General features: G+C 60.0%; 124 protein-coding genes, 1 other RNA gene and 1 pseudogene (2 of these 126 cut by a window edge). 70 read left to right on the top strand and 56 right to left on the bottom strand.

Annotation, left to right across the window (positions count from 1 at the left end):
* On the bottom strand, positions 1–197 hold the 5' end (the start) of the coding sequence (locus J7399_RS16495; protein ID WP_209087651.1) for a LysR family transcriptional regulator. 712 nt of this gene lie to the left of the window's left edge; 197 of the gene's 909 nt are visible here — the first part of the coding sequence; its start codon is at positions 195–197; its stop codon lies off the left edge, out of view.
* Positions 198–331: 134 nt separating this feature from the next.
* Between J7399_RS16495 and J7399_RS16500 the strand changes: the two genes are divergently transcribed.
* The 6 genes from J7399_RS16500 to J7399_RS16525 all read left to right on the top strand — a co-directional run bounded on the left by J7399_RS16500 (position 332) and on the right by J7399_RS16525 (position 5,708).
* A complete protein-coding gene (locus J7399_RS16500; protein ID WP_209087653.1) occupies positions 332–1,516 on the top strand; it encodes a lipid-transfer protein in 1,185 nt (394 codons plus the stop codon).
* A gap of 10 nt (positions 1,517–1,526) precedes the next feature.
* Positions 1,527–1,994, top strand: coding sequence for a MaoC family dehydratase N-terminal domain-containing protein (locus J7399_RS16505; protein WP_209087655.1), 468 nt, complete (start codon positions 1,527–1,529; stop codon positions 1,992–1,994).
* Between the two features lie 11 nt (positions 1,995–2,005).
* Positions 2,006–2,443 carry a MaoC family dehydratase gene (locus J7399_RS16510; protein ID WP_209079543.1) on the top strand — a complete coding sequence of 146 codons (438 nt, stop codon included), beginning with the start codon at positions 2,006–2,008 and terminating at the stop codon, positions 2,441–2,443.
* Positions 2,444–2,505: 62 nt separating this feature from the next.
* Complete coding sequence (locus J7399_RS16515) at positions 2,506–3,654, top strand: acyl-CoA dehydrogenase family protein (RefSeq protein ID WP_209087657.1); 1,149 nt, start codon at positions 2,506–2,508, stop codon at positions 3,652–3,654.
* Positions 3,655–3,665: 11 nt separating this feature from the next.
* Positions 3,666–4,505 carry an SDR family oxidoreductase gene (locus tag J7399_RS16520; RefSeq protein WP_209087659.1) on the top strand — a complete coding sequence of 280 codons (840 nt, stop codon included), beginning with the start codon at positions 3,666–3,668 and terminating at the stop codon, positions 4,503–4,505.
* Between the two features lie 108 nt (positions 4,506–4,613).
* Positions 4,614–5,708: a CaiB/BaiF CoA-transferase family protein gene (locus J7399_RS16525; RefSeq protein ID WP_209087661.1), complete on the top strand. Its 1,095-nt coding sequence runs from the start codon at positions 4,614–4,616 to the stop codon at positions 5,706–5,708.
* A 117-nt stretch (positions 5,709–5,825) separates the two neighbouring features.
* On the opposite strand, the gene hemE is transcribed toward J7399_RS16525, so the two are convergent.
* A complete protein-coding gene (gene hemE / locus J7399_RS16530; RefSeq protein ID WP_209087663.1) occupies positions 5,826–6,857 on the bottom strand; it encodes a uroporphyrinogen decarboxylase in 1,032 nt (343 codons plus the stop codon).
* 103 nt (positions 6,858–6,960) lie between these two features.
* Here hemE and hemC point away from each other — a divergent pair, with 103 nt between their 5' ends.
* Entirely contained in the window at positions 6,961–7,917 is a 957-nt protein-coding gene (gene hemC, locus J7399_RS16535) for a hydroxymethylbilane synthase (protein ID WP_209087665.1), read from the top strand.
* A gap of 60 nt (positions 7,918–7,977) precedes the next feature.
* Here hemC and hemF read toward each other — a convergent pair whose 3' ends face one another.
* From hemF to clpS, 4 genes are all read right to left on the bottom strand, one after another.
* Positions 7,978–8,874, bottom strand: a complete 897-nt coding sequence (gene hemF, locus J7399_RS16540) for an oxygen-dependent coproporphyrinogen oxidase (RefSeq protein WP_209087667.1) — start codon at positions 8,872–8,874, stop codon at positions 7,978–7,980.
* A gap of 61 nt (positions 8,875–8,935) precedes the next feature.
* On the bottom strand, positions 8,936–9,736 hold the full coding sequence (locus J7399_RS16545) for an SDR family oxidoreductase (RefSeq protein WP_209064239.1): 801 nt from the start codon (positions 9,734–9,736) through the stop codon (positions 8,936–8,938).
* Positions 9,737–9,782: 46 nt separating this feature from the next.
* Positions 9,783–10,766 carry a class I SAM-dependent methyltransferase gene (locus J7399_RS16550; RefSeq protein ID WP_209087669.1) on the bottom strand — a complete coding sequence of 328 codons (984 nt, stop codon included), beginning with the start codon at positions 10,764–10,766 and terminating at the stop codon, positions 9,783–9,785.
* A 28-nt stretch (positions 10,767–10,794) separates the two neighbouring features.
* On the bottom strand, positions 10,795–11,112 hold the full coding sequence (gene clpS / locus J7399_RS16555) for an ATP-dependent Clp protease adapter ClpS (protein ID WP_247738814.1): 318 nt from the start codon (positions 11,110–11,112) through the stop codon (positions 10,795–10,797).
* Between the two features lie 108 nt (positions 11,113–11,220).
* On the opposite strand from clpS, the gene J7399_RS16560 reads away from it, so the two are divergent.
* Positions 11,221–11,922, top strand: a complete 702-nt coding sequence (locus J7399_RS16560) for an HAD family hydrolase (protein WP_209087671.1) — start codon at positions 11,221–11,223, stop codon at positions 11,920–11,922.
* A 243-nt stretch (positions 11,923–12,165) separates the two neighbouring features.
* Complete coding sequence (locus J7399_RS16565) at positions 12,166–13,500, top strand: D-alanyl-D-alanine carboxypeptidase family protein (RefSeq protein ID WP_209087673.1); 1,335 nt, start codon at positions 12,166–12,168, stop codon at positions 13,498–13,500.
* Between the two features lie 86 nt (positions 13,501–13,586).
* Here the strand turns inward: J7399_RS16565 and ccoS are convergent, their stop codons facing one another.
* From ccoS to ccoN, 9 genes are all read right to left on the bottom strand, one after another.
* Complete coding sequence (gene ccoS, locus J7399_RS16570; protein ID WP_209064227.1) at positions 13,587–13,745, bottom strand: cbb3-type cytochrome oxidase assembly protein CcoS; 159 nt, start codon at positions 13,743–13,745, stop codon at positions 13,587–13,589.
* Positions 13,746–13,749: 4 nt separating this feature from the next.
* Positions 13,750–15,939, bottom strand: coding sequence for a heavy metal translocating P-type ATPase (locus J7399_RS16575; protein WP_209087675.1), 2,190 nt, complete (start codon positions 15,937–15,939; stop codon positions 13,750–13,752).
* Positions 15,940–15,943: 4 nt separating this feature from the next.
* Entirely contained in the window at positions 15,944–16,405 is a 462-nt protein-coding gene (locus J7399_RS16580; RefSeq protein WP_209064221.1) for a FixH family protein, read from the bottom strand.
* Complete coding sequence (gene ccoG, locus J7399_RS16585; RefSeq protein WP_209064219.1) at positions 16,405–17,829, bottom strand: cytochrome c oxidase accessory protein CcoG; 1,425 nt, start codon at positions 17,827–17,829, stop codon at positions 16,405–16,407. The genes J7399_RS16580 and ccoG overlap by 1 nt, the downstream gene beginning before the upstream one ends.
* Before the next feature lie 109 nt (positions 17,830–17,938).
* On the bottom strand, positions 17,939–18,934 hold the full coding sequence (locus J7399_RS16590) for an AraC family transcriptional regulator (protein ID WP_209087677.1): 996 nt from the start codon (positions 18,932–18,934) through the stop codon (positions 17,939–17,941).
* A 333-nt stretch (positions 18,935–19,267) separates the two neighbouring features.
* Positions 19,268–20,137 carry a cytochrome-c oxidase, cbb3-type subunit III gene (ccoP, locus tag J7399_RS16595; protein ID WP_209079531.1) on the bottom strand — a complete coding sequence of 290 codons (870 nt, stop codon included), beginning with the start codon at positions 20,135–20,137 and terminating at the stop codon, positions 19,268–19,270.
* On the bottom strand, positions 20,134–20,319 hold the full coding sequence (locus tag J7399_RS16600; protein WP_209064212.1) for a cbb3-type cytochrome c oxidase subunit 3: 186 nt from the start codon (positions 20,317–20,319) through the stop codon (positions 20,134–20,136). The genes ccoP and J7399_RS16600 overlap by 4 nt, the downstream gene beginning before the upstream one ends.
* A 10-nt stretch (positions 20,320–20,329) precedes the next feature.
* Positions 20,330–21,061 (bottom strand): cytochrome-c oxidase, cbb3-type subunit II, encoded by a 732-nt coding sequence (ccoO, locus tag J7399_RS16605; RefSeq protein ID WP_209064210.1) that lies wholly within the window; start codon positions 21,059–21,061, stop codon positions 20,330–20,332.
* Positions 21,062–21,076: 15 nt separating this feature from the next.
* Positions 21,077–22,678, bottom strand: a complete 1,602-nt coding sequence (gene ccoN / locus J7399_RS16610; RefSeq protein WP_209064208.1) for a cytochrome-c oxidase, cbb3-type subunit I — start codon at positions 22,676–22,678, stop codon at positions 21,077–21,079.
* Positions 22,679–22,897: 219 nt separating this feature from the next.
* Between ccoN and J7399_RS16615 the strand changes: the two genes are divergently transcribed.
* Positions 22,898–23,737, top strand: coding sequence for a universal stress protein (locus J7399_RS16615; RefSeq protein ID WP_209087679.1), 840 nt, complete (start codon positions 22,898–22,900; stop codon positions 23,735–23,737).
* An 80-nt stretch (positions 23,738–23,817) separates the two neighbouring features.
* On the opposite strand, the gene J7399_RS16620 is transcribed toward J7399_RS16615, so the two are convergent.
* Complete coding sequence (locus J7399_RS16620; protein ID WP_209087681.1) at positions 23,818–24,558, bottom strand: transcriptional regulator FnrL; 741 nt, start codon at positions 24,556–24,558, stop codon at positions 23,818–23,820.
* Between the two features lie 71 nt (positions 24,559–24,629).
* Between J7399_RS16620 and hemN the strand changes: the two genes are divergently transcribed.
* Positions 24,630–25,985, top strand: a complete 1,356-nt coding sequence (gene hemN / locus J7399_RS16625; protein WP_209087683.1) for an oxygen-independent coproporphyrinogen III oxidase — start codon at positions 24,630–24,632, stop codon at positions 25,983–25,985.
* A gap of 22 nt (positions 25,986–26,007) precedes the next feature.
* Here the strand turns inward: hemN and J7399_RS16630 are convergent, their stop codons facing one another.
* The 5 genes from J7399_RS16630 to ffs form a co-directional block, all read right to left on the bottom strand.
* Positions 26,008–27,588 carry an ABC transporter ATP-binding protein gene (locus J7399_RS16630; protein ID WP_209087685.1) on the bottom strand — a complete coding sequence of 527 codons (1,581 nt, stop codon included), beginning with the start codon at positions 27,586–27,588 and terminating at the stop codon, positions 26,008–26,010.
* Positions 27,585–28,691, bottom strand: a complete 1,107-nt coding sequence (locus tag J7399_RS16635) for an ABC transporter permease (RefSeq protein WP_209064196.1) — start codon at positions 28,689–28,691, stop codon at positions 27,585–27,587. Before J7399_RS16635 ends, J7399_RS16630 begins: the two co-directional genes overlap by 4 nt.
* Positions 28,691–29,779 (bottom strand): microcin C ABC transporter permease YejB, encoded by a 1,089-nt coding sequence (locus J7399_RS16640; protein WP_209087687.1) that lies wholly within the window; start codon positions 29,777–29,779, stop codon positions 28,691–28,693. The genes J7399_RS16635 and J7399_RS16640 overlap by 1 nt, the downstream gene beginning before the upstream one ends.
* Positions 29,780–29,782: 3 nt before the next feature.
* A complete protein-coding gene (locus tag J7399_RS16645) occupies positions 29,783–31,723 on the bottom strand; it encodes an extracellular solute-binding protein (protein WP_209087689.1) in 1,941 nt (646 codons plus the stop codon).
* A 261-nt stretch (positions 31,724–31,984) separates the two neighbouring features.
* Positions 31,985–32,083, bottom strand: an RNA gene (ffs, locus tag J7399_RS16650) — signal recognition particle sRNA small type.
* Positions 32,084–32,264: 181 nt separating this feature from the next.
* On the opposite strand from ffs, the gene nudC reads away from it, so the two are divergent.
* Together nudC and J7399_RS16660 are read left to right on the top strand one after the other, a co-directional pair.
* Complete coding sequence (gene nudC / locus J7399_RS16655; RefSeq protein WP_209087691.1) at positions 32,265–33,239, top strand: NAD(+) diphosphatase; 975 nt, start codon at positions 32,265–32,267, stop codon at positions 33,237–33,239.
* Positions 33,240–33,294: 55 nt separating this feature from the next.
* On the top strand, positions 33,295–33,762 hold the full coding sequence (locus J7399_RS16660) for an SRPBCC family protein (protein ID WP_209064187.1): 468 nt from the start codon (positions 33,295–33,297) through the stop codon (positions 33,760–33,762).
* 100 nt (positions 33,763–33,862) lie between these two features.
* On the opposite strand, the gene J7399_RS16665 is transcribed toward J7399_RS16660, so the two are convergent.
* On the bottom strand, positions 33,863–34,699 hold the full coding sequence (locus J7399_RS16665) for a prephenate dehydratase (protein ID WP_209064513.1): 837 nt from the start codon (positions 34,697–34,699) through the stop codon (positions 33,863–33,865).
* Between the two features lie 144 nt (positions 34,700–34,843).
* On the opposite strand from J7399_RS16665, the gene J7399_RS16670 reads away from it, so the two are divergent.
* The gene (locus J7399_RS16670) at positions 34,844–35,371 is read left to right on the top strand and encodes a cytochrome c family protein (RefSeq protein WP_209064184.1); all 528 of its coding nucleotides are present in this window, start codon (positions 34,844–34,846) and stop codon (positions 35,369–35,371) included.
* Positions 35,372–35,438: 67 nt separating this feature from the next.
* Here J7399_RS16670 and J7399_RS16675 read toward each other — a convergent pair whose 3' ends face one another.
* Complete coding sequence (locus J7399_RS16675) at positions 35,439–35,936, bottom strand: protein-tyrosine phosphatase family protein (RefSeq protein WP_209087693.1); 498 nt, start codon at positions 35,934–35,936, stop codon at positions 35,439–35,441.
* 152 nt (positions 35,937–36,088) lie between these two features.
* Here J7399_RS16675 and J7399_RS16680 point away from each other — a divergent pair.
* The 3 genes and pseudogenes from J7399_RS16680 to recR all read left to right on the top strand — a co-directional run.
* Positions 36,089–37,864 (top strand): annotated as a pseudogene (locus tag J7399_RS16680) (DNA polymerase III subunit gamma/tau); the annotation flags it as partial.
* A gap of 268 nt (positions 37,865–38,132) precedes the next feature.
* The gene (locus J7399_RS16685; protein WP_209087697.1) at positions 38,133–38,477 is read left to right on the top strand and encodes a YbaB/EbfC family nucleoid-associated protein; all 345 of its coding nucleotides are present in this window, start codon (positions 38,133–38,135) and stop codon (positions 38,475–38,477) included.
* Between the two features lie 76 nt (positions 38,478–38,553).
* The gene (gene recR, locus J7399_RS16690) at positions 38,554–39,144 is read left to right on the top strand and encodes a recombination mediator RecR (protein ID WP_209064174.1); all 591 of its coding nucleotides are present in this window, start codon (positions 38,554–38,556) and stop codon (positions 39,142–39,144) included.
* Between the two features lie 99 nt (positions 39,145–39,243).
* Here recR and J7399_RS16695 read toward each other — a convergent pair whose 3' ends face one another.
* On the bottom strand, positions 39,244–39,999 hold the full coding sequence (locus J7399_RS16695; protein ID WP_209064172.1) for a DUF1013 domain-containing protein: 756 nt from the start codon (positions 39,997–39,999) through the stop codon (positions 39,244–39,246).
* Between the two features lie 152 nt (positions 40,000–40,151).
* On the opposite strand from J7399_RS16695, the gene J7399_RS16700 reads away from it, so the two are divergent.
* Positions 40,152–40,790, top strand: coding sequence for a ribonuclease T2 (locus J7399_RS16700; RefSeq protein ID WP_209087699.1), 639 nt, complete (start codon positions 40,152–40,154; stop codon positions 40,788–40,790).
* Here the strand turns inward: J7399_RS16700 and J7399_RS16705 are convergent.
* From J7399_RS16705 to J7399_RS16735, 7 genes are all read right to left on the bottom strand, one after another.
* On the bottom strand, positions 40,787–41,164 hold the full coding sequence (locus J7399_RS16705; RefSeq protein WP_209087701.1) for a hypothetical protein: 378 nt from the start codon (positions 41,162–41,164) through the stop codon (positions 40,787–40,789). The genes J7399_RS16700 and J7399_RS16705 overlap by 4 nt on opposite strands.
* A gap of 124 nt (positions 41,165–41,288) precedes the next feature.
* Positions 41,289–41,852: a F0F1 ATP synthase subunit B gene (locus tag J7399_RS16710; RefSeq protein WP_209064165.1), complete on the bottom strand. Its 564-nt coding sequence runs from the start codon at positions 41,850–41,852 to the stop codon at positions 41,289–41,291.
* A gap of 4 nt (positions 41,853–41,856) precedes the next feature.
* The gene (locus J7399_RS16715; RefSeq protein ID WP_209064162.1) at positions 41,857–42,399 is read right to left on the bottom strand and encodes a F0F1 ATP synthase subunit B'; all 543 of its coding nucleotides are present in this window, start codon (positions 42,397–42,399) and stop codon (positions 41,857–41,859) included.
* 86 nt (positions 42,400–42,485) lie between these two features.
* Entirely contained in the window at positions 42,486–42,710 is a 225-nt protein-coding gene (locus J7399_RS16720; RefSeq protein ID WP_090027589.1) for a F0F1 ATP synthase subunit C, read from the bottom strand.
* Between the two features lie 89 nt (positions 42,711–42,799).
* Positions 42,800–43,558 (bottom strand): F0F1 ATP synthase subunit A, encoded by a 759-nt coding sequence (locus tag J7399_RS16725; RefSeq protein WP_209064159.1) that lies wholly within the window; start codon positions 43,556–43,558, stop codon positions 42,800–42,802.
* Positions 43,559–43,560: 2 nt separating this feature from the next.
* Complete coding sequence (locus tag J7399_RS16730) at positions 43,561–43,917, bottom strand: AtpZ/AtpI family protein (protein ID WP_209064157.1); 357 nt, start codon at positions 43,915–43,917, stop codon at positions 43,561–43,563.
* 219 nt (positions 43,918–44,136) lie between these two features.
* Positions 44,137–45,024 carry a LysR family transcriptional regulator gene (locus J7399_RS16735; RefSeq protein ID WP_209087703.1) on the bottom strand — a complete coding sequence of 296 codons (888 nt, stop codon included), beginning with the start codon at positions 45,022–45,024 and terminating at the stop codon, positions 44,137–44,139.
* 106 nt (positions 45,025–45,130) lie between these two features.
* Between J7399_RS16735 and J7399_RS16740 the strand changes: the two genes are divergently transcribed.
* Positions 45,131–45,361 (top strand): hypothetical protein, encoded by a 231-nt coding sequence (locus tag J7399_RS16740; protein WP_209087705.1) that lies wholly within the window; start codon positions 45,131–45,133, stop codon positions 45,359–45,361.
* Between the two features lie 51 nt (positions 45,362–45,412).
* On the top strand, positions 45,413–45,760 hold the full coding sequence (locus tag J7399_RS16745) for a metalloregulator ArsR/SmtB family transcription factor (protein WP_209087707.1): 348 nt from the start codon (positions 45,413–45,415) through the stop codon (positions 45,758–45,760).
* On the opposite strand, the gene J7399_RS16750 is transcribed toward J7399_RS16745, so the two are convergent.
* Positions 45,757–46,674 (bottom strand): DMT family transporter, encoded by a 918-nt coding sequence (locus J7399_RS16750; protein ID WP_247742935.1) that lies wholly within the window; start codon positions 46,672–46,674, stop codon positions 45,757–45,759. The two genes, J7399_RS16745 and J7399_RS16750, sit on opposite strands and share 4 nt — an antisense overlap.
* The gene (locus J7399_RS16755) at positions 46,671–47,555 is read right to left on the bottom strand and encodes a LysR family transcriptional regulator (protein ID WP_209079514.1); all 885 of its coding nucleotides are present in this window, start codon (positions 47,553–47,555) and stop codon (positions 46,671–46,673) included. Before J7399_RS16755 ends, J7399_RS16750 begins: the two co-directional genes overlap by 4 nt.
* A gap of 128 nt (positions 47,556–47,683) precedes the next feature.
* Between J7399_RS16755 and J7399_RS16760 the strand changes: the two genes are divergently transcribed.
* Entirely contained in the window at positions 47,684–48,229 is a 546-nt protein-coding gene (locus J7399_RS16760) for an NAD(P)H-dependent oxidoreductase (RefSeq protein WP_209087709.1), read from the top strand.
* A 64-nt stretch (positions 48,230–48,293) separates the two neighbouring features.
* Here J7399_RS16760 and J7399_RS16765 read toward each other — a convergent pair whose 3' ends face one another.
* Positions 48,294–48,830 carry a prolyl-tRNA synthetase associated domain-containing protein gene (locus tag J7399_RS16765; RefSeq protein WP_209087711.1) on the bottom strand — a complete coding sequence of 179 codons (537 nt, stop codon included), beginning with the start codon at positions 48,828–48,830 and terminating at the stop codon, positions 48,294–48,296.
* 274 nt (positions 48,831–49,104) lie between these two features.
* Here J7399_RS16765 and ffh point away from each other — a divergent pair, with 274 nt between their 5' ends.
* From ffh to bluB, 8 genes are all read left to right on the top strand, one after another.
* The gene (ffh, locus tag J7399_RS16770) at positions 49,105–50,631 is read left to right on the top strand and encodes a signal recognition particle protein (RefSeq protein ID WP_209087713.1); all 1,527 of its coding nucleotides are present in this window, start codon (positions 49,105–49,107) and stop codon (positions 50,629–50,631) included.
* Between the two features lie 24 nt (positions 50,632–50,655).
* On the top strand, positions 50,656–51,003 hold the full coding sequence (locus J7399_RS16775) for a hypothetical protein (RefSeq protein ID WP_209064140.1): 348 nt from the start codon (positions 50,656–50,658) through the stop codon (positions 51,001–51,003).
* Positions 51,004–51,008: 5 nt separating this feature from the next.
* Positions 51,009–51,548 (top strand): GNAT family N-acetyltransferase, encoded by a 540-nt coding sequence (locus J7399_RS16780; RefSeq protein ID WP_209087715.1) that lies wholly within the window; start codon positions 51,009–51,011, stop codon positions 51,546–51,548.
* Entirely contained in the window at positions 51,545–52,066 is a 522-nt protein-coding gene (locus J7399_RS16785) for a GNAT family N-acetyltransferase (RefSeq protein ID WP_209064136.1), read from the top strand. Before J7399_RS16780 ends, J7399_RS16785 begins: the two co-directional genes overlap by 4 nt.
* A complete protein-coding gene (locus tag J7399_RS16790) occupies positions 52,066–52,671 on the top strand; it encodes a GNAT family N-acetyltransferase (RefSeq protein WP_209087717.1) in 606 nt (201 codons plus the stop codon). The genes J7399_RS16785 and J7399_RS16790 overlap by 1 nt, the downstream gene beginning before the upstream one ends.
* A complete protein-coding gene (locus J7399_RS16795; RefSeq protein WP_209087719.1) occupies positions 52,664–52,972 on the top strand; it encodes a chorismate mutase in 309 nt (102 codons plus the stop codon). Before J7399_RS16790 ends, J7399_RS16795 begins: the two co-directional genes overlap by 8 nt.
* A gap of 104 nt (positions 52,973–53,076) precedes the next feature.
* The gene (rpsP, locus tag J7399_RS16800) at positions 53,077–53,442 is read left to right on the top strand and encodes a 30S ribosomal protein S16 (protein ID WP_209079508.1); all 366 of its coding nucleotides are present in this window, start codon (positions 53,077–53,079) and stop codon (positions 53,440–53,442) included.
* 17 nt (positions 53,443–53,459) lie between these two features.
* The gene (bluB, locus tag J7399_RS16805; RefSeq protein WP_209087721.1) at positions 53,460–54,089 is read left to right on the top strand and encodes a 5,6-dimethylbenzimidazole synthase; all 630 of its coding nucleotides are present in this window, start codon (positions 53,460–53,462) and stop codon (positions 54,087–54,089) included.
* A 92-nt stretch (positions 54,090–54,181) separates the two neighbouring features.
* On the opposite strand, the gene J7399_RS16810 is transcribed toward bluB, so the two are convergent.
* Positions 54,182–54,787 (bottom strand): hypothetical protein, encoded by a 606-nt coding sequence (locus tag J7399_RS16810; protein WP_209087723.1) that lies wholly within the window; start codon positions 54,785–54,787, stop codon positions 54,182–54,184.
* 239 nt (positions 54,788–55,026) lie between these two features.
* Here J7399_RS16810 and rimM point away from each other — a divergent pair, with 239 nt between their 5' ends.
* From rimM to J7399_RS16825, 3 genes are all read left to right on the top strand, one after another.
* Positions 55,027–55,545, top strand: coding sequence for a ribosome maturation factor RimM (gene rimM, locus J7399_RS16815; protein ID WP_209087725.1), 519 nt, complete (start codon positions 55,027–55,029; stop codon positions 55,543–55,545).
* Positions 55,545–56,357 carry a tRNA (guanosine(37)-N1)-methyltransferase TrmD gene (gene trmD / locus J7399_RS16820; RefSeq protein ID WP_209087746.1) on the top strand — a complete coding sequence of 271 codons (813 nt, stop codon included), beginning with the start codon at positions 55,545–55,547 and terminating at the stop codon, positions 56,355–56,357. Before rimM ends, trmD begins: the two co-directional genes overlap by 1 nt.
* Before the next feature lie 97 nt (positions 56,358–56,454).
* Positions 56,455–56,787, top strand: a complete 333-nt coding sequence (locus J7399_RS16825) for a YegP family protein (RefSeq protein WP_209087749.1) — start codon at positions 56,455–56,457, stop codon at positions 56,785–56,787.
* 78 nt (positions 56,788–56,865) lie between these two features.
* Here the strand turns inward: J7399_RS16825 and J7399_RS16830 are convergent, their stop codons facing one another.
* Together J7399_RS16830 and J7399_RS16835 are read right to left on the bottom strand one after the other, a co-directional pair.
* Positions 56,866–57,960, bottom strand: a complete 1,095-nt coding sequence (locus J7399_RS16830) for a peptidoglycan-binding protein (RefSeq protein ID WP_209087753.1) — start codon at positions 57,958–57,960, stop codon at positions 56,866–56,868.
* Between the two features lie 115 nt (positions 57,961–58,075).
* The gene (locus J7399_RS16835; RefSeq protein ID WP_209087756.1) at positions 58,076–58,894 is read right to left on the bottom strand and encodes a GH25 family lysozyme; all 819 of its coding nucleotides are present in this window, start codon (positions 58,892–58,894) and stop codon (positions 58,076–58,078) included.
* Between the two features lie 413 nt (positions 58,895–59,307).
* Here J7399_RS16835 and rplS point away from each other — a divergent pair, with 413 nt between their 5' ends.
* The 6 genes from rplS to queF all read left to right on the top strand — a co-directional run bounded on the left by rplS (position 59,308) and on the right by queF (position 62,425).
* Positions 59,308–59,682, top strand: a complete 375-nt coding sequence (gene rplS / locus J7399_RS16840; protein WP_209064113.1) for a 50S ribosomal protein L19 — start codon at positions 59,308–59,310, stop codon at positions 59,680–59,682.
* 11 nt (positions 59,683–59,693) lie between these two features.
* Positions 59,694–59,915, top strand: a complete 222-nt coding sequence (gene rpmE, locus J7399_RS16845) for a 50S ribosomal protein L31 (protein WP_058239645.1) — start codon at positions 59,694–59,696, stop codon at positions 59,913–59,915.
* Positions 59,916–60,095: 180 nt separating this feature from the next.
* Positions 60,096–60,800, top strand: a complete 705-nt coding sequence (queC, locus tag J7399_RS16850) for a 7-cyano-7-deazaguanine synthase QueC (protein WP_209087759.1) — start codon at positions 60,096–60,098, stop codon at positions 60,798–60,800.
* Complete coding sequence (gene queD / locus J7399_RS16855; RefSeq protein WP_209087762.1) at positions 60,800–61,153, top strand: 6-carboxytetrahydropterin synthase QueD; 354 nt, start codon at positions 60,800–60,802, stop codon at positions 61,151–61,153. The genes queC and queD overlap by 1 nt, the downstream gene beginning before the upstream one ends.
* A complete protein-coding gene (queE, locus tag J7399_RS16860; protein WP_209087765.1) occupies positions 61,150–61,857 on the top strand; it encodes a 7-carboxy-7-deazaguanine synthase QueE in 708 nt (235 codons plus the stop codon). The genes queD and queE overlap by 4 nt, the downstream gene beginning before the upstream one ends.
* Positions 61,858–61,960: 103 nt before the next feature.
* Positions 61,961–62,425 (top strand): preQ(1) synthase, encoded by a 465-nt coding sequence (queF, locus tag J7399_RS16865; protein WP_209087767.1) that lies wholly within the window; start codon positions 61,961–61,963, stop codon positions 62,423–62,425.
* Between the two features lie 86 nt (positions 62,426–62,511).
* Here queF and yghX read toward each other — a convergent pair whose 3' ends face one another.
* The 3 genes from yghX to J7399_RS16880 all read right to left on the bottom strand — a co-directional run bounded on the left by yghX (position 62,512) and on the right by J7399_RS16880 (position 66,310).
* Complete coding sequence (gene yghX / locus J7399_RS16870; protein ID WP_209087770.1) at positions 62,512–63,399, bottom strand: YghX family hydrolase; 888 nt, start codon at positions 63,397–63,399, stop codon at positions 62,512–62,514.
* Between the two features lie 121 nt (positions 63,400–63,520).
* Positions 63,521–64,921 carry a DUF3179 domain-containing (seleno)protein gene (locus J7399_RS16875; protein ID WP_247742936.1) on the bottom strand — a complete coding sequence of 467 codons (1,401 nt, stop codon included), beginning with the start codon at positions 64,919–64,921 and terminating at the stop codon, positions 63,521–63,523.
* A 168-nt stretch (positions 64,922–65,089) separates the two neighbouring features.
* A complete protein-coding gene (locus J7399_RS16880) occupies positions 65,090–66,310 on the bottom strand; it encodes an MFS transporter (protein ID WP_209087773.1) in 1,221 nt (406 codons plus the stop codon).
* 133 nt (positions 66,311–66,443) lie between these two features.
* Between J7399_RS16880 and J7399_RS16885 the strand changes: the two genes are divergently transcribed.
* A complete protein-coding gene (locus tag J7399_RS16885) occupies positions 66,444–67,370 on the top strand; it encodes an alpha/beta fold hydrolase (RefSeq protein ID WP_209087776.1) in 927 nt (308 codons plus the stop codon).
* A gap of 20 nt (positions 67,371–67,390) precedes the next feature.
* On the opposite strand, the gene J7399_RS16890 is transcribed toward J7399_RS16885, so the two are convergent.
* The 3 genes from J7399_RS16890 to J7399_RS16900 form a co-directional block, all read right to left on the bottom strand.
* Complete coding sequence (locus J7399_RS16890; protein ID WP_209079493.1) at positions 67,391–67,807, bottom strand: VOC family protein; 417 nt, start codon at positions 67,805–67,807, stop codon at positions 67,391–67,393.
* Positions 67,808–67,907: 100 nt separating this feature from the next.
* Positions 67,908–68,402 carry a hypothetical protein gene (locus tag J7399_RS16895; protein ID WP_209064093.1) on the bottom strand — a complete coding sequence of 165 codons (495 nt, stop codon included), beginning with the start codon at positions 68,400–68,402 and terminating at the stop codon, positions 67,908–67,910.
* Between the two features lie 132 nt (positions 68,403–68,534).
* The gene (locus tag J7399_RS16900) at positions 68,535–69,677 is read right to left on the bottom strand and encodes an aminotransferase class I/II-fold pyridoxal phosphate-dependent enzyme (protein WP_209087779.1); all 1,143 of its coding nucleotides are present in this window, start codon (positions 69,675–69,677) and stop codon (positions 68,535–68,537) included.
* Positions 69,678–69,775: 98 nt separating this feature from the next.
* On the opposite strand from J7399_RS16900, the gene J7399_RS16905 reads away from it, so the two are divergent.
* The 3 genes from J7399_RS16905 (at position 69,776) to xrtE (ending at position 72,838) form a co-directional block, all read left to right on the top strand.
* Entirely contained in the window at positions 69,776–70,324 is a 549-nt protein-coding gene (locus tag J7399_RS16905; protein WP_209087782.1) for a pseudouridine synthase, read from the top strand.
* Positions 70,325–70,429: 105 nt separating this feature from the next.
* On the top strand, positions 70,430–71,239 hold the full coding sequence (locus tag J7399_RS16910; RefSeq protein WP_209064087.1) for a division plane positioning ATPase MipZ: 810 nt from the start codon (positions 70,430–70,432) through the stop codon (positions 71,237–71,239).
* Positions 71,240–71,245: 6 nt separating this feature from the next.
* Entirely contained in the window at positions 71,246–72,838 is a 1,593-nt protein-coding gene (gene xrtE, locus J7399_RS16915; RefSeq protein ID WP_209087785.1) for an exosortase E/protease, VPEID-CTERM system, read from the top strand.
* Positions 72,839–72,877: 39 nt separating this feature from the next.
* Here the strand turns inward: xrtE and J7399_RS16920 are convergent, their stop codons facing one another.
* Together J7399_RS16920 and J7399_RS16925 are read right to left on the bottom strand one after the other, a co-directional pair.
* Entirely contained in the window at positions 72,878–73,165 is a 288-nt protein-coding gene (locus J7399_RS16920; RefSeq protein WP_247742937.1) for a VPEID-CTERM sorting domain-containing protein, read from the bottom strand.
* A gap of 220 nt (positions 73,166–73,385) precedes the next feature.
* The gene (locus J7399_RS16925; RefSeq protein WP_209087788.1) at positions 73,386–73,817 is read right to left on the bottom strand and encodes a MarR family transcriptional regulator; all 432 of its coding nucleotides are present in this window, start codon (positions 73,815–73,817) and stop codon (positions 73,386–73,388) included.
* A gap of 77 nt (positions 73,818–73,894) precedes the next feature.
* On the opposite strand from J7399_RS16925, the gene hmgA reads away from it, so the two are divergent.
* The 8 genes from hmgA to maiA all read left to right on the top strand — a co-directional run bounded on the left by hmgA (position 73,895) and on the right by maiA (position 81,069).
* Entirely contained in the window at positions 73,895–75,250 is a 1,356-nt protein-coding gene (gene hmgA / locus J7399_RS16930) for a homogentisate 1,2-dioxygenase (protein WP_209087791.1), read from the top strand.
* Positions 75,251–75,371: 121 nt separating this feature from the next.
* Positions 75,372–76,646: a fumarylacetoacetase gene (fahA, locus tag J7399_RS16935; protein ID WP_209087794.1), complete on the top strand. Its 1,275-nt coding sequence runs from the start codon at positions 75,372–75,374 to the stop codon at positions 76,644–76,646.
* On the top strand, positions 76,643–77,185 hold the full coding sequence (locus tag J7399_RS16940) for a dihydrofolate reductase family protein (protein WP_209087798.1): 543 nt from the start codon (positions 76,643–76,645) through the stop codon (positions 77,183–77,185). The genes fahA and J7399_RS16940 overlap by 4 nt, the downstream gene beginning before the upstream one ends.
* Complete coding sequence (locus tag J7399_RS16945) at positions 77,182–78,132, top strand: MBL fold metallo-hydrolase (RefSeq protein WP_209087801.1); 951 nt, start codon at positions 77,182–77,184, stop codon at positions 78,130–78,132. The genes J7399_RS16940 and J7399_RS16945 overlap by 4 nt, the downstream gene beginning before the upstream one ends.
* The gene (locus J7399_RS16950) at positions 78,126–78,494 is read left to right on the top strand and encodes a hypothetical protein (RefSeq protein ID WP_209087804.1); all 369 of its coding nucleotides are present in this window, start codon (positions 78,126–78,128) and stop codon (positions 78,492–78,494) included. Before J7399_RS16945 ends, J7399_RS16950 begins: the two co-directional genes overlap by 7 nt.
* Positions 78,495–78,612: 118 nt before the next feature.
* The gene (locus J7399_RS16955) at positions 78,613–80,223 is read left to right on the top strand and encodes an FAD-dependent oxidoreductase (protein WP_209087807.1); all 1,611 of its coding nucleotides are present in this window, start codon (positions 78,613–78,615) and stop codon (positions 80,221–80,223) included.
* Between the two features lie 4 nt (positions 80,224–80,227).
* On the top strand, positions 80,228–80,434 hold the full coding sequence (locus tag J7399_RS16960) for a DUF2783 domain-containing protein (protein WP_209087810.1): 207 nt from the start codon (positions 80,228–80,230) through the stop codon (positions 80,432–80,434).
* Positions 80,431–81,069: a maleylacetoacetate isomerase gene (gene maiA, locus J7399_RS16965; RefSeq protein ID WP_209087814.1), complete on the top strand. Its 639-nt coding sequence runs from the start codon at positions 80,431–80,433 to the stop codon at positions 81,067–81,069. Before J7399_RS16960 ends, maiA begins: the two co-directional genes overlap by 4 nt.
* A gap of 4 nt (positions 81,070–81,073) precedes the next feature.
* Here the strand turns inward: maiA and hpaR are convergent, their stop codons facing one another.
* Positions 81,074–81,514, bottom strand: a complete 441-nt coding sequence (hpaR, locus tag J7399_RS16970; RefSeq protein ID WP_209064067.1) for a homoprotocatechuate degradation operon regulator HpaR — start codon at positions 81,512–81,514, stop codon at positions 81,074–81,076.
* A 137-nt stretch (positions 81,515–81,651) separates the two neighbouring features.
* Entirely contained in the window at positions 81,652–82,815 is a 1,164-nt protein-coding gene (locus J7399_RS16975) for a DUF3095 domain-containing protein (protein WP_209087817.1), read from the bottom strand.
* A 187-nt stretch (positions 82,816–83,002) separates the two neighbouring features.
* Here J7399_RS16975 and J7399_RS16980 point away from each other — a divergent pair, with 187 nt between their 5' ends.
* The 5 genes from J7399_RS16980 (at position 83,003) to J7399_RS16995 (ending at position 88,313) form a co-directional block, all read left to right on the top strand.
* A complete protein-coding gene (locus tag J7399_RS16980; RefSeq protein WP_209087820.1) occupies positions 83,003–84,175 on the top strand; it encodes an MFS transporter in 1,173 nt (390 codons plus the stop codon).
* A 145-nt stretch (positions 84,176–84,320) separates the two neighbouring features.
* Positions 84,321–85,343 carry an aspartate-semialdehyde dehydrogenase gene (locus tag J7399_RS16985; RefSeq protein WP_209079477.1) on the top strand — a complete coding sequence of 341 codons (1,023 nt, stop codon included), beginning with the start codon at positions 84,321–84,323 and terminating at the stop codon, positions 85,341–85,343.
* 222 nt (positions 85,344–85,565) lie between these two features.
* A complete protein-coding gene (locus J7399_RS16990) occupies positions 85,566–87,191 on the top strand; it encodes a DUF4139 domain-containing protein (RefSeq protein WP_209087823.1) in 1,626 nt (541 codons plus the stop codon).
* 118 nt (positions 87,192–87,309) lie between these two features.
* Positions 87,310–87,441: a hypothetical protein gene (locus J7399_RS21115; RefSeq protein ID WP_280637810.1), complete on the top strand. Its 132-nt coding sequence runs from the start codon at positions 87,310–87,312 to the stop codon at positions 87,439–87,441.
* Between the two features lie 242 nt (positions 87,442–87,683).
* Positions 87,684–88,313 carry a LysE family translocator gene (locus tag J7399_RS16995; RefSeq protein WP_209087826.1) on the top strand — a complete coding sequence of 210 codons (630 nt, stop codon included), beginning with the start codon at positions 87,684–87,686 and terminating at the stop codon, positions 88,311–88,313.
* 173 nt (positions 88,314–88,486) lie between these two features.
* Here the strand turns inward: J7399_RS16995 and J7399_RS17000 are convergent, their stop codons facing one another.
* The gene (locus J7399_RS17000; protein WP_209087830.1) at positions 88,487–89,137 is read right to left on the bottom strand and encodes a carbonic anhydrase; all 651 of its coding nucleotides are present in this window, start codon (positions 89,135–89,137) and stop codon (positions 88,487–88,489) included.
* A 144-nt stretch (positions 89,138–89,281) separates the two neighbouring features.
* Here J7399_RS17000 and J7399_RS17005 point away from each other — a divergent pair, with 144 nt between their 5' ends.
* From J7399_RS17005 to speB, 4 genes are all read left to right on the top strand, one after another.
* Entirely contained in the window at positions 89,282–89,662 is a 381-nt protein-coding gene (locus J7399_RS17005; protein WP_209064048.1) for a hypothetical protein, read from the top strand.
* Between the two features lie 73 nt (positions 89,663–89,735).
* The gene (locus tag J7399_RS17010; RefSeq protein ID WP_209087833.1) at positions 89,736–91,127 is read left to right on the top strand and encodes a leucyl aminopeptidase family protein; all 1,392 of its coding nucleotides are present in this window, start codon (positions 89,736–89,738) and stop codon (positions 91,125–91,127) included.
* Complete coding sequence (locus tag J7399_RS17015; protein WP_209087837.1) at positions 91,127–92,002, top strand: NlpC/P60 family protein; 876 nt, start codon at positions 91,127–91,129, stop codon at positions 92,000–92,002. Before J7399_RS17010 ends, J7399_RS17015 begins: the two co-directional genes overlap by 1 nt.
* Positions 91,999–92,976: an agmatinase gene (gene speB / locus J7399_RS17020; RefSeq protein WP_209087840.1), complete on the top strand. Its 978-nt coding sequence runs from the start codon at positions 91,999–92,001 to the stop codon at positions 92,974–92,976. Before J7399_RS17015 ends, speB begins: the two co-directional genes overlap by 4 nt.
* An 80-nt stretch (positions 92,977–93,056) precedes the next feature.
* On the opposite strand, the gene J7399_RS17025 is transcribed toward speB, so the two are convergent.
* Positions 93,057–93,404, bottom strand: coding sequence for a DUF2794 domain-containing protein (locus tag J7399_RS17025; protein ID WP_209064039.1), 348 nt, complete (start codon positions 93,402–93,404; stop codon positions 93,057–93,059).
* A 347-nt stretch (positions 93,405–93,751) separates the two neighbouring features.
* Between J7399_RS17025 and J7399_RS17030 the strand changes: the two genes are divergently transcribed.
* Positions 93,752–94,186 (top strand): cytochrome c, encoded by a 435-nt coding sequence (locus tag J7399_RS17030; RefSeq protein ID WP_209087844.1) that lies wholly within the window; start codon positions 93,752–93,754, stop codon positions 94,184–94,186.
* A 21-nt stretch (positions 94,187–94,207) separates the two neighbouring features.
* Here the strand turns inward: J7399_RS17030 and J7399_RS17035 are convergent, their stop codons facing one another.
* The gene (locus J7399_RS17035; RefSeq protein ID WP_209087847.1) at positions 94,208–94,477 is read right to left on the bottom strand and encodes an I78 family peptidase inhibitor; all 270 of its coding nucleotides are present in this window, start codon (positions 94,475–94,477) and stop codon (positions 94,208–94,210) included.
* Positions 94,478–94,674: 197 nt separating this feature from the next.
* Between J7399_RS17035 and J7399_RS17040 the strand changes: the two genes are divergently transcribed.
* Positions 94,675–95,811, top strand: coding sequence for an S-(hydroxymethyl)glutathione dehydrogenase/class III alcohol dehydrogenase (locus tag J7399_RS17040; RefSeq protein ID WP_209088012.1), 1,137 nt, complete (start codon positions 94,675–94,677; stop codon positions 95,809–95,811).
* 55 nt (positions 95,812–95,866) lie between these two features.
* On the opposite strand, the gene J7399_RS17045 is transcribed toward J7399_RS17040, so the two are convergent.
* Together J7399_RS17045 and J7399_RS17050 are read right to left on the bottom strand one after the other, a co-directional pair.
* On the bottom strand, positions 95,867–96,505 hold the full coding sequence (locus J7399_RS17045) for a TetR/AcrR family transcriptional regulator (protein ID WP_209087850.1): 639 nt from the start codon (positions 96,503–96,505) through the stop codon (positions 95,867–95,869).
* Positions 96,506–96,627: 122 nt separating this feature from the next.
* Positions 96,628–96,978, bottom strand: a complete 351-nt coding sequence (locus tag J7399_RS17050; protein ID WP_209087854.1) for a helix-turn-helix domain-containing protein — start codon at positions 96,976–96,978, stop codon at positions 96,628–96,630.
* Positions 96,979–97,050: 72 nt separating this feature from the next.
* Here J7399_RS17050 and J7399_RS17055 point away from each other — a divergent pair, with 72 nt between their 5' ends.
* The 4 genes from J7399_RS17055 to J7399_RS17070 all read left to right on the top strand — a co-directional run bounded on the left by J7399_RS17055 (position 97,051) and on the right by J7399_RS17070 (position 100,546).
* Positions 97,051–97,941 carry a DMT family transporter gene (locus tag J7399_RS17055; protein WP_209087857.1) on the top strand — a complete coding sequence of 297 codons (891 nt, stop codon included), beginning with the start codon at positions 97,051–97,053 and terminating at the stop codon, positions 97,939–97,941.
* Between the two features lie 337 nt (positions 97,942–98,278).
* The gene (locus J7399_RS17060; protein WP_209087860.1) at positions 98,279–99,208 is read left to right on the top strand and encodes an AEC family transporter; all 930 of its coding nucleotides are present in this window, start codon (positions 98,279–98,281) and stop codon (positions 99,206–99,208) included.
* A gap of 36 nt (positions 99,209–99,244) precedes the next feature.
* Complete coding sequence (gene fghA / locus J7399_RS17065) at positions 99,245–100,078, top strand: S-formylglutathione hydrolase (protein WP_209087863.1); 834 nt, start codon at positions 99,245–99,247, stop codon at positions 100,076–100,078.
* A gap of 18 nt (positions 100,079–100,096) precedes the next feature.
* Positions 100,097–100,546, top strand: coding sequence for a YaiI/YqxD family protein (locus J7399_RS17070; protein WP_209087866.1), 450 nt, complete (start codon positions 100,097–100,099; stop codon positions 100,544–100,546).
* Between the two features lie 15 nt (positions 100,547–100,561).
* Here J7399_RS17070 and J7399_RS17075 read toward each other — a convergent pair whose 3' ends face one another.
* The gene (locus tag J7399_RS17075) at positions 100,562–101,056 is read right to left on the bottom strand and encodes an SRPBCC domain-containing protein (RefSeq protein WP_209087869.1); all 495 of its coding nucleotides are present in this window, start codon (positions 101,054–101,056) and stop codon (positions 100,562–100,564) included.
* Positions 101,057–101,299: 243 nt separating this feature from the next.
* On the opposite strand from J7399_RS17075, the gene J7399_RS17080 reads away from it, so the two are divergent.
* The 3 genes from J7399_RS17080 (at position 101,300) to J7399_RS17090 (ending at position 103,884) form a co-directional block, all read left to right on the top strand.
* A complete protein-coding gene (locus J7399_RS17080) occupies positions 101,300–102,265 on the top strand; it encodes a DMT family transporter (protein WP_209087872.1) in 966 nt (321 codons plus the stop codon).
* Positions 102,266–102,349: 84 nt separating this feature from the next.
* Entirely contained in the window at positions 102,350–102,973 is a 624-nt protein-coding gene (locus J7399_RS17085) for an HAD family phosphatase (protein WP_209087875.1), read from the top strand.
* Positions 102,970–103,884, top strand: a complete 915-nt coding sequence (locus tag J7399_RS17090; RefSeq protein ID WP_209087878.1) for an ornithine cyclodeaminase — start codon at positions 102,970–102,972, stop codon at positions 103,882–103,884. The genes J7399_RS17085 and J7399_RS17090 overlap by 4 nt, the downstream gene beginning before the upstream one ends.
* A gap of 188 nt (positions 103,885–104,072) precedes the next feature.
* On the opposite strand, the gene J7399_RS17095 is transcribed toward J7399_RS17090, so the two are convergent.
* Positions 104,073–105,311 carry an MFS transporter gene (locus J7399_RS17095; RefSeq protein ID WP_209087881.1) on the bottom strand — a complete coding sequence of 413 codons (1,239 nt, stop codon included), beginning with the start codon at positions 105,309–105,311 and terminating at the stop codon, positions 104,073–104,075.
* Between the two features lie 138 nt (positions 105,312–105,449).
* On the opposite strand from J7399_RS17095, the gene zapE reads away from it, so the two are divergent.
* Positions 105,450–106,520 carry a cell division protein ZapE gene (zapE, locus tag J7399_RS17100; RefSeq protein ID WP_209087884.1) on the top strand — a complete coding sequence of 357 codons (1,071 nt, stop codon included), beginning with the start codon at positions 105,450–105,452 and terminating at the stop codon, positions 106,518–106,520.
* Positions 106,521–106,654: 134 nt separating this feature from the next.
* Positions 106,655–107,566: a LysR family transcriptional regulator gene (locus tag J7399_RS17105; RefSeq protein ID WP_209087888.1), complete on the top strand. Its 912-nt coding sequence runs from the start codon at positions 106,655–106,657 to the stop codon at positions 107,564–107,566.
* Positions 107,567–107,618: 52 nt separating this feature from the next.
* On the opposite strand, the gene J7399_RS17110 is transcribed toward J7399_RS17105, so the two are convergent.
* Positions 107,619–108,323 carry an NAD(P)H-dependent oxidoreductase gene (locus tag J7399_RS17110; protein ID WP_209087891.1) on the bottom strand — a complete coding sequence of 235 codons (705 nt, stop codon included), beginning with the start codon at positions 108,321–108,323 and terminating at the stop codon, positions 107,619–107,621.
* A 316-nt stretch (positions 108,324–108,639) separates the two neighbouring features.
* Positions 108,640–110,252: the 3' portion of a bifunctional aconitate hydratase 2/2-methylisocitrate dehydratase gene (locus tag J7399_RS17115; RefSeq protein WP_209087894.1), read on the bottom strand. It continues 1,177 nt past the right edge of the window; the window shows 1,613 of its 2,790 coding nt (coding positions 1,178–2,790); its start codon lies beyond the right edge, outside the window; the stop codon is at positions 108,640–108,642.

Here is a 110,252-nt window from a genome sequence, read left to right on the forward strand (position 1 = left end):
TCCACAAACTGTCGGCCCTGCGCGGTGGCAGCCACCCCGCGCGCATGGCGGTAAAACAGAGCGGCTCCAACCTCTTGCTCGACATCGGCCACCGCCTTTGTCACCGCCGACTGGGTCACATTCAGCGCCCGCGCCGCAGCCGAGATTGCCCCCTGCCGATCCACCGCCACCACATAGCGCAATTTGGTCAGATTCATGGCCTCTCCCTGCCATTCCAAAAATGAATAGCTTGCGACAACATTGAATTTGCCAGATATCTACGTCAACCCGATACTGGCGCAGGATCCGGGGCCGCAGAGGCTGGCCAGAGACCGGATTGGAGGAGACTACCATGAGCGCAGCCGCCATCGTGGCGGGTGTTGGCATGATCAAATTTGCCAAACCCGGTGCATCTGAAAGCTATGACCAAATGGGTGCCGCCGCCGTGCGGGCCGCTCTGAAAGATGCAGGCCTCAGCTACACGGATATTCAGCAGGCCTTTGCGGGCTACGTATACGGCGACAGCACTTGCGGGCAGAAGGCGCTTTATCAGGTTGGCATGTCCGGCATCCCGATCATCAACGTCAACAACAACTGCTCCACAGGCTCGACCGCGCTCTATATGGCGCGGCAGGCCGTGGAAAGCGGCATGGCAGACTGCGTGCTGGCTGTGGGCTTTGAGCAGATGCGTCGCGGTGCTCTGGGCAGCCATTGGAGCGACAGGCCCACGCCTTTTGATGACTTTGACGCGGCCTGTGACACGCTGGTCGGCCACGCCGAGGTGCCGCTGGCACTGCGCTATTTTGGCGGTGCGGGGCAATCGCATATGCAGAAATACGGCACCGAGCTGGCTGACTTTGCCAAGATCCGCGCCAAGGCCTCCCGCCACGCGGCGCGCAATCCGCTGGCCCTGTTCTCACAGGAGCTTTCTGAGGAAGAAGTGCTCGCCGCCCCCGTGATGTGGGATGGCGTCATGACCCGTCTTATGGCCTGCCCGCCAACCTGCGGCGGGGCTGCTGCCATTCTCTGTTCGGAGCGTTTTGCCGCCAAACACGGTCTGGACACCACCGTCCGGATCAAGGCGCAGGCCATGACCACCGATTATGCCTCGACCTTTGAGGCACAGGACATGATGCAGGTGGTGGGCTATGACATGACCGCAGCAGCAGCGCTGCAGGTGCAGGAAGCCTCCGGCATCGCGATTGAGGATGTGGATGTGGTCGAGCTGCATGACTGCTTCGCCCACAACGAACTCATCACCTACGAGGGGCTTGGCCTCACGCCGGAAGGCACCGCGCAGAAATTCATCGCAGATGGCGACAACACCTATGGCGGTAAATATGTCACCAACCCCTCCGGCGGCCTGCTGTCCAAGGGCCACCCGCTGGGGGCCACCGGTCTGGCGCAATGTTATGAGCTGACCCACCAGCTGCGCGGCACCGCAGAGGCGCGGCAGGTCGAAGGTGCCCGCATCGCGCTTCAGCACAACCTTGGCCTTGGCGGCGCCTGCGTGGTCACGCTTTATCAGGCGGCGTGAGGCAGGGCGGATGGGCATCTTTGATCGCAGCGCCAAGGGTCACATTACCCCCGTCATCGAGATCACCATCGAACGCGGGGCGCTGATCTTCTTTGCCGAAACCATCGGCGAGACCAACCCGGTCCACCTCGACACCCGCGCCGCCCGCGCCGCTGACCATCCCGACATTCTCGCCCCTGCCACCTACGCCGTGGTGGTGGGCACATTGGCCGGACAAAAGGCCAAACGCCGCGGGCAGCCCGACATTCTGGAGTTGATCAACGGCGATCTGCGCGTGCTCCTGCATGGCGCGGAAGACTACACCTACCACGGGCCGCTCTACGCCGGAGACACGGTAGAGGTCGAAAACGAGATCACCGACTTCAGCGACCCCAAAGGCGGCAAACTTGAGATAGCCCATATCACCACCCGCATCAGCCACCCCGAACGTGGCCTGCTGGTTGAGGCCAATCGCGCTCTGATCCACCGCCTGAGCTAGGGAGAGACATCATGACCACGACGATCACAATCGCCCGCACCCCCGCTACCGCTCAGGTCGGCGACCACCTGCCCCCACTCACATTCGGCCCGATCAGCCGCAAAACCCTCGCGCTCTATGCCGGAGCATCCGCGGATCACAACCCGATCCACATCGATCTGGATTTTGCCCGCGAGGCCGGCATGGACGATGTCTTTGCCCACGGCATGCTCTCCATGGCCCAACTTGGCCGCCTCGTGACCGGCTGGGCCGGGCAAAGCCGCCTGCGCGGTCTCTCCAGCCGTTTCACCGCGATCACCCCGGTGGGCGCAACCGTCACCTGCACAGGCACCGTCAGCGACCGGCTGGAGCAACATGGCCGCGTGCTGCTGACCCTCGCGCTAGCCGCGCATATTGATGACGGCACCAGAACCCTGCGCGGCGAAGCCAAGGTCTGCGGCACCCCCTGATCCCGCGCGTACAGCATATCAAGCGAAGCGCCCCCCTTCCAGGCAGACAACAAGGACCTCAAATGCCCAACCACATGTGGATGACGGCGGATCACACCGCCTTTGCAAACAGCGTCAGCCGTTTCATGGCCGAAGAGGTCATCCCCAACAACGCCGCATGGTCCGAGGCCGGTGTGGTGCCCAAAGACCTCTGGCGCAAAGCCGGCGACCTTGGCATCCTTGGCGCGACCTTCCCCGAAGCCCACGGCGGCCTTGGCCTGTCACGCCACTTTGACGCCATCACCTTTCTGGAACAGACCAAAGCCGGAGACAGCGGCTGGGGTGTCTCGGTCCACAACATCGCCGCGCATTACATCACTGCCTTTGGCTCTGAGGAGCAGCAGGCCCGCTGGCTGCCCGATCTTGCCGCAGGGCGCAAAGTCGCCGCCATCGCCATGACTGAGCCGGGCACCGGCTCCGACCTGCAGGCGGTCAAAACCACCGCCATCCGTGACGGCAATGAATACCTCATCAACGGCTCCAAAACCTTCATCACCAATGGCGCCACCGCCGATCTGATCGTGCTGGTCGCCAAGACCGACCCATCCGCCAAAGGCCGGGGCGTCTCGCTGATCATTGTCGAAACCGAAGGGCTGGAGGGCTTCACCATCGGCCGCCGCCTCAAGAAGATGGGTATGAAGCGCAACGACACCGCCGAGCTTTCCTTTCAGGATGTGCGCGTCCCGCTGACCAACCTTCTGGGCTCCGAGGAAGGTCAGGGTTTCATCCAGCTTATGAAACAGCTCCCGTGGGAGCGCCTGATCCTTGGCTATATGGCGCTTGGGGCCTCCCAATGCGCGCTCGACCACACGCTGGCTTACGTGAAAGAGCGCAAAGCCTTTGGCCAGCGCGTCATGGATTTCCAGAACACCCGCTTCAAACTCGCCGAATGCGCCACCAAGATCGAACTGCTCGCCGCCTTCTGCGACCAATGCCTAACCGAGCTCGACGCAGGCCAGCTCACTGCCGAGAAGGCCGCCATGGCCAAATGGTGGGGCACACAGACCCAATGTGAAATCGTCGATGAATGCCTGCAGCTGCACGGCGGCTACGGCTATATGTCGGAGTATCCGATCAGCGAACTCTACACCGATGCACGCGTGCAAAAGATCTATGGTGGCACCAATGAAATCATGAAAGAGGTGATCGCCCGATCTCTGGATCTCGACTAAGGACCACCCAAATGAGCAAACTCCCCGGAAAGCTGACAGGCAAAACCGCCTATATCACTGGCGCAGGCAATGGCATCGGCCGCGCCGTCGCCCTGAAACTCGCCCGCGAAGGCGCCAATATCGTGGTCAATGATCTCGAAGAGGCCCCCGCCCAAGCCGTGGTCGATGAAATCACCGCAGCCGGTGGCAAGGCCATTTCCGTGCCCGGCTCCGTCACTGAGGACGGCTTTGCAGAACGCTTCATCGGCGCAGGTGTCTCTGAGTGGAACGCAATCGACATCATCGTCAACAACGCGGGCTACACATGGGACAGCCTCATTGGCCATATGACCGACGATCAGTTTGACGCCATGATGGATGTGCACGTAAAAGCGCCCTTCCGCATCCTGCGCGCCGCTTCCGGCTTCATCAAAGGCGCGGCCACCCAAGAGGCTGAGGCCGGACAGGAAGTGTTCCGCAAGGTGGTGAACATCTCCTCCATCGCGGGCACCGGCGGCAATGTCGGTCAGGCCAACTATTCTTCAGCCAAATCCGCCGTGCTGGGCCTCACCAAAACTCTGGCCAAAGAATGGGGCCGCTTTAAGGTGAATGTGAACTGCGTCGCCTTTGGCTACATCGAAACCCGCCTCACCGAGGCCACCAACGAGAAGAAATCCATCACCGTGGATGGCAACACTGTCGGCATCGGCATCCCCGAGAAAGTCGCCACAGGTTTTGCCGCCATGGTGCCGCTGGGCCGTCCCGGCACACCTGAAGAAGCCGCCGATGGCGTCTATCTCTTCTGCTGCCCGGAAAGCAACTACGTCAGCGGCCAGACCCTGACGGTTGGTGGCGGTCTGAACGGCACCTAAAAAAGGCCCGACTGCAAGTCGGGCTGCGCCGTCCCGCCCCCATGGGGCGGCGCATTCGCACCACCCCGCGGGACTATGCAGCCCTCGGCTCTCATGATTGGATCACACATGCTCCAAGGCACCCGCATCATCGAAATCGAAGGCCTCGGCCCCGGCCCCTTCGCCGCCATGCTGCTCGCGGACCTTGGAGCAGATGTCATCACCATCCATCGCAAAACCGCCGCTACAATCACCACAGACCAATCCGTGCTCGACCGGGGTAAGCGCTCCATCGCGCTTGACCTCAAAGACCAGCAGGATCTCGCCACCGCCAAGCGCCTCATCGCCTCAGCGGACGCCCTCATCGAAGGCTTTCGCCCCGGCGTGATGGAGCGCTTGGGCCTCGGCCCCTCCGAATGCCACACCGACAACCCCGCGCTGGTCTATGGCCGGATGACCGGCTGGGGCCAGACCGGCCCGCGCGCCCAGAGTGCCGGACACGATCTCAACTACATCGCCCAATCCGGCGCGCTCTGGTACGCCTCAGAGCCCGGCACCCCGCCCATCACCCCCGCCACGCTGGTGGGGGATATTGGCGGCGGCGCGCTTTATCTGGTTATCGGCATCCTCTCAGGCATTCTCAACGCACGCACCACCGGACAGGGCACCGTGGTGGACGCCGCCATTGTGGATGGCTCTGCCCACATGATGTCCCTGCTCATGGCGCTGCGTCAGGGTGGCGGTCTGTCAATGGAACGTGGCCACAGCCTGCTGGACGGTCCGCATTGGTCGCGCAGCTACGTCTGCGCCGACGGCGGTCATGTCTCCGTGCAATGTCTGGAGCCGCAGTTCTACGCCGAATTTCTGGGTAAGCTCGGCCTCAGCGACGATCCGGAATTTGCCCGCCAGCACGATGCCACCCTCTGGCCCAAGCTCACCGCGCACCTCTCAGACCTCTTCTTGTCAGAGCCGCGCCTCTATTGGGACAGCCTGTTCTCCGGCTCCGACGCCTGCGTCGCCGTGGTGCTTTCGCCAGAGGAAAGCGCGCAGTCTCCGCATATGTCCGCGCGTCAGGTCTGGCATCATCCGGACGGCAATCTGCAAGCCGCCCCTGCCCCGCGTTTTGACGAGAAGGTGGCGCAGATCAACCCCGCCCCCAAACGTGGCGAACACACGGGGGAGATTCTCGCGGAATTGGCACAATCCCCGCGTCAAGAGCGCTGATCGGCACGCCGCAACGCGCGGTCGGTCAATAAAAAAGAGGCGCGCAAAAACGCACCTCCGCAATACAGTCGCGATACAGACGCAATACCGACGTTAAAAAACGTGGTTAACGCGGGCTCAGCGCCCACGCAACGTGTCGATCATCAGCTGTACATTTTCTGGGTCTGCATCCGGTGTGATGCCGTGGCCCAGATTGAAGATATGCGGCCCTTTGCTGAAGGCATCGACAATCTTGCGGGTCTCGTCCACCAGCGCCTGACCACCTGTAACCATATGGGAAGACTTGAGATTCCCCTGCACACAGCCATCAACCTGCACATGCTCTGCAGCCCACTCCGGCGTCACACCATCATCCAGCGCCACACAATCCGCGCCCGTCGCCTTGGCAAAGCCCACATAGCGCTCACCCGCGCCACGCGGGAAGGCAATGATCGGCACATCCGGATGTTTCGCCTTCAGCTCAGCAATGATTTTCTTAGCCGGTTCAAGGGCATAGCGATCAAAATCCGCCCCCTTTAGAGAGCCCGCCCAGCTGTCAAACAGCTTCACAACCTCAGCCCCAGCCTCGATCTGCTTGGACAGATAGTCGATGGTCCCTTCGGTCAAACGATCGATAATCGCCTGAAACAACTCAGGATTTTCGTCCTTCAGCTGATGCGCGGGCCCCTGATCCGGCGTCCCCCGCCCCGCAACCATATAAGTCGCCACCGTCCAAGGCGCCCCGGCAAAGCCAATCAGCGTGGTTTCCTTGGGCAGTTCCTGACGCAGGATTCGAACAGTTTCATAAACAGGATCAAGGGTTTGGTGGATTTCACTGGCCGGTTTCAGCTTGTCAAAATCCGCCTGATTTTCGATGGTCGACAGCCGTGGACCTTCCCCCGTGACAAACCACAAATCCGCCCCCAACGCCTGCGGCAGAAGCAGGATATCCGCAAACAGGATAGAGGCATCAAAGCCATAACGCCGGATCGGCTGTAGCGTCACTTCAGCTGCCAATTTGCTGTTATAACAAAGAGATAGGAAATCACCCGCCTGCGCCCGCGTGGCGCGATACTCCGGCAGATAGCGCCCCGCCTGCCGCATCATCCAGATCGGCGGCGTCTCAAGCGTCTCACCCGCCAATGCGCGCAGGATCGTCTTCTCGGCCATGGTTTCCCCTTTCCAATGTGTCGCCTTCGTCGTCTGGCACCAGCGTCAAGATGTCAAGGCCAGAGCGCTTGTCAGGACACCCTGTCGCGGCTATCCCTGCGCCATGACCGTGACATTGCCCTCCCCCGACTCGACGCTGAAAATCGGCACCCGTGGCTCTCCTCTCGCCTTGGCGCAAGCCTATGAAACTAGGCGCAGATTGATGGCTGCCTTTGATCTGCCAGAGGCCGCGTTTGAGATTGTGGTGATCACCACATCCGGTGACAACGCGCAGCTGATTGCCAAAGACAAACCGCTCAAAGAGCTGGGTGGCAAAGGGCTTTTCACCAAGGAAATCGAAGAGGCCATGCTTGCGGGCAGCATCGACATCGCGGTCCATTCGATGAAAGACATGCCTGTCCTGCAGCCAGACGGCCTGCTGCTTGACACCTACCTGCCCCGCGAAGACACCCGCGACGCGTTTGTGTCGCCCAATCACGCCTCTCTGGCGGATCTGCCAGAAGGCGCAACGGTCGGCACATCCAGCCTGCGCCGCCGCGCACAGCTCTTGAATTACCGCAATGATCTCAATGTGGTAGAGTTCCGCGGCAACGTGCAAACACGCCTAAAAAAGCTTTCCGACAACGTCGCAGATTGCACCTTCCTCGCCATGGCAGGTCTCAACCGTTTGGAGATGTCCCACGTGGCCACTAGCGCCATTGAGCCCGAAGACATGCTGCCCGCCGTCGCCCAGGGCGCCATCGGCATCGAGCGCCGCGCCCAAGATATAAACACCGCCGCAATGCTGGAAGCGATCCACGACACGCCCACCGGCCAACGTCTCGCCGCAGAGCGCTCTTTCCTTGCCGCGCTGGATGGCTCTTGTGAAACCCCGCTTGCGGCGCTTGCTGAGCTTGATGGCAACACGCTCCGCCTGCGCGGTGAAGTTCTGCGCCCTGATGGCTCTGAAAGCCTCAGCGACGACCAGACGGCCCCGATCGAAGATGGTGCAGAGCTCGGAAAAACCATGGCCGCTCAATTGCTTGAGCGCGGCGGCCCCGGTTTCTTCGACTGGCGCTGATATTCGATCTCAGCCTGAGCAAACAAAAAAGCGCCGGTTCTCACCGGCGCTTTTCTTATGTCAGACCCACTTTGCCAGCGGTGGCAGGCTCATCAAAACCGCGTTGGCATCATGGCCGGTCTCAAGCCCAAACTTGGTGCCGCGATCATAGACAAGGTTGTATTCAGCATAGAGCCCCCGGTGCACCAGCTGCGCATATTTCTCCGCATCGCCAAATGCCTGCACGCGGCGTTTTTCGATCAGCGGCAGGAAGGCTGGAAGAAACGCGCGACCGATGTCCTGGATAAACGCAAAATCCGCTTCCCAATCACCAGTGTTGTGATCATCCAGAAAAATACCGCCTACACCACGTGCTCGATTGCGGTGCGGAATGTAAAAATACTCGTCTGCCCAAGCCTTTAGCCGTGGATACTGCGCCTCACCGTGCTTGTCACAATGCGCCTTCTGAACAGCGTGGAAATGCGCCGTGTCTTCATCATATTCAAGACAGGGATTAAGGTCAGATCCCCCACCAAACCACCAGCCGTGCGGGGTCCAGAACATCCGCGTGTTCATGTGGACGGCCGGGCAATGCGGGTTCTGCATATGCGCCACAAGGCTGATGCCCGAGGCCCAAAAACGCGGATCTGTCTTCATCTCGGGAAAGCCTTTGCGCGCCGCCATCGCCGCCTGCGCGCGCTCTCCCAGCTCCCCATAAACGGTAGAGACATTGACGCCGACTTTCTCAAACACGCGCCCGCCGCGCATCACCGACATCAGGCCGCCACCCGCGTCAGAGCCATCCGCACTTGCGCGCTTCGTCTCGGTCACCTCAAAGCGCCCCGCCTTTTGATCGTCGGCAAAGGGACCTTCGGCATGAGTATCCTCAAGCCCCTCAAAGGCCGCGACAATTTCATCGCGCAACAAGCGGAACCAAGCGCTCGCGGTTTGCTTTTCAGTCTCCATCGATGCGCTCATGCTCGCCTCTTTGTCTGTTCAGATGCCGCCACGGTCCAATGCCGACAGGCGTCTATTTTGTTTAATGTGCAGGTGTGCTGACCGTATCCAGAAGCGAGCGACCACCATCAACTGTCACGATTTGGCCGGTCATGAAGCCCGATGCCTCTGAGGACAGGAACTGCACCGCATCCGCCAGCTCTCCCGGTGCCGCGATCCGGCCAAGGGGGGTGTGCTGTTCAATCTCATTGCGACAATCGCGATTGTCCTTCAGCGCGGTCTGCAGGCTTGCCGACATCACCGAGCCAATCGCAACCGCATTCACGCGAATCCGTTCCGGCGCCAGCGCCACTGCCATCGCCCGCGTCATCTGATCCAGCGCCGCTGTGGCAATGGAATAACCAAGCAGATCAGGCTGCGACCGTTGCGCCGCAATCGAGGAGAGGTTCACAATCGCCCCGGCAGAGCCTTCTTCCTTGCCTTCTGCCTGTTTGATCATGCGCTTGGCTACGATCTGGCTGAGCTTCAGCGAGGTCATCAGGTTTTGCTGAAGCATCAACTCAACAGAGGCATCATCCGGATTGAGCGGGTCACTGGTCGTCACCTGCCGGCAGCCATTGATCAAAATGTCAATCTGATCAAAGGCATCAATGGTGGCTGAGATCAGATTGTTGATTGTCAGTTTCTCGCGCAGATCGCCTGCGAAGGTGCGCACGTTGCCCTCTTCGGGGCGCGTGCCAAACTCCGTGCAGAGCCGCTCTTCGTCCATGTCGGCAAACATGACATTGGCCCCGTGCTCCACAAAATGCCGCCCTACCGCCAGCCCGATCCCGTTGGCCGAGCCGGTGATAATCGCGGTCTTACCTGCTATTGAAAATGACATCTACGATCCCCATCACGCTGCCATGTTGTCGGCTCAAAAGCCTGCCTCAGCCGCGTGTGCGGCTGGGACGCTGCGCCTTTAGTACCTTGAAACGCGTATCTCCGGCAACGTCTTCGACCTCTTTGAAGGCCTCTCGCAGCGTTGCTTCATACGGCAGATGCCGATTTGCCACCATCCAAAGCTGACCGGACGGCGCAAGCATCTTGGCAGCCGCATGTATGAAAGACTTGCCCAGATCCGGCTCCGCTTTCCGCCCGGTATGAAACGGCGGGTTCATCACCACCGTATCCACGCGATGTCCGGGTTTGAAGTTTGTGGCATCGGCCCAATGAAACTGCGCCCGCGCGTCGGCCACATTGGCTTTTGCACAGTCCAACGCCGTGTGATCCGCTTCAACAAGATGCAAGACCTCAACACCGTCACGGCGCACGATATGTGACGACAGGAAGCCCCAGCCCGCCCCAAGATCGGCGACAACACGGCCAAGTTTGGCTGGCAGCGCCTCAACCAGCATGGCCGAGGCCGGATCCACGGCATCTGCGCTGAAAACGCCCGGACGTGTGGTGAACCCACCTGCGATTTCCGTGGCCTCACCGGCCTTCCAATCCGCGAAATCTCCGCCTTCAAACCAGAACAGCCGACCATGGGCTTTGGTGAAGGCTCCCTGCACATCCGCCCGCTTGCGGCACTCTCTATATAGGCTGTCGACACCATCGGTTTTCTGCCCGTCCACAATGACAAGCGGCGCAACCGCACAGGCGCGGGCAATCAGATCGCGGGCCAGCGCTTTGGCGCGCGGCAGCACAACCAGAGCCGCGGCAAAGGAACCCTGCTCCACCACTTCGGCGCTATAGCCGACCTGTGCAAAGGCATCATGATCGGGCTTCAGCGGCTGAATGATGGTGCCGCGACCACGCGGCAACGCGCTGAGGTCGTAGCCCACGCGCGGTGCAAAAACGGCAATATGCCCTTCCGACGGAAGGGCGAGGCCGTGCTCATCAACGGCCAGGGACAATCTGCTGTGAGACATTGCTCTTTGGTGACACGGCGCGGGCCGGTCACTCCTTCTCCATGGTGCATTGCAACGGATGCTGGTGACGTTGCGCCAGATCCATCACTTGGGTGACTTTGGTCTCGGCAATTTCGTGGCTGAACACGCCAACCACCGCCACCCCCTTCTTATGCACGGTCAACATGATTTCAAACGCCTGCGCGTGGGTCATCGCAAAAAAGCGCTCCAGCACATGCACCACAAATTCCATCGGCGTATAGTCGTCATTCAGCAGCAACACTTTGTAAAGCGGCGGCTTTTTAGTGCGCACGCGCGTGTCCAGCGCAACCCCGAGGTCACCGCCGTCATCGTCGCCCATGCTCATGAGTACGTTCGGAAAGGTCATTTTCACAAGAATCCGGTCTGTGGTTAGCTGTTTATATAGCCTGTCGATGGTGTAAGAAAAGAGGTCTCACTCAATCGGACTGAATTCATGCCTCAGACGCTCACCACCATCGGCTTTGACGCTGACGACACCCTTTGGCACACAGAGCGGCTCTTTCGTTTGACACAGGAGCGGTTTGCCGAATTGCTGGCTGATTTCACCGAGCCTGCGCACCTGCATGAGCGCTTGCTTGAGGCCGAGCGGCGCAATGTGGGTCACTATGGGTTTGGGGTGAAAGGTTTTGTACTGTCGATGATAGAGACAGCCATCGAAGTCACCGATGAAAAAGTGCCCGCCTCCGTAATCGCAGAGCTGATGGCTTGCGGGCGCGACATGCTGGCCCATCCAATTGACCTTCTGCCCGATGTGGCAGACGTGGTCGGCGGCCTGTCAGACACGCATCGGCTGATCTTGATCACAAAAGGCGATCTGCTCGATCAGGAACGCAAACTGGCGCAATCCGGTCTGGGCGAGCTGTTCTCCTGGGTCGAGATCGTCAGCCACAAAACCGAGCAGGTCTATGCAGAGACTTTTGCGCGCCATGCGGACGGCCCTGCACAGGCGATGATGGTGGGCGACTCGATGAAATCCGACATCCTGCCCGCACTTGCCGCCGGAAGCTGGGCTGTGCACGTGCCAAACGGCCCCGCCTGGGCGCTGGAGCAGGCTGAAATGCCCAAAAACAACGCACGCTTTGTGGCGCTTTCACAACTCTCCGACCTTCCGGAAGTTATAAATAACATCAAATGATACCGAATCTGTGCAGGTGTTGGGGTGGATGCTGATGCGGCCACAACATCTTCGAGAGGTCATCTCTATAGCTGAAAACCTCAATAAACATTCACTTTCCTCAATCCGATGCCTGTGTTAGCCTCTTCTCAACAATAAAGGTCAGACCGGAAAACCGGCGATCAGAGGCAGTAAAGGGCAGTTCTCGTGAAGGCGCGGCGTTTTGAGTCGGCCCGTTTTGGGCTATTTTCGGCAGCACTTGTGATGTGTGTTGCTCTGACCACTTTGGCGGCCTCTGCGGCGCCATATGCAGCCATGGTGATTGATGCACGCGACGGTAAAGTCCTGCACAGCCGCAACGCAGACACCCGTCTGCACCCAGCCTCTCTGACCAAGATGATGACGCTCTACATCGCCTTTGAGGCGGTGGAGAATGGCGAAATCAGCCTCGACACAAAGGTCAAGATTTCCCGGAATGCAGCGGCAGAGCCGCCCTCCAAGCTTGGCCTGCAATCCGGCCAGAGAATCGCGCTCCGCTATCTGATCCGCGCGGCGGCTGTGAAATCCGCCAATGACGCGGCCACCGCGATTGGCGAGGCCATCGAAGGCTCAGAGGCGGCGTTTGCCCGCCGCATGAACCGGACCGCCAAGGCGCTTGGCATGTCCAACACCACATTCAAAAACGCACATGGTCTGACAGAGACCGGCCACATGTCCACTGCGCGGGACATGACCACGCTGGGCCGCCACGTGCTCTATGACTATCCGGAGTACTACAACCTCTTCTCCCGCCGCTCCACAAGCGCGGGCATCAAGACCGTGAACAACACCAATCGCCGCCTGCTGAACGCCTATCGCGGCGCGGATGGGATAAAGACCGGCTATACCCGCGCGGCGGGCTTTAACCTCGTGGCCTCCGCAGAGCGCGGCAGCAAGCGCATAATTGCCACCGTGTTTGGCGGCCGTTCCACAGCCACCCGCAACGCAAAGGTGGCTGAGCTGCTCGACCTTGGCTTCACCCGCTCCGCCAGCCGCGTTGCCCTGAGAAAGCCGGGGCGTCCGGATTACATCGGCTCTTCCAAAGGCGCAGGCAAAACCATCCGCGTGGCGACCGCTGTGAAAAAATCGCTGCGCCCCAAGCTGCGTCCGACAGCCGCGACACCGGAAGAGGCGCCAGCGGTGGTTGCAAAGGCCGCAACGCCGGATCCGACCATTGTGGCTGCGGCGAATGTGATCGAGCATGACATTCAATCCGCACTTCTGCAGGCCCAAGAAACCACCGGCGCAACCTTGGCAAGCGTTGAACCGGAGCCGACACCACCGCCTCAGCCCAAGGTCGTTACCCGCATCTCAACCGCAGGGGGCAGACATTGGGGCATCAACGTGGGCCGCTACGGCAGCCGCTATGCCGCAGAGAAAATGCTGCTCAAAACCGCGCTGGCGGAAATGGCCACACTGGATGGCAGCCTCCGCAAAGTTGTCAAAAACACCCGCGGGTTTGAGGCCAACTTTATGGGGCTGTCCAAAGAAACCGCAGACCTTGCCTGCCGCCGTCTGCAGGCCCGCCAGATCACCTGCTACACGCTTGGCCCCAGCTAACGCGCGGAACCATCCCCAAAAAGAAAACGCCTTCCATTGAGCATGATGGAAGGCTTTTTCTTTTGTGGGTAGCTTTCGCGCCGCGCTCAGCCCTTGGGCTTGTCGTCATATTGCCCGGACAGGATGCGCTGCGCATTGCCTTCCGGATCGTCATATTGATCAGAGCGCACGGTATAGAGAAAGGCGACAAGGCCAACGCCACCCAACAACAGTGAGATTGGGATCAGGTAAGACAGAACTTGCATTTTATCACCTCAGGCGCAGCGCATTGAGCGATACTGTAATGGAAGAGGAAGACATCGCCAACGCGGCAATCAAAGGGGTCGCCAGACCGGCAACCGCCAAGGGCACAGCGATGATATTGTAAACCGTCGCAATACGGAAATTCTCCCGAATGCGCCGCGTCGCGGATTGTGCCGTTTCAATGGCCATAGGGATCGGCGCCAGATCACCGCCCAGCAGCACGATGTCAGAGGCCACACGCGCCGCATCCAGCGCTGTGGCCGGAGAGATCGACACATGCGCCGCCGCCAGAGCTGCGGTATCGTTTAGCCCGTCGCCAACCATCAGGACATTCTTGCCGCCCGAGGCCAAAGACTGCACGCGCTTTGCTTTATCCTCTGGCAAGGCTTCTGCAACCCAGTCGGAAATGCCCAAACGCTGCGCAAGGCTCTCCACCGCGCCGGAGGAGTCACCCGACAGCAGAATGATCTCTTTACCAGTGTTCTTCAGCGCGGCCACGGCCTCTTCGGCCCCCTCACACAATGCGTCTGCAAAGACAAATGCACGCGCATCGCCTACGCCAAGGCTCAGGTAAGCCGCTGTTTGCGCGCCCGCTTCCGCGCCAACCCAGCTTGCACGGCCAAGGCGCACCAACTGTCCATTGTAGATCCCTTGCGTGCCATAACCGGGCACCTCTTCGATATCGCGCACGTCCGCCGGGGCAACACCAGCCGCCTGCGCCGCTTTGGTCAGCGCGACGCTCAGCGGATGGGCGGACCCGCGCGCCAGTGCCAAAGCGACCGACAGCTCATCCGCATTAAATGCGTCAAGATTTGTCAGCTCAGGCGTCCCGGCCGTCAGCGTGCCGGTCTTGTCAAAAACCACCGTATCCACCTGCGCCAGACGTTCCAAGGCGGTGCTGTGTTTGATCAGCATACCTTTGCGGAACAAGCGCCCGGAGGCGGCGGTTGTCACGGCAGGCACCGCGAGGCCCAAGGCACAGGGACAGGTGATGATCAGCACCGCCGCTGCGATATTGAGCGCTGTGCGCATATCAAAGGTGTAAAGATACCATCCCAGAAAGCTCAGAGCCGAAAGGATATGAACACCGGGCGCATACAGCTTCGCCGCTTTATCCGCCAGTGAGGTGTAGTTGGAGCGACCCGCCTCCGCGACAGCCACCAGATCCGCCATGCGATGCAGGCTGGTCTGATCCCCCACCGCGCTGGCGCGGATCATCAGCGGCCCTGTCAGGTTCACTTCACCAGCGCTGACGCCCAGACCAGGCTCGGCAAAGACCGGCACGGTTTCACCCGTCAGCAAAGAGCGGTCCAACTCTGAACGCCCTTCGACAATCTCGCCGTCCACAGGCATGCGCCCGCCGGGCCGCACCAATATCAGATCGCCAACGCGCAACTCCTGCACGGCGACGGTCTCTTCCTGCCCATCCTGCACACGAATGGCCCGCGGCACTTCAAGCGCCGCCAGTTCCTCAGCGGCCGAGCGCGCCACGGCCCGTGTGCGGTGATCCAGATAGCGCCCCGCCAGCAGAAAAAACACCAGCGTCAGCGCCGCATCAAAATAGGCGTGCTCGCCGGACAAAGACGTTTCCCAAAGCGAGGTCACAACCGCCAGAAGGATCGCCAGAACAATCGGCACATCCATATTGAGGCGGCGGTGCTTCAATGCGCTCCATGCATGGACAAAAAACGGCTTGCCGGAAAACACGATGGTCGGCAGCGCAATGGCTGCTGAGATCCAGTGGAACAGATCACGCGTTGCTGCCTCGGCCCCTGACCATACGGACACAGACAACAGCATCACATTCATGGAGGCAAAGCCCGCCACAGCCAGCCGCATCAGCAGGTCACGCCCCGCCTTGTCGGTCTGGGTCGCACTCAAGGTGCCTGCATCCAGCTCATGCGCTTCATAGCCCACGCGTTCCAAAACGTCTGTCAGCATTTCCGGCGTGACGTCAGCCTCAGCCTCGATAGAGGCGCGCTTGAGCGTGAGGTTCACTCGCGCTGAAGTGACACCGGCCACTTTGGAAAGCGCTCCTTCAACTGTTGCGATGCAGGCTGCGCAGTGCACCCCGGGAACAGACAAGGCAATGCGCGCGCCTTCCTCTGCCATGGCCCCTTCGGCCAAGGCTTCCGCCGCCGGGGCTGCATCGCAGGCTGGACAGGCAGAGAGATGGGGGCGCGCAACTGCGGTCATCAGATCAGCTCTTCTCGACGATCAGCACCACACGTTGCTCAAACGCTGTGCCATCAAGGGCATTGGCTTTCATACGGATGTTCCAGTTGCCGGGAGCCAGCTCCTCGCGCGCCACATAAGCGGTGCCATCAAACTGAAACTCCGGCTCGCGGTCATCCTTCACATGGGTCGCCCGTCCAAGCACCGCCTGCAGGTTGCTGACCTGCACAGGGCGCCCGCTTTCGTCGGTGACGGTCAGGATCAACAGACCACCTGTCGCCCGCGCGGTAACGTCCCAGCCAAGCGCTTCCTGCGCTGTGCGGCGTTCGTCAAACTCCTGACTGGCCACATAGGAGTTCTTCACCTCCAGCCCGGGAAAGGTCTTCACCGCGCTGAAAGCCAGCACAAGATTGACCGCAATGATCACACCGAATGCGCCGACAAAAACCAATGCCGCATGGCGCCCGGTGAATTTCTTCTCAGCCATCACTGGCCCTTTCCATTAAAGATCGTGTCTTTGTAAACCCGATCGCCGTTGCCCGTGTCCTCAAACCAGAAGCGGAATGGTGTGCTTTCGCCATCCGCTGGCACGGACCCTTTTGGAGCCACAACATACACACGTTGGATGCGCATTTCATCCGCTTCGACCTGAACCGCCTCATAAGGCGTGCCTTCGAGCTGTACCCGCAGCGCCGGATCGCCCTTCAGAGAAATACGGAACATGCGCGGCTCATGGTGTTTGTTGCGCAGGCGCACCTCATAGGTGTTGCGGATCGACCCGTCAGAAAGGGTCACATAGGTCGGATTGCGCACTGGCGCCACCGTGGCTTCAATATCGGAGCGCAGGAACAGCGCCACAATCAGGGCAATGCCAACCGCCGCCCACATGGTGGTGTACATAATGGTTCGCGGACGCAGCGCATGCTGCCACACGGGCTTTGGTGCCTCGCCTGCGCGTTCACGGCCTTCATCTGACAGCGCCAGATAATCGATCAGCCCGCGAGGCTTGCCAATCTTGTCCATGATGTCATCACAAGCATCGATGCACAGCGCGCAGGTGATGCACTCCATCTGCTGGCCATCACGAATGTCGATCCCCACAGGGCACACGTTCACGCAAGCCATACAATCGATGCAGTCCCCCTGCTCGCTTGCCGCATCCCGCTTGCCTTTGCCGCGCGGCTCGCCACGCCATTCACGATAACCGACAGTGAGGGTATCCTCATCCATCATCGCCGCCTGAATACGCGGCCACGGGCAGGCATAGATACAGATCTGCTCACGTGCAAACCCGCCAAAGGCAAAGGTTGTCGCCGTCAGGATCGCCACCGTTGTGTAGGCCACCGGGTGTGCAGCGCCGGTCACCAGATCCACTGCCAGCGTGGGGGCATCTGCGAAGTAGAAAACCCAGGCCCCGCCTGTTGCCAACGCGATCAACAGCCACGCCAGCCATTTGGTCAATCGCAAACGGATCTTGCGCGCATCCAGTTTCTCTTGCCGATGCAGACGCAGACGGGCGTTGCGATCCCCTTCGATCCAGCGTTCCACAAGAATGAACAGATCGGTCCAAACGGTCTGCGGACAAGCATAGCCACACCACACACGTCCAAGCGCGGAGGTGAACAGAAACAGGCCAAGCCCGGCCATAATCAACAGCCCCGCCACAAAGTAGAACTCATGTGGCCAGATCTCGATCATGAAGAAGAAGAAGCGGCGGTTCGCGATATCCACCAGCACCGCCTGATCCGGCAGGCTCGGTCCACGGTCCCAACGCAGGAACGGCGTGAGGTAGTAGATGCCAAGCGTCACCGCCATGATCCACCACTTAAGATTACGGAACATACCATGGACGCGCTTGGGGAAAATCGGTTCGCGTTTGGCGTAAAGTGACGGTGCAGGACTGTTGCTCACGGAATCACTCTCTGGCTATTGGAGGCAAAATCAGTCTTCACCTATCATAGCACTTCAAGACATTGACCTGTGTCAAATGGCGCATCTGATAGACATATTTTTCAGGGACTTAAGCCATTTCATGCCGCATCTGCGCAGGTGTCGCACCGGTCCAGGTGTGAAAGGCACGATAGAAGGAATTGGGGTCCTGATAGGCCAGCAAATAAGAGATTTCTTCAACGCTCATGGCCTGATCGCGCAGATAGTGCAGCGACAAATCAGAGCGTGTTTTGTCCAGAACCTGCTGGAACGTCATGCCTTCTGCCTTCAGGTGCCGCTGCAGGCTGCGACGGCTTGTCACAAGCTTCTCGCTCACCGCATCCACAGAGGCCCGACCGGCTGGCAACAGCTCCAAAAGCGCGCTTCGCACCCGCGCAGACATCGCCGTATTGCGGCGCTGCTCGGCAAGCTGGCGCGTCAGTTCACGCTCAAATCCGGCCCAGAGCTGCGGGCTTTCCGAAATCAAAGGGCGGTAGGCATCCGTCTTTGTCATCACCAAACGCGGACGGCGGCTCAGCACAGCCTTGCGCCCGAAAAAGCGGTCAAACTCCTCCTGATCGCTCACAAACGCGGGCATGCCAACTTCGACCGGCAGGAAGTCCACACCCGTAAAGGTCCGCCCCAGCTCCAGAAAATAGACCATCTCAAAGGCGGCCATCCCATCCGGCATGCGCAATTTGGGATCAGCCACTTCGATCTCCAGCGTCACCGTGCGCTCGGTCTCGCTGGTGATCAGTCGCACAGGCGCAACAAGAGGCTTGAAGACCGCAAGCCGCTCAAGCCCCGTGGCGATGTTGGGGCTGCAGGAAAACGCAAAAACGGCCGGCACAATGGGCCCCTGCGCCATGGCGCATGCCATCTCAAGGATCATACGCGGCTCCGTGGCCTGCGCCAGCATGGCCTCCCACAGATCAAACACCTGCTTGGCCGACAGCGCACGCCCATCAAGGGCGAACAGATCCTCGGGCAGCCCGCAAGCGTGAAGCATCTCAGAGGTCGAAATGCCAGCCGCCTCTAAAAAGGCAGGTACAGATTTCTGGACGGGATAGCGGGTGTGCTTGTTCATCGTGACCTCCTGCAGTCTCTCCAAATTTAGGAGACGCCATCGCTTGAACCAAGCATGTGGCGCGATTTGCAAGAATTTTCTTGGAAGATTTGGGGCGCCAGTCTCTTCAGGAAACGCGCGAACAGGACGAAAAGACTGGCACCCGATGCCCGGACCTCAGCCGTACCGGGCGAATGAGGCGGCGCTGGATGCAGCGCGCTGCCTACAACCCTAAGGTAGCACCGCTTTGCCCGGTAAAATTTGATCTTAGTCAAATAGCGAAAAAATTCGTCAAAAAATAAGCCGCCCCGATTGCTCGGGGCGGCTCACTAAAGTTCTGTCGGAAGCGGGTGATTACTCACCACCACCCAGCTGGTGCACGTAAGCAGACACCGCGCGGATCTCCGCTTCGCTCAGGCGGTCCCGGAAAGACCAGGATGGCATGACACCATAGCGGCTGTAAGTGACCGTCTCCTTGATGGAGGCATAATCCCCACCATAGAGCCAGATCGCATCCGCAAGGTTAGGAGCACCCTGATCGCGGTCACCGGTGCCGTCTTCCATGTGACAGGCAGAGCAGTTGTCTTCAAAGACCACCGCACCCGCATCCACCATGGAGGCATCAACCGGATCACCGGACAGCGACATCACGTAGTTCACAACCTGTTCGACTTCTTCTTTTTCAAGAATTTCGCCGAAGGCAGGCATTTCGGAATAGCGCGCATCGTCGTCATCTTCGTTGCGAATGCCGTGTTTGATGGTGAGATAGATGTTCTCGATGTCACCACCCCACAGCCAATCGTTGTCCAGCAGGTTCGGGTAGCCAACGCCGCCCGCCGCGCCAGAGCCGTGGCACTGGGCACAGAAGGTTTTGAACACGGCAGAACCTGCGGAAGTCGCATAGCTGTTAAGCTCGTCATCCGCCGCAATCTGGGTCAGCTCAGCGGCCTCCAGCTTTGCGTTGATCGGAGCCAGCTTGTCCTGAGCCACCTGGATCTCTTCAACCACGTCACCACGGGAGGACCAGCCCATCACACCTGCGGTCGCGCCGCTGATGCCCGGCCAGGCCGGATAAGCGATGGTGTAACCCACACCCCAGATAATGGTGGCGTAGAAAACCCACAGCCACCAGCGCGGCATCGGATTGTCGAATTCTTCGATCCCATCCCAGGAGTGGCCTGTGGTGTTCGGATCGCCCTCAAACTTTTTGGATTGCTTGGTCATGGCCGCGCCTCCTTGTGCGTGGCGGGTTTATCTGCGTGGCGAAATGGGATGTTGGCGTTGTCGCGATACTCTTTGCTTGCGCCGGGACGGAACACCCAAAAGATGATCCCGACGAAGAAGAGGAACAGGCCCAGCAACATCCAGCTGTCAGCGAACTCGCGAAGGAATGAATATGTTTCCATGTTTTCCTCCTTAGCGGGACGCGTCAGGCGTGAAGGCTGAGAAATCAACCAACGTGCCCAGCATTTGCAGATAAGCGATCAGCGCATCAGCCTCAGACACACCCGGCTGCCCGTCAAAGTTGCGCACATTCACGCTGTCTTCGCCGTAGCGTTCGAGAAGACCGTCATAGTCGCTGTCCGGATCCGCTTGCGCGAGGAAGTCGGATTGCGCGTTTTCGATCATCTCTTCGGTGTAAGGCACGCCCACCACAGCATTGGCTGCCATGATATCGCCCATGTATTCGCCTTCGATCATACGGTTCTCAAGGAAGCCGTATTTCGGCATCACCGACTCTGGCACCACGGCCTGCGGGTCACGCAGGTGATCCACGTGCCAATCGTCGGAGTAACGGCCGCCCACACGTGCCAGATCAGGACCGGTACGCTTGGAGCCCCACTGGAACGGGTGGTCGTATTTGGACTCCGCCGCCAGTGAGTAGTGACCATAACGCTCAACCTCGTCGCGCATCGGGCGGATCATCTGGCTGTGGCAGACGTAGCACCCTTCGCGGATGTAGATTTCACGTCCAGCCATTTCCAGCGGGGTGTAGGGGCGTACGCCCTCTACATCCTCAATGGTGTTTTCCAGCCAGAACAGCGGTGCGATCTGCACGATGCCGCCAATGGTTACGACCAGGAAGCTGCAAATAAGCAGGAGGGTCGCGTTGGTCTCGAGGATCTTATGTTTGTCGAGAATAGCCATAGCTGCCGGCCCTCCTTATTCAGCCGGGACTGCGACGGACAGGCTGGCCTCTTTGGCCGGTGCCTTACGCACAGTCATCCACAGGTTGTAGCACATGATGAGGGCACCAGCGAGGAACATGACCCCACCCAGACCGCGCACCACATACATCGGGAACTTCGCAGCCACAGTGTCGGCAAAGGAGTTCACGAGGAAGCCGTTTGCGTCCACTTCACGCCACATCAGACCTTCCATGATACCGGTCACCCACATGGACGCCGCATAGAGCACGATGCCGATGGTGGCGAGCCAGAAGTGCCAGCTCACGAGGCTGAGGGAGTACAGGCGATCCCGTTTCCACAGCGCAGGCACCAGATAGTAGAGCGCGCCAAAGGTGATCATGCCGTTCCAGCCCAGAGCACCGGAGTGCACGTGACCAATGGTCCAGTCAGTGTAGTGGCTCAGTGAGTTCACCGCACGGATCGACATCATCGGGCCTTCAAAGGTGGACATGCCGTAAAAACCAACCGAGATCACCATCATGCGGATCACGGGGTCTGTGCGCAGCTTGTCCCAGGCACCGGACAGGGTCATCAGACCGTTGATCATGCCACCCCAGCTCGGCATCCACAGGATGACGGAGAACACCATGCCAAGGGTCGACGCCCAGTCAGGCAGCGCGGTGTAATGCAGGTGGTGTGGACCTGCCCAGATATACAGGAAGATCAGAGCCCAGAAGTGAATGATCGACAGTTTATAGGAGAACACCGGACGCTCGGCCTGCTTCGGAATGAAGTAGTACATCATGCCCAGGAAGCCCGCAGTCAGGAAGAAGCCCACAGCGTTGTGGCCATACCACCACTGCACCATCGCGTCTTGAACACCGGCCCAGACGATCACGGATTTGGAGCCAAAGATCGACACAGGGATGGTCAGGTTGTTGATCACGTGCAGCATCGCGATGGTCACGATAAACGCGAGATAGAACCAGTTCGCCACATAGATGTGGGGTTCTTTGCGCTTGATGATCGTGCCCAGATAGATCGCCAGATAGCAAACCCAGACAATGGTCAGCCACAGGTCAACATACCATTCCGGCTCGGCATATTCCTTGGACTGTGTGCCGCCCAGAACATAGCCGGTGGCCGCCAGTACGATGAACAGCTGATAGCCCCAGAACACAAACCACGCCAGATTGCCGCCCCAGAGGCGCGCGGCGCTGGTGCGCTGCACAACATAGAAGGAGGTCGCCAGCAAGGCGTTGCCGCCAAATGCGAAGATCACAGCAGATGTGTGCAGCGGACGCAGGCGGCCAAAGTTGGCATAGCCCTGTGCCCAATCAAAGTTCAGGACCGGGAAGGCCAGCTGAAAGGCGATAAATACGCCTGCCAGGAAACCAACAACGCCCCAGAATGCGGTTGCAATGACCCCGTAACGGATCACGTCGTCCATATATTCGTCCTGCGCGATCACCGTTTTTGTACCGGTACCGCGCAAAACCCAAATAAACAGCCCAAAGGACACGCCCGCGATAATGAGGGCGTGTACCATATAAGCCAGATCACGCGCATAGTTGGCCGCAATCATCGCAAAAAATGTGATGAGGCCAAGCGCGATCAGCTTGAAGTAATTTACCATTTCGCGTCCCTTCGTCTTGCTTGGCCCGAGTCTCCAGAGCCTTAGCGGATTTAGACAGTCCATGTTTTGCGGGTGCAGCGTTAATGCCGCCTTGATCTGCATCAAGGAAAGTCGCGCGGCGTGTAGGACTTAATCATATCCAAGGCCAGCATCTTTCTCGCCGACACATTGGAAAGCCATCACGGTCCAGACTTCATTTTCAAACAACGGTAGGTTCGAATGGACTACAAAACACTTCTCTGCGTCATGACCGACGCTGACATTGCCCGCGCGGCGCTTGAGCAATCCATCGCCCTGACCGAGGCGCAAGACGCCCATCTGGACGTGCTTGCCCTTGGTGTAGACCGCTCTCAGACCGGTTATTTTTATGCCGGAGCAGACGCGATCCTGATGCAGGAAATGCTCGCCCGCGCCCACGGCGAAGCCAAGGAAATTCAGGACAAAGCAGAGGCGAAACTCAACAACAGCACCGTGCGTTGGGCCAGCGATATGGGCGTTGCTCAGATCGCGGACCTGGGACGCCATGTCGCATCACGCGCGCGCTTTGCAGATCTTGTTGTGCTCCCGAAACCTTACGGCAAAAACCACGGCAACGAGCTGGAACCCACGCTGGAGGCGGCGCTCTTTGAGGGGCAGGCTCCGGTTTTGATGGTGCCAGAATCAGCGACCCCCATCAAAACACCCAAAACCGTCTGCATCGGCTGGAACGAAAGCGCCGAAGCACTGGTGGCCACACGCGCAGCGCTGCCGTTTCTCAAATCCGCAGATGTGGTGCATGTGGTGGTGATCGATCCGCCCACCCATGGTCCAAACCGCTCTGATCCGGGCGGCCTGCTGTCACAATTTCTGGCCCGTCACGGCGTGAATGCACAGGTAGATGTGCTCTCCAAAACGCAGCCACGCGTCTCCGATGTGTTGCTGCGCCACGCCACGGACAACAACGCCGATCTGATGGTCATGGGCGCCTATGGGCACTCCCGCTTCCGCGAAGCCATCTTGGGCGGCGCAACACGCAACATGCTGGAACACGCGCACCTGCCTGTCTTCCTTGCCCACTAACCTGCGCAGGTTGATGCCCAAAAACACAAAAGGCGCCCAAACCGGCGCCTTTTTCTTTGCTGATAGAATTGGCTCTTATCTTAGGCCATCATCCCGCCGTCGCTGTCATCTCCGGCCTCATCCAGAAGCCGCTGAAAGTCCGGCACAGTGACATGGCGTTTGCCTTCCAGCACAATTACCCCGTCCTTTTTGAGCGCGGAAATCTGTCGGCTCACCGTTTCAAGTGTCAGGCCCAGATAATCCGCCATCGCCTCGCGGGTCAGCGGCAAGTCAAACACCATTTCTTCATGGCCGTTCACCAGCTTAAGTGCCGCATCGCGACGCCCAATGATCGACAGAAGGCTGGCGATTTTTTCACGTGCGGTCTTGCGGCCCAGCACAAGCATCCATTCGCGCGCGGCATCCAGCTCGTCGAGCGTCATCTCCAGCAAGCGCTGCGCAACATGCGGGGTTTCCACCATCATGGTCTCAAACGGCTTGCGGCGGAAACAGCACATGACAACATCCGTGGTTGCCACAACATCATAGGTCGCAGCTTCGCGACCCGGGCGCCCCACAAAATCGCTGGGCAGCAAAAGTCCGACCATCTGCGTGCGGCCGTCTTCCATGGTCTGCGTGAGGGACGCAATCCCGGACACTACAGATCCCACAAACTCCATCCGGTCCCCGGACCAGATGATGGTCTGCCCCGCTTCAAAACTCCGGTAGTATTTCATCTCCTCGAGCCGATCGAGCTCGTCTGCGTCACAGCGCGCGCAAACAGCGCGGTGCTGGATCGGGCAGTTCTCGCAACCGCCAACAAACTTCGTAAGATCAGTCATTTTATAAGCCATACCTGGAATTGATCTGGGTCAAGGATAGTGAGTCGTGTTTTGAGGTACCCCCTACGCCCATGGAAACGGGAAAACAATTGGCGAAACTGGGGCTGTTTGACGCAAAAGTACCGCGTTATACCAGCTACCCCACCGCCCCGCATTTTGAAAATAACGTAAACCCAGACACTTACAAGGAGTGGATTCAGTCTATTCCGTCAGGTTCTGAGGTCTCTCTATACGTGCATGTGCCTTTTTGCCGCCGCCTCTGCTGGTTTTGCGCCTGTCGGACACAGGGCACCTCCACGCTTTCGCCGGTGGCGTCTTACGTCGAGACCCTAAAGCAAGAATTGTTGATTCTCAAATCTATCTTACCGGAGGGCGTGCGCCTGTCGCGCCTGCACTGGGGTGGCGGTACGCCAACCCTGCTTGACCCCGGCATGATGGAAGATCTCGCGGGTGCCATTTTCGACGTGGCCCCGATGGCACAGGGCGGCGAGTTCTCTGTCGAGATTGATCCCAATGAGATTGATGAAGCCCGTCTGGCTGTTCTGGCAAAAGCCGGAATGAACCGCGCTTCCATCGGCGTGCAGGACTTTGACGACGATATCCAGAAAACCATCGGCCGCATTCAAGGCTATGACATCACCCGCGAAGCGGTCGACATGATCCGCGCGCATGGCGTCAAAAGCGTGAATGCCGACATTCTGTTTGGCCTACCCCATCAGACACAAGCGCGCATCACCGAAAGCGTGCAGAAGCTGCTGTCGCTGTCTCCTGACCGCGTCGCGCTTTATGGCTATGCCCATGTGCCGTGGATGGCCAAACGCCAGCAGATGATCCCATCTGACGCGCTGCCCACGCCACAGGAACGTCTTGCGCTGTTTGAAACCGCGCGCCAGCTCTTCCTCTGGGACAACTACGACGAAATTGGCATCGACCACTTCGCGACGAAGACCGACGGTCTTTCCGTGGCGCAGCGCAACGGCACCCTGCGCCGCAACTTCCAAGGTTACACCGACGACATGGCCGATGTCCTGCTGGCGGTCGGCGCCTCTTCGATCGCGCGCTTCCCACAAGGCTACGCGCAGAACGCCCCGGCCACCTCGGCTTACACCGCAGGCATCCGCGAAGGCCGTTTCACCACCTCGCGTGGCCATAAGTTCACCGGGGATGACCTCCTGCGCGGCCGGATGATCGAAGCGCTGATGTGCGATTTCCGCATTGAGTCAGATGAAATCGTCGAGCGGTTTGACATCTCCCGCGCCGCGCTGAACGAGATGTTCTCCAAGGTGATGGCGCAATTCCCGAACATGCTTGCCTTGGAAAGCAACGCCTTGGTGATCCCGCCTCAGGCACGGCCGCTCACGCGGATGATTGCCCGCGCCTTTGACGCTTATGATATGAGCAAAGCACAACACAGCGCCGCGATCTGATCGCGGCGTTGCCGTTTTCGGCCTACCCGTGCGCTGCGGCCAGCAGCTCGCGGGTATAGTCGGTCTGCGGGTTTTCAAACAGGGTCTCGGCAGTGCCCTGCTCCACCACATCACCCGCGCGCATCACCATGATCTTGTGACTCATGGCGCGCACCACATGCAGGTCGTGGCTGATAAACAGATAGGCCAGCCCGTATTTTTCCTGAAGGTTGCGCAGCAGCTCCACGATCTGAACCTGCACCGTCATATCCAGCGCTGATGTCGGCTCGTCCAACACCACCAGCTTGGGGCGCAGGATCATTGCGCGGGCGATGGCGATCCGCTGGCGCTGTCCACCGGAGAATTCATGCGGATAGCGATCCATGGTTGCGGGGTTCAAGCCCACCTCTTCCATGACTTCGGCAACAAGCGTGCGCGTGTCCCGTCCATCCGGATTGCCATGCACGCCAAGCCCTTCTGAAATGATCTGCTCACAGGTCATCCGCGGGCTCAGGCTGCCAAACGGGTCCTGGAACACAATCTGCATGTCTTTGCGCAGCGCGCGCAGCTGCCGCGTGTTCCACTTGCGCACATCATTGCCGACAAAGCCGATTTTGCCATCGCTGGAAATCAACCGCATCATCGCCAGAGCCAGCGTCGTTTTTCCCGATCCACTTTCGCCCACGATGCCAAGCGTCTCTCCGGCACGCACCGTCAGGCTCGCGTCATTCACCGCCTTCACATGGCCCACCGTGCGCTTCAGCAATCCCCTTTGGATGGGGAACCAAACCCGCAGGTTTTGCGCTTCGCTCACCACATCCGCCCCCTCCGGAACCGGCGCAGGATGGCCGCTAGCTTGCGCACTCAGCAAAAGCTGCGTGTAAGGATGCTGCGGATTTTCAAAGATTTCCGCGACCGGGCCAGCCTCGACAATCTCCCCGTCCTTCATCACACAGACCTTATCCGCGATGCGCCGCACCACGCCCAGATCATGGGTGATGAACAACAGCCCCATACCTTCGGATTTCTTCAACTCGGCAAGCAGCTCCAGAATCTGCGCCTGAATGGTCACGTCGAGCGCGGTTGTCGGCTCATCAGCAATCAGAATGTCAGGCTTGTTGGCCAGCGCCATGGCGATCATCACACGTTGCCGCTGTCCGCCGGACAGCTCGTGCGGATAGGCCGTCAGTCGCTGTTCTGCATCGCGCAATCCCACTTTGTTGAGCAGATCCAAAATCCGGCCACGCGCCGCATCCCCCGTCACGCCCTGGTGCAGGGCAAGGCTCTCGCCAAGCTGCTTCTCAAGCGTATGCAAGGGATTGAGGCTGGTCATCGGCTCCTGAAAGATGAAGCTGATGTCATTGCCGCGCACCTGCCGCAGCAGGTTTTCAGGCGCGCCAACCATCTCCTGACCGTCATAGTGCACAGAGCCCTGCACCTCGGCACTGCCCGGCAGCAGCGACACCGTCGACAAAGCCGTCACGGACTTGCCCGACCCGGATTCCCCGACCAGCGCCACAGTTTCCCCGCGATCCACGCTGAACGACACACCTTTCACGGCCTCATGAAGCTGCCCGTCTTGGCGAAACCCCACCCGCAGGTCTTTGACATCCAGAATGCTCATGAAAAGGTCTTTCTCGGATCAAACGCATCGCGCACGCCTTCAAAGATGAAGACCAAGAGCGAGAGCATGATGGCAAATGTGAAGAAGGCGGTGAAGCCAAGCCACGGCGCTTGCAGGTTCTGCTTGGCCTGAAGCGTCAGCTCGCCAAGGCTCGGCGCTGAGGATGGCAGACCAAAGCCGAGGAAGTCCAACCCTGCCAGCGTGCTGATCGTGCCGGTCACAATGAAGGGCAGCATGGTCACGGTCGCAACCATCGCATTGGGCAGCATATGGCGGAACATGATCACACGGTTGCTCACGCCCAGCGCCTTGGCCGCGCGCACATACTCAAGGTTCCGCGCCCGCAGGAATTCTGCGCGCACCACGCCCACCAGCGCAGTCCAACTGAACAACACCGTCAAGAGCACAAGCAGCCAGAAACTGCGCCCCACAATCGCAAACATGATGATGATGATATAAAGGCTTGGCGTGGCGCCCCAGATCTCGATCACCCGTTGGAAGATCAGATCCAACCAGCCACCAAAATAGCCCTGCACGGCCCCGGCCACGATGCCAATCAGGCTTGCCGCCGCTGTCACGAGAAGGGTGAAGAATATCGACAAGCGGAAGCCGTAGAGCACACGCGCAACCACATCCCGTTTGCGGTCATCCGTGCCCAGCCAGTTCTGCCCATCCGGTGGCAATGGTGCGGCACCGGAACGATCCACCGGCGTGTCATAGCTGTATGGAATGAGCGGCCAGAGCGCCCAGCCTTTGTCAAACCCATCCGCGCTGTAGGTGCCCGCATCCAGCTCTTCGAGAATATCTTCCGGCACATCAAAACAATCCTCAACACCCCCGGTGGAAATGAGGCATTGCACGACCGGGTCCTTGTAGTCGGCTTCGGTTTTGAAATCCCCGCCAAAGGTCGTTTCAGGGTAGAAACTAAAAACAGGCGTAAAGAACTCACCGCGATAGTTCACAAGGATCGGCTTGTCGTTGGCAATCAGCTCCGCAAACAGGGAAATGCCAAAGGCCACGCAAAAGATAATCAGCGACCAGAAGGCGCGGCGATTGCGTTTGAAGTTGCTCCAGCGGCGCTGGTTCAGTGGAGACAGCGCCATCAGCCTTCCCTCTTCTCAAAGTCGATGCGCGGATCAACCAACACATACATCAGGTCCGACAGGATACCGACCACAAGGCCGATCAGGCCAAACACAAAGAGCGTGCCAAAGATCACGGGGTAATCTCGCGCCACCGCGGCCTCAAAGCCAAGCCGCCCGAGCCCATCAAGCGAGAAGATTGTCTCGATCAGAACAGAGCCGCCAAAGAACACACCGATAAACACCGCCGGGAAACCCGCGATCACGATCAGCATCGCATTGCGGAACACATGCCCATAAAGCACACGCCGCTCTGTCAGCCCCTTGGCCCGCGCTGTCATCACATAGTGTTTTTTGATTTCATCCAGAAAGCTGTTCTTGGTCAAAAGCGTCAGTGTCGCAAAGGCGGAGATAGTGGAGGCGATCACCGGCAACGTGATGTGCCAGACATAATCCAGGATCTTGCCCATGGTTGTCAGGTCTTGGAAGTTGTCAGAGGTCAGCCCCCTCAGCGGGAATATCTTGAAATAAGACCCACCGGCAAACAGCACCAGCAACATGATCGCAAACAGAAAGCCCGGAATGGCATAGGCAATAATGATCGCCCCTGATGTCCAGGTATCAAAGGCCGTGCCGTCCTTCACCGCTTTCCGGATGCCTAACGGAATGGACACCAGATAGGCAATCAGCGTTGACCAAAGCCCAAGCGTGATCGAGACCGGCATCTTCTCCAGCACCAGATCAATCACCGTGATCTTGCGGAAATAACTCTCCCCGAAATCCAGCGTCAGATAGTTCCCCATCATATTGAGAAACCGCTCCAGCGGCGGCTTGTCAAAGCCGAACTCCCGCTCAAGCTCCTCAATGAATTCCTTGGGGAGCCCGCGTGCCCCAAGATACTCACTGTCAGAGCCAAAGGTTTCTTCCCCGCCGACATCTTCATTGCCGCCAGCAAAGCCTGAGAACACATCGCCCTCGCCCTGCATCCGGGCAATAACTTGCTCCACTGGGCCACCGGGGACAAATTGAACCAGAGAGAAATTGATAATCATAATCCCAAGCAACGTCGGGATAATGAGCAACAGTCTGCGGAGAATATAGGCGCCCAAAGCTTACTTCCTTAGCGCACCCGAGGCGATCAGCGCCTCGTGTTTCTCTTTGTTGTACCACCAGAAATCAAGCACGCCGACCGCATAGGGCGGCAGCTCTTCGGGCCGTTCATACATGTCGAAGTAAGACACCCAAGTCTCCGGAACATATCCGGCGTGGGCAATCACACGCTCATAGCGCAACGCACGGTCCAGCGCCGTCAGCGCAACAACCTCATCCTCCCGCGATGTGGTCGCAAGCGCCGCATCGATGATGGCATCCACCATCGGGCTGCGCAGGGCAGACGGATTGTAGGAGGAAACTTCCGCGGTTTGCGAGCCAAACAGCTGTTTCAGGCCGGTGCCAGCGGAAGAGAAGGTCAAAATCCGCGTATGGATCAGGTCATAGTCTTTATCGAGGAAACGCTGCTGTCCCTGCGCGCTGTCGACTTTGTCGGCTTTGACCTTGATGCCCCAATTCGCCAGCGTTTTCACATAGGCTTCAATGGTGGCAAGCCGGGTTTCATCCCAGCTGGAGATCACGAGGAAATCAAGCGACATCTGCGTGCCGCTGGCATCCACCATCTCGCCGTTGTCATTCACCGTCCAACCGGCTTTCTCAAACAGCTTGAGCGCCGCACGCTTGTTGCGACGATCGATCGGGTTGGACGCCTTTGAGGTGTGCGGCATCACCGCAGTCTCTGTCAGCATCTCAGGCGGCACAACATCGCCCAGCGATTTCAGAAGCGCCAGCTCTGCGCCTTCGGGCACGCCTTTGGCCTCCCATTCCTGCCCTTCAACAAAGGACGTGCGCTGGGTGGTCAGGTCAAACTGCAGCGATTCCCGCGTCCACTCGAAATTGAACGCCAGTGAAAGCGCATGGCGCACATCGCGGTTGTCGAGCGGCGCGCGCAATGTGTTGAAAATCACGCCGCTGTTGTTTGGCGCGGTGCCATCAGGCAGCGCCACTTTCTTCACCGAGCCGTCATTCACACCGGGGAAATCATATCCCGTGGCCCAACGCTTGGTCGAACCTTCGGTGCGGAAGGTGTATTCACCCGCTTTAAAGGCTTCAAACTCTGCCGTCGCATCGGAGAAATACTCGATCCGTACGCGATCAAAATTGAACCGGCCAACATTGGCGGGGTGGTCCCAGCCCCAGTAGTTGGGGTTTTTCTCATAAACCACGTAGCGGTTAAACTCATAGTCACCGACCTGATAGGGACCCGACGCCATTGGCGACAGCACCGAAGGCTCGTCCAGCCGCTCACCGGTCTCCTGATACCAGGCTTCAGAGAAAATCGGCGTGCCACCGACCTGGCTGATCAGAGAGCGGCGCGAAATGCCATCGGCAAAAGTATATTTGATCGTGTGGTCATCAATGACCTCCACACCCGTGATGCGTTCACTCACCGAACGCGCATAAGAGCGGATGCCCTGCTCGAGGAACAGATTGTGCGTAAACGCGGCGTCCTGCGCGCGCAGCGGTGTGCCATCGCGAAACACCACATCGTCGCGCATGTGGAATACACACCACGTCTTGCTTTTGGGATATTCGACCTCTTTTGCGATCAGACAGTAACTGTCCGTGATCGAATCCGCTGGCGCACCACCGCCCCATGGCATCTCCGCAAACATCGCTTCGGCCACAACACCTGAGGCCGTCTCGGGATTTCCGCGCCAGGCAAACCGGTTGAAACCATCAAAGGTCCCACGCGCGCTCAGCGTGATCTGACCACCTTTGGGGGCGTTCGGGTTCACATAATCAAAATGCGGATAATCCGCCGGGTACTTCAGGTCGCCAAAGAACGAATAGCCATGCGAGCGGATGATCTCATCCTCGCTGGCAAAGGCCATCCCGCTGCCAAGCCCTGCGCCAATCGACAACGCGCTCCCGCCCATCAGGCGCAGCGCACCGCGTCGGTCAAACATAGGTCCAGCAATTCTTATGGTTTTTTCGGTCATTTGGCCTCTCCTGCACCCACATGTTCACTGTGTTTACGTGTTAGATAAGCTAAAGGTTTCAACCAACAAACTTCAAGTTCTCAATGACTCAATATGGCGTGAATGTTTGCGCATCAAATGCCGGCAAAGCTGCACCACGGCGCATTCATGCGGCCAAAGCGCTTTTTAACGCCAAAACAAAGGCATAACCTCTGTTAGACGCCCTCTGCAAAAAGGCGATTTTCCACAGCAAACGGTCTGAAACATTTGTGGGGAGAAGTAAGGTGAGAGGCTGGACAACGACCCAAGCGGGGCTCGTTACGGCTGCTTCCTTCCGGATCTGACCGGGTTGGCGAGGCGCTTACCCGCGCCAACCTCTCAAGATCCGATATAGGGCGCACGCGCGGCAGATGCAAGCGCCTCTGGCCAACTCTGCCGCCGGAGCAGGCCCCCCTGCCCGCCTCCCGCATAGGCACCACCAGACAAAGCTGTGATCTCAAACGCCTTTCCATTGCAGCGACGGCACGATCATGCCACTCATCTGCGACAAGAGGAGCCAGGCATGAGACACGCAGAAACCGTCACCTTTGGAGGCTCAGGCCTCAACCGGGCCGCCGAACTGCGCGGAGAGAAAGCCAACGCGCTGGCCAAGCTGCCGAGCAGCCGCACCATTGTTGTCTGGCGCGGCAAATCCCTGCTGTCTGGCTCAGACACTGACAGTTTGGTGCAGCTCCCTTTGGATCACCCGCTGCTCAACGAAGCGGCAAACCCGCCGGTCCCGCCGATATTCCTCGGCCTGTCAGAGGACGGCAGCGCGCTCTTTGCCCATGACATTTCCGCCTGGGAGCCTGAGGCGCAGGATCTCACAACCATCAATCAGTTCTTTGATCCCTCTGAACAGCACCACCCCGCCCTGCCGAAAGACCATCGTTTTGTAGAGCTGCGCGCGGCAATGGCGCGCCTGTCAGCGCGCGACGCCGAGCTTGCGGCCACCACGCGGGCGATTTTTGGCTGGCACCGGTCGCATCGCTTCTGCGCAGCCTGCGGTGCGGAAAGCCGCATGGCCATGTCCGGCTGGCAGCGGGATTGCCCGTCCTGCGGCACCTCGCATTTCCCCCGCACAGATCCGGTGGTGATCATGCTCATCACCCATGGCAACAAAGTGCTGATGGGCCGCTCCCCCGGCTGGCCCGACGGGATGTACTCGCTTTTGGCGGGCTTCGTGGAACCCGGCGAAACGCTTGAAGCGGCTGTACGGCGCGAGGTTGTCGAAGAATCAGGCATCAAAGTGGGCGCGGTCTCTTACCTCGCCAGCCAGCCCTGGCCCTTCCCTTCCTCGTTGATGTTTGGCTGCCGGGGCGAGGCCCTGACCGAAGACATCACCGTCGACCCAAATGAACTTGAGGACGCCCTCTGGGTCAGCCGCGAAGACATGCTGGATGTCTTTGCCGGCAACCACCCAAAACTCAAGCCCGCTCGGATAGGTGCAATTGCACATTTTCTTCTTCGGAACTGGCTTGCAGACAGATTGGATTGACGCGAAACTTGCGCCGAACAGCGCGACAACCATCCTGACCCAAAGCAGAGGCCCAATGGAACTTACCGGAAGAGAAGACATCGACGTTCCCATCGAACAAGCATTCATCATGCTCACGGACGTTGAAGTCTACGAACGGTCAGCCCTGCGGCGCGGCGCCGATGTCACGCGCCTTGACACCCTGCATCACGCAGGCGTTGGGGCGGAATGGCAGATCTCCTTTATCTTTCGCGGCAAAGCACGCGAGGTACATCTGGAGATGACGGGCTATGACCGGCCCAATGAAATCGCCATGAAGGCCAAGATCGGCGGGCTGGAAACCGACGTGAAAATCGAACTGGTGGCCCTGTCGCGCACCAAGACACGCATCCAATTCTGGTGCGGCATGCGTGCCAAAACCCTGTCTTCCCGCCTGCTGCTGCAGTCTTTGAAGCTGGCGCGGGGCAATCTGACCAGCCGGGTCAGCAAACGTCTGGCACATATGCGCGAGGACTTCGAGGACCGTTACGCCCAGAGCGCCTGACCCTTTTGGGCGTTCTCACGCGAGCGGCTGCCCCAATTTCATAAGACAAAAGGCGCCCCAAGAGGCGCCTTTTCTATTTTCAAAGCACGATTGGCCGCGCCTACGTCAAACGGTCCTGATCCGCAGGGTAGACCCCGATGATCGACACATTTGTGGTGAAATAGCGCAGCTCATCCATCGCCAGTTGCACCGCCGGATCCTCCGGATGCCCTTCGATATCCGCATAAAACTGCGTCGCCGTGAAACTCCCGCCCACCATGTAGCTTTCCAGCTTGGTCATGTTGATGCCATTGGTGGCGAATCCCCCCATCGCTTTGTAAAGCGCGGCCGGAATGTTGCGCACCTCAAAGACAAAGGTGGTCATCATCTTGCGGTCCTCGCGGCGCGCATAGTTCGGCTCACGTGACATGATAAGGAAGCGGGTGGTGTTGTGGCCGTGGTCTTCCACATCCGTTGCCAACACATTCAACCCGTAAATCTCCGCCGCCAGCTCAGAGGCCAGCACCCCTTCATTGGCGCGCCGATGCTCTGCCAGCTCACGGGCCGCGCCCGCACTGTCCGCAGCGGAATAGGCCTTGATCTTGTGGGAGCGCAAAAACGCGGCGGATTGCGGGATCAACACCATATGCGCCCGCACCGTGTCGATGTCTTCAAGTGGCACACCCGGCAGGCCCATCAGGCTGATTCTGACGCGCACAAAGGCTTCATCAACGATGTGCAGGCCGCTTTCGGGCAAAAGACGGTGAATGTCTGCCACACGCCCATAGGTCGTGTTCTCAATCGGCAGCATGGCCAGATCCGCCTCGCCGCTCTTCACCGCAGCGATCACATCCTCAAAGGACCGGCAGGGCATGGCCTCCATCTCCGGGCGCGCGTTCTGGCACGCCTCATGTGAATAGGCCCCCGGCTCGCCCTGAAATGCGATGCGATTGGTCAACTTGGTCATTCCTGCCCCCTCTGCGCCTTCCGACCAACGCAAGAATTGCGCAAGTAGGGGCGTTTGGTCGCGGTAACTACACCTTGCGTTTTGACAGGGGAAGCGCGTAGATAGCCAGCAAACGCCACGAAACGGAAACGTAGCATGTTCGACACGATGACAATCACCAAAGTAGTCGGCGCACTTTGCGGCGCGCTGCTTATTTTCTTGCTGGGCGGCTGGGCTGCCGAAGCGCTTTACCACACCGGTCCAAAAGGACACGGTGACGGCCATGCCAAGCAGGCTTATGTGATTGAAGTTGAAGGCGCAGACAGCGGCGCAGCCGAAGTCGACGAAGGTCCGTCTTTCGCAGAGCTTCTGGCCAGCGCAGATGTTGACAAAGGCGCCAAAGTCTTCAGCAAATGTAAAGCTTGCCACAAACTCGATGATGGTGCCAACGGCACCGGCCCGCACCTCTTTGGCGTTGTAAACCGCGCCGTGGATTCGGTTGACGGCTTCAACTACTCCGGCGCACTGGAGCAAGTGGCTGACGTTTGGTCCCCAGAAAACCTCGACGGTTTCCTGACCAACCCCAAAAGCTATGCACCAGGCACCAAAATGGCCTTCTCCGGTTTGAAAAAGCCGACAGACCGCGCCAACCTGATTGCCTATCTGGAAACGATCGGCAACTGATCTGATCGCCAGATATCTGTTTTGAAAGGCCGTAGTTCTTCTGCGGCCTTTTGTTTTGCCAGCCCCGTTAGGCCTGTTGCAACGCCCCTTCTGTGGCCCACCGCATCTGCGCATCGGTCTCCACAGCGCAAGGCCGCACCGCCCGCAACCGCTGCAGCGCATCCTCTGGCGCCTCCCCGCAGGCCAGCATCAGCCTCAGCACAATCATCCCGGAGCGCCCGCAACCGCCCCGGCAATGGACCAGCACGCGCCCTCCACTGCCAAGCGCTTTCAGGATCTCCTGCTGCAACGCGCCCCAGTCTTCTGACTGCTGGGGCGCAGGCACATCAAAATCCCGTATCGGAAAATACATCCAGGCGATTCCCTGCGCCTCAAGCTGTTCCGGAAGCGCCTCGGCGCCTAAGCCCTGCTGCTCCTCCGTTTCGGTGAGGCTCAGCACCCGCTCTGCGCCCCAATCCGCCAAGGCGCGCACATCCTCAGCAAGCGCACCGGTGCTGCCCGGCAGCCGCGCGAGTGCCAGCTGTCCTCCGCCAACTTCCAAAGCGCTTATCTCAAATCGTTTCATCACCCATCGCTCCACTGCCCAAACGCAGCGCATGCCCGATTGCAGAGCCCTGCCCCTGCCTATATCCGGTGGACGCGCCGCCCCCTGCCGCTTAACCTGCGTCAGACTATTGCCACTGACCACCCGAATCTTCCGGGCGGAAATCTCACAGGACGACCATGACCGACACTCCCGACACCGGCTATCAGGTTCTCGCGCGCAAGTATCGCCCCGAAACCTTCGCGGATCTTGTCGGGCAGGACGCCATGGTGCGCACGCTCAAAAACGCTTTTGAGGCCGACCGCATTGCGCAAGCCTTTGTCATGACAGGGATTCGCGGCACCGGCAAAACCACAACAGCGCGGATCATCGCCAAAGGCATGAACTGTATCGGCCCGGATGGCACCTCCGGCCCCACCACCGAACCTTGCGGAGAGTGTGAACATTGCGTCGCGATCATGGAAGGCCGCCACGTCGACGTGATGGAGATGGACGCCGCCTCCCGCACCGGTGTGAACGACATACGTGAAATCATCGACTCGGTGCACTACCGCGCAGCTTCGGCGCGCTACAAGATCTACATCATCGATGAGGTGCACATGCTCTCCACCAGCGCGTTCAACGCGCTGCTCAAAACGCTGGAAGAGCCTCCTGCCCACGTCAAATTCATCTTCGCCACCACAGAGATTCGCAAAGTTCCGGTGACCGTGCTGTCCCGCTGTCAGCGGTTTGACCTGCGCCGGATCGAACCTGAAGACATGATTGGCATGCTCACCCGCATCGCCACAGCCGAGGGCGCGGAAATCGCCGAAGATGCGCTCGCGCTGATCACCCGCGCCGCCGAAGGTTCTGCACGGGACGCCACATCCCTTCTGGATCAAGCGATTTCCCACGGCGCTGGCGAAACCACCGCCGTTCAGGTCCGCGCCATGCTGGGTCTCGCAGACCGGGGCCGCGTGCTGGATCTCTTTGACATGATCCTGCGCGGTGATGCGGGCAATGCGCTCAATGAGCTGTCTGCCCAATATGCCGACGGGGCCGACCCGATGGCCGTGCTGCGCGATCTGGCTGAGATCACACATTGGGTCTCCGTTGTTAAGATCACACCGGAAGCGGCCGAAGACCCCACCGTCAGCCCCGATGAGCGGTCACGCGGCCAGACCATGGCCAATGAGCTTCCCATGCGCGTTCTGACCCGGATGTGGCAGATGCTGCTCAAGGCACTTGAAGAGGTGGCGGCTGCACCAAACGCCATGATGGCCGCGGAAATGGCCATCATCCGCCTGACCCATGTGGCCGACCTGCCCAGCCCCGAAGAGCTGGTGCGCAAGCTGCAGGACACCCCGCCACCACCGCCCCCGCCCGGAGGCGGCAATGGCATGGGCGTGCCCGCAGGCGGCGGCACCGTTGCGCAAGGCGCACCGATGGGCCACGCACCCCAAGGCGGCGGCGTGACCGCGCGCGCAGGCGGCCACGGCCAAGCCACCGCTTTGGCCCCTCAGAATGTTGCGGAGCTGGCCAAATACCCGACCTTCGAGCACGTGATCGAACTGATCCGTCAGCAGCGCGACGTGAAACTGCTGGTGGAAGTGGAAGGCGGCGTGCGGCTGGCCAATTACTCCCCGGGCCGCATCGAGTTTGAGCCCGCGCCCAAGGCCCCCAACGATCTTGCCCAACGCCTCGGAAGCCGCCTGCAGCGCTGGACCGGCAGCCGCTGGGCTGTCACCCTGGTGAACACCGGCGGCGCACCCAGCGTGGCGGAAATCCGCGACGCCGCCAAAAATCAGATGCGTGCCGAGGCCGAAGCCCATCCGCTGGTCATGGCCGTGATGGACGCCTTCCCCAAAGCCAAGATCACCGAAATCAAATCGCGCCGCGATCTTGCCAACGAAGCCCTCGCCGAAGCCCTCCCCGAAGTCGAAGACGAATGGGACCCGTTTGAGGAGTGAGCACCGTCTCGGAAATGATCCGGGGGATCATTTCAGGTGCGAACGGGCGGAGCCCAAGCAATCTAGGAAACGATCCAGTGAATCGTTTCAGTGGCGAACGGTCGTAGACCAAACCGATCTCACAAACCGTTTCCCACAGCCAACCGCCGCCCCTCCCCACAACAAGCGCCATTTCGCGCCGGTCACGCATCTTGCGACCCGCTGCCCCTTGTTCCTAAGCCCCATCGCCCGTATCTACTCTGCAAAGAAATCCTCTAGGAGACGACCAATGCTCAAAGGTCTAGGCAATCTCGGCGACATGGCCGGCATGATGAAAAAAGCCCAGCAAATGCAAACCAAGATGACCGAGATGCAGGACGAACTGCACAACATCATGGTTGTTGGCGAAAGCGGTGCGGGCCTTGTCAAAGCCACAGCCTCTGCCAAGGGCGAGCTGAAGGCGCTGGACATTGATCCTTCCATCTTCAACGGCGACGACAAGGAAGTGGTCGAAGACCTGATCCTCGCCGCCATCAAAGACGCACAGTCCAAAGCCGCCGAGCGCGCGCAGGACGAACTGGCCAAAATCACATCCGAACTCGGCTTGCCCGCCGACATGAAACTGCCCTTCTGATCTTCAGAAACCCTTCTGTGCACCGGGCTTTTTCTTGCTATAACTGGCGAAAACAGTCGCCAGAAAAGGCCCGGACATGAGCAGTTCCGAAATTGATACGCTGATCGAGATGATGGCCAAGCTGCCCGGGCTTGGCCCCCGCTCCGCCCGCCGCGCGGTGCTGCATCTGATCCGCAAACGGGCGCTCCAGCTCACCCCCCTTGCCGATGCCATGCAAGCCGTCGCCGTCAGCGCGCGGGAATGCCTGAATTGCGGCAATGTGGGCACCTCTGACATCTGTGACATCTGTACCTCTGAGAAGCGCGCCACAGGCGTGCTCTGCGTCGTAGAGGACGTGTCAGACCTCTGGGCCATGGAACGCGCCAACGTCTTTGACGGGCGCTATCACGTGCTTGGCGGCACGCTCTCGGCACTTGAGGGCGTCGGCCCCGAGGAGCTCTCCATCCCCCGTCTGATGGACCGTGTGGTCAGCGAGGGCGTCACCGAGGTGATTCTGGCGCTCAACGCCACCGTAGATGGGCAAACCACTGCGCACTACATTGCGGATCAATTGGAAGGACAGGTCACCCTGACCTCGCTGGCGCAGGGTGTGCCCGTGGGCGGGGAACTCGATTACCTTGACGAAGGCACCATCAGCGCCGCGCTGAACGCCCGCAAATCACTCTGACCATATTTGACGTCCCGCGGGAGGGTTTGAGCAATGTCAAAAACAAAAAGGCCGCGCAGGATATGCACGGCCTTTTGTGATTTCACATGAGCGCAGCGCTTAGCGAGGCTGCTCTTCTTCGTCGCCACCTGGCAGGTTGAAGAAGCTGTCCGCATCCGCGAATTCATCATCGCTGCGGGTGTCGGTGTCATCCTCGTCATCATCCGCAAGGGAGAAAGTCTCCAGACCTTCGATGGCGGACGGGATCTTCGGCTCTGCTTCCATCTCCAGCGACTGCTCGGTGGACACCAGCTTGCGACGCTCATCATCGGACATGATGCCGCCTTCTGCCGCTTTCTTCGCCGCCGCTTTGTTCACCGCGAGGTCCAGCTCAGACTGCTTACACAGGCCCAATGCCACAGGGTCGATGGGCTGAATGTTGGCAATGTTCCAGTGGGTCCGCTCGCGGATCGCCTGAATGGTTGGCTTGGTTGTGCCAACCAGCTTGCCGATCTGGCCGTCAGACAGCTCCGGGTGGAACTTCACCAGCCACAAGATGGACGCAGGTCGGTCCTGACGCTTGGACAGCGGGGTATAGCGTGGCCCGCGGCGCTTCTCTTCACCGGAGGCGGCTGCGTTGAACTTGAGCTTCAGCTTGTGCAGCGGGTTGTTCTCCGCCGCATTGATCTCTTCCTGCACCAGCTGGTTGTTGGCAACCGGGTCAAAGCCCTTCACGCCAGCAGCCACATCGCCATCCGCGATGCCCTGAATTTCCAGCTCATGCATGCCAACAAAATCTGCGATCTGTTTGAAGCTGATCGTGGTGTTGTCCACCAGCCAAACGGCGGTGGCCTTTGGGTGCAGCAGCTTGGCCATGTCTTAACTCCTTACGCTCTCTCCCCCCGACGAAGATACAGTTTTCCCGTCGTCTGACTCTTGTCAGACGGCACCGATGGTCTGGTGCGGGTTTCCGTTGTCGGGGAACTTAAGGCCGATATAGTGCGCCTGAGCAAAAAAGGAAAGAGTGAATGCGTTCATTGCTTGCAGCCGCCCTTCTCGCACTGACTGCCCTGCCTGTCTGGGCAGAGGGTGAGACCGCCGGAGAGTTTGACTATTACGTTCTGGCGCTCAGCTGGTCGCCCAATTGGTGCGCCATGGAAGGCGACGCCAAAGGCAGCCCGCAATGTGAGGCCTCTGAAGATCACGGCTGGATTATGCATGGCCTCTGGCCGCAGTTCCATCAAGGCTGGCCGTCTTATTGCAGCTCCGCAGAACGCAACCCGCCGCGCCATCTCACCAACGCCATGGCTGACATCATGGGCACCTCAGGGCTGGCTTGGTATCAGTGGAAGAAACACGGCACGTGCTCCGGCCTGTCTGGCGAAGACTACTACGCCACGGCGCGTGAGGCTTTTGAGAGCGTGGTGCGACCGCCGGTCTTCCGGAAAGTGAAAGAAACCATCACCCTGCCCGCAGCCGTCGTTGAAGCAGCCTTCCTGAAAGCAAACCCGGAGCTTGAGCCGGACATGGTGACCATCACCTGCCGTGGAGACTTCATTCAAGAAGCGCGCATCTGCATGAACAAATCGCTAGAGCCGGTCCCATGCGGCCGCGACGTGGTGCGAGACTGCACACAGACAAGCGCGCGCTTTGATCCCGTGCGCTAAACCTCATTGATGCGCAGGGCGCCCTTGCGGGCCTCTGCGCATTTGCCACGCACAAAATCCGCGCTCTCCAGATCAGCCTCAATGGCTTTCACGACCGTACCTCTGCTGCGCATATAAAACGGCACGGAGCCAGCGAGCCCCGGCGCGCTCATGTCACCGCAATAGACACGATCCCCATTGCTCAGCGCATAGCTCTCAAAGCGGGAGAACCGCACCGCCCCCGGCGTGGCTGTCTGCTCGGCAATTTGGTTCTTGGCCCAGAACACCTCATCAGGCGCCGCCGAAGTTGGGCTGGTGGCAACACGGGTGGTGCTGGCGCAGCCCATGGCAAACAGCAAAAGGGCGGCTGAAAGGGTGAGACGCGATGCAGGCATAAGGGATCCGGTGTTCAAAAGATCAGTTTCTGCAGATCTTCCATCACAGCATTGCGGCATCAGCATGGCGAAACGAAAAAACCCGGCCACAGGGGCCGGGTTCTTCAACTCTATGCACATAAGATCAGTGCAGCTTGGCATCCACTTCTGCGATGCCGGCATCGATCAGCTTGTTGGCTGCTGCCGCGCTCATTTGGCCTGCGATCACTTCGCGGGCCGCGCCAACAGCAACAACCACGGCCTGGTCGCGCACTTCTTTCACAGCCGCAGCTTCAGCAGAGGCAATCTGATCTTCCGCAGCGGCCAGACGGCGCGCGATGGAATTTTCCAGATCGACTTTGGCCTGATCAGCCGCCGCCTGAGCTTCGGCTTTCGCCTGCTCTACGATGCGGGCCGCTTGCTCCTGCACTTCTTTCTGCTTGCGCTCATAAGACGCCAGAACGGTCTGAGCTTCCTCACGCAGGGCGCGGGCTTCGTCCAGCTCCGATTTGATGTCATCTGCGCGCTTGTCCAGCATGCCGCCCAACAGGGAAGGCACTTTGAAGTAGAACAGAACCGCGATGAACAGGATGAAGCCGAGCGTCACGATGAAGTCGGTGTTCTTCAGGGAGAAGAACGGGCCGCTTGCTGCGAGCGCAGGTGTTGCGCTCAACGCCATAAGGGCAGCAAATGTGGTCAGTTTCCGCATTGTCTTACCCTTTCATCTGCGCATCAACGGCCTTGGCCACTTCTGCGTCATCTGCCGCACCGCCCAGGGCTGTTACCAGCTCAGAGGTGGTCGCGTTGGCCACGTCCTTGATGCTCTCAAGCGCACCGGCGCGGATCTCGGCAATCGCCTTCTCCGACTCAGCGGCTTTCGCTGCAATCTCTGCGTCCGCCTTTTCGGTGGCGGCGTTCAGGTCGGCCTGGATTTCCGCTTTGGCCTCGGCAACGATGCGCTGCGCTTCGGCTTTCGCGTCCGCAAGGGCTTTGTTGTAAGCCTCTTCCGCTTCCACGGCCTTCGCCTTCAGCTCTTCAGCTGCGGCGATGTCATTTGTAATGGTCCCCTGGCGCTCAGCCAGAACCGCAGCAATGCGCGGCAGCGCGATGCGCGACAGGACGAGATAGATCACAACAAGTGTGACCAGAAGCCAGAAAATCTGGTTGCCCCAGTTCGAGAAATCGAGCTGTGGCATGCCCGGTGCAGAGGCGGCCTCTGCTGCGTGGCCTGCGGCGTCAGTCGTTTTGGTCGCCATGTCGTCCTCCTGGGAACTTCCGTTGGGTTACGGGCGGGGCGCAAGCAAGTGCGCCCGCACCCGCACGTAAGGATGGTTCCGTAGGCTTAGACGGCGAACATCAGCAGCAGAGCAACCAGGAACGAGAAGATGCCCAGTGCTTCTGCGAATGCGATGCCGATGAAGAGGGTTGCAGTCTGGGAAGCAGCTGCGGATGGGTTGCGCAGAGCGCCGGCCAGGAAGTTGCCTGCGACGTTACCAACACCGATTGCGGCTGCGCCGGAACCGATTGCTGCGAGACCTGCGCCGATGTGTGCGAGTTGACCTTCCATGGGGGTATCTCCTTACGATTGGAAGTTTGAATTCAGGGTTGTTTGGTTTGAGCCTGTGTCGGGTGCGCCGTCAGGGCGCACCGCAATCCTTAGTGTGACGGATGCAGCGCATCTTTCAGATACACACAGGTCAGAATGGTGAAGACGTAGGCCTGGATGAAGGCCACCAGGACCTCAAGACCGTACATCGCGGTGATCGCAACCACGGAGACCGGGCTGACAACTGCGATCGCGGCAAAGCCTGCGAACACTTTGATCACGGCGTGGCCCGCCATCACGTTACCAGCGAGACGAATGCTGTGGCTGACGGGGCGCACGAAATAGGAAATCACTTCGATGATGGCGAGGATCGGGCGCAGCGGCAGCGGCGCGCTGGAGACCCAGAACAGACCAAGGAAGCCTGCGCCGTTCTTAACAAAGCCCACCACGGTCACGGTGACAAACACCAACAGCGCCAGAACAACAGTCACAGCGAAGTGGGAGGTGGTGGTGAAGGACATCGGGATCAGGCCGAGGAAGTTGGCCATAACGATGAACAAGAACAGCGTCATGATATATGGGAAGAACTTCACGGCGTCTTTGCCCGCAACATCCTCAACCATCTTGTAGATGAAACCGTAAGCCAGCTCACCGATGGACTGACCACGGCTTGGCACGATCGCGCGGCGACGTGTGCCAACCACCATCAGAGCCACAACAGCGACAACCGCCAGCGCCATCCAGAGGGTTGCATTGGTGATGGTGAACAGGCCGATGTGATCGCCACCAAACAAAGGTTTGATGATGAACTGGTCCATCGGGTGGAATACCAGACCGCCTTCTTCTGCGCCGTGTGCTTCGCTTGCCACGTTCAATCCCTCTCGTCTCTCTCGGCAGCCTTGGCTGCCTTATCTAGCTTTGCGGCCTCAGCCGCTTGTTTCTCTTCGATCTCTTTGGCGCTGCGCAGCATCACATTGATGCCAGCGGCCAGACCGAACATTGTAAACAGCACCATGAAGATCGGGAGTGTCCCGAACAGGCTGTCCAGCCCGTATCCGATGCCAAAGCCGATCCCAAGACCGGCCACCATTTCAATCACCATGCGCCAGGCCTGATTGGCCGCCGAATAGTGCTCATCAGCGCGGGGTTTCGGGTCCTGGGCCTGTTTGGCCGCTGCGATCCGCTCCTCAAGACGCTGCATTTGGTCTTTGTGGTCGGTCTCGCGCACGCGCAATTTACCCCTTGCTAACGATGCGGCATTGCTACGGTGGCGGGGCCTATGAGTCAACAGAATTGGCGAAGCCTGCGACACTGTCGCAAGCCTCTGTTTTCAAATATTATTTTTTAGTGAGCCACAGGCATTGGCAGCCAACATCCGATGCAGTCCGCGTGCATTTGCGCCAAATCCTATATTCAACCTTTTGGTTGATTTTGGCTTTTGGCCTGCTCAGCCCTGAGCCCTGCGGAACGGTTCGGTCTCCTTGAGCAGCCACTGCTGAAAAGCGCGCACGGCCGCGCGCCGTATACCACGGCTGCCATGGACGAGAAAAAACGCGCCGTCTCGCAACCCACGATCATTGCACTTCACCAGCCGACCTCGCGCCACATCGGCAGACGTCACCTCCTCAGAGCACAGAAGAACCCCCAACCCATTGAGCGTCGCCTCGTAGGCCATAGTCTTTTGCAGACGCCAATCTTTGTCCGGAACACCAACCGGCACCACATCGACTGCTTCAAACCAAGCCCGCCACAGATCGTCTCGCCGATCCCTGAAACGCGTCACCGTCAACAAATCCTCGGGCACGTTAAAGGCGCGCGCCACCTCAGGGGTTGCAAAAGGATAGACCATGGCGTCCGACAACAGATCACAGGGCACGGTCAACGCACCAGAATGCGCAAATCGCACTGCAAGATCCGCCTCATAGCGCTCCACATCCGCTAAGTGGTCAGAAGTCTCCAACCGAAGATCGATTTCAGGATACGCCGCATAGAACCGCGCCAGCCGGGGCACAATAAAGCGCTCAGCAAAGAACGCCTCACAATTCACCACCACTTTTCCAACCGGCGCATCCGTCAAATCCTCGGTTGCCTCGGCGATCAGGTCCAGTGCCAGAACCACCCTCTCCAAATAGCTCTTTCCTTCAGGGGTCAGAGCCACACCACGCGGCAGATCGCGAAACAGCTTCACTCCAAGACGCGCCTCCAAGCCGCGCACATGTCGGCTCACCGCCGAATGCGCAACATTCAACTCCTTCGCCGCCTTGCTAAAGCTTTCATGCCGTCCCGCCGCCTCAAAGGCACGCAGGGCATTTAACGGAGGTAAGTTTCTCGACATACCCACACTTGTGCCTTTTCGGCATACAATCTGTCAAGAAACGCCAATTGCGCCGCGCATACGTCTCTGAAACAGTCACAACATAGCATTTTTCAGGAGCATTCTAATGTCTTACTCAAAAACCGCGCTTCGGCGCGCATGGTTCTCCTTTGCGCTCGCCTCCCCGAAGACTTTGGCGCGCGCGCTGCGAAATATAAGGGATCGCCTGAAATACCTTAACCACCCAAAACCGCCGCTGTCTGACCATCTCGCACGCGACATTGGCCTCTCCCCGACGGAACGCGAACTGCTCAAACTGCGCCTGCCCTCGCAGCACACACACCATCCTTATGGCTGAGCGCCCGGCAAGTCCCTTTCACAATGGGCGTTGCATCGTTACATAAGCCTCATGGCGTCATCTTTAGATACAGTCTTCTCCGCGCTTGCCGACCCAACCCGCCGCGCGATCCTCACCATGCTTCTGGAAGATGACATGGCGGTCACCGACGTGGCAGAGCCTTTTGAGATGTCCCTAGCCGCAATTTCCAAGCATTTGATGATCCTGACCAAGGCGGGCCTGATCTCACAGGAAAAGCGCGGCCGTGTGAAATGGTGCAAGCTCGAGCCAGACGCCCTGCGCGCCGCCTCTGTCTGGATGCAGGGGTTTGGCCAGTTTGAGCCCATCCATCTGGATGCGTTTGAGCGCTTCCTTGAGGTCGAACTCAACGACACGCTACCCGCAGGCGATACTGTCTAGGTATCCCCCTCAAGCAGCATCAACAGCGCAATGCAGGTCAAACCGATCCCAACCAGCACCAGACCGGTTGGCGCACCATTCCCAAGCGCAATCTCCCAACAGATCACCCAGCTTGGCACCAGATAGGTATAGGCCATCACCTTGGCACTTGGCAGGTTGAGCGAGGCAAACTGCACAAGGACAAAGGTCACCGCACTAGCGAAGACGGCCAGATACACGATGGCTGTCCAAACCACACGGTCCAATGCAAACCAATCTGTCGCGAGGATGTCAGACGCACCGAACACGGACAGGATCAAAAACCCCGCCACCAGCGTGCCAAAAGTGAACACAATCGGCGCCTCGCCCCGGTTCAGCTTGCGCACCATCGGCGTATAGAGCGCGTGCAACATGCAGCCCCAGAAGTAATAGATTTCCCCCTGCCCGACCTCAAACCGCCGGAACGCGGCCCAATCAGCCCGAAAAATCACCCAAAGCGCGCCCACCGCCCCAATCGCCAGCGCCAACAGCATCCGCCGTGTGGTGATCTGCCCCAGCAGCCCCCAGCCAAACACCGCCGACATCACCGGCGTTAGCGTGAAAACCGCCGCTGTGCTCACTGGATGCGCTGTTTTCAGCCCCTCAAACATCAGCACAAAATATCCGGCAAACAGACCGCCTAGAACCAGATAGCGCCACGGCGCGCGCCATGCCGTGCGCGGCAGCCCCTTGGTGGCCAGCGCCGCCACACCTATCACCGCCGCCGCGATCAGAAACCGCACTGCATTCAACGCGGCAGGCTCCACCGCATTGGCGCTCAAGGAGCCCAGCGAAAAGGAACCCGCCACCAGTGCTGAGAACAGCAGCATCGCCAAATGCCCCCGCAGCGGCAGGCCCAGCTTTGGTTTCGCAGCCATCTTCATCGTATCGCTCATATGCCAGCGACCCAGGCGCCAGCGCGTTCCTTCAGAAACGTCAGGAAGGTCTGCACCTTGATGGTGCGATGCAAATCCACATGGGTGATAATGCGCACAGGCGCGTCCCATTCCGGCCGCGTCGGCAGCACCTCAACGACCTCCTTACAATATGTGGCCGCCCATACCGGCATGAAGCCCAGCCCGGCACCAGCCTGCACCGCTTCTTCCATGGCCCGATCAGAGGTCGAGCGGAAAACCACATTTTCCCGTGGCACATGGGTCTTGAGCCAGCGATCAAACGGCGCGCGGCTGTCTGGATTGTCGTGCCCGACAAAGCGGTGGTTCACAAGATCAGCCTCATCTTTGGGCAGGCCGTACCGGTCGATATAGCTCTGGGACGCAAACAGCGCGTTTGGCATTTGTGCCAAAGGCTGCACCACATTATCAGGCTGCACGTCACCAGCCCCGGCCCGGATCGCCACATGGGCCTCGCCATACTCCAGGCGAAACACCCGATCGCCGGTCAGAAACCGCACCAGAACATCCGGGTGCTCGGCCTGAAAATCCGCAAGGATCGGAGAGAGCAGCGGTGCAAACCCCGCAAGCGACGTCACCACCAACTCCCCGGCCACATCTGCGCCGCGCCCCTTGATGCGGCCTTCCAGCTGGCCAAACTGATCATCCGTGGCCTGCGCCACCCGCATCAGATCTTCGCCCGCTTCCGTCGCCGTATAGCCGCGCGCATGGCGCTGAAACAGCTTCACGCCCAACTGCCCTTCCAGCGCGTCAATATGCCGAATGACCGTGGCATGATGGACCCCAAGCGCTTCCGCAGCGCCGCTCACCGTGCCTAATCGCGCCACCTGAAAGGCTGTGCGCACCTCGTCCCAATTTTTCATGACATCCCCTCCGCAATCGCGCTGACTGTGCATATTCAAACACAATATGCGCAATATCTGCAATTGCGCGCAAAGACGCAATGCTCAAATCTAGGACACACCGCAGCCATCTCTCAAAGGAACACCCCATGTCCAACACCGTCTTGCACATCGACAGCTCCGCCCGTTTCGCCGACTCCGCCTCCCGTCAGGCCTCCGCCAAACTGGTCGCTGATCTGAACGCCGATAAAGTCATCCGCCGCGATCTGGCCCAAACAGATCTGCCGTTCCTGGATGAAGCTTTCACCCAGGCCACTTTCACCCCGCCAGAGGCGCGCACCGAGGCACAAAACGCCGCGCTCGCCACCTCTGATGCGCTGGTTGCCGAGCTTCAGGAAGCCGACACGCTGGTGATCGGCGTTGCGATCTACAACTTCTCGATCCCCGCCAAACTCAAAGCCTGGATCGACCAGATCGCCCGCGCCGGGGTCACCTTTGCCTATACCGAAGAAGGCCCCAAAGGCCTGCTTGAAGGCAAAAAAGCCATCATCACCTTCGCCTCCGGCGGCACGGAGATCGGGTCGGACATCGACTTTGCCTCACACTACCTGCGCTTTGTGCTGGGGTTTGTGGGCATCACCGATGTCACCATCCTCAACAAAGACGGCGAAAAAGTGGCGCCCAAAGCGGCCTAACCCTCTTCATTCTGCCAAAAATACTCTGGGGTGATCGCAGCTTGCTGCGAGAGGGGCAACGCCCCTACCCCAGCTCCAGCATCTCGGGCGTCACGCCAATGCGCTCAAAAAACGCCCAGAGATCCGCAACAGACATCGCTACTGTCCGATCATTGACCAGCGGGTGCATATAGATGCGCTCCGCGCTCTGCACTTCCGCATCCATAAAGAACCGCACGCCTTTTTCTGCGCCATTGATCATCGCCAGCGGCGTCACCGCACCGGGCCGCACGCCAAGGTTCTCCAGCAGCCGGTCTGCGGAGCCAAACGACAGATTGCCCACGCCCAGCTGCGCCCCGAGCGCTTTCAGATCGATTTCCCGATCCTGCTCCAGCGTGACCAGATAGTTGCGCTTCTTCTTGTCCCGCAGATAGAGGTTTTTCACACGAAACGCGCGTTCGCCGTCCACCTCCATGGCCGCCTCAACCGATTTGGCATCCTCAACCGTGCGCAACGGCACATGCGCGTGCAGCGCATAATCCAGCCCCCAGGCCTCAAGCTGCGCCAACAGCGCGTCTGAACTGACAGGCAGGCTGTCCTGAAACTCTGATGATGCGTCCATGAACGTCTCCCTGATCCCTGCCACCTTCTTTCCAGCAGACATGCCGCAGCTGAAAGGCAAGCGAAAGCCCAAATCCGGCAACTCCTGTTGACTCAACGCCTCCACAGGCGTAAACGCGCAGCAATTCCGGGAGTCCGTCAAACTTCCGGTCCCTTGGCCTATGTGCCGGGATCGCCCCCCGTCAGCGAGTTTCGCCCACGGGGGACATTGGCGTTTGGGCGGTTCGCACATATGTTCGGGCCAGATATGAAACGGTGAAAAGGAACCGGTAGCGATGTTTGAAAATCTAAGCGAACGCCTCTCTGGTGTCTTTGATCGTCTCACCAAACAGGGTGCGCTGTCGGAAGACGACGTCAAAACCGCGCTGCGCGAAGTGCGTGTGGCCCTGCTTGAGGCCGACGTTTCGCTGCCCGTCGCACGCGACTTTGTCAAAGCGGTGCAGGAAAAAGCCACCGGCCAGGCCGTCACCAAATCCGTGACCCCGGGCCAGCAGGTTGTGAAAATCGTTCATGACGAGCTGAAAAACGTGCTCGCAGGCGGCGAAGGCGAAGACCTCGGCGCCCTGAAAGTGGACAACCCGCCCGCCCCGATCCTGATGGTCGGTCTTCAGGGCTCCGGTAAAACCACCACCACCGGTAAGCTGGCCAAACGCCTGACCGAGAAAGACGGCAAGCGCGTGCTGATGGCCTCGCTTGACATCTACCGCCCCGCCGCGATGCAACAGCTCGCCGTGCTCGGCACCCAGATCGGCGTGGACACGCTGCCAATTGTGCAGGGCGAAAGCGCTGTGCAGATCGCCAAACGCGCCAAACAGCAGGCGACGCTCGGCGGCTATGATGTTTACATGCTCGACACCGCGGGCCGTTTGCAGATCGACGAGACCCTGATGAAAGAGGTCGAGGATGTGCGCGACGTGGTGAACCCGCGCGAAACCCTCCTCGTTGTCGACGGCCTCACCGGTCAGGTGGCTGTTGAGGTGGCCGAAGAATTTGACGGCAAAATCGGCATCTCCGGCGTGGTCCTGACCCGTATGGACGGTGACGGTCGTGGCGGTGCCGCCCTGTCGATGCGCGCCGTGACCGGCAAGCCGATCAAATACGTCGGCCTCGGCGAGAAAATGGACGCGCTGGAAACCTTCGAGCCAGACCGGATCGCAGGCCGCATTCTGGGCATGGGCGACATTGTTGCCCTTGTAGAGAAGGCTCAGGAAACCATTGAGGCCGAACAGGCCGAACGCATGATGAAGCGCTTCCAGAAAGGCCGCTTCAACATGAACGACCTGAAGATGCAGCTTGAACAGATGCAGAAGATGGGCGGCATGGAAGGCATGATGGGCATGCTTCCCGGCATGGGCAAAATGGCCAAACAGGTGCAGGACGCGGGCTTTGATGACCGCATGATCAAGCGTCAGATCGCCATGATCCAATCCATGACCAAAATGGAACGCGCCAACCCGCAGATCCTTCAAGCGTCCCGCAAAAAGCGGATCGCCGCAGGCTCCGGCATGGAGGTCTCCGACCTCAACAAGCTGCTCAAGATGCAGCGCCAGATGTCTGACATGATGAAAAAGATGGGCAAAATGGGCAAAGGTGGCATGCTCAAGCAAGCCATGAAAGGCATGATGGGCGGCAAAGGCGGCCACGACATGGCTGGCATGGACCCGTCTCAAATGGATCCCAAAGCGCTGGAAGCCGCAGCCAAAGCTATGGGCGCCAAAGGCGGCCTGCCAGGTGGCCTGCCCGGCCTTGGTGGCGGCATGGGGCTGCCCTCCGGCCTCTCCGGCTTTGGCAAGAAAAAATAACGTACACACCGAAGGACGCTGATCGTGAAAAAACTCCTCTCTATCCCCCTCTTCGCTGCGCTCGCAGCATGTGGTGACCTGATCACCGTCGATCTTGACACGTTGCCAGAAGGCCCGATCCGCGGTGACTACCGCACCGTTCTGGATGGCATCCCCGCCACCGTGACCGCCCGTGCCTATGAAGCAGAGGTGAACTTCACCGAAACCGGCAGCTCCATCGGCTATGGCAAACTCTTTGCCCTGGCAGACTCAGAACTGCGCCGCCAGACCGCCTGCCGCGAAGTGCGCCCGGTCAGCCATGACACCCAGAGGCTCCAGTCCGGTGTCTCCAGCAGCTTCATTTTCGAACTCGACGAGTGCCCACGGGTCTAAGCCACATGACCATTGCGCCCACCATATCCACTCCGCGCCTGACGCTGCGCCATCACGTGCTCGATGATTTCGAGCCGCTGGCCGCGCATTTCGCAACGGATTGGGCGCAATATATGGGAGGGCCGATCACCGCAGACGAACTCTGGCGTTGGCTCGGAGCTGAGATCACCAGCTGGCAATGGCTTGGCTATGGCAGCTGGGCGGTGGAGCTGACAGAAACCGGCGCTCTCATCGGACAGGTCGGCATCAACAAACCGCCACGCTTTCCCGAAGTCGAAATCGGCTGGTGTTTCTTCCCGGAAGCCCAAGGCAAAGGATATGCGTTTGAAGCGGCAACAGCCGCACGCAACTGGGCCTTTGGCACCAAAGGGCTTTCCACCTTGGTGAGCTACATCAGCGCCGAAAACGCAGCCTCCATCCGCCTTGCGGAACGCCTAGGCGCGATGCGCGACGACAACGCAGCCCGACCAGACGGCGACCCGGATGATTTGGTCTATCGTCACGTCCCACAAGACAATGACGGAAGTCCGGAGGCCTACGCATGAGCCTCACGCTGAACATCCCCGAGATCGAAACCGAGCGACTGCGCCTGCGCGCGCCGCAGCTTTCCGATCTGGAGCCCATGGTCGCCTTCTATGCCTCTGACCGCAGCGCCTTTGTCGGTGGCCCCCGCGACGAAGCGGCCACCTTCACATCCCTGACAAGCCGTCTGGGACATTGGGTTGTACGCGGCTACGGCCTCTGGCACTTTGAAGACAAGACCTCCGGCACTTTCCTTGGATGGACCGGCATCATCAACGCTCCGGGCTGGCATGAACCAGAACTGGGCTGGAGTGTTCTGGCAGAAGGCGAAGGCAAGGGGTATGCGTCTGAGGCGGCAATTGCCGCGCGCTCCTACGCAGCCGAGCACTTTGGCCTTTCGCACCTTATGAGCTACCTGGCCCCGGCCAACAGCCGTTCTGTTGCCATGGCCAAACGCCTTGGTGCGACTTTCGAACACGAGCATGAACTCCTTGGCAAATTCTGCCACGTCTACCGCCACCCCAAAGTGGAGGCGCTCTGATGTCCGTGCCAACCATCCCAGTTCTGGAAACCAAACGCCTCGTACTGCGCGTTCCGGAGCCTGAGGACTATCCGAACTTCAAGGCCACCTTTGCCTCCTACCGCTCCCGCTTCATGGGCGGGCCGCTCAATGCTTATGAGACATGGATGCTCTATGCGGCGGAAATCGGTCACTGGAACATCCGCGGCTACGGCATGTGGATGATCCACGACAAGGACACCGACGAGACCCTCGGCATGGCGGGCGGCTGGTTCCCTGCCAAATGGCCAGAGCGCGAGATCGCCTGGATCATCTGGCCGGACAAGGCTGGCAAAGGCTACGCGCTTGAGGCCACCCATGCGGTGCGCCGTCACTTCTATGAGCAGCTGGGCTGGGACGGCGCGGTCAGCTACATCGACCCTAAAAATCTGGACAGCATCCGGCTGGCCGAGCGTCTGGGTGCGGTGAAAGACAAAACAGCGGCCTCCGTGGATGGCCACGATGTGGTCTACCGCCACCCCAGCCCCGATGCCCTGCGCTCCTCTCAGATTGCCGATGCGATCGAGATGGAAATCAGCCACTACGCCGATCCGATGTTCAAACCGAAAGGCCACGCCCTTGACTGACCAAGCGAACGACGCGGCCCTGCGCGCCGCCGAGGTGCTCAAAGAGCACCGTGAAAGCATCGACCGCCTCGATGCGATCCTCGTCTACACGCTGGGCGAGCGGTTCAAACACACGCAGGCGGTGGGCAAACTGAAAGCCACCCACGACCTTCCCCCGTCCGATCCCGCGCGCGAAGCCACGCAGATCGCACGTCTCGAAGATCTTGCGAAACGGGCCAATCTGGATCCCGAATTCGCCAAGAATTTCCTGAATTTCATCATCGCTGAGGTCATTCAGCACCACAAGAAACATCAGGAATAACAAACCGTTGGGCAGAGACTGACCTGTCCTTCGACCCAACCCGCACCAAAACGGTGCACCCAAATATGCACGCAAGTGCAAACGCCATTATAGGAGATACACCCATGGCTATGAAAATTCGTCTCGCCCGCGGCGGTTCCAAAAAACGCCCTTTCTACCGCGTTGTTGCAGCGGACAGCCGCATGCCACGTGACGGCCGCTTCATCGAGAAGCTCGGCACCTACAACCCGCTGCTGCCTAAAGACAGCGAAGAGCGCGTAAAACTGGACATGGAGCGCGTTCAGTACTGGCTGGACCAGGGCGCACAGCCTTCTGACCGTGTGGCACGTTTCCTGGAAGCAGCAGGCACTCTGGCGAAGAAAGAGCGCAACAACCCTAAGAAAGCGGAACCAGGCCAGAAAGCCAAAGACCGCGCAGAAGAAAAAGCTGCAAAAGCAGCTGAAGCTGCTGAAGCAGCCGCAGAAGAGTAAGACGGACCGGCCCCGGAATGACCGAATTTACCTCAGATTTCCGGGACGATCTGACACGCCTCATGCGGTGGCGGCGCGATGTGCGTCGCTTCCGCACCGATCCGGTGGACGAGGCACTGCTTCAGGCGTGCCTCGACACCTTTCTCCTCGCGCCCTCTGTGGGCCTGTCGGAGCCCTGGCGTGTGCTGCGCATTGAAAGCGATGAAGCCCGCACCGCCGCCCTCAAGAATTTCGAAGCTGCCAATGCCACCGCCCTGGCGGGCTACGACGGCGACCGCGCGGCGCTTTATGCGGGGCTGAAACTTTCAGGCATGAAAGACGCCCCCGTGCAGCTTGCCATCTATTGTGACGATGCCACCGCCAAAGGCGCGGGTCTTGGCGCCGCCACAATGCCTGAAATGCGTCGCTACTCCGTGGTGGGCGCCATCACCCAATTCTGGCTCACCGCCCGCACCTACGGGCTTGGCGTCGGCTGGGTCTCTATCCTTGATCCGGAGCAGCTCAACCGCGACCTGAACGCACCGGCGGACTGGTCCTTGGTAGCCTATCTCTGCGTCGGCTGGCCCGAAGAGCTGTCTGACACCCCCGAGCTTGCCAAAGCCGGCTGGGAAGACCGCGACGCATCGCTGTCGATCCAATCACGCTAAACCAACAAAGATCCTTCGTCGAAATGTTCTCGTGGGCAGTCTAACTTGGCCGATCATGCTACAGTTGTTTGCCAACAGTCGCTATAAGTAATTCAGGCCAATCGCTTCTCCAGCACATTGAAATATGCAACTGTTTTTACATTAGCGCGCAAACGTTCTTGCCCAGCGTCGAGCTTTGTCAATTCGCAAATTAGTTCCGCTACTAGTGCCAGAACGCATTCAGCAAGTTCAACGAGGTCTTCCCTCAAAACCAATTGAGGCGGCGCGGCGGTTTTTCTCAGATGATTATCTTCTGGCAGCAAAAGATGGGCAACGCGGCCGTTCCTGTAGTGTCGCACACCGCTATGCAGCGCACTGGTCTCAACGGTATCAAATCTGCTCACCAAGTCTCGAAACGCTCGTCCCTGCTGCTCAGAAAAAATAGCTTTCTCCTCTTTGAGCTTACAAGCTAATTTTATTGCTGAACGATAGTTATTACCTTTGTCCAGAAGTCGGCAAACAATCATCTGAAGGCTATCTTGAACGGCTATCAATTGAGGTTGACAGGCTATCAAACGCACATCCGATCCAAAACCGTTATAGAGCTTAGGCCGTTCACCCAACTCAATCAAATACTCCAGATACCAGTATGCGAGAATGCACTCCTCCTTTAACTCATCAGCCCACTCCACGTAGCCTTCGAACTTCGTTGTTTCCATGGTTGCCTCCTTTGAGCCAAAGCAACCTTAAGAAGAAATACCCTCAAAACAAACACCTTCAGTACATATACGTGATGAAACTCCTCTTTCACCACCATCGATCCCGCTACGATAGCCGACAAACTTTGTGGCAATGTCGCCTGTGAAATGACTGCTCACCACGCCGAGGCCTGCCCCCTCCCTTGCGTCCCGTGCCACAATCATGGAAAACAAGCGCCAAGCAAAACAAAGGCCCCGCCATGAGCGACACCCCTTCTGATCTCATCTGCGTTGGCGCCATTGGCGGCGCTTACGGCGTGCGCGGCGAAGTCCGCCTCAAGAGCTTTACCGCCGAAACAGACGCCATCGCCGACTACGCCCCGCTTCTGACCGAAGACGGTGCCTTCGAATTCACCATCACCATCACCCGCGCGATCAAAAACGGCCTTGCGGCGCGGCTCTCGGGCATTGCCACCAAGGAACAGGCCGACGCGCTCAAAGGCGTGAAACTCTTTGTACCGCGGGATCGGCTGCCGGAAACCGATGATGATGAATATTACTACACCGACCTGGTCGGGCTCGAGGTGCGCGACACCGGCGGCGCGGCGCTTGGTACGGTGAAAACCGTGGTCAACCACGGCTCAACGGACCTGCTGGAAGTGCTCCGCCCGGGCAGCGCGGAAACCGTGCTCCTGCCCTTCACCTTGGCGGCGGTGCCCACCGTGGACATCGCCTCCGGCCGCATCATTGCCGACCCGCCCGAGGGACTGTTTGACTGATGAGCGACACCACCAAGAAGCCGAAATCCCACGGCCGCCTTTCGATCTCCGCCTCGCTCAAACCGCGCGAGCTGATCACCCACAATCCCCGTCTCGCCGGGGTCTGGACCGCGCGTATCATCACGCTCTTTCCCGATGCCTTTCCCGGCGTTCTGGGCGAAAGCTTGACCGGTAAAGCGCTCAAAGATGGCAAATGGCAGCTGGAAACCACCAATCTGCGCGATTTTGGCCTGACCAAACACCGTAATGTGGATGACACCCCCGCAGGCGGCGGCGCGGGCATGGTGCTGCGCCCTGATGTGCTGGGCAACGCCATTGAGCACACCATGCGCGGCGCGCGCGGCAACTGGCCGCTGGTCTATCTCTCTCCACGCGGCCGCCGCTTTGATCAACGCATGGCGCGCGCGTGGTCTGAGGCCGATGGCGTCACCATGCTCTGCGGACGGTTTGAAGGCGTGGATCAGCGGGTGCTGGATCACTACAACATCATGGAAGTCAGCCTTGGCGATTTTGTACTGACCGGCGGCGAGATCGCCGCGCAGGCCATGATCGACGCCACCGTGCGTCTTTTGCCCTCCGTGCTGGGCAACGCCGACAGCATTGAGGAAGAAAGCCACTCCAACGGCCTTCTGGAACACCCGCAATACACCCGCCCGGCGGAGTGGATGGGCCGCCCGATCCCGGATGTGCTGATGTCCGGCCACCACGGCAACATCGAAAAGTGGCGCCGCGACATGGCAGAACAGATCACTCAGGAGCGGCGCCCGGACATGTGGTCCGCCTATGAGTCGCAAAAGAAAAGCGGTCAGTAAACCTACGCATCGTCCGCGTAAGGACACCAAGTCCTTGCGCCGCGACGCGCACCATGTTTTCCTCCCGGCATAGAAATTTCATATAAGGATCATGCACATGGCCGCCAAATTTGAGCTTTACACCGACAAGGCCGGAGAATTTCGCTTCCGCCTGAAAGCAGGCAACGGCGAAAACATCCTCGCTTCTGAGGGCTACAAACAGAAAGCCAGCGCCGAAAACGGCATCGAAAGCGTGAAGAAAAATGCGTCCGAGGATGACCGCTACGAGCGCAAAGAAACCAGCGCCGGCAAACATATGTTCAACCTCAAGGCCAGCAACGGTCAGGTCATAGGCACCTCTCAAAGCTACACCAGCGCCTCAGGCCGCGACAACGGCATCGAGAGCGTTAAGAAAAACGCCCCCGACGCCGCGGTTGTTGAAGTCGAGTAAGACCCCAACAAACAATCAAAAATGCGGTCTGCGCATCCCACAACACAGACCGCACCCTCCCTGGGAGAGTTCAGGGAGCTACGCGCTTGGGGTCATCTTGGCCAGCTCCCCAGCAATGGCCTTGATGACTTTCGCGCGCAGTGGACCAAGACGACACTCCGCCTGAATGCCGGTGTCTTGGCAAAACCACACAACCGCCCGCATGGTGCGTGTGTTAAAAATCCCGGTGGTCGGCCCCACCCGATAGCCCCGTGTCCGCAGCTCTTCCTGCAAAACATGCACAAAGGCGTTTTTGTCGAGCCGCGACACCACATAGAGCGCCCGCTCATAGTCCGCATCAGATGCCTCTGAAACGATCTGCTGCGCCAAGGGTCGGAAGGCGCGCGCATCATGGGTGTCATAAGCCAGCAACAAGCCTTCCTCTGCCCGCGCACGTCCACGCAGGGCCGCATGTGCCACCAGCTCCGCCCGCAGCGCCAAAGTCTGCGCATCATCCTGTCCGCGCCATAGGCGCAACAACGCTTCGGCGGCCTTTCCTCCGGCCTTGCCGCTATCCTGTCGCGCAACATCCAGCATCTGCGCCGTCAACACGTCTGGGTCGACATCAAATTCCGCCCCCTGCTGCATCGCGCTCAACACAACTTTCATCGAGGCCACGTCCCCGGCTTGGGCAAAACGGGTCAACTCGGCGCGCCCAAAGGGCTTGTCAGAGGCTTCGGCAAACCTTCCCAGATAATGATACTCTGCCCGCAACGCCTGCGCCTTCTCAATGCCGGCCTCTGAGGCCACATTCAGCTGCGTCAGGGCCTCCGCAGTCTGGCCTTGGGACATCAAGAGCTTGGCATAGCTCGTGCGCACATTATCGCGGCCCGCCTCTATCGCGGCCTGATACCACAGCGCCGCCGCATCCGGATCAACCGACGTGCCAATCCCTTTCAGGTGATAGTAGGCCAACCGCGCCTGTGCCCGCGCATTGCCGTCTTTGGCAAGCGCCTGCATCTCCTGAAACGCCGCAGCGGTGTCTTGTGGCATCTCGATGCCAAACCGCAGCGCCTCCGCTTTGGCGTAACGCTCCTTCTCGGTGAGGGCCTGCATCGCAAACACCGATGTGTCGGCCAAAGGGGTCGCGGTCAGTGCTGCAAAAGAGAGTGCAAACAGTAGTCTTCGGGTCATCGTTGCCTCCTGAGAGTTGGGATGAACTCAGGAAACAGCAGAACCGCCCTTGCCGGACACGCGCAAAAGGATAGTGCCCCCCGCTTTGGAACAGCCTTCCATCCGGATGCTCTGCTCAGAGGTCCCGCCAGCGCACCCAGGCTTCTGGACTGCCCCGAAACACATTCAAATCCACTTCGCCCGCAATTCCCGGCACCAGCCCCGTGCCGCTATATTGCCAGAACACCCAGCGCGCGCCGGGGTAGGTCTTTTGCGGATGATCCGCGACCGAGCGCAGCCAGAACTCCGTTCCATCCAGCCCGCCAATCCCGGTATCGCGGTAGAAATCCACCGTGGTGTAGACAATCGGCCGCCGCCCATAATGCGCCTCAAGCATTGCAAGGAACTTGCGCGCTTCACGCCTCACGGTCCGCCCATCCGGGCGCAACCGGCAGGTCCTGGAATGCGGCCTCCACTCCATATCCAGCACATGCGGCAACGGCGCGCCGCGCGGCACATTGCGGATGAACCAGCGCGCCTGACTTTCCGCTGAGCGACAGAAATAATAGTAGTGATAGGCGCCCCAGGGCACCCCTTCAGCCTGCGCGCCTCTGCGATGGGCATCAAACATGGGGTCTGCCAGATCACCGCCCTCTGTGGCTTTGATAAAGGCAAAGCTGACCCCTGCCCGACGCGCCGCGCGCCAATCCACGGTTTGCTGCCAACGCGACACATCAATACCATGCACCGGATGGCGCTCGGGTGGGCGGCGGTCCCACTCAACCGGATCAGCGTCACCAAAGGTGGGGTAGGTTCTCAGCCGCGCCACCTCTGCGGCGACCCGCGCGGCCTCGGCGGCAGCGGCGTCATTGATGGGTGCCGGGGTCTCATAAGCCGCAGGTGCGCAGCCCAGCAAAGCCCCTGCCAAAATCAGCACACCCACCCAACGCATCATCTAAAACCGCCCACGCCTCAACGCCTTTTGTGCAAGCAGTTAAGCGTTGCGCACAGGCCCCGCACAAGGCACAAGCGGCGCGCGGCACGCAACCGGCAGCTCTTCGCCAGATGCGCTGCGCAGCTGCGCCATTGAGCGTGGTCGGCACACGCAATCCACCCTTGCGCCAAAGCCCGATTTCCCCTAAGAACCGCCCGTCCACGGCTCTTACCCGAGTCGTTTGGGCGTGCTGTGCATTGTGCAAACCTCTGCTTTCTTCGGCTTAGGCTACAGGCGCGGCGCAAAAGACAAGAAAAGACGACCTGACCCTCTGGCGGGCGCTGTACAAATAGCGGACCCGGAAGAAGACCAAGAGTTCTGAGGTGCATCAAACCTTTGTGGATATAACCACAAGCATTATAGGAGATGATCCAATGGATCTGATCGCACAGCTCGAAGCGGAGCAGATTGCTGCGCTGGGGAAAGAGATCCCCGATTTCAAAGCCGGTGACACCATCCGTGTTGGCTTTAAAGTGACCGAAGGTTCGCGCACCCGTGTGCAGAACTACGAAGGCGTCTGCATCAGCCGCAAAAACGGCTCCGGCATCGCTGGCTCGTTCACCGTTCGCAAGATTTCCTTTGGCGAAGGCGTGGAACGTGTGTTCCCACTGTACTCCACCAACATCGACAGCATCACCGTTGTGCGTCGTGGTCGTGTACGTCGCGCCAAACTGTACTATCTGCGCGCCCGTCGCGGTAAATCCGCACGTATCGCAGAAGACACCAACTACAAGCCCAAAAAAGCGTAAGGAGTGGTCTCATGAAAAAAGATACCCATCCCGATTACCACTTCATCGACGTGAAAATGACCGACGGCACCATCATCAAGATGCGTTCCACCTGGGGCAAAGAAGGCGACACCATGGCGCTGGACGTAGACCCATCCGTGCACCCGGCATGGAACGGTGGCTCCACCCGTCTTATGGATGCCGGTGGCCGCGTGTCCAAATTCAAAAAGAAATACGAAGGTCTGGGCTTCTAATAAGCTTAGCAACCAACGTTTCAGAAAACGCCGCCTCCCTCGGGGCGGCGTTTTTGTTGGGCAGATCTCCGCTCCCACAGAGCTGTGAAGATCGCGCTCTTGCCTTTGCCTCGACGCCGCTCTAAAAGCCGCGCGCACCGGTCGCAGCCTACCCGGTACATCAAAACAAGGGTTACAAAAATGAAAACGACTGTTGTCTGCTCCGGCGGACTGGACTCCGTGTCTTTGGCTCACATCGTGGCTGCCGAAGGCAATCTCTCCCGACTGGTCTCCTTTGACTACGGCCAACGCCACCGCAAAGAGCTCGACTCCGCTGCGGCCTGCGCAGACCGCCTCGGGGTGCCCCATCACATCATCGACCTGCGCGCGGTTGGCGCTGCCCTCACCGGCTCTGCCCTGACCGAAGCAGATGTGGATGTGCCCGATGGACACTATGCTGAGGAAACCATGCGCATCACCGTGGTGCCCAACCGCAACGCCATCATGCTGACCATTGCCTATGGCATTGCCGCAGCCAATGGCGACAGCCGCGTGGCCACCGCGGTGCACGGCGGGGATCACTTCATCTATCCCGATTGCCGCCCCGACTTCACCGAAGCCTTTGACGCCATGCAACAGGCCGCACTTGAAGGCTATGCCGACGTACGCCTGCACACCCCCTTTGTGCATCGCAGCAAAGCCGACATCGTCACCGATGGGGCCGCCGCCAACACGCCTTTCGCGCTGACATGGTCCTGCTACAAAGGCGGCGCACAGCACTGTGGCCGCTGCGGCACCTGCGTGGAGCGGCGCGAGGCCTTTGACCTTGCCGGCGTCCCCGATCTCACCCCCTATGAGGATCCGGATTTCTGGCGCACCGCCGTGGCCGAGCGGGAGGCAAGCTGATGTTTCGCATCTCCAAAGAGTTTCACTTCTCCGCCTCCCATCAACTGGCCCATCTGTCCGACGATCACCAATGCGCGCGCCTGCATGGCCACAACTACATCGTTGTGGTCGAACTCGCCGCTGCTGAACTGAACGCCGACGGCTTTGTGCGGGATTATCACGAGCTCAAACCGCTCAAATCCTACATCGACGATCACTTCGATCACCGCCACCTCAACGACCTGCTCAACGTGCCCTCCACGGCCGAAAACCTCGCCAAGCATTTCTATGACTGGTGCAAGGCCCGCTGGGACGAAGTCACCATGGTCAAAGTCTCAGAAACCCCCAAGACCTGGGCCGAGTACCGCCCATGACCCTGCGTGTTGTTGAGATTTTTGGCCCCACCATTCAGGGCGAGGGGGCGCTGATTGGCGAACCCACGGTCTTTGTGCGCACCGGCGGCTGCGACTATCGCTGCACATGGTGTGACAGCCTGCATGCCGTGGACAGCGCCTACCGCCATGACTGGAAACCCATGAGCGCCGAGGCGGTCATGGAGGAAATCAAACGCCTTTCCGGCAATCGCCCCCTCACGGTGTCCCTGTCTGGCGGCAACCCTGCGATCCATGACTTCGCGCCGCTGATCGCGCTTGGCAAATCCCAAGGCTACGGCTTTGCCTGCGAAACGCAGGGATCCGTTGCCAAGCCTTGGTTTGCGGAACTGGACACATTGGTGCTCAGCCCCAAGCCACCCTCCAGCGGCGAAACTGTGGATTGGGACGCTTTTGAACAGTGCCTCTATGCGGCTGGCACCACGGCGGATGTGGCAATGAAGATCGTGATCTTTGATGAGGAAGATTTCCTCTGGGCACAAAAGGCCCATGCCCGCTTCCCCGATCTGCCGCTGTTTCTGCAGCCCGGCAATCCCATGGTTGATCCGGAGAAACCTGTGGATCTGACCGAAACCACCTCCCGTCTGGAGTGGCTGATCGACAAGGTTGTCGCCGCCAGCTGGTTCGCCCCGCGCGTGCTGCCACAGCTGCACGTGCTGGTCTGGGGCAACAAACGCGGCGTTTGAAACACCACCCCAAAGCGCACGCCGCTTTGGGCAGAAGAACGACATTCATCTGACACATCACACCGGCGCACCAACCGCCGGGGCTGTCCCCTTGGAGAACCCCATGAGCGAAGACATCTACAGCAATCTGAAACAACTCGGCGGTGCCACCGTCATGCCCACCAGCCCGGAAGAGGCCGAGCTGGAGCGTGTGGAAAACCCGCAGGTCGATGCGGCCTATAACGTGCGCTTCACTGCACCGGAGTTCACCTCCCTCTGCCCCATGACCGGCCAGCCCGATTTTGCCCATCTGGTGATCGACTATGTGCCCGGCAAATGGCTGGTGGAAAGCAAATCCCTAAAGCTTTTCCTTAGCTCCTTCCGCAACCACGGCGCGTTCCACGAGGATTGCACGGTCTCCATCGCCCGCCGTCTGGCGGATTTTTTGGAGCCCCAATGGCTGCGCATCGGTGGCTACTGGTATCCACGCGGCGGCATCCCGATTGATGTGTTCTGGCAAACCGGCGCCATGCCCGAAGGTGTCTGGATCCCCGATCAGGGCGTGCCGCCTTACCGCGGCCGCGGCTAAGAAAAACACAGCGCATCGGCCATCTGCATCCTATGCAGGCCGATGCTTTGGAACGACCCAATCGGCCGATCAAACCGCTCTGTGTCTTAACTCAGATAGGTCTCAAACCACGCCACCGTGCGCTCCCAGGCCAGCTTGGCCTGCGCCTCGTCATACCGGGGCGTGCTGTCGTTGTGAAACCCGTGGTTTGCACCTTCATAGATATAGGCCTCATAGACCTTGTCATTGGCCTTTAGCGCCTCTTCAAAGGCCGGCCACCCCGCATTGATGCGCTCATCTAGTTCGCCCATCTGAACCAGCAGCGGGGCCTGAATTTTTGCCACATCCTCCGCCGCAGGCTGACGCCCATAAAACGGCACGCCCGCCGCAAGTTCCGGATAGGCCACCGCAATCGCGCTCACCACACCGCCGCCATAACAAAAGCCCACTGCGCCAACTTTGCCGGTGCTGTCCTCGCGTCCCAGAAGATGCTCAAACCCGGCGAAAAAGTCATTCATCAGCTCGGCCCGGTCCACCGTCCGCTGCAGTTCGCGCCCATCCGCATCATTGCCCGGGTAGCCCCCCACCGAGGTCAGCCCATCCGGCGCAAGCGCCATAAAGCCCGCCTTGGCCAGACGCCGAGCCACATCCTCGATATAGGGGTTCAGCCCCCGGTTCTCATGGATCACCAGCACCGCAGGCAGCGGCCCCTCCACGCCGGACGGGCGCACCAGATAGCCGCGCACATCGCCTGTCCCATTTGGGGACGGATACATGATGTAATCCGCGTGGATGTCCGGATCATTGAAAGACACCTGCTGCGCCATGGCGTAATCCGGGCTGAGCATATTCAGCAGCGCCGCCGCGGTCACAGTACCAACTGCAAATTTCCCCGCACGGTCGAGAAACTCCCGTTTGGTGATTTTGCCGTGGGCATAGAAATCATAAAGATCCAGAAGTTCCTGATCAAAGTCCTTTGCGGTCATGCGTGTCATCGCAACATTCCTCCCAAATCCACATTAAAACGCTACCCAAGTCACGTTGGGCGCAAGCTTACCACACGCAGAGATTTTTGCGCAGCGGCGGCAGAGGAAACACCCCCTGCCGCCCTTCACTTCAGCCGTTCCACAGCTCTGTATCAGGATGAAACTGCGACCAGGCAAACCAGAAGGCCTGATGGCTGCCGAGATCAGCCCCCTGCGCATCCACCGCCTTGATACCGCCGGCATCAAGCGCCAGCCGCACATTATCCACCGCAACTTCCTTGCCCGCATTCAGTGCCACAAAAGCCGCGCTGCGCTGGAAGGCCACCGGTTTGCCGGAGGCGGTGACAATCCCGATCACATCTTCATGCACCGGCAAACGCGGGTCGACATCGCCCACCGGAAAGATCGGCCCATTTGCATCGCGTCCATTGCGGAAATCAAAGTCCCGGCCCAGCGCCAGATCTTCCACCAGCACAGTGGTCTCCGGATGCGCCGCCTTCCACGCGCCCCAGCTGGTGGTCACCACACTGGCCTGCTTCAACTGGATGCCCCGCTTGGCCAGTGGGCCGGTCACGGCCTTGCCCAGAAACGTGTCAAACACCGAGTTGCTGGTGATGTCATACATCACCTTGTTGGAGCGGATCAGCAGACCCGAGGTCCGCAGCACCGGACGCTCCACACCCAGAGGCATCTGATCGGTGAAATAGGCCTGTGCCGCGCCGCAAAGGGTGCAATAAGGAATGCCCAGATCACGCCCACCCAGCGTGTCATTCACCATTTCGCGCACTTCCATGATGCGGCGCGGATAGGCGCGGTATTCCCCGTTCACTTCCACGCCAAAGACCACAGCGTCATCTGACAACCATGTGGCCTCCTCCGCGCTGCTGACCTCCGGATTGTCCGCCGCCGGGATGCAGTTGCAGGGATCATCCGTGGTATCAAAGGGGCGATCATCAATCAGCACCCCGCCCCAGGACACATGCCGCCAGTCGATATCGCCTTTGACAAAAATTCGGTCCCAGCCGGGCACGATATTGGTGAAAATCGCCCGCTTGGCCTCCAGATAGTCCGGCGGCGCAGGAATATCCCAGGCAATCAGATGATCCGTCACAATGCCCCAGTGGTTGTGGTTTGGCAGGTCTTTGCCCAGCAGCGTGCCCGCCGCACCGCTCAGCACAGAGGTGAACTCCGGCCCAGTGGCAAAGCGCATCAGATCACTGATGATCCACACCAGTCGCGGGTCTTTGGACTCGGCAATCACATCCAGCGCGATGGTCTGGTCACGCCCCCAACCGCCTTGTGTCATGCTGTCGACAAAGGCCACCTCTACGGCCTCCTGCACCTCTTTGGAGAGCGGCCCTTGCGGGATCGCAGGCGGTGCGCCGAACTCGGCAATCACATAATCCGGCAACTGATCCGCCGCCTGAACCTCCGCTGCTCCCAGCATGCTCGCCGCCACTGCCACGCCCATTGCGGTCCGCAGCACCGACCTGCGCATGCTGCCCAAGACCTGAAACCCCACCTTCGCCATGAATGATCCTTCCCGCGCCGGGCCTGTTCGCCCACGCTCTGTGAAACCCCGATAGCCACGCCGAAGCCCTTCTCCGGACGCGCGCCATTTGGCTCCACAGTCGTCGCAAACGCCTGCGACGGCCAATCACGTTTGCATCAAGCTCTGGTGATCGGGGCCAGCGGCGCCTTACGCGGCAGCTAGCGCACCCGGCCCCCGCCGCGCCCGGATCAGGATCAATCCCATGATCGCGATGTTGAGCGCATTCCACGCAATGCCGTTCACAAAGGCCAACTCATAGCTGCCGCTCACGTCATAGATCCAGCCCGACATCCAGCCGCCCAGCGCCATGCCCATAATGGTCGCCATCATGACAAAGCCAACCCGCGTGCCCGCTTCCCGCGCAGGCATATACTCCCTCACCACCAGTGCATAAGCGGGCACAATTCCGCCCTGCGCCAACCCAAAGGCCGCGCTGACAAGATAGAGCGAGACCAATCCGTCAAACGGCAGAAACAGGAACAGCGCACCACATTGCAGGATCGACCCGATCAGCAAGGTCCAGACCCCGCCCAGCTTGTCGGCCACAAGGCCACTCACAAGCCGGGACACAACACCGCCCAACAGCATCAGCGAGAGCATCTCTGCGCCCACCGCAGGCCCAAACCCCAGATCAACGCAGAAGCTCACAATATGCACCTGCGGCATGCTCATCGCCACGCAACAACCGATCCCGGCCAACCCCAGAACCCACATCAGAGGCGCAGGCTTCATCGGCGCACCGGCCTGCCGGGCGACGGCTGCGTTCTCCTGCGCCGTCAGCGCGTCCTGCGGCACTTTGGGGCGCAGCAGCAAAGCAAGCGGCACAATCGCCACCAAGGTCATCGCTGCCAGCACCAGAAACACCGCGCGCCAGCCATGATCGCTCAGCACGCCTGACAGCAGCACCGGCCAGATCGCACCGGAAAGGTAGTTCCCACTGGCCGCAATCGCCACAGCGATCCCACGCCGCCGCTGAAACCACAGCGACACATCCGCAATCAACGGCCCAAAACCCACCGCCGTGCCAAACCCAAGAAAGAAATGCACCAGCGACAGCATCAGAACAGAGCCGCTTGCCGCCGCCAGCCCATAGCTCACCGCGCTCAAAACCGCCGCTCCGATCAACGCGCGGGTCACGCCCCAGCGGTCCACCGCCTGACCGATGGCAAAATTGCCAATCGCAAAACCGATCATGGTCAGCACATAGGGCAGCGACGCCTCCGCCCGATCGATGCCAAACTCCGCCTGCACCGCAGGCATCACCACAATCACCGCCCACATGCCGACATTGGCAAACACGCCAATCAGCAAGGTGATGGCGAGGCGCGTCCAGCTATAGCGGCTATCAAGAATGGGATGGTCAGTCATGGGGGCACGCTAGGCTTTGCCGCCGCGCCTGTATAGGGCCAGAGTGCCCGCTCAGGCTACACCACCCCGCGGCGCATTTTGTGAATTGGCGGCTTCATGGCATTCTTGGATCATTTGAAAAGGAATTTGATCCATGGCTTTGTTTTTCTCCCGCCGCGCCTATCACGCGAAAACCCAGAAATTCACCAACAACCCCGCCAGCGTCACCCGCTATGTGGCGATCAGTCAGACCAATCCTGACGGCACCATTCACAAAGGCGCCGCCATCCCGCAGGCCGACTGGCTCGACCGAGTCAAACAGGCGGGCGGCGACAGTGAGGTGCTGATCTATGTACACGGATTCAACACCTCTCAAACCGATATGCTGCGGCGGCTCAAAAAGATCGAAGACGGCGTGCGCGCCCAAGGCTTCACCGGGGCCGTCATCGCTTATGACTGGCCCAGCGACGGCACGGTCTTGGCCTATAACACGGACCGCACCGACGCCAAAAAGACCGCACCTTATCTTGTCTGTGACGGCATCGTCCCGCTCCTGAACATGACGCCGCGCCCCAAAGTGCATCTGATCGCCCACTCCATGGGCGCCTTGGTTGTGCTGCGCGGCTTCGCAGGCGTCGGCGATTCCGCAAGCGCTGGCGCGCGCAATTGGAAGGTCGATGAAGTCACCTTCTGCGCGGCGGATGTGAACGCCGACTGGCTGGAAAGAGGCGCTTGGGGCGCGCTGGTGCTCGACCGCCGCGCCGCCCGTTTCACCAATTACTACAGCGGCCAAGACAAAGTTCTGGCCTTTGCTGGCGGCTTCATCAACGGCGGCCGAGAGCGTGCCGGGCATATGGGCATCTCAGAGCCGATCACCAAAGGCCAGTGGGACATCTACTGCAACGAACAATACAAACGCGACGTGCCCGACAATGAGAAAACCCAAGTCTATTCCCACCGCTGGTGGTTTGATAACGACGGCTTTTACAAAGACCTCGCGCTGACCATAGACGGGGCTGACGCGCAAACCATGGTCACACGCCGCCCCACAAATGAGGCGGATCTTGCCTTGCTGACCTGAGCCCGTGAGGCCCAAGCTACCTAGCCGACCTGCTGATGCACCTCGATAACATTGCCTTCGGGATCAAGGAAAAACACCTGATGCCACTCTTTGGCAAAGGCCGTGCCATAGTCTGAATAAGGCACGTCGTTTTCTTCCAGCACCTTCAGGAAGGCGGCAATGTCATCGGTGCGAAAGGCGATGTGGCCGCGGTCGACAGGATTGATCACCTGCCCGTTCACAAAGGCCACATCCAGCCGCCGCTCCGCCAAATGCATCTGCATATCGCCATCGGTGGCAAAGCGGATTTTGCCGTCATAACCGGTGTTCTCATCCGCCTCCGTGCGCGGAAACTCCTCTTGCGGAATATCCGCCAACCCCAAAACCCGGGTGTAAAAATCATGCAGCCGGTCCACATCATGAGAGACAAAATTGATGTGGTGAAATTCGAGTTTCATGAAGAGGCTCCCGCAAGGCTTGGATATTTGCCCCATAGAGCCGCCATCGCTGCCCGGAATCAAGCCGAACTCCGCAGGTCACGCATTGACCCGCGCGTGGTCAGTCCCGTTCTTTGGTTTTCTCCAGAAATTCCTGAAACCGCTGCTGCACATAAGGCGGCTCGCCAAAACTGCGGAACTCCCCGTCAAAGGAGTTATAGGCCCAGCGCGCAACCAACAGCTGATGCTCCACGATATAGAGGTTCTGCTCATCGTCGATCACCCGCGTGCGCCAGGACCCCTGCACCCGCGTTGGCACTCGCACCCGCTTTCGGGTTGGCGGTTTCATTCCCTTGATGACAATCTGGTTGGCCTCGTCCCACTTGCGCCGCAACAGGGTGACCAGCTCTTCCGCATGGCGCTTGCGCCGCCCGGCAAAGATCACATCGACCTCAACATCGTTCTGCATCAGCCCTTTGATGATGATGTCATGGCGGGTGTTCTTGCCAAACTTCGGAATCAAATCGATCGCCAGCTCGGTGCTGGGCTTTTTGAACAACCCTCTGTCTTCATATGCCGGCGTGATGTCCGCCGGGTTGCTGATGCGCTTTTTCACTTTGGTCTTCCGCCGCTGTCTTCAGGTTATACCCCACCTGTTCGCCGACATTAGCCCAGAGGATTGGTTAATAAATCATTAGCCAGCTGGCGAAGGCCCCGGATCCTCTCCCCCAAAGCGCACAAGGCAGGCTTATTGCCCCAAAGCCTGCCCCAGATCGCCAATCAGATCCTCAGCACTCTCCACACCAACCGAAATCCGCAGAAGGGTCTCCGGAATACCGGTGTGTGACTCAATTGTGTGGCGATGCTCCACAAGGCTCTCCACCCCGCCAAGCGAGGTCGCGCGGTGGAACAGCTTCAGCTTTCCCGCCACTCCCAATGCGGTCTCTTTGTCTCCCTTCACAAGGAAGGACATCAGAAATCCTGCCCCGCCCGGCATCTGCTTTTGCGCCAGCTCATATTGCGGGTGGCTTTCCAATCCCGGAAACAGCACCGCCTCGACCTTGGGGTGATCCTCCAGAAACCGCGCCACTTTCAACGCATTCTCCACCATGCGTTCCACCCGCACCGAAAGCGTCCGCATCCCGCGCAGCAAAAGCCAGGCCTCAAACGGCCCCAGCACCGCCCCGGCGCTGGCGCGGTCATTGGCAATCTCTTCCCAAACCGGCGTCGCCGCCTTGGAGACCAGAACTCCGCCCAGCACATCAGAGTGGCCGTTGATCACCTTGGTGGTCGAATGCATCACAATATCCGCGCCCAGTGTCAGAGGTTTGGACAAAAGCGGTGAGGCCGCCGTGCTGTCCACCGCCAAAAGCGCCCCGCAACTATCCGCCGCCTGCTTTGCGGCGGCAATATCCACGACCTTGAGCCAGGGGTTTGAAGGCGTCTCGATCCAGACCAGATGAGCAGGCCCCGCTGCGCAGGCCGCCTGCAGGGCCGCGCTGTCGCTTGCATCCACCTCGGTGATGGCCACCTGACGGCGCCCGCAGAATTCGCGGATCCACTTGGTGGTGCCCCAATAGATGCCCGATTGCACAACAACCCGCCCCCCGGTCGGCACCGTGCGAAACAGCGCCGCAATCGCCGCCATGCCGGAGGGGAACAACAAAGCTTCTGCCCCGCCCTCAAGCTGCGCCAGCACTGCCTCGGCCTGACGCACCACATCATTGTGGGGACGGCTGTAAAGGTTGTTCTCGTTCAGCAGGTTATAATTCTCATCCCGCGCATAGGTCGTGGCGGGCTGAATGGGCGGCACCACGCCCCCGCTCTGCATGTCAAGCGCGCCACCGGCCTGTGCGAGCACCGTCTCCGGCTGCATATCTTTGAAATCCATGATCTTTCTCCCCGCACTCTGGCCAGCTGTCTTGCGCCGCAAAAAAGCGCAGGCAAAGCGAACTTGCAACCCCAACACAGCCCCGTGTAGGAGAGGCCATGGCCCGCGTGATCCTGTTTAACAAACCGTATGATGTGCTCTCTCAGTTCACCGACAAGGGAACCGAGGGCAGCCCCCGCCGCACTCTGTCTGATTTTATCGACGTGCCCAAGGTCTACCCCGCCGGACGGCTGGATCGCGACAGCGAAGGCCTCATGGTGCTCACCGATAACGGCAAGCTTCAGGCCAAGATCAGCAATCCGCGCCACAAGATGGCCAAAACCTATTGGGTGCAGGTCGAGGGCGAACCCGATGAGGCCGCATTGGCCGCGCTGCGCAAAGGGGTGGAACTCAAGGACGGCCTCACCCGTCCTGCCCAGGCGCAACGCATTGAGGAACCAACAGATCTCTGGCCCCGCACCCCGCCCGTGCGCTTTCGCAAATCGGTGCCGGACTGCTGGATTGCACTCACCATCCGTGAGGGCCGCAACCGTCAGGTGCGCCGCATGACCGCGTCCGTCGGCCACCCCACCCTGCGCCTGATCCGGGCGCAAATCGGGGATTGGTCGCTCAATGGGTTGGAAACCGGAAAATGGCGGGAAATCTAGCAATTCAACGCACTTTTCCTGTGGAAAATCACAACATATAGTAGACACTAACAAGGCCGCACCGTAAGAGCCGCGGCACTGAAACTTCGAGCAGGGACAAGCGGAATGGCACATATTATCGTTGTCGGAAACGAAAAGGGCGGCGCGGGCAAATCCACCCTGTCGATGCACATCGCAACCGCTCTTTCGCGCATGGGCCATAAGGTCGGCGCGCTGGATCTGGACCTGCGCCAAAAGAGCTTTGGCAGCTATGTCGCCAACCGCCAGCGCTTCTCGGAGAAAGCCGGTCTCGAGCTGCCAGGCCCCACCTATCGCGACCTTCCGGAGATCGACCCGGACACCCTGCAACCTGGCGAAAACATCTACGACCAGCGCCTCTCTGCGGCCGTGGCCATGCTGGAGCCTGACAACGATTTTATCCTGATCGACTGCCCGGGCTCGCACACCCGCCTCAGCCAGGTGGCCCACTCTCTGGCCGACACGCTTGTCACCCCGCTCAACGACAGCTTTGTGGATTTTGACCTGCTGGCCAAAGTGAATGAGGATGGCGAAAAGATCCTCGGCCCTTCAGTCTATTCCGAAATGGTATGGAACGCCCGCCAGCTGCGCGCGCAGGCAGGCCTGAAACCCATCGACTGGATTGTCATGCGCAACCGCATGGGCGCCCAGCAGATGGTCAACAAGGAAAAGATGGGCAAGGCGTTGGACCGTCTGGCCAAGCGCATCGGCTTCCGCGTCGCACCGGGCTTTAACGAGCGTGTGGTGTTCCGGGAACTCTTCCCGCGCGGTCTGACCCTGCTCGATCTGCGCGACATCGGGGTGAAGCAACTCAACATCTCAAACGTCGCCGCCCGTCAGGAACTGCGGGACCTGATCAAGGCGCTGAACTTGCCTGGCGTCACAATCGACTTCTAAATCTACATGACCGGCCCGGATATCGCAGACAACACCGGGCCGTCGCGCCCATCCCGGCTGATGACCATCGCCGCCCTCGCGGTGGCGGAACTTTTTCTGGTCATTCTCGCCTATCAGGTCTTCGCCTCCATCGAGTGCCGCCTGACCGAGATCGAAAGCGCCTGCCGCGCCCTGCGCTCCATGACCGCCCGCGGCCTGTCGATCATCACGGTCATGGCGCTCTATTTCTGGCTCAGGCCAACTGCGTATCGCGCCTTGGCTGGTGCGGCGCGTACCACACCCGGCCGCCCCTCTTGGCTGTGGGCGCATCTTGCAGGCCTCATCCTGATCTTTGCGCCGCTGCCGCTGTTTGGCGCCGCCGAAATCAGCCGCGCCTTTACCCCCACATTGCTGTTTTTGAGCCTCGGCAGCCTGCTCACCATCCTTGGTGCGGTCTTCTGGGTCACGCCCTTTCACAGCTGGCGCAGCTGGATCCGGGGTGACAGCTACCTTCTACCTCTGGCGCTCCTGCTCGGCTTTCTGGTCCCTGACCTCGCCAATCTGATCCGCCCGGCATGGGAGTGGTCCTCCCTCAGCAGCCTGACGTTCTTTCTGGTCTTTCTCAGCCTGATCGCCTTCGGCTTTGAGGTCAGTGTCGACCCGCCCACCTATGTGATCGGCATCGAGGATTTCTTTGTACAGATCGCCAGCCAGTGCTCCGGCGTCGAAGGCATTGCGCTGATCACCATCTTCATGGGTTTCTATGCGCTCCTGATGCGCCCAGACCTGCGCCAGCGCCGCTTCTGGCTGATCCTCTATCCGCTCGCCGTGCTGACAAGCTGGCTGTTTAACATCCTACGGATTGCAGTTCTCATCATCATCGGCGCACGGGTGTCGCCGGAGCACGCCCTCAACGGGTTTCATTCCTACGCCGGCTGGCTGATGTTCACCGCGCTGGCCCTCTGCGTGGTGATCGTCGCGCACCGCGCCGGTTGGTTGCACCGCATACCGCGCCCGCAGATCTCACGCAACGCCATGCGCAGCGATACATTGGCCGCACGCATTGTGCCCTTCATCGTGATGATGCTGTCAGGTGTGATTGCCTCTGCCTTCTGGCCAAACCCATCTGACGGCTACCCTCTGCGCGCACTGCTGATGGGCGCGGTGCTGCTTTATTTTTGGCCCGCGCTGCGAAACTGGCGTGCCCTGCCCTCAGGCGCTTCCATCACCACTGGTCTGGCAATTGGCATCCTCTGGGTGCTCACCGCCGCCCCTTCGCCCGCATCAGAGGGATCGGCACCCGGTGTCTTCTGGATCGGCCTGCGCCTTCTGGGCACCATCCTTCTGGTGCCAGTGATCGAAGAGCTGTTCTTTCGCGGCTATGTGCTGCGCCGCCTCAGGCAAGACGGGTTGCTCTGGACGATCCTCGCCATTGCGGTCTCCAGCCTGCTCTTTGGCCTACTGCATGATCGCTTCTTTGCGGGTGTTCTTGCGGGCGTTGCCTTTGGCGCGCTTTATCTGCACCGCAACCGGCTGGCCGATCCCATCGCCGCGCATATCATTGCCAATGCGGTGATCGCAGCAGCGGCCCTTTTAACCGGAAAATGGGCGCTCATTTGAGCGCCCATCATCCCCAGTCTGCACCACAATCTGGAAGGCTTAGCCTTCTTTATGACGATTGCGACGGCGCAGCTCCCATGCCAGTGCCAGGGTTGCCATAACGGCGGCAACCGCCAATAGTCCGGCTCCAGCATCAATTTCCGGCACTGCGTTGGTGGTCCCACCGGTGTGGCCTGTGCCACCGCCGTGGCCACCCCAGTTCCAATTCCAGTTCCACCACCACCAGCCACGCCAGCCAGAGTGGCTTTGCGCAATAGCTGCCGGAGCGCTCGCGGCCATCACACCTGCAGCCAAAGCCGCAGTTTTTAGTCCGTGAAAGAGTCCCATTCCAACCTCGAGCGTCATCCATCGTGCCTGAAAAATCTGCCATAGCGCCCCAAGTCGTTTCAAGAAATTTACGTCAAATTAACCATAAATAACTGCCACTTGCGGAGCGACTGTTTGCATTGCGAAAACAATGCGCGAAGCGCGAACCAACTGTCGCGGCTTTCGCCGCAATGAGCGCGACAATCCGAATCAAATCAGATCCGAATCGTGCCTCTGCGCCCTATTTGGTCAGCTTGCTCAGCAGCTCTTTGAGCTGGGTCACCTCCCTTGCACTCAGCTTGCTTTGCAGCGCCGCCTCATATTTTGCGGCGACATCGCGCAGATCCTCATAGGCTTTGCGCCCCGCCGGTGTCAGCTCCAGCCATTCCACGCGGCGGTCCTCTTCGCTGCGCGCCCGCCGCACAAAGCGCCGCTTCGAAAGCCGCTGGACCGCGCGGCTCACTTTGGTTTTGTGGATCTTGGCACGCCCGCCAATCTCTGTGGCCGTCATCTGCCCGAAGATCCCAAGGTGAAACAGCACCCGCCATTCGCTGCGCAACATGCCATAGCGGTCTTTATAGACCTTCTGAAACCCAAGGCTGCTTTCCTCCGCCGCCTGATTGAGCAGATAGGGCAGAAAACTCTGCAAATCGAAGGGGTCTTTTTCTGACATATTGCGCGCTCCTTTGGCTTGTTAGTTACAAAACCAACTTTTACTTTTGCAACAAATATTGTCACAGGAGCGTTGAGATGACCAAACACACGGTCCCGACCCGCATGCAAAAAGCCCCTTCGCTGACCGGCCCACACGAAGGCTACATGCCCGGCTTTGGCAACGACTTTGAAACCGAGGCGCTGCCGGGCGCGCTGCCTCAAGGCATGAACAGCCCGCAGAAATGCAACTACGGCCTTTATGGCGAGCAACTCTCCGGCACCGCCTTCACCGCTGAAACCGTCGAGCGCACATGGTGTTACCGCATCCGCCCGTCTGTGAAACACAGCCACCGCTACACAAAGATTGATGTGCCCTACTGGCAATCCGCCCCCAATGTGGATCGGGATGTCCTCTCACTGGGCCAATACCGCTGGGATCCGGTGCCCCACACCGACGCACCGCTGACATGGATCACCGGCATGCGCACCATGACCACCGCCGGCGACGTGAACACCCAGGTCGGCATGGCCAGCCACATCTATCTGGTGAACACCTCGATGGAGGATGACTATTTCTTCTCCGCCGATTCAGAGCTGCTGGTGGTGCCACAGGAAGGCGTGCTGCGCTTTTCCACGGAACTCGGCATCATTGATCTGGAACCCAAAGAGATCGCGATCCTGCCCCGCGGCCTGCTCTACCGTGTGGAAGTGCTCGAAGGCCCCGCGCGCGGCTTTGTCTGCGAAAACTACGGCCAGAAGTTCGAGCTGCCCGGCCGTGGTCCCATCGGTGCAAACTGCATGGCCAACCCGCGCGACTTCAAAGCGCCGGTCGCGGCCTTTGAAGACCGCGAGGCGCCCTCCACCGTGACCATCAAATGGTGTGGCCAGTTTCACCGCACAGAGATCGGCCACAGCCCACTCGATGTGGTCGCCTGGCACGGCAACTACGCGCCGGTGAAATACAACCTGCGCACATACTGTCCGGTTGGCGCGATCCTGTTTGACCACCCAGACCCGTCGATCTTCACCGTGCTCACCGCCCCCTCGGGCGTGCCGGGCACCGCCAATATCGACTTTGTGCTCTTCCGCGAGCGCTGGATGGTGGCCGAAGACACCTTCCGCCCGCCCTGGTATCATAAGAACATCATGTCAGAGCTGATGGGCAATATTTACGGCCAATATGACGCCAAGCCTCAGGGCTTCATTCCCGGCGGCATGAGCCTGCACAACATGATGATCCCCCACGGCCCGGACAAAATTGCCTTTGAAGGCGCCTCCAACGCCGACCTGAAAGCCGAAAAACTCGACAACACCATGTCCTTCATGTTTGAGACCCGCTTCCCGCAGCACCTCACAGCCTTTGCCGGACAGGAGGCCCCTCTGCAGGACGATTACATCGATTGCTGGTCCGACATCGAAAAGAAGTTTGACGGCACCCCCGGCAAGAAATGAGGCCCCAATAATAAACCAGGGTAAGGGGGCCAGCCCCCTCGCTTGCCAAAGGCAAGCCCACCCCCGGGATATTTTGTGAATAAGAAACCCCAGCCGGCGTGCTGAAACAAAAGGAACCGCAATGCCTTTGCTGAGATCATGGGTGGAGAGCGCCAACACTCCGGACGGCCCATTCCCGCTGAACAATCTGCCTTACGGGGTGTTTTCTGTTGATGACAGCGATCTGCGCTGTGGCACGGCCATCGGAGACCGGATCATTGACCTCACCGGGCTGGAGGCCGCAGGCACCTTGCGCGCCGACCCGGATGCCGATGTGCTGGACGCGCCCTACTGGAACGACTTTATGGAGCTTGGGGCAGAGGTCTGGGCCCGCTACCGCGCGGCCCTTCAGGCGCTGCTGGCAGACAGCGCGGATGAGGCCACGCAGGATGCTCTGACTTTCTATTCTGTGCCGCTCTCTGCCGCGACGCTGCACATGCCTTTCAAAGTGTCTGAATACACCGATTTCTACGCCGGCAGGCACCACGCGCAAAACGTCGGCACCATGTTCCGTGGCCCGGAAAACGCACTGCCGCCCAACTGGCTGCACATCCCAATCGGCTACAACGGGCGCGCCTCCTCGGTTGTGGTCTCCGGCACCGACGTCCGCCGCCCCTGGGGCCAGCTCAAATCGCCGGACCACGACCTCCCCGCCTTCCTGCCCTCCCGCCGCTTTGACATCGAGCTTGAGATGGGCGCCATTGTCGGCCAACCTTCCAAACGGCCCGTGACCGTGCGGGAAGCCGATGACATGATCTTTGGCTATGTGCTGCTCAACGACTGGTCCGCGCGCGACATTCAGGCCTGGGAATATCAGCCGCTTGGCCCGTTTCAGGCCAAGGCCACCGCCACCTCGATCTCCCCCTGGATCGTCACCAAAGCCGCGCTTGATCCTTTCCGCACCGACACGCCCGCGCGTGACTTTGAGCTGCTTGACCACCTCAAAGACGCGGGCCCCATGCTTTATGACATTGATCTCAGCATCAGCATGGCACCGGAAGGCCAAGCACCCAGCACCATTGCGCGCACCAACTATGACCAGATGTATTACTCCGCCGCCCAGCAGCTTGCCCATCACACCACCTCCGGCTGCCCGATGAATGTCGGCGACCTGCTTGGCTCCGGCACCATTTCTGGCCCCACAAAGCCTGAGCGCGGCAGCCTTCTGGAGTTGAGCTGGGGCGGCAAAGAGCCCTTGACGCTTGAGAGCGGCGAGACCCGTACCTTCATTGAGGATGGCGACACGCTGACCCTGCAGGGTGCGGCGCGGGGCGACGGCTACACCATCGGCTTTGGCGAGTGCACCGGCACCGTTCTGGCCGCATCAGACGATCCTTTTGCAGGAGACCTCTCATGACCCAGCCCCGCTATCTCGGCTATATCGCTATGAGCCTTGATGGGTTCATCGCCAGGCCAGATGGCGGTATTGACTGGCTGGACCCATTCAACAGCGCACTGGCTGAAGGTGGGGATGACGGCGGCTACAGCGACTTCATTGCGCCGATAGATGCCGTTTTGATGGGGCGCAGCACCTATCAGCAGGTGATGCGCTGGGGTTGGCCCTATGAGACGCGCGCGGGCTATGTGCTGACGCGACAGGACGACTTTACCGGTGACCATGTCACGGCCGCCGGTGACATAGACACCCTGCGCGCCGCCATCGCGGCAAACGGCCACAAAACCATCTGGGTCATGGGCGGGGGCGAAACCCAACGCGCCGCGCTCGATGTAGGCATGTTTGACGCGATCACCCTGTTTGTTATGCCCACCCTTCTGGGCGCTGGCCTGCCGTGTTTTACGCCCGGAGCCCAGCGCGATCTGGATCTGACCCAGATCACCCGGAAACCCGGGGGCATTGTACAACTCGACTACAAATTTAAGGAGCAGACCCAATGAGCAAAGCCTTCGCTTCCCAGGGCGACACGCAGGAAAAAACCATCTCCTTCACCGAAGTCGGCGATGGGCTTTATGCTTTCACGGCCGAAGGGGATCCCAACTCCGGTGTGATCATTGGCGATGACAGCGTGATGATTGTCGAGGCGCAGGCCACGCCCCGTCTGGCGCAAAAGGTGATCGACTGTGTGCGTTCTGTGACCGACAAGCCGATCTCCCATCTGGTGCTGACCCATTACCACGCCGTGCGCGTGCTGGGGGCCTCAGCCTATGGCGCCGATCAGATCATCATGAGTGATGCCGCCCGCGCCATGGTGGTGGAGCGCGGACAGGAGGACTGGGACAGCGAATTTCAGCGCTTCCCGCGCCTGTTTGAAGGTCATGAAAGCATCCCCGGCCTGACCTACCCCACCACCACTTTCCGCGAGAAGATGACGGTCTACCTCGGCAACCGGCGTGTTGACCTCATGCATCTGGGCCGCGCCCATACCGCAGGCGACATCGTCGTGCATGTGCCTGACCAAAACGTCATGTTCACCGGCGACATCGCGGAATACCACTCAGCGTGCTACTGCGGCGACGGGCATTTTGGCGACTGGGGCACCACTCTGGATGCGATCAAAGCCTTTGATCTGGATGCCATTGCACCGGGCCGCGGCGATGCGCTCATTGGCAAAGACATGGTCAACGCCGCCATCGCAAGCACCCGCGACTTTGTGCAAAGCACCTACCGCCCGGCGGCGCAGGTGGCCGCACGCGGCGGCTCATTGAAAGAGGCTTGGGACGCGGTGCGCGCCGCCTGTGATCCGAAATTTGCCGACTACGCAATTTATGAGCACTGCCTGCCGTTCAACGTCGCCCGCGCCTATGACGAAGCCCGCGGCATCGACACCCCGCGCATCTGGACCGCCCAGCGCGATCTGGAGATGTGGGAGGCGTTGCAGTGTTAGTGGCGGCGATGAATGTTGCCTTTGCCATGTTTTTCTTCGGAACGTTCGTGTTTGGGGCCTGCAGCATCGTTTCAATAGCGCTACTGTCATCGCGTGCAGCAGACGACACAGACGATTTCAGCCTGTTTAGGCGCCCGTACAGCGCGAAACATATGCAACAGTCCAGCGCAGCTGTGGAAACGATGAACCGCCTAGAAAAAGAAACAAAGCTTGGACGGTTCGCCAACAAGTCCTTGGCGATGATGACGCTCTTCGGAGTGCTTATGATCGCAACAATTGCACTCGACTTAGGCCTCTCAAAGCATCTGGTGCAGCCTTCTGCGCTCTTCGCCAGCGGAGAGACGGAGGCAGTCAAGAAATGATCCATATATGCCAATCTTCCGCTTCGCCAAAACCCACATATTTGACCGATATCATGGCGGGAAGCGGCAGGATTTGGCAGCCTTTTGCGCGAAACGCGCGCAAACACGGAGGAGCACTATGACCAAGATTTTTGACGTCCCGCTCTACGCCTATCAGCGCAGTCTGGATCAGGACGCCTCGGTGCCGGTGCGCCATCCGGTTCTGATCATCGGCGCAGGCCCTGTGGGTCTCACCACCGCGATTGATCTCGCTCAGCTGGGCGTGCCGGTGGTGGTGCTTGATGACAATGACCGCGTGGTGACCGGCTCCCGCGCGATCTGTTTCGCCAAACGCCCGCTGGAAATTCTCGACCGTCTGGGCTGCGGGCAACAGATGGTCGACCACGGCGTCGGCTGGTCCAAGGGCAAGGTCTTCTTTGATGACCGCCCGGTCTATGATTTCAACCTGACCGATGAGCCGGGCCACAAACGCCCTGCTTTCATCAATCTGCAGCAATACACCTTTGAGCGCCTGCTGGTGGAGCAGATCCGCGAGATGCAGAGCGCGGGCGCGCCCATCGAAATTCGCGGCTGCAACAAGGTTGAGGCCATTGGCCAGCACTATGATCACGTGGCCATTGAACTGGACACCCCCGAGGGCAGCTACACCCTGGAGGCGGATTGGCTGATCGCCTGTGACGGAGCCAATTCCCCCACCCGCCGTATGCTGGGGCTGGATTTTGACGGTCAGGTCTTTGAGGACAATTTCCTCATCGCTGATGTGGTCATGCAGGCCAATTTCCCGACCGAGCGCTGGTTCTGGTTTGATCCGCCGTTCAATCGCGGCCAATCCGCCCTACTGCACAAACAGCCTGAAAACGTCTGGCGGATCGACTTGCAACTGGGCCGGGACATCGACAAGGAGCGCGAAAAACGCCCCGAAAACGTGATCCCGCGCCTCAAGGCCATGCTGGGAGAACATGTGGAGTTCACTCTGGATTGGGTCTCGATCTACACCTTCCAATGCTGCCGCATGGAGCAGTTTGTGCATGGCCGGACGATCTTTGCCGGAGATTCCGCGCATCAGGTCTCCCCCTTTGGCGCGCGCGGAGCCAACTCGGGCCTGCAGGATGCCGACAATCTGGCTTGGAAGCTGCACCTTGTGCTGTCCGGCAAAGCGCCAAACAGCCTGATCGAGAGCTACAACACCGAGCGCGCGCAGGCCGCAGATGAGAACATTCTCAACTCCACCCGCTCCACGGAGTTCATAACGCCCAAGTCGGACATGAGCCGCCTGTTGCGGGACGCGGTGCTGGATCTCTCGGCCCACCACGCCTTTGCGCGCCCACTGGTGAATTCCGGGCGGCTCTCCACGCCCTGCACCTATGACAGCAGCCCTCTGATCAGCGCGGATGCGCTGGCGGCACCCGCGCTCACCCGCCCCGGCAGCCCCTGCCCGGACGCCCCCATCGGCAAAGGCCATATGCTGGATCATCTCGGCAATCAGTTCATCTTGCTGACCATTGATGCGGATGCCCCGGATCATCTGGAGGAATGCGGCGTCACCGCGCTGCGTCTGGCGCTGTCTGTGCGCGATGATCCCTCGCTCACCCTGAAGCGCCAGTATCTTGGGGACTGCCCCTCCGGCGTCTACCTGATCCGGCCCGACCAACATGTCGCCGCCCGCCGCGACACCTTTGATGAGCGCCACTTCCGCGCCGCCCTGCGCCGCGCCACCGGTAAGGATTGATCTGATGTCTGACGTTTTGACACTTGCTGCAAACTTTGAGGACGCCGACGCCTTCTTCGCCGCCCTCACCGAGGCCCACGACGGGCTCACCCGCGCCGAAAGCGACGCGTTAAACGCCCGTCTGATCTTTGTGCTCGCCAATCACATAGGCGATGCGCGCGCATTGACCGACGCCATCGCCGCGGCCCAATCTGCAGGCACGCCTGCGTGAGCACCGTGCTCTATGACTATTGGCGCTCATCCGCCAGCTACCGCGTGCGGATCGCGCTGCATCTCGCAGGCGTCCCGTTTGAGCGCGTCATTGTGGATCTGCTTGCCGGCGCGCACAAAGCACCGGACCATCTGGCGCGCCACCCGCAGGGCCTTGTGCCTGTGCTGAACATCGACGGGCATCGCCTCACGCAATCTCTCGCCATCCTGGACTACCTGAATGACACACGGGGCATGAGGCTGCTGCCTCAAGATCCGGCCCAAGCCGCGCGGGTCCGCGCGCTGGCTCATACGGTGGCGGTGGATGTGCATCCGGCCTGCAACCTCTCCGTAGTCCGCCACGCCACCCGTGCGGCCCCCGACCCGGCGCAGGCCACCAAAGCCTGGATGCAGCGCTTTATCCGCCCGGGCCTCGCGGCCTTTGAGGCGCAGCTTGCGGCTTTCAGCCAAACGCCCTTTGCCTGCGGAGAGACATTATCGTTGGCGGACATCTGTCTCATCCCGCAGCTCTATAATGCCGCCCGCTGGGAGGTGGACACCAACGACCTGCCCCGCATCCATGCGGTGGCGACAGCCTGCGCCGCGCACCCCGCCTTTGCGGCCGCACATCCCGATCAGCTCAGATCCGCAGGCTGAGCAATCAGAGGTCGATCTCGTTTAACTGGTTGAGCAGATCCAACAGCTGATCATAGCGCTCACCGCCCATATGATCCTTCAGCTGCTGGGCATATTGATGCGCCGCAGGGATATTGTCGTCGATCAGCTTACAGCCCACAATCGTCGCCCGGATCACCTGCCGCCGCCCATCTTTCTCATCGCGCTCCCGCGTGATGTAGCCCTTCTCCTCCAGCTTGTGCAAAATCCGCGTCAAACTGGGCAGCAACAGCACCGCACGCTCGGCGATAGAGGTCGGATCCATCGGCCCCTCTTCCACCAAAACGCGCACCACACGCCACTGTTGTTCGGTCACACCAACGTTCGCCAGCATGGTCCGCGCAGGTTTCATCACCTTCTCGCGGGCACGGAGCAACACGATGGGGAGAGACTGAGTAGTACTGAGAATATTTGTATTGCCTGTCATGAAACATTGATGCACCGGAACCGCTTAAAAGGCAATTTCTTTAGCTTGAAATTGCACTTTTCCGACCTACCTTCACCAAGGAATTTCACCAGCATCAGAACCCGCGTCAGAATGGGGCCCGCGCGGCCGCAAAACCGCTATGCCGCCCGCGCCCGCAGGTTCCGCGCCGCCAGCGCATAGCCGCCCGCCGCACCATCCACAAAATGCATGTGAGAGCGCTCCACCGGTGCCGGCACGATACAGGTCATCATCGCCGCATCCTGCGTGTGCAAACCGTATCGGATCACCCCGCGCGCCTGTGCCGCTTCCAGCACCGCCGTGATCTGCGCCTGCATCGCCGGATCACAATCCAGCGTCATTTTCAGACCGTCATCAAACTTCTGGTAGTCCGCATTGCGCGATACATCCGCCGTATAGAGCACCGGATCAAACCGGCCCAGCCGCGTCCCGCTGCGAAACAGACACCATATCAAAGCGCTGCTGCAGGTCAGCTTCGCCCGCCGCCACCACACCGGGCCACCGCCACGGATATGCGCCTCAATATCAAGCCCCGGCGGCGGGAACACCGCCTTTGGCCCCTTCTGCGGCAGCGGATGCCCACCGCGCGCCCTGTCCTGCGTGGCCGCAATCACCTCTTGGGCAACCTGCGCAAACGCCGCCTCCGAGATGCCCTCGCGCGGCACCACCACCAGCGACAGGATCACCCCGCGCGCAGCCTCCACATTGGCCCACTGACAGCTCAGCCCGCTGAGATCCGGCGCGGCTGAGGCCTGACCTTCCGCAATCCCGAACCGCCCCGCCTTCATCTCTGCTTCCAGCCAGGTCAGCCCGCCGCCGGAGAAGCTGGCGTAATCGACCTCTTCGGCAGGTGCATAGCGCGCCACGCGCACCTCCTGCCCGGCCGCCCGTATTTCGCCCACCGTGGCCATCGCCACCCGCAGGTTCAACCCGTATTCCTCGCGCGCCCAGCGCCGCACCGCATCCAACGCCGCCTCCGCCTGCGCCCGCTGCTCTGGCCAAACCGCAAACTGCGCCCCGTCGCCGCCAAAAACGTAAGGCAGCCGCGCCATCTGCGCCGCATTGAGCTGCGCTGAAATCACCGCCGCCCCCACGAGGTTCACCGTTTTGTAGCGCCCCTGCGCAATCTCCTGTGTCGAGCCGACAATATCAGCCGCCCCCACGACCCAGTCATCTGGCAAAGGGGCATAGCCCTCAGGCTCCGCCATACGGTCAAATTCACTGAAGCGCGGCAAGGTTTCATAAAACCCGCCCTGCTGAGGCTGTTCCGATAACGTGGTCATGCGCCGGCCCTATACGGTTCCACTGCCAAGATTACGCAACAAGTCGCGGCGAGGTTCAGGGTGTTTCAGCGCCATCACACCTTTGTGCGCAGCGCCTCCCACCAATCAAACCACACCGCAATTGGCGCGCGCCCTCTTGCCATTTGGACAGACATGCTGTCCTGTCCCGCGCGAGGGAGGAATTTTCATGCGCGCAGATTTGATCTTGCTGTGCTTGGCCTATGTGCTGAGCCAGTTTTTCCGGGCCTTTTTGGCAGTGCTGACACAGGTGCTGGAGGTCGACCTCGGCGCCACCGCAGCTGATCTCGCCTTTGCCTCCGGCCTCTGGTTCCTGATCTTTGCGGGCATGCAAATCCCTGTGGGCGCAGCACTGGACCGCTTTGGGCCGCGCCGCACCACGGCCATCCTGCTGCTTATTGGCGGCGGAGGCGGTGCCGCGCTCTTTGCCATGGCCACCGCGCCGATCCATATCTCCATTGCCATGGCGCTCATCGGGATTGGTTGCTCTCCGGTTCTTATGGCCAGCTATTTCATCTTTGCCCGCAGCTACCCTCCGGCGCGCTTTGCCACCCTGGCCGCGCTCACGCTCGGCATTGGCTCCGTGGGCAACCTGATCGCGGCCTATCCCACCGCATGGGCGGCAGAAACCATCGGCTGGCGCGCCACGCTCTGGGTGCTCGCGGCCGTCAGCAGCGTGATCGCAATAGCCTCCTGGCGCATGGTGCAAGACCCGCCGCCCGCGCAAAGCGACAGCCGCGGCTCCGTGCTGGATCTGCTCAAACTCCCCGCCGTCTGGCTGCTAATCCCGCTGATGTTTGTGAACTATATGCCCTCGGCAGGCATTCGCGGCCTCTGGATCGGGCCTTATCTGTCTGATGTCTTCTCCCTCACCACCGGCGAAGTGGGGCAGGCCACGCTCGCCATGGGGCTGTCGATGATCCTAGGCACCTTTGTCTATGGCCCGTCAGATCGCCTCCTTGGCACCCGCAAATGGGTGATCATCGGCGGCGCGTCTGTGTCCGCTGCCGCGCTGATCGGCCTCACGCTGTTTGCCAACCATGGCGCGCTCAGCGCGGTGGTGCTGATGTCCATCGTCGGCTTTGCCGGAGCGGCGTTCCCGGTGATGATCGCGCATTCGCGCAGCTTCTTCCCCGAACATCTCACCGGTCGCGGCGTCACCCTGATGAACCTCTTTGGCATCGGCGGCGTGGGCGTGATGCAATTTGGCTCCGGCAAGCTGCATAGCGCCATTGCCCCCTCAAATCCGCTTCTGGCTTATCAGGTGATTTTCGGCTGCCTCGCCGCGCTTCTCATCATCGGCGCGCTGATCTATTGCTTCTCCGAAGACCGGCTCGACTGAGCGGTTTCAATGCTGCGAATTCACCGACTTGTGAGCCATGATCGCAAAGCGGAATGGCCCTCATAAGCAATTTCCGCCACCCGCCCCCTTTTTTCTTGAGGAAAACAGGGCTAAGAGGGCGCGTCGTTTAAAATGGAGACCTAAGATGGGCTATCGCATCGTCGTCGCAGGCGCCACGGGCAACGTGGGTCGCGAAATGCTGAACATTCTGGAGGAACGCCAGTTCCCAGTGGATGAGCTTGCCGTTCTGGCCAGCCGCCGCAGCCAGGGCACCGAGGTCACCTTCGCCGACAAAACCCTGAAGATTCAGGACATTGAACAATTCGACTTCTCGGGCTGGGACATGGCGCTCTTTGCCATTGGCTCTGACGCCACCAAGAAATTCGCCCCCATCGCGGCGGCCGCAGGCTGTGTCGTGATCGACAACAGCTCGCTCTACCGCTACGATCCGGACGTGCCGCTGATCGTGCCTGAGTGCAACGCCGACGCAATCCACGGCTATTCCAAGAAAAACATCATCGCCAACCCGAACTGCTCCACTGCGCAGATGGTTGTGGCGCTGAAGCCACTGCACGACCGCGCCAAAATCAAGCGCGTGGTGGTCTCCACCTATCAGTCCGTGTCCGGCTCCGGCAAAGACGCGATGGACGAGCTCTGGGATCAGACCAAAGCGGTCTACAACCCGACCTCCGACGTGCCGCCAAAGGTCTACACCAAAGAGATCGCCTTCAACGTGATCCCGCACATCGACGTCTTCATGGAAGACGGCTCCACCAAAGAAGAGTGGAAGATGGTCGCGGAAACCAAGAAGATCGTCGACAAAGACATCAAAGTCACCGCCACCTGCGTGCGCGTGCCTGTGTTTGTGGGCCACTCCGAGTCGATCAACATCGAATTCGAAGAGTTCCTGGACGAAGACGAAGCCCGTGACATCCTGCGCGAAAGCCCCGGCATCATGGTCATCGACAAGCGCGAAGACGGCGGCTACGTCACCCCGAAAGAATGTGTAGGCGACTTCGCAACCTTCATTTCCCGCATCCGTCAGGACAGCACCGTAGAAAACGGCATCAACCTGTGGTGTGTCTCCGACAACCTGCGCAAAGGCGCGGCCCTGAACGCGGTTCAGATCGCCGAAACCCTGGGCCGCGAAGTGCTCAAAAAGGGCTAAGCCCCGCGCTTATAGGTTTCAGAAAGGCGTCCCCCGGGGCGCCTTTTTTGTGAGATAGGGGCAGCGTGCGACCGCGGGTGTGCGCCGCCCCCCGCACCTTCGACGTCCCGCCTCCGGCGCTTCTGGCAATCCCCCGCCCATGGGAGCACTCGGTCATAGCTCCCCTTGCCTCCGCTCTCGCGCCATGTTCGTCTCTCCCCAAACACAACACATAGGTGATTGATGAAAAACGTCATTTTAGCCGCCGCCCTGCTGCCACTCGCAAGCCCTCTCGCGGCGGATGTCATTGCGCTGAACGCCCCCGTCACAGCCGCCACGCTCTATTCCCAAGGGGCAACACTCACCCGCTCTGTGCCATTCACGGCCCCCGCAGGCGCGCATGAGCTGCTCATCACCAACCTTCCTGTTTCTCTGGACCCAAGCTCGGTGCGTGTTGCACTTGATGGCGCGACCCTTGGCGCCGTCACCCTGCGCAATGACCGCACGCAGCCCGTCGACCTCACCGACAGCGCGGAGCTGACCGCCGCCAAAGCCGCGCGCGACGCGGCCCGCGATGCCCTGCGCGCCTCTGAGGACGCCAAGGCCGATGTGCTCATGCATGCGCAGGCCGCAGAGGCCCGCCTCGCCTATCTCGCCACGCTGACCGCCCCCACAGACACCGCCGCCACACCGGAGACCCTGACCGCAACCCTCGCCCTGATTGGCGAACAGACCCTCGCCACACGGCAGGAAATCGCCGCGATCGAGCGTGACGCCCGCCGCTTTGAACAGGAGCTGAAGGACCGCCAGCAGAACCTGCAGGACGCGCAAAAACTGGTGGATGCCCTCACCCCCTCGCTGAGTGAGAACGCCATGCTCGCGATCTCCATCACCGCGCAGGAGGCCACAACCGGCACGCTTACTCTGACCCATCTTGTCGATCAGGCGCGCTGGCGACCAGTCTATGATCTGCACCTGACGACGGGTGACACCCCCGCGCTCTCCCTGCAGCGCGGTGCCTTCATTGGCCAATACACCGGCGAAGACTGGCGCAACGTCGCCGTGACGCTTTCCACCAGCCGCCCCGACGCGCAGACCCAACCGCAACAGCTCTGGCCCGATCTGCGCCGCATCCTGCCCCAGCAGGAGCAGCAGCTCTTTGCCACCGACAGCCGCGCTCTCAAAAGCGCGCCTGCCCCCATGGCGGAAATGGCGATCATGGCAGACACCGCCGTGGTGGACTTCGGCGATGGCATCAACGCCACCTACAGCTACAACACGCCGGTTGATCTCACCTCGGACGCCGATGCCCTGCGCATCGCACTGGACACGCTGGACCTCACGCCCACGGTCTACGCCCACGCCAACCCGCTTTATGACGAAACCGCTTTCCTCATGGCAGAGATCACCAACGATTTTGAGGAGCTCATCCTGCCAAGCGAGGACAGCAGCTTCTATCTCAACGGCACCTTTATTGGCGCCGGCCAGATGCCCCTTCTGGCCCAGGGCGACACAACCGAGCTCTCCTTTGGCCCGATCAACGGCCTACGCCTGACCGAAACCCTGGTTGCGCGCAACACCGGCGACAGCGGCGTGATCACCACCCGCAACGACCAGACCGAAGAGCGCATCCTCACAGCGGAAAACCTCACCGGTCAGACGTGGGATCTGCGCCTCTTTGGCCGCGTCCCCTATTCCGAGCAGGAAGACCTGCAAATCACATGGCAGGCCGCCCCCGCCCCGACCTCTGAGGATGTGGACGGGGACCGCGGCATCCTGATGTGGGAGCGCCCACTGGCTGCGGGAGACACCTTCACGGTCACGCTCTCCCACGCGCTCAAATGGCCCACAGACATGATCCTGCGCTAAGCCCGCGCCACCAAATCATCACGTAAATTTCCAAGATGGCGCCACAATCGGCGCCATTTTTGCCTCAAACTTAAATCAAATTCTACGTACAGGGGGCAGGCAAGCAGAGGAACAGCATATGTTCACGCGCATCGCTCAGCGCCTGTCTGGCGCCAGATCCAAGGAAGGCCCGCTGACAGCCAAGGCCCGCCAGCGCCGTCTCAAGGCACTCAAAATGCACGGCATTGCCCAAAAATCGCTGCTTGCCTAAAGCATTGTCCTTAAAAATCTGAAACGCTTAGTCTCCACCAACGCGCAGGAGGCGAAGCCGACCAGCCCCCGACCCTCCCCAAGGGAGGGGGCTTCACCCCCACCCAGGGTCGGGGGCCGGTCTTTGTGACGCGCACTGTCGTTTTGGAATTGTTGGGCGATGATCTAAGAGCTGCCCGCCCGCACGCCACTGGCATTTTGCGCGTGGGATGATAGCGTCCTCTCAGACAGGGAGAGACGCCAATGAGTTTTGAAATCTGGACAGTTTACGTCGTCACCGTGCTCGCCTTGATGAGCACGCCCGGCCCCAGCCAATTGCTGATGTTGTCAAACAGCGGCGCACATGGTTTCAGCCGCGCACTCTCCACTGCCGCCGGCGACCTCAGCGCAAACGCCCTGCAAATGCTGGCGGCGGGATTAGGACTTGCGGCGATCATTGCCGCCTCCGCCACGGCCCTCACCGTGATCAAATGGGCCGGTGTGGCCTATCTCATCTGGCTTGGCCTGCGCATGATCCGCCGCGCAAAACCCAATGATCCCCATCTGGCGCAAAACCGCAGCAGAGCCTCTCTGGGCAGCCTCTGGATGCAGGGCTTCATCACCTCTGCCGCCAACCCCAAAGCCGTGGTGTTCTTCGCCGCGCTCTTTCCACAGTTCCTGTCACCGGAAAGTGCCTTCTGGCCGCAATTCCTGATCCTCTCGGCCACCTATATCGTGATGGACGGCCTCTTCCTCTCCGCTTACGGCCTCAGCGCCAGCTGGATCGCCAAACGTTTCAAAGGCACGGCCCGCGTCTGGATTGAACGCATCGGTGGCAGCTTCATGATTGGGGCGGCCCTCCTGCTCGGGGCCAAATCCATCGGAGATCGGTAACACCCCACCTCCCGTTTTTTTTCGCCGCGCTTCCTCTTGCCAAAAATATCCCGGGGTGAGCCGCGTCTGAAAAACTGTCCGACGGACAGTTTTAGCGGCGGAGGGGCTGGCCCCTCAAACAAAAAGCCCGCAAGATTTGCGGGCTTTCAGCTTAGATCAAAGTAAATGGCAGCTTAGATCTGCACAAAGCCTTTGCTTGCGCCCTCATAGGCCTCAAGCCCACCTTCCGCGATATTGTGCCAAAGCCCGTGCAGGGTCAGGGTCCCCGCATCCACGCGCTCTTTCACAAAGGGGAAGGTCATCAGATTATCCAGCGAGACCAGCACAGAGCGTTTCTCCAGCGCGCGCGCCTGCTCGGTGGCGTCTTTGATGTCCGCCACATCCTCATAACCGGGGCGCAGCACGTCCATCCAGCGGCCGACAAAGCTGTCTTTCGCTTCCAGACCCGGCGCCTGCCCCTTGCACATGTCGATACAGCCCTGCACACCGCCGCACTGGCTGTGCCCCAGAACAACAACATGCGCCACCTTCAGCGCGGTCACCGCATATTCGATTGCAGCGCTGGTGCCGTGCTGGTTGCCATCAGGCTGAAACGGCGGCACGAGGTTGGCAATATTTCTGTGGATAAAAAACTCGCCCTGATCCGCGCCAAAAATCGAAGTCACATGCACACGGCTGTCACAGCAGCTGATGATCATGGCCCGTGGGTGCTGTCCTTCGGTGCCAAGATGGCGGTACCAGCTCTGGTTTTCTTCATATGTGGTGGCTTTCCAGCCCTGGTAACGTTGCACCAGATAAGACGGGAGCGGCTTGATATGATCCATAAGTTTTCCTCACGCGTTTTCGGAGGAATAGGAGAAATTTAGCTGTAATTCGAGGGAAAAGAACGCTCTAGGAAACTTTTTGAGAAGGTTTGCGTGATCATTATGGTCCAACCGTTTGGGTAACGGAAGAACTTGGGGTGAACTATGAACCAAATCGCAACGCTCAAAATGTCTGAGCCAGCCGTTGTTGATCAAGATGAACTTGCACGCGTCCTTGTCCGCATGGATCCAAAGGAAGCGGAAGAGACGTTTATGGGTCTGATCAAATCGCTGACGGATCACTTGGCCATGGCAGAGCAGCAGTATCAGGCCGAAAATTTCGCCGAATTGGCGGAGACGATGACGTTGGTGGAACTCATCGCCGGACGCCTGTGCATGACCGCACTGACCCATATTGCCGAAGATGTGATCGCCTGTTGCGAGCGGCGGGACACTGTAGCACTTTCAGCGACTTACGCGCGTTTGATCCGCGTTGGCGAATGCGCTTTGCGGGAAATTTGGGATCTGAAGCGCAGCTACATCTGATCGCGCTTGCAGGCAGCGCACCAACCGCTAGGCTGGCAGGTAAATGGCCAGTGATCGGCGAGAAAGGTGCGCGATGTCTCTCAAATTTGCTTCCCCTGACAGCTCCAATGTCATTCCTCTGCACGTCATAGACGTCGATGGATTTGATACGTGGGTGGCGGCGCAGCCTGCGCCGACCCGCGCTTTTGTGGCTGCCACGGGGTTCAAACCGGCCATCGGCAAATCCCTTCTGGTGCCTGATGCCGAAGGCCAGCCGCTGCTGGCGGTTGCGGGCTTTGGCACCGCCCAGACCCGTGCGCGCGGCCGATTTGCGCTGGCGGCGGCGGCCAGCACCCTGCCTGCAGGCACCTACACACTGGCCACGTCCCTGCCTGCGGGGGATCTGGAAACCGAGGCACTGGGCTGGCTGCTGACCGGCTACGCCTTTGATCGCTACAAAGACGCCTCAGGCTCGCCAGCGGCGCTGATCTGCCCCGAAGGCATTGACGCGGCCAAGCTCGAAGCGATTGCCGCCGGCGAAGCGCTCACCCGCGATCTGATCAACACCCCTGCTGCCGACATGGGCCCGCAGGATCTGGAGGACGCCGCAAGCGCGCTGGCTGGCACCTTCGGGGCCAGCTGCACCGTGACCACTGCCGACGCGCTTCTGGAAGACAACTTCCCGATGATCCACGCCGTTGGGCGGGCCGCCGCCCCGCACCGCGCCCCACGCCTGATTGACATGTCCTGGGGCAAAAGCGGCCCCAAGCTCACATTGGTTGGCAAAGGCGTCTGCTTTGACACTGGCGGGCTCAATCTTAAGCCCGGCGGCTCCATGGGCCTGATGAAGAAAGACATGGGCGGCGCGGCCACCGTGCTGGGCCTTGCCCATATGATCATGGCGCTGGATCTGCCCCTGCAGCTGCGCGTGCTGATCCCCGCAGTGGAAAACGCAGTCTCCGGCGACAGCTTCCGCCCCGGCGACATCCTGACCTCGCGCAAAGGGCTGACGGTGGAGATCAACAACACCGACGCCGAAGGCCGCCTCGTGCTGGCCGACGCGCTTGCGCTGGGGGCAGAAGACACCCCGGATCTGATGATCTCCATGGCCACCCTCACCGGCGCGGCCCGTGTGGCCGTGGGCCCGGATCTGTCGCCCTATTACACCGATGACGCCACCTTTGCCGCCGCATTGGAACAGGGCGCCGCCGCTGTGGCCGATCCGGTCTGGCGCATGCCCTTCTGGGAGCCGTATGAGAAAATGATCGAGCCGGGCATCGCCGATCTCGACAACGCACCGTCTGGGGGTTTTGCCGGTTCCATCACCGCAGCCCTGTTCCTGCGCCGCTTCGCAGAAGGCCCGCGCTATGCGCATTTTGACATCTATGGCTGGAACCCCTCCGCTGCCCCCGCCCGACCCAAAGGCGGCGTTGGCATGGGCGCGCGCGCCATTCTGGATGCCCTGCCAGAGATGCTGGATTTCTGATGGCGGACCCTCTGGACAGACGCCTGATCGCCAGCACCGGCAAAGTCGCCGCAGACCATCTGCGCGGCGTGGTGGAGGCAGAAACCTATGTCACACCTGCCGCCTATCGCGTCGCCATGGTGGTGACCGATCTGCTGTCCGCCCCCACCGGCGCGCGCGACCGCCAGCTGGTGCGCGGCGAAATTTTTCACGTGGTGCACAAGGAAATGGGCATGGCCTTTGGCTATGCCGACCGCGACGGCTATGTGGGCTGGGTCGACATCGGCGATGTGCTGAGCCACCCCAAACAAACGCCCACCCACCGCGTCTCTGCCGCGCGCACCTACGCCAAATCGACGCCGGGCCTGAAAATCATGGGGCTGGTCACACCCTTGCCTTACGGCACCCGCCTTGTGGTGCTGTCTGAAGAAGACGGCTGGTCCCGCATTGCATGGGACGGCGGACGGATCACCCGCGATCTTTATGTGCCCTCAGGCCACCTGAGCGCCGTGGATACCATCGAGCCTGACGCCGCTGCCGTGGCCGAACGGTTGATCGGCACGCCTTACCTCTGGGGCGGCAATTCAAGCTTCGGGCTGGATTGCTCAGGCCTTGTGCAGGCCGCGCTGCATGCCGCAGGACTGGATTGCCCCGGCGACAGCGATCTGCAGGAAGCTGCCTTTGAGGAGGCCAGCGGCACCTATCAGCGCGGCGATCTGCTGTTCTGGAAAGGCCATGTCGCCATGGTCACAGATGCCAACACGCTGATCCACGCCAACGCGCATCATATGGCTGTGGCCTATGAGCCCATTGCAGAGGCCATCGCCCGCATTGCCGCACAGGGCGACGGGCCGGTGACCTCCCACAAGCGTCCGACCTACGGAGATGCCGCATGAGCGATGATTTCTTCAAACCCGTCTCCGGCATGGATCTGCCCCGCTTTGCCGGGGTGCCCTCCTTCATGCGCCTGCCGATTATGGATCTGGAGCACACGCGCCTGCGCGACGTCGACGTCGGCCTGATCGGTGTGCCTTGGGACAGCGGCACCACCAACCGCCCCGGCCCGCGTCACGGCCCGCGCCAGCTGCGCGACGCCTCCACCATGATCCGCGCCCAGAACGGCGCGACCGGGGTGCGCCCCTTTGATTTGGTGAACTGTGCCGATCTTGGCGATGTGGGCCCCAATCCGGCAGATATTTTAGACAGTATGGAGCGGATCACCGCGTTTTATAAGCAGGTCATGGCCGCTGGCATCACGCCACTCACCGCAGGGGGGGATCACCTGACCAGCCTGCCCGTGCTGCGCGCATTGGCCAAAGACACCCCGCTGGGCATGGTGCATTTTGACAGCCACACCGATCTTTATCACAGCTATTTTGGCGGCACGATGTACACCCACGGCACGCCTTTCCGCCGCGCGGTGGAAGAAGGGCTGCTCGATCCCAAACGGGTGGTGCAGATCGGCATTCGCGGCAGCACCTATGATGACGAGGATACGGATTTTGCCAAATCCGTCGGCATCCGCGTGATCCGGATCGAGGAATTCTTTGCCCGTGGGGTGGCAGATGTGATGGCAGAGGCGCGCGAGATTGTCGGCACCGCGCCCACCTATGTGAGCTATGACATCGACTTTGTGGACCCGACCTTCGCACCCGGCACAGGCACGCCCGAGGTGGGCGGCCCCAACAGCTTTCAGGCGCTTGAGGTGGTGCGTGCGCTGGAGGGGCTCAACATTGTGGGCGCGGATCTGGTGGAGGTTTCACCACCTTTTGACAGCGCGGGCGGCACCGCGTTTCTGGGTGTCTCCATCATGTTTGAGCTGCTCTGTGTGATGGCAAACACCATCGCCTCACGACCCGCAGAAAGGTAAGGGCTCTGCCCTCGCCCCAACGCGGTTGGGGCTTCACCCGGGATATTTGACGAATGAGAAGCACTGGGTGGGGGGGGGCGTCAATCGACGGCGCGGATCAGCTTGCGTTCCAAGACCCGTAGCACGGTTTTGAGGTCGTGGCCGCGCTTGAGCACCTGACCATCCATGCCGATCACCGCGTAAAGCCCCTGCTTGTTGCGCAGCTTTGGGCGCTTCTCGATGCGATATAGCGGGTTTTCAGCTGTGCGCCGGAAGACGGAGAACACCGCCACTTCTTTCAATGAAGAAATTCCGTAATCCCGCCATTCTCCGGCCGCCACCATACGGCCATAGAGGCTCAGAATGATCGACAGCTCCGTGCGGTGAAACGCAACTTGCTGCGGCGGTTTGAAGGAAGGGTGCAGGGCGGTGGGCGGCTGTGCATTCATGTCTTCAGATTTGCGCCCTTTGCCCGCAAAATCAAGCCTCTCTCTGAAGCGCTGCCTGCTGCCTCATTTCCGCCGCAGATTTATCTGCAAAAGGCCTTCGTCCGATCCTCTTTTTGCCAAAGGGTAATGGAAAATTAAGGTCATAGCGACGACTACGCTACTCCCGGCGGCGCGGCTTTATTGCCCCCACCCAGTCTGCGCCGCCGGGGGGCACTTTTCCCAGACAGTTTGCTCCCCTGCGCAAAGACGCAGCAGGCCGCACGCAAAGCCACCCCGCAATGAGTTTACTTGCTTTTCTCCGCCACTTTGCTCTGTAGTGCGCGCAGCCAAAATCTAAGGATATCGCCGTGTTTCGCACTCTTACTCTGTCTTGCCTTCTGTTGCTCGCAAATGCCGCCACCGCCCATAACGGCGTGAAAGACCCTCAGGTCATGGCCCGCATGATGGCCATGGAGAGCATCGGCTCCGCCTTCAAAACTCTGGTGAGCATGGCCAAGAACGAAACGCCGCTGCATCAGGCCAAGGCCCGCATGGCGCGCGACACAATTGTGCAGCACTCCGGCAACATCAAAGCCCTGTTTGAAGCGCAGGCCAGTGACCCGAAATCCGAGGCGCTTCCGGCGATCTGGGCGAACTGGGAAGATTTCTCCGACCGCGCAGACGATCTGACCACATCCGCGCAAGCGCTGGATTTCAAAGACCGCGCGGCGCTGGCAGACACATTGGGTGCCGTGGGCGGCGCTTGCCGCGCCTGCCACAAGCAGTACCGCGAAAAGAAATAAAGCCCTGCGCCCTGCGGCACATCAGCCGCAGCTGACCTCAATAATCTTGCCCGCGTCATCGTGGATCACATTGAGGCGCTGCTGATTGAAATCCATCGTGGCGGGGGAGTTTTCCCCCAACACGCGCACCACCTCAGGTGTGGTGACCCCCTCCAGCGCGCCCTTGTCCTGCCCGACCAGAAAGGCAAACGCCTCCGGATCACAGGTCGTGCTGCCTTGGCTCACCACCTCTTCCTCTTTGCAGGCCACCAGTGCCGTCAGGCTCAGGGCCATCAAACCGATCATACGCATCTTCTCTATCCCTCTCATTGCGCCCGCGCGCCTTGCCCCCCCTGCCACATCCGCCCGGCCTTGCACAACCAACGGTTTCGCCTGCTTTGATCCACACGCGGCGTGGCGCAATTCGGGCTTGCGACGTCGCCATTAAGGTTGCATAGCGCGCGGGTTTCAACCACGCTCTGAGCAAATCATGGAGGATAAGCAAAATGATGCGTACCCGTGCCGCCGTCGCGCTAGAAGCCGGCAAGCCTTTGGAAATTATGGAAGTGAACCTCGAAGGCCCGAAAAAGGGTGAGGTTCTGGTGGAGATCAAGGCCACCGGCCTGTGCCACACCGATGAATTCACCCGTTCCGGCGCGGACCCTGAAGGGTTGTTTCCCTCCATCCTCGGCCACGAAGGCGCAGGCGTTGTGGTGGAAGTCGGCGAAGGTGTGACCACCCTGAAGCCCGGCGACCACGTGATCCCGCTCTACACCCCGGAATGCCGCGAATGTCACGCCTGTCTGTCGGGCAAAACCAACCTCTGCACCGCGATCCGCGGCACGCAAGGCCAAGGCCTGATGCCCGATGGCACCACCCGTTTCTCCATGCTCGACGGCACGCCGATCTACCACTACATGGGCTGCTCGACCTTCGCAAACCACACGGTTCTGCCGGAAATCGCGCTCGCCAAAGTGCGCGAAGACGCGCCGTTTGACAAAATCTGCTACATCGGCTGCGGCGTCACCACCGGCATCGGCGCGGTGATCAACACCGCTGGCGTGGAAATCGGCTCCTCCGCGGCAGTCTTCGGCCTCGGCGGCATTGGTCTCAACGTGATCCAGGGCCTGCGCATGGCCGGTGCCGACATGATCATCGGTGTGGATCTCAACAACGACAAAGCCGAGATGGCCAAGAAGTTTGGCATGACCCACTTCGTGAACCCTTCCGAGCTGCCCGAAGGCCAGTCGGTGACCGAAGCAATCATCGCGCTCACCAAAACCGAGAAAGACCAGTTCGGCGGCGTGGACTATTCCTTTGACGCCACCGGCAATGTGCAGGTCATGCGCGACGCGCTGGAATGCTCCCACCGCGGCTGGGGTGTCTCCGTGATCATCGGTGTGGCACCCGCCGGGGCTGAGATCTCGACCCGTCCGTTCCAGCTGGTCACCGGCCGCGTCTGGAAAGGCACCGCCTTTGGCGGCGCAAAAGGCCGCACCGACGTGCCCCAATTCGTTGACTGGTACATGGACGGCAAGATCGAGATCGACCCGATGATCACCCACAAACTGACGCTGGATGAGATCAACCACGGCTTTGATCTGATGCACGAAGGCAAATCCATTCGCGCAGTGGTGGAGTTCTAAACCGCTTTCCTAAAAAACAAAAACGGTTCGCTTCGGCGGCCCGTTTGCTTTTTGCCTACACAGTGCGCCCGGCCTCACCGCCCCCATAGCGCGCCATGAACATCTCCACGGCGCCTTCAACCACGTGCTCCACCTCATCTGCCGCAAACTCTGTCTGCACGCCGGTCACCTGCCGCAGAAACAGCCCGGCCTTGCACAGCTCCGCAAACTGGTCCGCTGCCAGTTTCTTATCGGGCACCCGCAGCTCCCCGCGCGCTTCTGCTTCAGCAAAAAACGCCATCAACCGGCTCTGACAAAGCTGTGGTCCGGAGGTGTAAAACTGCTGCCCCAGCTCGGGAAACCGGTCCCCTTCTGACACACAGACCCGAAACATATTGCGCCCGAACTCGGACAGGATGATCCCCATCAGCCCGCGCCCGACCACGCGCAAAACCTCGGCGGCCGGTTGCGTGCCATCCACCGCCGCCTCAAGCTGTTCGGCCTGCTCCGCACATTCCTGACGCGCAACCTCCATGAACAGCATCCGCTTATCGGGGAAATAGTTGTAAAGCGTCGCCTTGGAGACCTGCGCCGCCTGCGCAATATGGTCCATACTCACACTTTCAAACCCATGCTGCATGAACAGACGCCGCGCATGATCCAGAACCTGCGCAAATTTCCGGCCTTGCCGAATGATGGGGCTTTGGGTGTTCATAAAGCTGTGCTGACCTCTTGGCTGGCGTGCGTCCAGACAGTACACCGCCGCTTTCCCCTGCGGCAAGTCCGGTTGCGAAACTTGTTTCGACAGCGCCGCAAAACCTGGATCCTCCAAAACCGCTAGTCGTCCTGTGTGCTCTCCGCCAGCCCCTGCGCCCAGTTCTGCGCCCAAGGGCCAAAAGGGGCCAACAGTGCAAACAACTCATGGCCAGCAGCACTCAGTTCATACCCCGCATCGCCGCGCTGCACCAACCCGCTGGCCATCAACTCTTTGAGACGCCGGTTCAGCACCGTTGGCGACACTTGCTCGCACCGCGCCTGCAACGCGCGAAAGGTCAGCGCCCCGTCTGAAAGCTGCCACAAAACCCCAAGCGCCCAGCTGCGCCCCAAAAGGTCAAACAGCGCCATGATCGGCTTGCCGGTCTTTGAGCCGCGCACGGGGCGGCCGGGTGTTGGCACCTGATGCGTCATAGATCCTCCTTGCTACACATTTGATAGCACACTATTGCTACACAAAACGTAGCGAATCTTGTGAGCCCTGTCATGACCCTTCTTCCCCTTCTTGCCGCGCTGGGTGCCTCCTTTGGCTGGGCCAGTGGCATCGTGATTGCCCAATCCCCTGCAAAGCAGTTGGGGGCCTTTGCCTTCACCCATATCCAGCTGGTCGCCTGCGGGGTGCTTGCTGCCGCGCTCACCACCGCGCTCGGACATTGGCACAGCGTCCCGTGGCAGTTCTGGCCTGCCTTTGTGTTCAGCAGTGTCTTTGGCATACTGCTGGGCAACCTTGCCATGATCGCCTGCCTGCGCAGAGGCGGCCCCAGACGCACAGAGCTGCTGCTGTCTCTGAAAGCCCCCATCGTTGGCGGCATCGCCTTTTTCTGGCTCGGGGAAGTGCCCACGCCAGCTGATATCCTCGGCGCAACCATCACCCTGATCGGGGTCTGCATCGCCATTGTTTTTGGCACCAACACCCAATCCCAAAGCGACGCGCGCTTTGCTCCATTGCTGCATATTGTGGGCTTGGGCGTGGTGGCCACCGCATTGCAGGGGGCTGGTTTTCTGGCCATGAAACCCGCGCTCGAAGCCGGGCTGTCCCCCATCGCGGCCACCGCCCTGCGCCTGCTGGGTGCCGCAGCCTTGATTTCTGTGATGGCCTGCCTGCCAATGAAAGCCGTGAAACCGCATGCCGCGCTCGATCTGCCTTTGCTGGGCAAAACCATCCTGCCGGGGGTGATCGGCTATATATTTGCCTCCTCGCTGCTACTCTTTGCCTTTGCGCATCTGGATGCGGGCATCGCCGCAACACTGGGCGCATTGTCCCCGGTGCTGATCTTGCCGATCCTCTGGGCCAAGGAGCGCCTTCGGCCACACCCCATGGCCCTTATGGGCGCGCTGATCGCCGTGTCAGGCACAGCGGTCATCGCCTTGCTCTAACGCCTGTGCACAATCACGAGGTTGCATCAGAGCGCGGCCTATTTCGTCGTCATTTGGCCGTGAAATAGATGACTTGTCCTGCGTCCAAATCCCTAAATCATCGTCCAGCAAATCTGTAACAACTGTGGCAGGTCACATAGACCGGCCCCCGACCCTCCCCAAGGGAGGGGGCTGGTCGGCTTCGCCTCCTGCGCGCTGGTAGAGACCAAGCGCCTCAGGTTTTCACGACGATGATTTGGAACTGAGCAATTTTGGACTGAAGCTGATGCGACCTCCTGATTGCCCACAGGCCCCAGCCCGCCCTTGCCACCTGCACCAAACCTGTTAAGCCTTGGCCATGCTGGCAATCTTTCTGAAAACACTGCCGTTTTTTGCGCTCATTGGCCTTGGCTATTGGGCCGGGCGCACGCGGTTCTTCTCAGAGGAGGCCACGGCCTATCTCACCAAGTTTGTGTTCTACTTCGCGCTGTCGGCGATGCTGTTCCGCTTTGCCGCCAATCTCAGCCTCGCCGAGGTTCTGAACTGGCGCCTGATGGGGGCTTATCTGATGGGCAGCTGCGTGATTTACGGGCTGGCGACCAGCATTGCCATGCTGCGCAAACAGGATGTGGCCACCGCCGCTGTCGAGGCGCAATGCGCCACTATCGGCAATGTCGGCTTTTTGGGCGTGCCCATGCTGACTCTTCTGATGGGGCCAGACGCCATCGGCCCTGTGATGCTGGTGCTGGCGGTGGATCTGATTGTCTTCTCCAGCCTCATTGTGATCCTGATCACCGGCTCACGGGACGGGCGCATGAACCTCGCGATCCTGCGCACGGTTGCCGCCGGTTTGATTCGCAATCCTATGATAGTGGCGATTTCGCTGGGCTTTGCCTGGTCGGCCCTTGCGCTACCGATCCCCGCGCCAGTGAACGAGTTTCTGGCCATCCTTGGCGGCGCGGCCACTCCGGGGGCGCTCTTTGCCATTGGCGCGTCGCTGGCCAGCAAATCAGCCGAGCGCGTGCAGGTGGCGGTCTGGCTCAGCTTTGCCAAATTGGTGCTGCATCCGCTGTTTGTGGCCATTGCCGTGCTGTGGATTTTGCCGATTGATCCCTATTCCGCCAGCGTCGTGATCGCCGCCGCGGCCCTGCCGGTGGCTGGCAATGTCTATATGCTTGCACAGCACTATGGCGTCGCTCCGCATCGGGTGTCCGCCGCCATTCTTTTTTCCACCGTCGCATCCATCGCAACGGTCTCGCTGGTGATTGCATGGGTCAGCCAGTTCTGACATTTTGGCGCAAACCGTTTGGCAGGAGCCCCACCCATGGAATTGATCTCTGAAAACCGCGCCTTTGGCGGCACTCAAGGCGTCTACACACACAATGCGCACAGCACACGCTGTGACATGACTTTTGGCCTCTTTCTGCCCGAAGAAGCCAAGGTCGGCCCGGTGCCGCTCATCTGGTATCTCTCCGGCCTGACCTGCACCCATGAAAACGCCATGGTGAAGGCGGGCGCACAGCAATGGGCCGCCGAACAGGGCGTTGCGCTGGTCTTCCCCGACACCTCGCCCCGCGGCGAAGGCGTGGCGGATGATCCGGCTTATGATCTGGGTCAGGGCGCGGGCTTTTATGTGAATGCCACCCAAAAACCATGGGCGCCGCACTATAACATGTGGGACTACATCGCCGAGGATCTGCCGTCCTTCCTGCAGGAAGAATTCCCGGTGGATCTGTCGCGTCAGTCCATCATGGGCCACTCCATGGGTGGCCACGGCGCGCTGACGCTGGCCATGTCCCTGCCCGGCCGCTTCCGCTCCGTGTCAGCCTTTGCCCCCATCGCCAACCCAACTGCGGCGGACTGGGGCCGCAAACAGCTTTCTGCCTATCTGGGTGACGACGAAGCCGCCTGGGCCGCCCATGACGCAACGCTTCTGATGCGCGAGAAAGGCTTTGACGGGCCGATCCTTGTGGACACCGGCACCGACGATCAGTTCATTGATCTTTTGCGCCCCGAAGCGCTGGCCGAAGCCGCCAACGCCCGCCGTCAGGAAGCCATCCTGCGTCTGCAAAAAGGCTATGATCACAGCTACTTCTTTGTGTCGTCCTTCATGGAAGAGCACATCGCCTTCCACGCCGAAGCGCTCTACGCCGACTAAGAACAGGACAGCCCCAAAATGACTGCGATTTATGTGGATGCCGACGCCTGCCCGGTGAAAGCCGAGGTCGAACGGGTCGGCACCCGCCACAAGGTCAAAATCTACGTTGTCTCCAACGGCGGTCTCCGGCCCAGCCAGAACCCGCTTGTGGAAAACGTGATTGTGCCCGAAGGCCCGGATGTGGCCGATATGTGGATCGCAGACCGCGCCCAAACGGGGGATGTTGTCATCACCGGCGACATCCCTCTGGCCGCAAAATGCGTGGAGGCCGGAGCCCGCGTGCTCAAACACAACGGCGAGGCCCTCACCGCGGCCAACATCGGCAATGTGCTGGCCACCCGCGATCTCATGGCAGACCTGCGCGCCGCAGACCCGTTCCGTCAGGGCGGCGGCAAAGGCTTCACAAAGGCGGACCGCTCCCGCTTTCTGGATGCGCTTGAGCGCGAGCTGCGCGCCGCCAAGCGCTAATCCCAAAACGGCCGTTTACACCGCTTCCCCAACCAGCAGGCGCTCCATCCGCGCAAGGTTCTGGCGCCAGCCGCCTTCCACCATCGGCAGATACTCCACAAAACAGATCCGCTCTGTAAGCGACGCCGCCACCGGCACCATCGACACCCCGAGCTTGGTGTGCTCGCCCGCAGGCGCAAGGGTGATCGTGGTCAGAATATCCTGCGGCCAATTCGGCAACGACTGGCTTGGCGCTTTCTGCCAATCCGCATCGGTCGATTGATGCAGCCAGACCAGACGCGCTTTTTCCTCAATGGTCTTGAACAGAATGCGGCTGTGGTCACATTGCCCGTTAAACCGCATTTCCGTGCGCCACTCGCTACCTTCCTCAAAGGCAAAGCCATGGGTCACGGTCTCAACACCCGCCCCATACCACTGCCCAAGCAGCGACGGCGCACTCAAGGCGGCCCAGACCTGATCCATCGAAGCCGCAATATCGCGCTCCAAGGTGAATACCGGCACGTCGATCATGACCCTAGTGTTCCTTTTCCTGCGCGCGCCTCACACGCATCTGTCTTGCCTTCAAACACACCGGTGGCGTCCAAGGGCGCACCTGTGCTTCCCCTAAATACGGCCACAGCCTTAAGAAGTTCTGACGATAGACCGGATTTGCCCCCCCAAATCCGCACCGCTGCGCCCAACGCAAAAGCGCAAAATTCCGCACAGGTCGTTTTTGCTCTAGACGCTGAACGATTGTTCATCCCAAGTGGACACATGAGCCAAGCCCTGACCCATCGCCTGCCCCTCGGCCCGCTTTCGGCCGTGATCGCCGTGATCTTCTTCTCGATCAACGACGCGACGATCAAATTTCTGTCCGGCGACTACGCGCTGCATCAGATCGTGTTGATCCGCTCCGTCATCGGCTTGGCGATCCTGCTGGCCATCATCGTGCCTCTGCAGGGCGGCTTTGGCGTGCTGCGCACCAGCCGCTTTGGCATGCATATGTTGCGCGGCTTCTGCGTGGTCGCCGCAAACACCACCTTCTTTCTCGGCCTTGCGGTGCTGCCGCTGGCGGATGCGGTGGCGGTCTTCTTTGTCTCGCCACTACTGATCACCGCCTTTTCCGTGCTGCTGCTGGGGGAAAAGATCGGCCCGCGCCGCCTGCTGGCGGTGGGGCTTGGCATGGTTGGCGTTTTGATCATGGTGCGCCCCGGGGCTGAGGGTTTCAACGCCGCGCTCCTCCTGCCGATCCTCGCCGCCGTGGCCTATGCGCTGCTGCATGTGCTCACGCGCAAAATCGGCGGCACCGAAAGTGCGGCCACCATGTCGGTCTATATCCAGCTGGTCTTTGTGGTTGTTTCCGCCACCGTTGGGGCCACCCTCGGCCATGGCGCTTGGGAGGACAAAGGCGGCGAAATGCTCGCCTTCCTGCTGCGCAGCTGGCACATCCCCGCCGCGGCGGACTGGCCCCTGCTGGTGCTCTTGGGCATCGCCAGCGCGGGCGGCGGCTTCTTCATTTCGCAGGCCTACCGCCTGTCAGAAGCCAGCCTGATTGCCCCGCTGGAATATGTCGCCATGCCGATCGCGGTTGTCGTCGGCATCGTGCTCTTTGGCGAATGGCCCACGCCGGCTTCATGGCTCGGCATGGTGCTGATCATCGGCAGCGGCCTGTTTGTCTTCTGGCGCGAAACCAAGCTCGGCGATGTGCCCGCACCCGAACGCCCGCGCAGCCGCCGCTAAAGCGCACAGAGGCAGCAGAAACCGGTTCCCCTGACGCCCCCGCCGCTCTACGGTCAGCCCAAAATATCCATACAGGGGAAGACCATGTCGCAAATCGAGGCCGTGATCTTTGACATCGGCAATGTGCTGATCGAGTGGCAACCGGAGAATTTCTACGACCGCACCGTGGGAGAGGCGCGCCGCAAAGCCTTCTTTGCCGACACAGACATCCACCGCCACCACGAAGCCATTGATGCCGGGGCTTCCCTGCCGGGCATGATCGAAAGCCTGCTGCCGCAATACCCGGAGTATGAGGCGGAGCTGCGCATGTGGAACGACAATTGGAACGACCTCGCCGCCCCGGCAATCCCTCATTCCGTGCGCCTGCTGAACGCGCTGGTGGACAAAGGTGTGACGGTTTTCACCCTCACCAATTTTGGCCACGACAACTTCCCGCTGTCCCAAGCGGTTTACCCGTTCCTCAACCGCTTTGACCGCGAATATGTCTCTGGTCGTCTCAAACTGATCAAACCCGATCCGGCGATCTACGCCCATGTGGAAACCGACAGCGGTGTTGATCCCGCGCGTCTGCTCTTCACCGATGACCGCGCCGACAACATCGCCGCCGCCGCCGCGCGTGGCTGGCAAACCCATCTCTTTGAACACCCTCAGGGCTGGGCTGACCGGCTGGTGGCTGAGGGGCTCCTGACGGCGGAGGAAGCGCAATGATCCCCTATATCTCCTTTGAAGAAGGCGAGCGAAACATCAACTGGCTCGGCCTCACCGATGCGCTGGCCGCTGGCCATGATCTGCCCCGCGCCGAAATTTCCGACAGCTTTCTCTATCGCGGCAATGACACGCTGCTGCAGCGTCAGGCCTGGATCGACGGCCTGGGCATCGCGGTCAAATCCGCCACCGTTTTTCCCGGCAACCCGGCGCAGGACGTGCCCATGGTCAACGGGGCGGTCACCCTGTTTGACGACAAGATCGGCATGCTCTCCGCGCTGATCGATTTTCACCTCGTCACCAAATGGAAAACCGCAGGCGACAGCCTTCTGGCCGCCCGCCGCCTTGCCCGCCCTGACAGCAGCAACATCCTGATCGTTGGCGCAGGCACGCAGGGGCGCAACCTGCGCGACGCTTATGGCGCCGCCTTCCCGGAGGCGCGCTTCACCGTCTGGAACCGCACACAGGCCAATGCCGAGAAAATGGCCGCCGAGATCGAGGGCCTCTCTGTGGCCACCGATCTGGAAACCGCCGTGGGTGAGGCTGACATCATCACCTGCGCCACCATGTCCACAGAGCCCACTCTGCGCGGCGACTGGCTGCAACCCGGCCAGCATGTGGATCTGATCGGCGCCTATCGCCCCGACATGCGCGAGGCCGATGACACCGCCCTCAAACGCGCCCGCGTGTTTGTGGACAGCTACGCCACCACCTTGGATCATATCGGCGAGCTGAAGATCCCGCTGGCCGAGGGCACTCTCACCCGCGAGGATGTGCTGGCAGACTATTATGACCTGTCCCGGTTCACCCGCCAGTCAGAGGACGAGATCACACTCTTTAAAAACGGCGGGGGGGCCCATCTCGATCTGATGACCAGCCGCTACATTCTCGATCAATGGCAGGCTGTGCGCTAGCCCGCGCGCCGTCCTCTCACCAAACCGGAGTCTGGGGCGAGATTGCGCCCCAGCATGCTTCGCAGGGCCTCTGTTTGGCGGCGCAACGCGCGGTTGGGTAACCTTTTTTCGCCGCCAAATTTCGCACCTCCGCAATACAGCCGCGATACAGACGCAATACCGACGTTCCGATTTATGGTTAACGCGCCCTAGGTCGCAGACGCAACGGGCTCCCGTTTTTCGCGGATCGGCAGGTGCACAATCGCGCTGAACGCCCCGATGGCCACACCCAACCACCACACCACCGTGTAGTCGCCGTATTGGTCATACAAACGCCCGCCGAGCCAGACGCCCAGGAAGCTGCCAAGTTGATGAGAGAAAAAGACAATTCCGTAAAGCGTCGCCATATAGCGCAGCCCATAAAGATGCGCGACCAGCCCTGAGGTCAGTGGCACAGTGGCCAGCCAAAGAGAGCCCATCACCAGCGAGAAGACCACCACCGTTGTCGGCGTGATCGGCATCAGAATGAACATCGCCGCCGCGAGGGTACGTCCGGTGTAAACCCCTGCCAACAAATACTTTTTCTGATAGTACTTGCCCAACCAACCGGCCAGCAAAGTGCCTCCGATATTGGCCAGACCAATCAGTGAGATCGCCACCGCGCCCAGTGCCGAGGTGGTCGAAATCCCCAACCCCGCCAACATGCTCCCCGGCGCTATTGGCCCGCACATCTCAGTGATCATCGCCGGGAAATGCGCGGTCACAAAACCAAGCTGATAGCCGCAGCTGAAAAATCCAAGGAAAATCAACGTGTAAGACGGATCACGGAAGGCTTTCATCAAGATCGCCCCCATGCTCTCCTGCAGCTCCGCCTTCGGCGCCGCAGGTGCCCGCATCATCGGCAAGAGCAGCAGCACTGCCAGAATAACCGCCGCAAAAACAAGGAAGGTCTCCTGCCAGCTCAAAAAGCCCAGCATCCATTCCGCCAGCGGTGCCCCAAACACCTGCCCACCTGACCCCGCAGCCGTGGCAATCGCCAGTGACATAGAGCGGTTCTCATCCGAACTGGCCCGCCCCACGACCGCCAGGATCACCCCGAACCCCGTACCGGCAATGCCAAATCCCACAAGGATTTCATAGAGTTGATGCGCTTCGGGTGTGATCGCGAAAGACGACAGAACAAGCCCCGCCGCATAGGTCACAGCCCCCAGAATGATCGCTTTCCGGTCGCCCATCTTCTCGGAAATCATCCCGAAAAACGGCTGACCAATCCCCCAAGCAAGGTTCTGAATCGCGATCGCCAGAGAGAATTCGCTGCGCAACCAGCCAAACTCATCGGCAATCGGGATCTGAAACACCCCAAAGCTCGCCCGAATGGCAAAGCTCACCAGAATGATGATACAGCCCACAATCAGCACCGGGGTCATAAGAGGAGTCTTCTGCGGCATGGGGGTTCTCCTGTTGCGCAGAGCAGATACTGCACAGTTTAAGCAACACAGGCAATTCAGCATTTGTTTGCCCCTACATCACGCCTGTCAATGTAACGCCACTTTTCCTCCGCCCCGCGATTGGCTACACCCGATAATATGACAAGCTTGCCAGAGATTTACGCCGCCAAGGTTGCCGAAGGCATCCTCACGCCTGACGACGCCCAGACCGCCGTTTTGCCAGAGCTTGAGCGCATCCGCGCAGAGGTGAGCAAACCGGTCAAAAAGAGCTGGTTCCGCAAATCCACACCGGAGCCCGTGCAGGGTCTGTATCTCTGGGGCGGCGTGGGTCGGGGCAAATCCATGCTGATGGATCTGTTTGTCGAAAGCCTCTCTGTCCCCGTCCGCCGCGTACATTTCCATGCCTTTATGCAGGAAATCCACGAGGCCATGCACAAGGCCCGCGCTGATGGGGTTGAGGACGCCATTCAACCCGTGGCTCAAGCGGTGTCAGAGAGCGTGCGCGTGCTGGCATTTGATGAGATGCAGATCACCGACATCACCGATGCCATGATTGTGGGCCGCCTGTTTGAACAGCTCTTTGAGGCGGGCGTAGTGGTTGTCACCACCTCAAACCGCGTGCCTGACGACCTCTATAAAGATGGTCTCAACCGTCAGTTATTTCTGCCTTTTATCGCGATCATCAAGGAACAGCTGCGGGTCTGGGAGCTGGTCAGCCCAACCGACTACCGCCAAAACCGCCTTGCGGGCAATCAGGTCTATTTTGTTCAGGCCGGCACCGAAGCCCGCGCGCAAATCCGCGGCATCTGGGAAGATCTGACCGGTGGCGACGCGTCACCGCTGGTGCTTACGGTCAAAAGCCGCGAAGTCACCTTGCCCGCCTTCCGCAATGGTGTGGCTCAGGCAAGCTTCTTTGATCTCTGCGGCAAGATGCTTGGCCCCGGTGACTATCTGGCCATCGCCAATGCGGTGCGGGTTCTGATCCTAGAGGACATCCCGGCCCTGAGCCGCACAAACTTCAACGAAGCCAAGCGCTTCGTCACCCTGATCGACGCCCTATATGAGGCCCGCGTTCGCCTGATCTGCTCTGCCGCGGCAGAACCAGAGATGCTCTATCTCGAAGGGGAAGGCACCTTTGAGTTTGAACGCACCGCTTCCCGCCTGCGCGAAATGCAGGACGCAGAGTGGGGCAAAGAGCCGGAAAACTAATCCAAAAACAAAAGGCGTGGCGGCAATAAGATCATCCCCTTACGGCGCCCTTTGGTCACCTAAGCATTGCGCCATAGGGGAAAACCGCTCATTTCTGGATGGATCGTTCCATCCTTCCATGCAATGAGGCGCCCATGGATACTGACAGCCTCCGCCTTTTTGTGCTCGCCGCCGACAAGCTCAACATCAGCGCTGCTGGTCGGGAGCTTGGTCTGGCACCAGCCGTTGCCAGCGCCCGTCTGGCCAAACTGGAGCACGCCCTTGGGGCCGACCTGCTGCACCGCTCCACCCGAAAGGTGTCTCTGTCGCTGGAAGGCGCGGAGTTTCTTCCCTACGCGCGGGAAATCCTTGTTCAGGAGGAAGCCGCACTGGCCGCTTTGGGCCAAGGTCAGGCCATGCCCACGGGCACCCTGCGCTTCACCGCGCCAAGCACCTTTGCCCAGCTCTACATTGCCCCGATCCTGCCCAAATTTCTGGAGCAATACCCTGGTATTACGCTGGATCTGCGCCTCTCTGACAGCCGATTTGACCTGATCGAAGGCAGCTTTGACCTCGCCATCCGCAACTCAGCACTTGAGGACACCAGCCTCAAAGGGCGCAAACTGGCCAATGATCACCGCATCCTTTGCGCGGCCCCCAGCTATCTTGAGAAACGCGGCATCCCTCAAACGCCTGAGGATCTGCTGTCACATGAACTGATCGCCTTCGCTGATCAGGAAACCAAACCCCTGCGCCGCCGAGATGGGGAAATCGGGAGTTTTGACCCGCATAAAGCCCGAGGCCGGGTGATTTTGGACGATGGCCTCAGCCAGAAACTGGCGACCATCGCCGGGGCTGGCATCTCCAGCAATCCGGTCTGGAGCGTTCATCAGGAGCTGAAGTCCGGTACGCTTGTTCGGGTGTTGCCCGATCACGAGGTGGCAGATGGCTCAGTGCTCTGGATGATCTATCCCAAAACCAATGTGCTTTCTGCCAAGGTGCGGGTGTTTATGGATTTTCTGATCGAAGAGATCGGCAAATCCCCGGTCTGGCAGACCCCGGTATAAAACCGCGCCCCGTTTTTTGGGGCGCAGTCAAAGTGTTTCGACAAAGCCGACGTTAGAACCAGCTTACAGTCTCTTCCATGCTGCGGCGGGTCTTGCCGAACTCAGGCTCATTTGCGCGGTAGCCAAAGGCAAACATCACAGCCGGTTTGTAGAGCTTTGGATCGATGCCAAAGTGCTTTTCAAGCACCTCTGCGGTCTGCGCCATGTCAAAGCCTTCGATCGGGCAGGAATCGATCCCCATCAACGCGCCAGTGGTCATCATATTTGCCAGCACGATATAGGCCTGCTTGCCCGACCAGTCGCCGATCTCACGCGGGCTGGTGATCTTGTGATCATCGGATTGGAACTTGCCATAAGCGCCGTTGAAAATCTCGATCACCTCTTCCGGCAGCTGTTTCACAGTGCGGTAGAAGTTCTGCAGGTAATCGGAGCCTGCAGTCATGGTCTCTTCGGTATGCGCCAGAATGATGCCGAAGTGGCTCGCAGTGCCTAGTTGGCCGGTGCTGCCGTTCATCATCCCGTTTGCCCCCCAGGAGAACTCACGGAACAGTTCACGGTTTTCGGGCTTCTGGAGCATGACGATCTTGAACGGCTCATGCCCAAAGGAAGTTGGCGACAGGCGCGCGGCTTCCAGAATGGTCTCAAAGGAGGCGTCATCAATCTTGCGCTCAGCGTCGAACACTTTGGTCGCGTGACGGAAGTTGAAGGCCTCAAGAATTTCGGCCTGGATGCGGGTGGTGTCAGTGATGTCTTTCATGTCTTCACTCCAAAAATCTGATGGCGCTCAGTTATGAGAAGCGAGATCTGACAAAAACTGAGACGAGTCACAAAAGAGAATTCGGGTTTCGCATATAATTAACGGGTGAATTACACTTTGCCGGAAAGACGTAAATCAAGGGGTAACGCAACGAACTGCGCATCGCCAAAAGGGGCTAACCCGCTAAAATTATTTGTTTTTGAGAGACTCGACAGGCGAGAAAATCGCTTAGCAGGCGATTGTATGCATATCGCATCAGCGCCTGAAAAAGAAATCGGGCAGCACCTTTTCCAGATGCTGCCCGTCGGTGTGTTTCTTAGAAGTGTGCGGACTTCGCGTTCGCTGGCACCTGAAGCGGTGGAGCGAATTTGGTCAGGTCGATGCCTTCAACCGCCTCTTTGTACTCTTCCAGCGTTGGTGTGCGGCCGAGGATCGCGGAGAGCACCACCAGCGGTGTGGAGGCAAGCAGAGACTCACCCTTCTTCTCCGGCAGGTCAGCCACAACACGGCCTTGGAACAGGCGGGTTGAGGTCGCCAGAACGGTGTCACCCTTCGCAGCTTTCTCTTGGTTGCCCATGCAGAGGTTACAGCCTGGACGCTCAAGATAGAGAATGTTCTCATACTCGGTGCGCGCCTGCTGTTTCGGGAAGAGATCATCAAACTCAAAGCCCGAGTACTTCTGCAGGATGTCCCAGTCGCCCTCTTCCTTCATCTCGTCGATGATGTTGTAGGTCGGCGCGGCCACAACCAGCGGTGCCTTGAACTCGACTTTGCCATTGGCCGCTTCGAGGTTCTTCAGCATCTGAGCCACAATCTTCATGTCGCCCTTGTGCACCATGCAGGAGCCCACAAAGCCCAGATCCACTTTCTTTTCAGCGTTGTAGTAGCTGATCGGACGGATGGTGTCGTGGGTGTAGCGCTTGGAGACGTCTGCGTTGTTAACGTCCGGGTCGGCGATCATTGGCTCAACGATCTGTTCCAGATCCACCACAACTTCGGCGAAGTACTTCGCGTCGCTATCCGGGGTCAGTGCTGGCTTCTCACCAGACTGGATTTCGGCAATGCGGGCATCCGCCTTGTCGATCAGGCCCTGAAGCATCTTCACTTCGTTGTCCATGCCCTTGTCGATCATGATCTGGATGCGGGATTTCGCCAGCTCCAGAGAGCCGATCAGGGTCTCATCGTTGGAGATACAGATCGAGGCTTTCGCCTTCATCTCTGCGGTCCAGTCGGTGAAGGTGAAGGCTTGGTCCGCCAGCAGCGTGCCGATGTGCACTTCAATCACACGACCTTGGAACACGTTGTCGCCGTGCTGCTCCAGCATCTGCGCCTGAGTGGCGTGCACCACATCACGGAAGTCCATGTGATCAGCCATCTGACCTTTGAAGGTCACTTTCACAGACTCTGGGATCGGCATGGAGGCTTCACCGGTCGCCAGCGCCAGCGCCACAGTACCGGAGTCCGCACCGAAGGCCACGCCTTTGGACATACGGGTGTGGCTGTCGCCGCCGATGATGATGTCCCAGTCGTTCACGGTGATGTCGTTCAGCACCTTGTGAATCACGTCGGTCATGGAGTGATAAACGTCTTTGGGGTCACGCGCGGTGATCAGGCCGAAGTCGTTCATGAACTGCATCAGACGCGGCGTGTTGGCCTGCGCTTTTGCATCCCACACAGAGGCGGTGTGACAGCCAGACTGATAAGCACCATCCACGATTGGGGACACAACAGTCGCCGCCATCGCTTCCAGTTCCTGCATAGTCATCAGGCCGGTGGTGTCTTGAGAGCCAACGATGTTGACCTTTACGCGCACGTCGGAACCCGCCAGCAAAGTTGCACCCGGCGTGGAGCCCAGAGCGTTTTTGTTGAAGATCTTTTCAACGGCAGTGAGGCCTTGGCCTTCGGCGGTGATCTCTTTGGACGGTGCAA

It is taken from the genome of Shimia sp. R9_1 (assembly GCF_017743775.1).
GTDB lineage: Bacteria > Pseudomonadota > Alphaproteobacteria > Rhodobacterales > Rhodobacteraceae > Shimia.

Excerpts from the sequence above, each read along its gene's own strand:
- J7399_RS16500 (WP_209087653.1), top strand. The coding sequence starts at position 332 with ATGAGCGCAGCCGCCATCGTGGCGGGTGTTGGCATGATCAAATTTGCC.
- J7399_RS16505 (WP_209087655.1), top strand. The coding sequence starts at position 1,527 with ATGGGCATCTTTGATCGCAGCGCCAAGGGTCACATTACCCCCGTCATC.
- J7399_RS16510 (WP_209079543.1), top strand. The coding sequence starts at position 2,006 with ATGACCACGACGATCACAATCGCCCGCACCCCCGCTACCGCTCAGGTC.
- J7399_RS16515 (WP_209087657.1), top strand. The coding sequence starts at position 2,506 with ATGCCCAACCACATGTGGATGACGGCGGATCACACCGCCTTTGCAAAC.
- J7399_RS16520 (WP_209087659.1), top strand. The coding sequence starts at position 3,666 with ATGAGCAAACTCCCCGGAAAGCTGACAGGCAAAACCGCCTATATCACT.
- J7399_RS16525 (WP_209087661.1), top strand. The coding sequence starts at position 4,614 with ATGCTCCAAGGCACCCGCATCATCGAAATCGAAGGCCTCGGCCCCGGC.
- hemE (WP_209087663.1), bottom strand. The coding sequence starts at position 6,857 with ATGGCCGAGAAGACGATCCTGCGCGCATTGGCGGGTGAGACGCTTGAG.
- hemC (WP_209087665.1), top strand. The coding sequence starts at position 6,961 with ATGACCGTGACATTGCCCTCCCCCGACTCGACGCTGAAAATCGGCACC.
- hemF (WP_209087667.1), bottom strand. The coding sequence starts at position 8,874 with ATGAGCGCATCGATGGAGACTGAAAAGCAAACCGCGAGCGCTTGGTTC.
- J7399_RS16545 (WP_209064239.1), bottom strand. The coding sequence starts at position 9,736 with ATGTCATTTTCAATAGCAGGTAAGACCGCGATTATCACCGGCTCGGCC.
- J7399_RS16550 (WP_209087669.1), bottom strand. The coding sequence starts at position 10,766 with ATGTCTCACAGCAGATTGTCCCTGGCCGTTGATGAGCACGGCCTCGCC.
- clpS (WP_247738814.1), bottom strand. The coding sequence starts at position 11,112 with ATGAGCATGGGCGACGATGACGGCGGTGACCTCGGGGTTGCGCTGGAC.
- J7399_RS16560 (WP_209087671.1), top strand. The coding sequence starts at position 11,221 with ATGCCTCAGACGCTCACCACCATCGGCTTTGACGCTGACGACACCCTT.
- J7399_RS16565 (WP_209087673.1), top strand. The coding sequence starts at position 12,166 with ATGTGTGTTGCTCTGACCACTTTGGCGGCCTCTGCGGCGCCATATGCA.
- ccoS (WP_209064227.1), bottom strand. The coding sequence starts at position 13,745 with ATGCAAGTTCTGTCTTACCTGATCCCAATCTCACTGTTGTTGGGTGGC.
- J7399_RS16575 (WP_209087675.1), bottom strand. The coding sequence starts at position 15,939 with ATGACCGCAGTTGCGCGCCCCCATCTCTCTGCCTGTCCAGCCTGCGAT.
- J7399_RS16580 (WP_209064221.1), bottom strand. The coding sequence starts at position 16,405 with ATGGCTGAGAAGAAATTCACCGGGCGCCATGCGGCATTGGTTTTTGTC.
- J7399_RS16590 (WP_209087677.1), bottom strand. The coding sequence starts at position 18,934 with ATGAACAAGCACACCCGCTATCCCGTCCAGAAATCTGTACCTGCCTTT.
- ccoP (WP_209079531.1), bottom strand. The coding sequence starts at position 20,137 with ATGACCAAGCAATCCAAAAAGTTTGAGGGCGATCCGAACACCACAGGC.
- J7399_RS16600 (WP_209064212.1), bottom strand. The coding sequence starts at position 20,319 with ATGGAAACATATTCATTCCTTCGCGAGTTCGCTGACAGCTGGATGTTG.
- ccoO (WP_209064210.1), bottom strand. The coding sequence starts at position 21,061 with ATGGCTATTCTCGACAAACATAAGATCCTCGAGACCAACGCGACCCTC.
- ccoN (WP_209064208.1), bottom strand. The coding sequence starts at position 22,678 with ATGGTAAATTACTTCAAGCTGATCGCGCTTGGCCTCATCACATTTTTT.
- J7399_RS16615 (WP_209087679.1), top strand. The coding sequence starts at position 22,898 with ATGGACTACAAAACACTTCTCTGCGTCATGACCGACGCTGACATTGCC.
- J7399_RS16620 (WP_209087681.1), bottom strand. The coding sequence starts at position 24,558 with ATGACTGATCTTACGAAGTTTGTTGGCGGTTGCGAGAACTGCCCGATC.
- hemN (WP_209087683.1), top strand. The coding sequence starts at position 24,630 with ATGGAAACGGGAAAACAATTGGCGAAACTGGGGCTGTTTGACGCAAAA.
- J7399_RS16630 (WP_209087685.1), bottom strand. The coding sequence starts at position 27,588 with ATGAGCATTCTGGATGTCAAAGACCTGCGGGTGGGGTTTCGCCAAGAC.
- J7399_RS16635 (WP_209064196.1), bottom strand. The coding sequence starts at position 28,691 with ATGGCGCTGTCTCCACTGAACCAGCGCCGCTGGAGCAACTTCAAACGC.
- J7399_RS16645 (WP_209087689.1), bottom strand. The coding sequence starts at position 31,723 with ATGACCGAAAAAACCATAAGAATTGCTGGACCTATGTTTGACCGACGC.
- nudC (WP_209087691.1), top strand. The coding sequence starts at position 32,265 with ATGAGACACGCAGAAACCGTCACCTTTGGAGGCTCAGGCCTCAACCGG.
- J7399_RS16660 (WP_209064187.1), top strand. The coding sequence starts at position 33,295 with ATGGAACTTACCGGAAGAGAAGACATCGACGTTCCCATCGAACAAGCA.
- J7399_RS16670 (WP_209064184.1), top strand. The coding sequence starts at position 34,844 with ATGTTCGACACGATGACAATCACCAAAGTAGTCGGCGCACTTTGCGGC.
- J7399_RS16675 (WP_209087693.1), bottom strand. The coding sequence starts at position 35,936 with ATGAAACGATTTGAGATAAGCGCTTTGGAAGTTGGCGGAGGACAGCTG.
- J7399_RS16685 (WP_209087697.1), top strand. The coding sequence starts at position 38,133 with ATGCTCAAAGGTCTAGGCAATCTCGGCGACATGGCCGGCATGATGAAA.
- recR (WP_209064174.1), top strand. The coding sequence starts at position 38,554 with ATGAGCAGTTCCGAAATTGATACGCTGATCGAGATGATGGCCAAGCTG.
- J7399_RS16695 (WP_209064172.1), bottom strand. The coding sequence starts at position 39,999 with ATGGCCAAGCTGCTGCACCCAAAGGCCACCGCCGTTTGGCTGGTGGAC.
- J7399_RS16700 (WP_209087699.1), top strand. The coding sequence starts at position 40,152 with ATGCGTTCATTGCTTGCAGCCGCCCTTCTCGCACTGACTGCCCTGCCT.
- J7399_RS16705 (WP_209087701.1), bottom strand. The coding sequence starts at position 41,164 with ATGCCTGCATCGCGTCTCACCCTTTCAGCCGCCCTTTTGCTGTTTGCC.
- J7399_RS16710 (WP_209064165.1), bottom strand. The coding sequence starts at position 41,852 with ATGCGGAAACTGACCACATTTGCTGCCCTTATGGCGTTGAGCGCAACA.
- J7399_RS16715 (WP_209064162.1), bottom strand. The coding sequence starts at position 42,399 with ATGGCGACCAAAACGACTGACGCCGCAGGCCACGCAGCAGAGGCCGCC.
- J7399_RS16720 (WP_090027589.1), bottom strand. The coding sequence starts at position 42,710 with ATGGAAGGTCAACTCGCACACATCGGCGCAGGTCTCGCAGCAATCGGT.
- J7399_RS16735 (WP_209087703.1), bottom strand. The coding sequence starts at position 45,024 with ATGTCGAGAAACTTACCTCCGTTAAATGCCCTGCGTGCCTTTGAGGCG.
- J7399_RS16740 (WP_209087705.1), top strand. The coding sequence starts at position 45,131 with ATGTCTTACTCAAAAACCGCGCTTCGGCGCGCATGGTTCTCCTTTGCG.
- J7399_RS16745 (WP_209087707.1), top strand. The coding sequence starts at position 45,413 with ATGGCGTCATCTTTAGATACAGTCTTCTCCGCGCTTGCCGACCCAACC.
- J7399_RS16750 (WP_247742935.1), bottom strand. The coding sequence starts at position 46,674 with ATGAGCGATACGATGAAGATGGCTGCGAAACCAAAGCTGGGCCTGCCG.
- J7399_RS16755 (WP_209079514.1), bottom strand. The coding sequence starts at position 47,555 with ATGAAAAATTGGGACGAGGTGCGCACAGCCTTTCAGGTGGCGCGATTA.
- J7399_RS16760 (WP_209087709.1), top strand. The coding sequence starts at position 47,684 with ATGTCCAACACCGTCTTGCACATCGACAGCTCCGCCCGTTTCGCCGAC.
- J7399_RS16765 (WP_209087711.1), bottom strand. The coding sequence starts at position 48,830 with ATGGACGCATCATCAGAGTTTCAGGACAGCCTGCCTGTCAGTTCAGAC.
- ffh (WP_209087713.1), top strand. The coding sequence starts at position 49,105 with ATGTTTGAAAATCTAAGCGAACGCCTCTCTGGTGTCTTTGATCGTCTC.
- J7399_RS16780 (WP_209087715.1), top strand. The coding sequence starts at position 51,009 with ATGACCATTGCGCCCACCATATCCACTCCGCGCCTGACGCTGCGCCAT.
- J7399_RS16785 (WP_209064136.1), top strand. The coding sequence starts at position 51,545 with ATGAGCCTCACGCTGAACATCCCCGAGATCGAAACCGAGCGACTGCGC.
- J7399_RS16790 (WP_209087717.1), top strand. The coding sequence starts at position 52,066 with ATGTCCGTGCCAACCATCCCAGTTCTGGAAACCAAACGCCTCGTACTG.
- rpsP (WP_209079508.1), top strand. The coding sequence starts at position 53,077 with ATGGCTATGAAAATTCGTCTCGCCCGCGGCGGTTCCAAAAAACGCCCT.
- bluB (WP_209087721.1), top strand. The coding sequence starts at position 53,460 with ATGACCGAATTTACCTCAGATTTCCGGGACGATCTGACACGCCTCATG.
- J7399_RS16810 (WP_209087723.1), bottom strand. The coding sequence starts at position 54,787 with ATGGAAACAACGAAGTTCGAAGGCTACGTGGAGTGGGCTGATGAGTTA.
- rimM (WP_209087725.1), top strand. The coding sequence starts at position 55,027 with ATGAGCGACACCCCTTCTGATCTCATCTGCGTTGGCGCCATTGGCGGC.
- trmD (WP_209087746.1), top strand. The coding sequence starts at position 55,545 with ATGAGCGACACCACCAAGAAGCCGAAATCCCACGGCCGCCTTTCGATC.
- J7399_RS16825 (WP_209087749.1), top strand. The coding sequence starts at position 56,455 with ATGGCCGCCAAATTTGAGCTTTACACCGACAAGGCCGGAGAATTTCGC.
- J7399_RS16830 (WP_209087753.1), bottom strand. The coding sequence starts at position 57,960 with ATGACCCGAAGACTACTGTTTGCACTCTCTTTTGCAGCACTGACCGCG.
- J7399_RS16835 (WP_209087756.1), bottom strand. The coding sequence starts at position 58,894 with ATGATGCGTTGGGTGGGTGTGCTGATTTTGGCAGGGGCTTTGCTGGGC.
- rplS (WP_209064113.1), top strand. The coding sequence starts at position 59,308 with ATGGATCTGATCGCACAGCTCGAAGCGGAGCAGATTGCTGCGCTGGGG.
- rpmE (WP_058239645.1), top strand. The coding sequence starts at position 59,694 with ATGAAAAAAGATACCCATCCCGATTACCACTTCATCGACGTGAAAATG.
- queC (WP_209087759.1), top strand. The coding sequence starts at position 60,096 with ATGAAAACGACTGTTGTCTGCTCCGGCGGACTGGACTCCGTGTCTTTG.
- queD (WP_209087762.1), top strand. The coding sequence starts at position 60,800 with ATGTTTCGCATCTCCAAAGAGTTTCACTTCTCCGCCTCCCATCAACTG.
- queE (WP_209087765.1), top strand. The coding sequence starts at position 61,150 with ATGACCCTGCGTGTTGTTGAGATTTTTGGCCCCACCATTCAGGGCGAG.
- queF (WP_209087767.1), top strand. The coding sequence starts at position 61,961 with ATGAGCGAAGACATCTACAGCAATCTGAAACAACTCGGCGGTGCCACC.
- yghX (WP_209087770.1), bottom strand. The coding sequence starts at position 63,399 with ATGACACGCATGACCGCAAAGGACTTTGATCAGGAACTTCTGGATCTT.
- J7399_RS16875 (WP_247742936.1), bottom strand. The coding sequence starts at position 64,921 with ATGGCGAAGGTGGGGTTTCAGGTCTTGGGCAGCATGCGCAGGTCGGTG.
- J7399_RS16880 (WP_209087773.1), bottom strand. The coding sequence starts at position 66,310 with ATGACTGACCATCCCATTCTTGATAGCCGCTATAGCTGGACGCGCCTC.
- J7399_RS16885 (WP_209087776.1), top strand. The coding sequence starts at position 66,444 with ATGGCTTTGTTTTTCTCCCGCCGCGCCTATCACGCGAAAACCCAGAAA.
- J7399_RS16890 (WP_209079493.1), bottom strand. The coding sequence starts at position 67,807 with ATGAAACTCGAATTTCACCACATCAATTTTGTCTCTCATGATGTGGAC.
- J7399_RS16900 (WP_209087779.1), bottom strand. The coding sequence starts at position 69,677 with ATGGATTTCAAAGATATGCAGCCGGAGACGGTGCTCGCACAGGCCGGT.
- J7399_RS16905 (WP_209087782.1), top strand. The coding sequence starts at position 69,776 with ATGGCCCGCGTGATCCTGTTTAACAAACCGTATGATGTGCTCTCTCAG.
- J7399_RS16910 (WP_209064087.1), top strand. The coding sequence starts at position 70,430 with ATGGCACATATTATCGTTGTCGGAAACGAAAAGGGCGGCGCGGGCAAA.
- xrtE (WP_209087785.1), top strand. The coding sequence starts at position 71,246 with ATGACCGGCCCGGATATCGCAGACAACACCGGGCCGTCGCGCCCATCC.
- J7399_RS16920 (WP_247742937.1), bottom strand. The coding sequence starts at position 73,165 with ATGGGACTCTTTCACGGACTAAAAACTGCGGCTTTGGCTGCAGGTGTG.
- J7399_RS16925 (WP_209087788.1), bottom strand. The coding sequence starts at position 73,817 with ATGTCAGAAAAAGACCCCTTCGATTTGCAGAGTTTTCTGCCCTATCTG.
- hmgA (WP_209087791.1), top strand. The coding sequence starts at position 73,895 with ATGACCAAACACACGGTCCCGACCCGCATGCAAAAAGCCCCTTCGCTG.
- fahA (WP_209087794.1), top strand. The coding sequence starts at position 75,372 with ATGCCTTTGCTGAGATCATGGGTGGAGAGCGCCAACACTCCGGACGGC.
- J7399_RS16940 (WP_209087798.1), top strand. The coding sequence starts at position 76,643 with ATGACCCAGCCCCGCTATCTCGGCTATATCGCTATGAGCCTTGATGGG.
- J7399_RS16945 (WP_209087801.1), top strand. The coding sequence starts at position 77,182 with ATGAGCAAAGCCTTCGCTTCCCAGGGCGACACGCAGGAAAAAACCATC.
- J7399_RS16955 (WP_209087807.1), top strand. The coding sequence starts at position 78,613 with ATGACCAAGATTTTTGACGTCCCGCTCTACGCCTATCAGCGCAGTCTG.
- J7399_RS16960 (WP_209087810.1), top strand. The coding sequence starts at position 80,228 with ATGTCTGACGTTTTGACACTTGCTGCAAACTTTGAGGACGCCGACGCC.
- hpaR (WP_209064067.1), bottom strand. The coding sequence starts at position 81,514 with ATGACAGGCAATACAAATATTCTCAGTACTACTCAGTCTCTCCCCATC.
- J7399_RS16975 (WP_209087817.1), bottom strand. The coding sequence starts at position 82,815 with ATGACCACGTTATCGGAACAGCCTCAGCAGGGCGGGTTTTATGAAACC.
- J7399_RS16980 (WP_209087820.1), top strand. The coding sequence starts at position 83,003 with ATGCGCGCAGATTTGATCTTGCTGTGCTTGGCCTATGTGCTGAGCCAG.
- J7399_RS16985 (WP_209079477.1), top strand. The coding sequence starts at position 84,321 with ATGGGCTATCGCATCGTCGTCGCAGGCGCCACGGGCAACGTGGGTCGC.
- J7399_RS16990 (WP_209087823.1), top strand. The coding sequence starts at position 85,566 with ATGAAAAACGTCATTTTAGCCGCCGCCCTGCTGCCACTCGCAAGCCCT.
- J7399_RS21115 (WP_280637810.1), top strand. The coding sequence starts at position 87,310 with ATGTTCACGCGCATCGCTCAGCGCCTGTCTGGCGCCAGATCCAAGGAA.
- J7399_RS16995 (WP_209087826.1), top strand. The coding sequence starts at position 87,684 with ATGAGTTTTGAAATCTGGACAGTTTACGTCGTCACCGTGCTCGCCTTG.
- J7399_RS17000 (WP_209087830.1), bottom strand. The coding sequence starts at position 89,137 with ATGGATCATATCAAGCCGCTCCCGTCTTATCTGGTGCAACGTTACCAG.
- J7399_RS17005 (WP_209064048.1), top strand. The coding sequence starts at position 89,282 with ATGAACCAAATCGCAACGCTCAAAATGTCTGAGCCAGCCGTTGTTGAT.
- J7399_RS17010 (WP_209087833.1), top strand. The coding sequence starts at position 89,736 with ATGTCTCTCAAATTTGCTTCCCCTGACAGCTCCAATGTCATTCCTCTG.
- J7399_RS17015 (WP_209087837.1), top strand. The coding sequence starts at position 91,127 with ATGGCGGACCCTCTGGACAGACGCCTGATCGCCAGCACCGGCAAAGTC.
- speB (WP_209087840.1), top strand. The coding sequence starts at position 91,999 with ATGAGCGATGATTTCTTCAAACCCGTCTCCGGCATGGATCTGCCCCGC.
- J7399_RS17025 (WP_209064039.1), bottom strand. The coding sequence starts at position 93,404 with ATGAATGCACAGCCGCCCACCGCCCTGCACCCTTCCTTCAAACCGCCG.
- J7399_RS17035 (WP_209087847.1), bottom strand. The coding sequence starts at position 94,477 with ATGCGTATGATCGGTTTGATGGCCCTGAGCCTGACGGCACTGGTGGCC.
- J7399_RS17040 (WP_209088012.1), top strand. The coding sequence starts at position 94,675 with ATGCGTACCCGTGCCGCCGTCGCGCTAGAAGCCGGCAAGCCTTTGGAA.
- J7399_RS17045 (WP_209087850.1), bottom strand. The coding sequence starts at position 96,505 with ATGAACACCCAAAGCCCCATCATTCGGCAAGGCCGGAAATTTGCGCAG.
- J7399_RS17050 (WP_209087854.1), bottom strand. The coding sequence starts at position 96,978 with ATGACGCATCAGGTGCCAACACCCGGCCGCCCCGTGCGCGGCTCAAAG.
- J7399_RS17055 (WP_209087857.1), top strand. The coding sequence starts at position 97,051 with ATGACCCTTCTTCCCCTTCTTGCCGCGCTGGGTGCCTCCTTTGGCTGG.
- J7399_RS17060 (WP_209087860.1), top strand. The coding sequence starts at position 98,279 with ATGCTGGCAATCTTTCTGAAAACACTGCCGTTTTTTGCGCTCATTGGC.
- fghA (WP_209087863.1), top strand. The coding sequence starts at position 99,245 with ATGGAATTGATCTCTGAAAACCGCGCCTTTGGCGGCACTCAAGGCGTC.
- J7399_RS17070 (WP_209087866.1), top strand. The coding sequence starts at position 100,097 with ATGACTGCGATTTATGTGGATGCCGACGCCTGCCCGGTGAAAGCCGAG.
- J7399_RS17075 (WP_209087869.1), bottom strand. The coding sequence starts at position 101,056 with ATGATCGACGTGCCGGTATTCACCTTGGAGCGCGATATTGCGGCTTCG.
- J7399_RS17080 (WP_209087872.1), top strand. The coding sequence starts at position 101,300 with ATGAGCCAAGCCCTGACCCATCGCCTGCCCCTCGGCCCGCTTTCGGCC.
- J7399_RS17085 (WP_209087875.1), top strand. The coding sequence starts at position 102,350 with ATGTCGCAAATCGAGGCCGTGATCTTTGACATCGGCAATGTGCTGATC.
- J7399_RS17090 (WP_209087878.1), top strand. The coding sequence starts at position 102,970 with ATGATCCCCTATATCTCCTTTGAAGAAGGCGAGCGAAACATCAACTGG.
- J7399_RS17095 (WP_209087881.1), bottom strand. The coding sequence starts at position 105,311 with ATGCCGCAGAAGACTCCTCTTATGACCCCGGTGCTGATTGTGGGCTGT.
- zapE (WP_209087884.1), top strand. The coding sequence starts at position 105,450 with ATGACAAGCTTGCCAGAGATTTACGCCGCCAAGGTTGCCGAAGGCATC.
- J7399_RS17105 (WP_209087888.1), top strand. The coding sequence starts at position 106,655 with ATGGATACTGACAGCCTCCGCCTTTTTGTGCTCGCCGCCGACAAGCTC.
- J7399_RS17110 (WP_209087891.1), bottom strand. The coding sequence starts at position 108,323 with ATGAAAGACATCACTGACACCACCCGCATCCAGGCCGAAATTCTTGAG.